General features: G+C 71.8%; 89 protein-coding genes, 3 tRNA genes and 2 pseudogenes (1 of these 94 only partly in view). 42 read left to right on the plus strand and 52 right to left on the minus strand.

The features are described from left to right. From ACZ3IJ_RS28735 to ACZ3IJ_RS28795, 13 genes and pseudogenes are all read right to left on the minus strand, one after another. A pseudogene (locus ACZ3IJ_RS28735) lies at window positions 1-736 on the minus strand (hypothetical protein); the annotation flags it as partial. A 70-nt stretch (window positions 737-806) separates the two neighbouring features. Beyond that, window positions 807-2,735, minus strand: coding sequence for a TIGR03960 family B12-binding radical SAM protein (locus ACZ3IJ_RS28740; RefSeq protein ID WP_391797343.1), 1,929 nt, complete (start codon window positions 2,733-2,735; stop codon window positions 807-809). 50 nt (window positions 2,736-2,785) lie between these two features. Continuing rightward, window positions 2,786-4,336 carry a CYTH and CHAD domain-containing protein gene (locus ACZ3IJ_RS28745; protein WP_467472787.1) on the minus strand — a complete coding sequence of 517 codons (1,551 nt, stop codon included), beginning with the start codon at window positions 4,334-4,336 and terminating at the stop codon, window positions 2,786-2,788. Window positions 4,337-4,397: 61 nt separating this feature from the next. Further along, a complete protein-coding gene (rodA, locus tag ACZ3IJ_RS28750) occupies window positions 4,398-5,597 on the minus strand; it encodes a rod shape-determining protein RodA (RefSeq protein ID WP_467472789.1) in 1,200 nt (399 codons plus the stop codon). A 3-nt stretch (window positions 5,598-5,600) separates the two neighbouring features. Further along, window positions 5,601-7,805, minus strand: a complete 2,205-nt coding sequence (mrdA, locus tag ACZ3IJ_RS28755; protein ID WP_467472791.1) for a penicillin-binding protein 2 — start codon at window positions 7,803-7,805, stop codon at window positions 5,601-5,603. Between the two features lie 19 nt (window positions 7,806-7,824). Further along, window positions 7,825-8,490 carry a rod shape-determining protein MreD gene (gene mreD, locus ACZ3IJ_RS28760; protein WP_467472793.1) on the minus strand — a complete coding sequence of 222 codons (666 nt, stop codon included), beginning with the start codon at window positions 8,488-8,490 and terminating at the stop codon, window positions 7,825-7,827. After that, the gene (gene mreC / locus ACZ3IJ_RS28765; RefSeq protein ID WP_467472795.1) at window positions 8,487-9,509 is read right to left on the minus strand and encodes a rod shape-determining protein MreC; all 1,023 of its coding nucleotides are present in this window, start codon (window positions 9,507-9,509) and stop codon (window positions 8,487-8,489) included. The genes mreD and mreC overlap by 4 nt, the downstream gene beginning before the upstream one ends. 128 nt (window positions 9,510-9,637) lie before the next feature. Next, window positions 9,638-10,657, minus strand: coding sequence for a rod shape-determining protein (locus ACZ3IJ_RS28770; protein ID WP_030317599.1), 1,020 nt, complete (start codon window positions 10,655-10,657; stop codon window positions 9,638-9,640). A 303-nt stretch (window positions 10,658-10,960) separates the two neighbouring features. Then, on the minus strand, window positions 10,961-11,374 hold the full coding sequence (ndk, locus tag ACZ3IJ_RS28775; protein ID WP_467472796.1) for a nucleoside-diphosphate kinase: 414 nt from the start codon (window positions 11,372-11,374) through the stop codon (window positions 10,961-10,963). 167 nt (window positions 11,375-11,541) lie between these two features. Next, a complete protein-coding gene (locus tag ACZ3IJ_RS28780) occupies window positions 11,542-11,901 on the minus strand; it encodes a DUF4233 domain-containing protein (protein ID WP_391797336.1) in 360 nt (119 codons plus the stop codon). 5 nt (window positions 11,902-11,906) lie between these two features. Next, window positions 11,907-13,424, minus strand: coding sequence for a bifunctional tetrahydrofolate synthase/dihydrofolate synthase (folC, locus tag ACZ3IJ_RS28785; protein ID WP_391797335.1), 1,518 nt, complete (start codon window positions 13,422-13,424; stop codon window positions 11,907-11,909). 77 nt (window positions 13,425-13,501) lie between these two features. Beyond that, a complete protein-coding gene (locus ACZ3IJ_RS28790) occupies window positions 13,502-14,644 on the minus strand; it encodes a sensor histidine kinase (protein WP_467472799.1) in 1,143 nt (380 codons plus the stop codon). A 155-nt stretch (window positions 14,645-14,799) separates the two neighbouring features. Next, window positions 14,800-17,421: a valine--tRNA ligase gene (locus tag ACZ3IJ_RS28795; RefSeq protein ID WP_467472801.1), complete on the minus strand. Its 2,622-nt coding sequence runs from the start codon at window positions 17,419-17,421 to the stop codon at window positions 14,800-14,802. 138 nt (window positions 17,422-17,559) lie between these two features. Here ACZ3IJ_RS28795 and ACZ3IJ_RS28800 point away from each other — a divergent pair, with 138 nt between their 5' ends. Next, on the plus strand, window positions 17,560-18,507 hold the full coding sequence (locus ACZ3IJ_RS28800) for a hypothetical protein (protein ID WP_391797332.1): 948 nt from the start codon (window positions 17,560-17,562) through the stop codon (window positions 18,505-18,507). A 71-nt stretch (window positions 18,508-18,578) separates the two neighbouring features. Here the strand turns inward: ACZ3IJ_RS28800 and clpX are convergent, their stop codons facing one another. The 5 genes from clpX to ACZ3IJ_RS28825 form a co-directional block, all read right to left on the minus strand. Further along, complete coding sequence (gene clpX, locus ACZ3IJ_RS28805) at window positions 18,579-19,862, minus strand: ATP-dependent Clp protease ATP-binding subunit ClpX (RefSeq protein ID WP_137989313.1); 1,284 nt, start codon at window positions 19,860-19,862, stop codon at window positions 18,579-18,581. A gap of 157 nt (window positions 19,863-20,019) precedes the next feature. Continuing rightward, window positions 20,020-20,682 carry an ATP-dependent Clp protease proteolytic subunit gene (locus ACZ3IJ_RS28810; RefSeq protein WP_352187947.1) on the minus strand — a complete coding sequence of 221 codons (663 nt, stop codon included), beginning with the start codon at window positions 20,680-20,682 and terminating at the stop codon, window positions 20,020-20,022. A gap of 62 nt (window positions 20,683-20,744) precedes the next feature. Then, window positions 20,745-21,362 carry an ATP-dependent Clp protease proteolytic subunit gene (locus tag ACZ3IJ_RS28815; protein ID WP_318106825.1) on the minus strand — a complete coding sequence of 206 codons (618 nt, stop codon included), beginning with the start codon at window positions 21,360-21,362 and terminating at the stop codon, window positions 20,745-20,747. A gap of 281 nt (window positions 21,363-21,643) precedes the next feature. Further along, complete coding sequence (tig, locus tag ACZ3IJ_RS28820; protein ID WP_467472804.1) at window positions 21,644-23,038, minus strand: trigger factor; 1,395 nt, start codon at window positions 23,036-23,038, stop codon at window positions 21,644-21,646. A 161-nt stretch (window positions 23,039-23,199) separates the two neighbouring features. Further along, window positions 23,200-23,276, minus strand: a tRNA-Pro gene (locus tag ACZ3IJ_RS28825). Window positions 23,277-23,408: 132 nt separating this feature from the next. Between ACZ3IJ_RS28825 and ACZ3IJ_RS28830 the strand changes: the two genes are divergently transcribed. Together ACZ3IJ_RS28830 and ACZ3IJ_RS28835 are read left to right on the plus strand one after the other, a co-directional pair. Further along, window positions 23,409-23,482 (plus strand) — tRNA-Gly (locus tag ACZ3IJ_RS28830). A gap of 98 nt (window positions 23,483-23,580) precedes the next feature. Further along, window positions 23,581-23,961 (plus strand): amphi-Trp domain-containing protein, encoded by a 381-nt coding sequence (locus ACZ3IJ_RS28835; RefSeq protein ID WP_467472806.1) that lies wholly within the window; start codon window positions 23,581-23,583, stop codon window positions 23,959-23,961. Between the two features lie 105 nt (window positions 23,962-24,066). Here ACZ3IJ_RS28835 and ACZ3IJ_RS28840 read toward each other — a convergent pair whose 3' ends face one another. From ACZ3IJ_RS28840 to ACZ3IJ_RS28860, 5 genes are all read right to left on the minus strand, one after another. Beyond that, complete coding sequence (locus ACZ3IJ_RS28840; protein WP_030684996.1) at window positions 24,067-24,261, minus strand: hypothetical protein; 195 nt, start codon at window positions 24,259-24,261, stop codon at window positions 24,067-24,069. A 174-nt stretch (window positions 24,262-24,435) separates the two neighbouring features. Beyond that, on the minus strand, window positions 24,436-24,885 hold the full coding sequence (locus tag ACZ3IJ_RS28845) for an HD domain-containing protein (RefSeq protein ID WP_391797329.1): 450 nt from the start codon (window positions 24,883-24,885) through the stop codon (window positions 24,436-24,438). A gap of 10 nt (window positions 24,886-24,895) precedes the next feature. Continuing rightward, window positions 24,896-27,334, minus strand: coding sequence for an FtsX-like permease family protein (locus ACZ3IJ_RS28850; protein WP_467472809.1), 2,439 nt, complete (start codon window positions 27,332-27,334; stop codon window positions 24,896-24,898). Beyond that, window positions 27,334-28,173, minus strand: coding sequence for an ABC transporter ATP-binding protein (locus tag ACZ3IJ_RS28855; RefSeq protein ID WP_467472811.1), 840 nt, complete (start codon window positions 28,171-28,173; stop codon window positions 27,334-27,336). The genes ACZ3IJ_RS28850 and ACZ3IJ_RS28855 overlap by 1 nt, the downstream gene beginning before the upstream one ends. Before the next feature lie 119 nt (window positions 28,174-28,292). Further along, window positions 28,293-29,438 (minus strand): PP2C family protein-serine/threonine phosphatase, encoded by a 1,146-nt coding sequence (locus ACZ3IJ_RS28860; protein WP_467472813.1) that lies wholly within the window; start codon window positions 29,436-29,438, stop codon window positions 28,293-28,295. A gap of 107 nt (window positions 29,439-29,545) precedes the next feature. On the opposite strand from ACZ3IJ_RS28860, the gene ACZ3IJ_RS28865 reads away from it, so the two are divergent. Continuing rightward, window positions 29,546-30,775, plus strand: coding sequence for a GNAT family N-acetyltransferase (locus tag ACZ3IJ_RS28865; protein ID WP_467472816.1), 1,230 nt, complete (start codon window positions 29,546-29,548; stop codon window positions 30,773-30,775). A gap of 46 nt (window positions 30,776-30,821) precedes the next feature. On the opposite strand, the gene ACZ3IJ_RS28870 is transcribed toward ACZ3IJ_RS28865, so the two are convergent. Together ACZ3IJ_RS28870 and ACZ3IJ_RS28875 are read right to left on the minus strand one after the other, a co-directional pair. Beyond that, a complete protein-coding gene (locus tag ACZ3IJ_RS28870) occupies window positions 30,822-31,631 on the minus strand; it encodes an Fpg/Nei family DNA glycosylase (protein WP_467472818.1) in 810 nt (269 codons plus the stop codon). Window positions 31,632-31,741: 110 nt separating this feature from the next. Next, the gene (locus tag ACZ3IJ_RS28875; protein WP_391797325.1) at window positions 31,742-32,230 is read right to left on the minus strand and encodes a ribose-5-phosphate isomerase; all 489 of its coding nucleotides are present in this window, start codon (window positions 32,228-32,230) and stop codon (window positions 31,742-31,744) included. A gap of 183 nt (window positions 32,231-32,413) precedes the next feature. Here ACZ3IJ_RS28875 and ACZ3IJ_RS28880 point away from each other — a divergent pair, with 183 nt between their 5' ends. Next, window positions 32,414-33,859 carry an amino acid permease gene (locus ACZ3IJ_RS28880; protein ID WP_391797324.1) on the plus strand — a complete coding sequence of 482 codons (1,446 nt, stop codon included), beginning with the start codon at window positions 32,414-32,416 and terminating at the stop codon, window positions 33,857-33,859. Window positions 33,860-34,008: 149 nt separating this feature from the next. On the opposite strand, the gene ACZ3IJ_RS28885 is transcribed toward ACZ3IJ_RS28880, so the two are convergent. After that, window positions 34,009-34,602, minus strand: coding sequence for a biotin transporter BioY (locus ACZ3IJ_RS28885; RefSeq protein ID WP_467472823.1), 594 nt, complete (start codon window positions 34,600-34,602; stop codon window positions 34,009-34,011). Between the two features lie 257 nt (window positions 34,603-34,859). Between ACZ3IJ_RS28885 and ACZ3IJ_RS28890 the strand changes: the two genes are divergently transcribed. From ACZ3IJ_RS28890 to ACZ3IJ_RS28900, 3 genes are all read left to right on the plus strand, one after another. Then, on the plus strand, window positions 34,860-36,254 hold the full coding sequence (locus ACZ3IJ_RS28890; protein WP_467472825.1) for an amino acid permease: 1,395 nt from the start codon (window positions 34,860-34,862) through the stop codon (window positions 36,252-36,254). Window positions 36,255-36,498: 244 nt separating this feature from the next. Continuing rightward, the gene (locus ACZ3IJ_RS28895; RefSeq protein ID WP_467472945.1) at window positions 36,499-37,902 is read left to right on the plus strand and encodes an amino acid permease; all 1,404 of its coding nucleotides are present in this window, start codon (window positions 36,499-36,501) and stop codon (window positions 37,900-37,902) included. 190 nt (window positions 37,903-38,092) lie between these two features. Further along, entirely contained in the window at window positions 38,093-38,737 is a 645-nt protein-coding gene (locus ACZ3IJ_RS28900; protein WP_391797320.1) for a superoxide dismutase, read from the plus strand. Between the two features lie 109 nt (window positions 38,738-38,846). Here the strand turns inward: ACZ3IJ_RS28900 and ACZ3IJ_RS28905 are convergent, their stop codons facing one another. Then, window positions 38,847-39,482, minus strand: a complete 636-nt coding sequence (locus tag ACZ3IJ_RS28905; protein WP_467472828.1) for a mycothiol-dependent nitroreductase Rv2466c family protein — start codon at window positions 39,480-39,482, stop codon at window positions 38,847-38,849. A gap of 166 nt (window positions 39,483-39,648) precedes the next feature. Between ACZ3IJ_RS28905 and pepN (ACZ3IJ_RS28910) the strand changes: the two genes are divergently transcribed. Both pepN (ACZ3IJ_RS28910) and ACZ3IJ_RS28915 read left to right on the plus strand, forming a co-directional pair. Next, a complete protein-coding gene (pepN, locus tag ACZ3IJ_RS28910; RefSeq protein WP_467472831.1) occupies window positions 39,649-42,207 on the plus strand; it encodes an aminopeptidase N in 2,559 nt (852 codons plus the stop codon). A gap of 180 nt (window positions 42,208-42,387) precedes the next feature. Further along, window positions 42,388-43,398, plus strand: a complete 1,011-nt coding sequence (locus tag ACZ3IJ_RS28915; protein WP_467472833.1) for a hypothetical protein — start codon at window positions 42,388-42,390, stop codon at window positions 43,396-43,398. A 3-nt stretch (window positions 43,399-43,401) separates the two neighbouring features. Here ACZ3IJ_RS28915 and ACZ3IJ_RS28920 read toward each other — a convergent pair whose 3' ends face one another. The 4 genes from ACZ3IJ_RS28920 to ACZ3IJ_RS28935 form a co-directional block, all read right to left on the minus strand. Beyond that, the gene (locus ACZ3IJ_RS28920) at window positions 43,402-44,541 is read right to left on the minus strand and encodes a serine hydrolase domain-containing protein (RefSeq protein WP_467472835.1); all 1,140 of its coding nucleotides are present in this window, start codon (window positions 44,539-44,541) and stop codon (window positions 43,402-43,404) included. Window positions 44,542-44,638: 97 nt separating this feature from the next. Further along, window positions 44,639-45,106, minus strand: coding sequence for an NUDIX hydrolase (locus ACZ3IJ_RS28925; RefSeq protein ID WP_467472837.1), 468 nt, complete (start codon window positions 45,104-45,106; stop codon window positions 44,639-44,641). Between the two features lie 93 nt (window positions 45,107-45,199). Beyond that, on the minus strand, window positions 45,200-46,066 hold the full coding sequence (locus ACZ3IJ_RS28930; RefSeq protein ID WP_467472838.1) for a pyridoxamine 5'-phosphate oxidase family protein: 867 nt from the start codon (window positions 46,064-46,066) through the stop codon (window positions 45,200-45,202). Window positions 46,067-46,149: 83 nt separating this feature from the next. After that, window positions 46,150-46,605, minus strand: a complete 456-nt coding sequence (locus tag ACZ3IJ_RS28935) for a VOC family protein (RefSeq protein ID WP_467472840.1) — start codon at window positions 46,603-46,605, stop codon at window positions 46,150-46,152. A 121-nt stretch (window positions 46,606-46,726) separates the two neighbouring features. Here ACZ3IJ_RS28935 and ACZ3IJ_RS28940 point away from each other — a divergent pair, with 121 nt between their 5' ends. From ACZ3IJ_RS28940 to pepN (ACZ3IJ_RS28960), 5 genes are all read left to right on the plus strand, one after another. Then, on the plus strand, window positions 46,727-47,269 hold the full coding sequence (locus tag ACZ3IJ_RS28940; RefSeq protein WP_467472842.1) for a CGNR zinc finger domain-containing protein: 543 nt from the start codon (window positions 46,727-46,729) through the stop codon (window positions 47,267-47,269). A 189-nt stretch (window positions 47,270-47,458) separates the two neighbouring features. Continuing rightward, complete coding sequence (locus ACZ3IJ_RS28945; protein WP_467472843.1) at window positions 47,459-50,776, plus strand: S8 family serine peptidase; 3,318 nt, start codon at window positions 47,459-47,461, stop codon at window positions 50,774-50,776. 181 nt (window positions 50,777-50,957) lie between these two features. Beyond that, entirely contained in the window at window positions 50,958-51,974 is a 1,017-nt protein-coding gene (locus ACZ3IJ_RS28950) for an aspartate-semialdehyde dehydrogenase (protein WP_391797309.1), read from the plus strand. 211 nt (window positions 51,975-52,185) lie between these two features. Next, the gene (locus ACZ3IJ_RS28955) at window positions 52,186-53,388 is read left to right on the plus strand and encodes a TerD family protein (protein ID WP_467472844.1); all 1,203 of its coding nucleotides are present in this window, start codon (window positions 52,186-52,188) and stop codon (window positions 53,386-53,388) included. Between the two features lie 52 nt (window positions 53,389-53,440). After that, the gene (gene pepN, locus ACZ3IJ_RS28960; RefSeq protein ID WP_467472846.1) at window positions 53,441-56,014 is read left to right on the plus strand and encodes an aminopeptidase N; all 2,574 of its coding nucleotides are present in this window, start codon (window positions 53,441-53,443) and stop codon (window positions 56,012-56,014) included. Between the two features lie 187 nt (window positions 56,015-56,201). Here pepN (ACZ3IJ_RS28960) and alc read toward each other — a convergent pair whose 3' ends face one another. The 4 genes from alc to ACZ3IJ_RS28980 all read right to left on the minus strand — a co-directional run bounded on the left by alc (window position 56,202) and on the right by ACZ3IJ_RS28980 (window position 60,275). Beyond that, window positions 56,202-57,338: an allantoicase gene (gene alc, locus ACZ3IJ_RS28965; protein WP_467472849.1), complete on the minus strand. Its 1,137-nt coding sequence runs from the start codon at window positions 57,336-57,338 to the stop codon at window positions 56,202-56,204. Window positions 57,339-57,428: 90 nt separating this feature from the next. Then, on the minus strand, window positions 57,429-58,349 hold the full coding sequence (locus tag ACZ3IJ_RS28970) for a LysR family transcriptional regulator (RefSeq protein ID WP_467472851.1): 921 nt from the start codon (window positions 58,347-58,349) through the stop codon (window positions 57,429-57,431). 35 nt (window positions 58,350-58,384) lie between these two features. Next, on the minus strand, window positions 58,385-59,317 hold the full coding sequence (locus ACZ3IJ_RS28975; RefSeq protein WP_467472853.1) for a DMT family transporter: 933 nt from the start codon (window positions 59,315-59,317) through the stop codon (window positions 58,385-58,387). A gap of 25 nt (window positions 59,318-59,342) precedes the next feature. After that, window positions 59,343-60,275 (minus strand): EamA family transporter, encoded by a 933-nt coding sequence (locus ACZ3IJ_RS28980; RefSeq protein ID WP_467472855.1) that lies wholly within the window; start codon window positions 60,273-60,275, stop codon window positions 59,343-59,345. A 153-nt stretch (window positions 60,276-60,428) separates the two neighbouring features. Between ACZ3IJ_RS28980 and ACZ3IJ_RS28985 the strand changes: the two genes are divergently transcribed. Further along, window positions 60,429-60,947, plus strand: a complete 519-nt coding sequence (locus tag ACZ3IJ_RS28985) for a MarR family winged helix-turn-helix transcriptional regulator (protein ID WP_467472857.1) — start codon at window positions 60,429-60,431, stop codon at window positions 60,945-60,947. Window positions 60,948-61,067: 120 nt separating this feature from the next. Here the strand turns inward: ACZ3IJ_RS28985 and ACZ3IJ_RS28990 are convergent, their stop codons facing one another. The 3 genes from ACZ3IJ_RS28990 to ACZ3IJ_RS29000 are packed head-to-tail and all read right to left on the minus strand — an operon-like array spanning window position 61,068 to window position 63,716. Beyond that, window positions 61,068-61,304 carry a hypothetical protein gene (locus ACZ3IJ_RS28990; protein WP_260226244.1) on the minus strand — a complete coding sequence of 79 codons (237 nt, stop codon included), beginning with the start codon at window positions 61,302-61,304 and terminating at the stop codon, window positions 61,068-61,070. 20 nt (window positions 61,305-61,324) lie between these two features. Beyond that, entirely contained in the window at window positions 61,325-63,409 is a 2,085-nt protein-coding gene (gene malQ, locus ACZ3IJ_RS28995; protein ID WP_467472858.1) for a 4-alpha-glucanotransferase, read from the minus strand. A gap of 46 nt (window positions 63,410-63,455) precedes the next feature. Beyond that, on the minus strand, window positions 63,456-63,716 hold the full coding sequence (locus ACZ3IJ_RS29000; RefSeq protein ID WP_467472860.1) for a hypothetical protein: 261 nt from the start codon (window positions 63,714-63,716) through the stop codon (window positions 63,456-63,458). Window positions 63,717-63,939: 223 nt separating this feature from the next. On the opposite strand from ACZ3IJ_RS29000, the gene ACZ3IJ_RS29005 reads away from it, so the two are divergent. Beyond that, entirely contained in the window at window positions 63,940-66,996 is a 3,057-nt protein-coding gene (locus tag ACZ3IJ_RS29005) for a beta-N-acetylglucosaminidase domain-containing protein (protein WP_467472862.1), read from the plus strand. A 244-nt stretch (window positions 66,997-67,240) separates the two neighbouring features. Here ACZ3IJ_RS29005 and ACZ3IJ_RS29010 read toward each other — a convergent pair whose 3' ends face one another. Continuing rightward, on the minus strand, window positions 67,241-67,804 hold the full coding sequence (locus tag ACZ3IJ_RS29010; RefSeq protein ID WP_391797300.1) for an HNH endonuclease: 564 nt from the start codon (window positions 67,802-67,804) through the stop codon (window positions 67,241-67,243). A 247-nt stretch (window positions 67,805-68,051) separates the two neighbouring features. Between ACZ3IJ_RS29010 and ACZ3IJ_RS29015 the strand changes: the two genes are divergently transcribed. From ACZ3IJ_RS29015 to ACZ3IJ_RS29080, 14 genes are all read left to right on the plus strand, one after another. Then, the gene (locus ACZ3IJ_RS29015; RefSeq protein WP_467472864.1) at window positions 68,052-69,122 is read left to right on the plus strand and encodes a mechanosensitive ion channel family protein; all 1,071 of its coding nucleotides are present in this window, start codon (window positions 68,052-68,054) and stop codon (window positions 69,120-69,122) included. 192 nt (window positions 69,123-69,314) lie between these two features. Continuing rightward, complete coding sequence (locus tag ACZ3IJ_RS29020; RefSeq protein WP_467472865.1) at window positions 69,315-70,529, plus strand: ROK family transcriptional regulator; 1,215 nt, start codon at window positions 69,315-69,317, stop codon at window positions 70,527-70,529. A gap of 97 nt (window positions 70,530-70,626) precedes the next feature. Then, window positions 70,627-71,964: an ABC transporter substrate-binding protein gene (locus tag ACZ3IJ_RS29025; protein WP_467472867.1), complete on the plus strand. Its 1,338-nt coding sequence runs from the start codon at window positions 70,627-70,629 to the stop codon at window positions 71,962-71,964. A 19-nt stretch (window positions 71,965-71,983) separates the two neighbouring features. Beyond that, a complete protein-coding gene (locus tag ACZ3IJ_RS29030; protein ID WP_467472868.1) occupies window positions 71,984-72,946 on the plus strand; it encodes a carbohydrate ABC transporter permease in 963 nt (320 codons plus the stop codon). 2 nt (window positions 72,947-72,948) lie between these two features. Then, window positions 72,949-73,851 (plus strand): carbohydrate ABC transporter permease, encoded by a 903-nt coding sequence (locus tag ACZ3IJ_RS29035; RefSeq protein ID WP_467472871.1) that lies wholly within the window; start codon window positions 72,949-72,951, stop codon window positions 73,849-73,851. A 7-nt stretch (window positions 73,852-73,858) separates the two neighbouring features. Then, window positions 73,859-75,124, plus strand: coding sequence for a 6-phospho-beta-glucosidase (locus ACZ3IJ_RS29040; protein ID WP_467472872.1), 1,266 nt, complete (start codon window positions 73,859-73,861; stop codon window positions 75,122-75,124). After that, window positions 75,115-76,092 (plus strand): N-acetylglucosamine kinase, encoded by a 978-nt coding sequence (locus ACZ3IJ_RS29045; protein ID WP_467472875.1) that lies wholly within the window; start codon window positions 75,115-75,117, stop codon window positions 76,090-76,092. The genes ACZ3IJ_RS29040 and ACZ3IJ_RS29045 overlap by 10 nt, the downstream gene beginning before the upstream one ends. Before the next feature lie 288 nt (window positions 76,093-76,380). Further along, complete coding sequence (locus ACZ3IJ_RS29050; RefSeq protein WP_467472877.1) at window positions 76,381-77,838, plus strand: hypothetical protein; 1,458 nt, start codon at window positions 76,381-76,383, stop codon at window positions 77,836-77,838. A gap of 11 nt (window positions 77,839-77,849) precedes the next feature. Beyond that, window positions 77,850-78,908, plus strand: coding sequence for a glutamate ABC transporter substrate-binding protein (locus tag ACZ3IJ_RS29055; protein WP_467472879.1), 1,059 nt, complete (start codon window positions 77,850-77,852; stop codon window positions 78,906-78,908). A 15-nt stretch (window positions 78,909-78,923) separates the two neighbouring features. Further along, window positions 78,924-80,225 (plus strand): coiled-coil domain-containing protein, encoded by a 1,302-nt coding sequence (locus ACZ3IJ_RS29060; protein WP_467472880.1) that lies wholly within the window; start codon window positions 78,924-78,926, stop codon window positions 80,223-80,225. A gap of 41 nt (window positions 80,226-80,266) precedes the next feature. After that, on the plus strand, window positions 80,267-82,819 hold the full coding sequence (locus tag ACZ3IJ_RS29065) for a serine/threonine-protein kinase (protein WP_467472947.1): 2,553 nt from the start codon (window positions 80,267-80,269) through the stop codon (window positions 82,817-82,819). Between the two features lie 2 nt (window positions 82,820-82,821). Continuing rightward, entirely contained in the window at window positions 82,822-84,138 is a 1,317-nt protein-coding gene (locus ACZ3IJ_RS29070) for a PP2C family serine/threonine-protein phosphatase (RefSeq protein WP_467472882.1), read from the plus strand. A 61-nt stretch (window positions 84,139-84,199) separates the two neighbouring features. After that, window positions 84,200-85,531 (plus strand): vWA domain-containing protein, encoded by a 1,332-nt coding sequence (locus ACZ3IJ_RS29075; protein WP_467472884.1) that lies wholly within the window; start codon window positions 84,200-84,202, stop codon window positions 85,529-85,531. Between the two features lie 40 nt (window positions 85,532-85,571). Beyond that, the gene (locus ACZ3IJ_RS29080; protein ID WP_467472886.1) at window positions 85,572-86,762 is read left to right on the plus strand and encodes an FHA domain-containing protein; all 1,191 of its coding nucleotides are present in this window, start codon (window positions 85,572-85,574) and stop codon (window positions 86,760-86,762) included. A gap of 7 nt (window positions 86,763-86,769) precedes the next feature. On the opposite strand, the gene ACZ3IJ_RS29085 is transcribed toward ACZ3IJ_RS29080, so the two are convergent. Beyond that, complete coding sequence (locus tag ACZ3IJ_RS29085) at window positions 86,770-87,744, minus strand: methyltransferase domain-containing protein (RefSeq protein ID WP_467472888.1); 975 nt, start codon at window positions 87,742-87,744, stop codon at window positions 86,770-86,772. Between the two features lie 109 nt (window positions 87,745-87,853). Here ACZ3IJ_RS29085 and ACZ3IJ_RS29090 point away from each other — a divergent pair, with 109 nt between their 5' ends. The 4 genes from ACZ3IJ_RS29090 to ACZ3IJ_RS29105 all read left to right on the plus strand — a co-directional run bounded on the left by ACZ3IJ_RS29090 (window position 87,854) and on the right by ACZ3IJ_RS29105 (window position 95,564). After that, window positions 87,854-88,258, plus strand: a complete 405-nt coding sequence (locus ACZ3IJ_RS29090) for a globin (RefSeq protein WP_391797285.1) — start codon at window positions 87,854-87,856, stop codon at window positions 88,256-88,258. A gap of 150 nt (window positions 88,259-88,408) precedes the next feature. Next, on the plus strand, window positions 88,409-91,750 hold the full coding sequence (locus ACZ3IJ_RS29095; protein WP_467472889.1) for an FtsX-like permease family protein: 3,342 nt from the start codon (window positions 88,409-88,411) through the stop codon (window positions 91,748-91,750). An 89-nt stretch (window positions 91,751-91,839) separates the two neighbouring features. Next, window positions 91,840-94,617, plus strand: coding sequence for an FtsX-like permease family protein (locus tag ACZ3IJ_RS29100; RefSeq protein WP_467472891.1), 2,778 nt, complete (start codon window positions 91,840-91,842; stop codon window positions 94,615-94,617). Next, window positions 94,614-95,564 carry an ABC transporter ATP-binding protein gene (locus ACZ3IJ_RS29105; RefSeq protein ID WP_467472892.1) on the plus strand — a complete coding sequence of 317 codons (951 nt, stop codon included), beginning with the start codon at window positions 94,614-94,616 and terminating at the stop codon, window positions 95,562-95,564. The genes ACZ3IJ_RS29100 and ACZ3IJ_RS29105 overlap by 4 nt, the downstream gene beginning before the upstream one ends. A gap of 59 nt (window positions 95,565-95,623) precedes the next feature. Here ACZ3IJ_RS29105 and ACZ3IJ_RS29110 read toward each other — a convergent pair whose 3' ends face one another. The 3 genes from ACZ3IJ_RS29110 to ettA are packed head-to-tail and all read right to left on the minus strand — an operon-like array spanning window position 95,624 to window position 98,363. Next, window positions 95,624-96,277 (minus strand): DUF8010 domain-containing protein, encoded by a 654-nt coding sequence (locus ACZ3IJ_RS29110; RefSeq protein WP_391797280.1) that lies wholly within the window; start codon window positions 96,275-96,277, stop codon window positions 95,624-95,626. After that, window positions 96,274-96,696 (minus strand): acyl-CoA thioesterase, encoded by a 423-nt coding sequence (locus ACZ3IJ_RS29115; RefSeq protein WP_391797279.1) that lies wholly within the window; start codon window positions 96,694-96,696, stop codon window positions 96,274-96,276. The genes ACZ3IJ_RS29110 and ACZ3IJ_RS29115 overlap by 4 nt, the downstream gene beginning before the upstream one ends. 2 nt (window positions 96,697-96,698) lie before the next feature. Next, window positions 96,699-98,363 carry an energy-dependent translational throttle protein EttA gene (gene ettA / locus ACZ3IJ_RS29120; RefSeq protein ID WP_467472897.1) on the minus strand — a complete coding sequence of 555 codons (1,665 nt, stop codon included), beginning with the start codon at window positions 98,361-98,363 and terminating at the stop codon, window positions 96,699-96,701. A 267-nt stretch (window positions 98,364-98,630) separates the two neighbouring features. Between ettA and ACZ3IJ_RS29125 the strand changes: the two genes are divergently transcribed. Then, window positions 98,631-99,164 (plus strand): allene oxide cyclase barrel-like domain-containing protein, encoded by a 534-nt coding sequence (locus ACZ3IJ_RS29125; protein WP_467472898.1) that lies wholly within the window; start codon window positions 98,631-98,633, stop codon window positions 99,162-99,164. A gap of 101 nt (window positions 99,165-99,265) precedes the next feature. Here ACZ3IJ_RS29125 and ACZ3IJ_RS29130 read toward each other — a convergent pair whose 3' ends face one another. From ACZ3IJ_RS29130 to ACZ3IJ_RS29145, 4 genes are all read right to left on the minus strand, one after another. Continuing rightward, the gene (locus ACZ3IJ_RS29130; RefSeq protein ID WP_467472900.1) at window positions 99,266-100,672 is read right to left on the minus strand and encodes a Cys-Gln thioester bond-forming surface protein; all 1,407 of its coding nucleotides are present in this window, start codon (window positions 100,670-100,672) and stop codon (window positions 99,266-99,268) included. A 276-nt stretch (window positions 100,673-100,948) separates the two neighbouring features. Beyond that, window positions 100,949-101,425, minus strand: a complete 477-nt coding sequence (locus tag ACZ3IJ_RS29135; protein WP_467472903.1) for a single-stranded DNA-binding protein — start codon at window positions 101,423-101,425, stop codon at window positions 100,949-100,951. Window positions 101,426-101,591: 166 nt separating this feature from the next. Then, window positions 101,592-103,427 carry a GTPase gene (locus ACZ3IJ_RS29140; protein ID WP_467472906.1) on the minus strand — a complete coding sequence of 612 codons (1,836 nt, stop codon included), beginning with the start codon at window positions 103,425-103,427 and terminating at the stop codon, window positions 101,592-101,594. A gap of 6 nt (window positions 103,428-103,433) precedes the next feature. Further along, complete coding sequence (locus tag ACZ3IJ_RS29145; protein WP_467472949.1) at window positions 103,434-105,041, minus strand: dynamin family protein; 1,608 nt, start codon at window positions 105,039-105,041, stop codon at window positions 103,434-103,436. A gap of 302 nt (window positions 105,042-105,343) precedes the next feature. On the opposite strand from ACZ3IJ_RS29145, the gene ACZ3IJ_RS29150 reads away from it, so the two are divergent. Beyond that, window positions 105,344-105,416: transfer RNA gene (locus ACZ3IJ_RS29150), tRNA-Arg, on the plus strand. 244 nt (window positions 105,417-105,660) lie between these two features. Here the strand turns inward: ACZ3IJ_RS29150 and ACZ3IJ_RS29155 are convergent. Genes ACZ3IJ_RS29155 through ACZ3IJ_RS29165 form a run of 3 tightly spaced genes read right to left on the minus strand, consistent with a single transcriptional unit; the run spans window position 105,661 to window position 107,994 of the window. After that, the gene (locus ACZ3IJ_RS29155) at window positions 105,661-106,335 is read right to left on the minus strand and encodes a 2-phosphosulfolactate phosphatase (protein ID WP_467472909.1); all 675 of its coding nucleotides are present in this window, start codon (window positions 106,333-106,335) and stop codon (window positions 105,661-105,663) included. 52 nt (window positions 106,336-106,387) lie between these two features. After that, window positions 106,388-107,371, minus strand: a complete 984-nt coding sequence (locus tag ACZ3IJ_RS29160) for an NAD-dependent epimerase/dehydratase family protein (RefSeq protein WP_467472911.1) — start codon at window positions 107,369-107,371, stop codon at window positions 106,388-106,390. Beyond that, window positions 107,368-107,994 carry a ScbR family autoregulator-binding transcription factor gene (locus ACZ3IJ_RS29165; RefSeq protein ID WP_467472913.1) on the minus strand — a complete coding sequence of 209 codons (627 nt, stop codon included), beginning with the start codon at window positions 107,992-107,994 and terminating at the stop codon, window positions 107,368-107,370. The genes ACZ3IJ_RS29160 and ACZ3IJ_RS29165 overlap by 4 nt, the downstream gene beginning before the upstream one ends. Window positions 107,995-108,175: 181 nt before the next feature. On the opposite strand from ACZ3IJ_RS29165, the gene ACZ3IJ_RS29170 reads away from it, so the two are divergent. Then, the gene (locus ACZ3IJ_RS29170) at window positions 108,176-109,063 is read left to right on the plus strand and encodes a ScbA/BarX family gamma-butyrolactone biosynthesis protein (RefSeq protein ID WP_467472915.1); all 888 of its coding nucleotides are present in this window, start codon (window positions 108,176-108,178) and stop codon (window positions 109,061-109,063) included. Window positions 109,064-109,216: 153 nt separating this feature from the next. On the opposite strand, the gene ACZ3IJ_RS29175 is transcribed toward ACZ3IJ_RS29170, so the two are convergent. Next, on the minus strand, window positions 109,217-109,657 hold the full coding sequence (locus tag ACZ3IJ_RS29175) for a MarR family winged helix-turn-helix transcriptional regulator (protein WP_467472916.1): 441 nt from the start codon (window positions 109,655-109,657) through the stop codon (window positions 109,217-109,219). A gap of 144 nt (window positions 109,658-109,801) precedes the next feature. On the opposite strand from ACZ3IJ_RS29175, the gene ACZ3IJ_RS29180 reads away from it, so the two are divergent. Beyond that, window positions 109,802-110,227 carry a DMT family transporter gene (locus ACZ3IJ_RS29180; protein ID WP_467472919.1) on the plus strand — a complete coding sequence of 142 codons (426 nt, stop codon included), beginning with the start codon at window positions 109,802-109,804 and terminating at the stop codon, window positions 110,225-110,227. Between the two features lie 121 nt (window positions 110,228-110,348). After that, on the plus strand, window positions 110,349-110,666 hold the full coding sequence (locus ACZ3IJ_RS29185) for a DMT family transporter (protein WP_467472921.1): 318 nt from the start codon (window positions 110,349-110,351) through the stop codon (window positions 110,664-110,666). A gap of 208 nt (window positions 110,667-110,874) precedes the next feature. Here the strand turns inward: ACZ3IJ_RS29185 and ACZ3IJ_RS29190 are convergent, their stop codons facing one another. Beyond that, window positions 110,875-112,425, minus strand: coding sequence for an MFS transporter (locus ACZ3IJ_RS29190; protein ID WP_467472923.1), 1,551 nt, complete (start codon window positions 112,423-112,425; stop codon window positions 110,875-110,877). A 103-nt stretch (window positions 112,426-112,528) separates the two neighbouring features. On the opposite strand from ACZ3IJ_RS29190, the gene ACZ3IJ_RS29195 reads away from it, so the two are divergent. After that, the gene (locus ACZ3IJ_RS29195) at window positions 112,529-113,389 is read left to right on the plus strand and encodes a helix-turn-helix transcriptional regulator (RefSeq protein WP_467472925.1); all 861 of its coding nucleotides are present in this window, start codon (window positions 112,529-112,531) and stop codon (window positions 113,387-113,389) included. Between the two features lie 227 nt (window positions 113,390-113,616). Further along, window positions 113,617-115,343 (plus strand): annotated as a pseudogene (gene car / locus ACZ3IJ_RS29200) (carboxylic acid reductase); its annotated part runs 1,681 nt beyond the window's last position; the annotation flags it as partial.

Consider the following 115,343-nt stretch of genomic DNA (forward strand, 5'->3'; position numbering starts at 1 on the left):
CACCACCGCCCAACGGCGCGAGGACCCACCGGTACACCCAGACGGCAGGCACCCCGACCCCGTACCGCGCCACCGGCACCACCACGTACCGCCACAGCGCGACCCACGGCCACACGAACAACGCATTCCCGAGCACGCCGAGCCCCCGCACCAGCCCGCGCCCGACCGGGGTCAGGACGTGGCGGTACAGCCAGACGGCCGGCAGCGCGACCCCGTACCGCCACAGACGGTCGAGCAGGAAGGAGACACCACCGCCCAACGGCGCGAGGACCCACCGGTACACCCAGACGGCAGGCACCCCGACCCCGTACCGCGCCACCGGCACCACCACGTACCGCCACAACGCCACCCACGGCCACACGAACAACGCCTTCCCCAGCGAGACGAGGCCCCAGGCCAGCCCGTGCCCGACCGGGGTGAGGACGTGGCGGTACAGCCAGACGGCCGGGACCGCCAGCGCGTAGTGGAACGCCGGCCGCACGGCCTGGCGCCACAGCCAGACCCAGGGCCGCACGAAGAGCGCCGGGCCCAGCCAGGCCAGGGCGCGGCCCGTCGGGCGGAGCACGGTGCGGTCGAGGGCGCGGGCGCCGACGACGAGGACGTCCCAGACCATGCGTACCGGAACGACGATCACCAGCACCACGATCCGCACCGGGATCCTGATGGCCGCCGTCAGACAACCCTCCGGCTCGTCCGGCCGGCGCTGGGGCTGACGCTGGTGCTTCTCCATGCTCATGCCGAACATGACGCGACGGCCCGGCGGAGGGTTTCCCCTCCCGCCGGGCCGTCGCCGGAGTGTTACGCGACTACTTGACGACCGTCAGCGGCAGCAGCTTCTTGCCGGTCGGGCCGACCTGGATCTCGGTCTGCATCGCCGGGCACACGCCGCAGTCGAAGCACGGCGTCCAGCGGCAGTCCTCGACCTCGGTCTCGTCCAGGGCGTCCTGCCAGTCCTCCCAGAGCCAGTCCTTGTCGAGACCGGAGTCCAGGTGGTCCCAGGGCAGGACCTCCTCGTACGTGCGCTCGCGCGTCGTGTACCAGGCGACGTCGACACCCATGTCGGGCAGCGTCTTGTCCGCGCACGCCATCCAGCGGTCGTACGAGAAGTGCTCGCGCCAGCCGTCGAAGCGGCCGCCGTCCTCGTACACCGCGCGGATGACGGCGCCGATCCGCCGGTCGCCGCGCGAGAGCAGGCCCTCGACGATGCCGGGCTTGCCGTCGTGGTAGCGGAAGCCGATCGAGCGGCCGTACTTCTTGTCGCCGCGGATCTTGTCCCGGAGCTTCTCGAGACGGGCGTCCGTCTCCTCCGCCGACAGCTGCGGCGCCCACTGGAACGGGGTGTGCGGCTTCGGGACGAAGCCGCCGATGGAGACCGTGCAGCGGATGTCGTTCTGGCCGGAGACCTTGCGGCCCTCGGCGATGACCTTGACCGCCATGTCGCCGATCTGGAGGACGTCCTCGTCCGTCTCGGTCGGCAGGCCGCACATGAAGTACAGCTTCACCTGGCGCCAGCCGTTGCCGTACGCCGTCGAGACGGTCCGGATCAGGTCCTCCTCCGAGACCATCTTGTTGATGACCTTGCGCATGCGCTCGGAGCCGCCCTCGGGGGCGAAGGTGAGCCCCGAACGGCGGCCGTTACGCGTCAGCTCGTTCGCGAGGTCCACGTTGAAGGCGTCGACACGGGTGGACGGCAGGGAGAGGCCGATCTTGTCCTCCTCGTACCGGTCCGCCAGGCCCTTCGCGATGTCACCGATCTCGGTGTGGTCCGCGGAGGAGAGGGAGAGGAGACCGACCTCCTCGAAGCCCGTCGCCTTGAGGCCCTTCTCGACCATCTCGCCGATGCCGGTGATGCTTCGCTCCCGCACGGGGCGCGTGATCATGCCGGCCTGGCAGAAACGGCAGCCGCGGGTGCAGCCGCGGAAGATCTCGACGGACATCCGCTCGTGGACCGTCTCGGCGAGCGGGACCAGCGGCTGCTTCGGGTAGGGCCACTCGTCGAGGTCCATGACGGTGTGCTTGGACACACGCCACGGGACGCCGGAGCGGTTCGGGACGACGCGGGCGATCCGGCCGTCGGCCAGGTACTCGACGTCGTAGAAGCCCGGGATGTAGACCGAGCCGGTCTTGGCGAGCCGGAGGAGGACCTCCTCGCGGCCGCCGGGGCGGCCCTCCGCCTTCCACGCGCGGATGATCTCGGTCATGTCGAGGACGGCCTGCTCGCCGTCGCCGATGATCGCCGCGTCGATGAAGTCCGCGATCGGCTCGGGGTTGAAGGCGGCGTGGCCGCCGGCGAGCACGATCGGGTGGTCGACGGTGCGGTCCTTCGACTCCAGCGGGATGCCCGCCAGGTCGAGGGCCGTGAGCATGTTGGTGTAGCCGAGCTCGGTGGAGAAGCTCAGGCCGAAGACGTCGAACGCGCCGACGGGTCGGTGGCTATCGACCGTGAACTGCGGCACGCCGTGCTCGCGCATCAGCTCTTCGAGGTCCGGCCAGACACTGTACGTGCGCTCGGCCAGGACGCCCTCGCGCTCGTTCAGTACCTCGTAGAGGATCATGACGCCCTGGTTGGGCAGGCCGACCTCGTACGCGTCCGGGTACATGAGCGCCCAGCGGACGTCGGCGGACTCCCACGGCTTGACCGTGGAGTTCAGCTCTCCACCGACGTACTGAATCGGCTTCTGCACGTGCGGGAGCAGAGCTTCGAGCTGCGGGAAGACAGACTCGGCAGCAGACATCTCGAACCTTCGTGAGCTGGCAGGGGGCGACTCTCAAGCGTACCCGGTGCTCAGTGGGTCAGTGCCGCCCTCAGTTCCGGGGCCGCCGCCCTGGCCCAGGCCTGGGGAAACTCGCGTTCGCGGACCGCTCCGGCCGACTCCTCCTGGCCGTGGAGGAGTCCCCAGGTGAAGGCGGACTCGCCGGCCGCGTGCGCCTGGATCGCGAGGTCGCGCAGGGTCTCGCGGGCGACGACGCTGTCCTGGTGGTCGCCGAGGACGCTCTGGACGGCCTTGATCCGCTTGGCGAAGCGCTTGGCCGGCTTGCCGAGTGTGGGGCGGGCGGCGTCGGCGGCGTAGCGGGTGCGCTTGGCGGCCTTGCGGGCCTCGTGCATCGCGAGGTCGCGGTCGTGGCCGGGCGCGCGGGCGAGGGCGTGGTCGACGCGGCGGGCGAGGCGGTCGTAGTCCTTGAGTACCGCCCGGGAGAGGACGGGCACCGGGTCCTCGGCGGCGCCCTTGAGGAGGGGCGGGTCCGCCAGGAGCGCGTCGAGGGTGGCGAGGAGCGCGAGGTGGCGGTCGGAGTCGAGGGCGGCGAGGGCCCTGCGGTGGGCGTCGGCACCCGTGGCCGTGGACCAGACCTGCAGGCGGGCGTGGACGGGGCCGAGGACGAGGGTGTCGGGGATCGCGTCGACGCGGGTACGGAGGCGTTCGGCGAGGACCTCCTGGTCGCGTGCGTGGCCGAGCTCGCCGGCGAGCCACTTGAGCTCGTCGCCGACGGGGTCGGTGACGGTGCGGTCGAGGACCTTGCGGTACGTCTTGAAGGCGCTGCGCAGGCGGCGGCAGGCGACGCGCATCTGGTGGACGGCGTCGGGGAGGTCGCGGCGGACGGCGGGGTCGAGGGCGATGATCGCCTCGATCTGCTCCCTCGCGTAGGCGAGGACGCGGCCGCCCGCGGTGTCCTCGTCCGGGAGGCCTGCATCGGCGGCAGGGGCGGCGGGTCCGGCGTCGGCGTCGGTCCCGTCCTGATCCGAGGTCTCCTCCAGCGCCCTCGCCAGCTTCGAAGGGGCCGACGAGGGGCGGATGCCCGCCTTCTTCAGACGCTTCTCGACCGCGTCGAGGACGGACGGGTCCACGTCGTCGGCGAGTTCGACCTCGATCTCCGTCCAGGAGGCGCCGGGGCCCTTCGGGAGGCGCTTCGCGCGGACCGTGTCCACCGACACCTCGGCGAGCAGGGTGCCCGCGTCGTCGAGCAGGTGCTGGACCTTGCGGGCGGAGCGGAGGCGGACGACGGGGACGACGTCCCCGTCACGGACGCGGGAGCGCAGGAGCGCCGCAAGGGACTCCGGGAGGGTGTCGGCGAGCGGGGCCCTGATCTCGTCGCGGATCCCGGACGAGACCGGGAACTTGAGGTGCCAGCCCTCGTCGGCGCCGCCCGTGCGGCGACGCAGGGTGAGGGAGTCGGCGGCGAGGCGCAGGTCGGCCGTGTCGTAGTAGACGGCGTCGAGTTCGGCGACGCCCTGGTCGAGGACGGACGAGACTCCCCGGGCTCTGGTGAGGTCCGGGAGTCCCGTCCGCTCGGTGGCTTCGTACTTCCGCTCGATCTCGCGCTTCGTCTCCGCCGTCATACAAGGCTCCTAACCCTTCCGACGTCGGTCCATGCCCCCGCGGCGCCCCCGCTGGGCCCCGCTATGCCGTTATCGGCCGCTGGACCCTGATCGACTGGAGCAGTCCGATCGCCACCCACACGGCGAACATCGACGAGCCTCCGTAGGACACGAACGGCAGTGGCAGGCCCGCCACCGGCATGATGCCGAGCGCCATGCCGATGTTCTCGAAGGACTGGAAGGCGAACCAGGCGATGATTCCGGCCGCGACGACGGTTCCGTACAGCTCGGTGGTCTCGCGGGCGATCCGGCAGGCACGCCAGAGGATGACGCCGATCAGCAGGATGATCAGTCCGCCGCCGAGGAAGCCGAGCTCCTCGCCCGCGACGCTGAAGATGAAGTCGGTCTGCTGCTCGGGCACGAACTGGCCGCTGGTCTGGTGGCCGTTGAAGAGTCCCGCGCCGTACAGGCCGCCGGAGCCGATCGCGATGCGCGCCTGGTTGGTGTTGTAGCCGACGCCCGCCGGGTCGAGCTCGGGGTTGGCGAAGGCGGCGAAGCGGTTGATCTGGTACTCGTCGAGGAGGCCGAGGGCCGTGACCGCGACCGCGCCCGCGACGCCGGTGCCGATGAGGCCGAGGACCCAGCGGTTGGACGCGCCGGAGGCCAGGAGCACCCCGAGCACGATGACGGCCATGACCATCACCGACCCGAGGTCGGGCATCAGCATGACGATCCCCATGGGCAGCGCGGCGAGGGCCAGGGCCTTGGCGACGGTCAGGTGGTCGGGGTACGCCTGGTCGCCGGCGTCGACCTTGGCGGCCAGCAGCATCGCCATGATCAGGATGATCGTGATCTTCACGAACTCGCTGGGCTGGAGCGAGAAGCCGCCGCCGATCACGATCCACGCGTGGGCGCCGTTGATGGTCGCGCCGAGCGGGGTGAGGACGGCGAGGATCAGCAGGATCGAGATGCCGTAGAGGACGGGCACCGCGCCGCGCAGGGTGCGGTGGCCGAGCCACACGGTGCCGATCATCAGGGCGAGCCCGATGCCGGTGTTCAGGGCGTGGCGGAACAGGAAGTAGTACGGGTCGCCCTGGTTCAGCTCGGTCCGGCCGCGGGTGGCGGACCAGACGAGCAGGGAGCCGAGGAACGACAGGGCGAGGCTGGAGAGGAGGATCGGCCAGTCGAGTCGCCGGACCACCGAGTCGCGTGCGGTGAGCTTGGCGATCGGGCCGCGTTCGGGGGCGTAGCGGGAGACGGAGAAGCCGTGGGGTGCGGTCATCGGTCAGTCTCCCGTCCTGCCGGGCAGCGGCCCGTGGAGTGGCTCTTGTCCGCCGCCGGCATCGCCCGTCCCGGCTGCGTCGACCACCAGCTGTGACTTGGGGTCGTACGGCTTGACCTGCGGCGCGTCGATGGAGCCGTCGGGCTGGACCTTCGGCAGCGACTTCTGCGGCTGGGGCAGGAGGGCGCGCTTGAGGTCCTGGTTGCCCGCGTCGTCGAGGCCGTAGAGGGCGTCGTAGATGTTGCGGACGGCGGGGCCGGAGGCCCCGGAGCCCGTACCGCCCTGGGAGATCGTCATGACGATGGTGAAGTCGTCGGTGTAGGTGGCGAACCAGGAGGTGGTCTGCTTGCCGTACACCTGGGCGGTACCGGTCTTGGCGCGCATCGGGATCTTGTCCTGCGGCCAGCCGCCGAACCGCCAGGCAGCGGTGCCGCCGGGCTCGACGACGGAGCGCAGCCCCTTGTCGAGGTCGCTGATCGTCTTCGCGTCGACGGGCAGCCTGCCGTGCGACGTGGGCTTGATCTCCTTGACCGACTTGCCGTCGGGGCTGATCACGGCCTTGCCGATGGTCGGGTTGTAGAGGGTGCCGCCGTTGCTGATCGCCGCGTAGGCGGTGGCCAGCTGGACGGGCGTGATGAGGACGTCGCCCTGTCCGATGGAGAAGTTGATGCTGTCGTAGGCCTTCAGCTGGTTGCCTTCGAGGCAGCTCTCGTAGGCGATCTGCTCGACGTACGTGCCGCCCTTCTTGCCCTGCTTGCACCAGGCGTCCTTGTTGGCCTCCCAGAACCGCTGCTTCCACTGACGGTCCGGGATACGGCCCTTGACCTCGTTGGGCACGTCGATGCCGGTCTCGGAGCCGAAGCCGAAGTCGTGGGCGGTCCGGTAGAACCAGTCGTGGGCGTCCTTCTTGGGCTTGAGGCCGCCGTCGCGGCTCCACTCCTGGTGGCCCAGGCGGTAGAAGACCGTGTTGCAGGAGTACTTGAGGGCGTCTCCGAGGGTGATGGGGCCGTGCCCCTGGGACTCGAAGTTCGCGAAGCTCCGGTTGCCCATGCTGTAGGAGCTGCTGCAGAGGTACTTGTCGTCGAAGTCGTAGCCGGCCCGTACGGCGGCGCTCGCCGACACCACCTTGAAGACGGAGCCGGCGGGCGCCTGGCCCTGGATGGCCCGGTTGAGCAGCGGGTAGTTGGAGTCCTTGCTGGTGAGCCGGCTGTAGTCCTTGCCGGAGATGCCGCCCACCCAGGCGTTGGGGTCGTAGTCGGGCTGGGAGGCCATCGCGACGACGCGGCCGGTCCTCGACTCCATGACCACGACGGCGCCCGAGTCGGCCTCGTACTTACGGCCGGTGATCTTGTCGGTCTCGCCCCGGACCAGCTTCATCGCCTGCGCGAGTTCGTATTCGGCGACCGACTGGACCCGGGCGTCGATGCTGGTGACGAGGGTGGCGCCGGGCACGCCCGCCTCGGACTCGGTCTGGCCCATGACGCGGCCGACCTTGTCGACCTCGTAGGACGTGACGCCGGCCTTGCCGCGCAGCTCCTTGTCGTAGGTGCGCTCGATGCCGGAGCGGCCGACCTGGTCGGAGCGCAGGTGCGGCGAGTCGGTGTCCTTGGCCTTCTGGATCTCCTCGTCGGTGACCGGCGAGAGGTAGCCGAGGACCTGCGCGGTGCGGGCGTTGCCGGGGGCTGCGTAGCGGCGTACGGCGGTGAGTTCGGCGGTGATGCCGGGGAAGTCCTCGGTGCTCTCCCGGATCCGGAGCGCCTGCTGCGTGGTGGCCTCGTCGGTGATGGGGATCGGCTGGTAGGGGGAGCCGTTCCAGCAGGGCTGCGGGGTCTGGGAGTCGCAGAGCCTGACCTTGTCCATGACCTCCTTGGGCTCCATGCCCAGGACGCCCGCGAGCCGGGTGAGGACCGCCTTGCCGTCGTCCTTCATCTTCATGAGGTCGGTGCGGGACGCGGAGACCACGAGCCGGGTCTCGTTGTCGGCGAGCGGGACCCCGCGGGCGTCGAGGATCGCGCCGCGGACGGCGGGCTGGACGACCCGCTGGACGTGGTTGCTCTTCGCCTCCTCGGTGTACTCCTTGCCGTTGCGGATCTGGAGGTACCAGAGGCGCCCGCCGAGGGTGAGGAGCAGGGAGAAGACCAGGATCTGGATGATGACGAGCCGGATCTGGACCCTGGGGGTCCGTCCGGTCTCCGGGATGTTGCTCATGCTGCCGTTGCCCCCTCGGTCACAGTCGCTTGACTCCCTTGATGCGTCCGGCGCGTGCCGCTCTCGTACGGGCGGCCTTGACGCGCAGGCCACCGCGCTGGGACCCGATCTGGAGGCCCGTGCCCGAGCTCAGCCAGCCGGAGGCGACGTCGGTCGCGCCCCCGGAGGCGTCGGCGAGCGGGTCGTTCTCGGCGCGCCGGGCCAGCGCCATGATCAGCGGCACGGTGAAGGGCGCGAGGAGAAGGTCGTAGATCGCCGCGGTGAGCAGCAGGAAGCCGAGGCCGACATGGCGGGCGGCGGTGTCGCCGACGAGGGCGCCGACCCCCGCGTACAGCAGGGTGGAGCCGAGCGCCGCGGCGACGACGACGGCCATCGGGCCGCTGGCGGACTTCAGCTTGCCGTTGTCGGGGCGGGCGAGTCCGGCGAGGTAGCCGATGACGCAGAGGACCAGGGCGTAGCGGCCGGCGGCGTGATCGGCGGGCGGGGCGAGGTCGGAGAGGAGTCCGGCCCCGAAGCCGATGAGGGAACCGCTGACCGGCCCGTACACGAGTGCGAGGCCGAGGACGGTCAGCAGCACGAGGTCGGGCACCGCGCCGGGGAGCTGGAGGCGCGCGAGGACGGAGACCTGGATGACCAGGGCGACGACGACGAGGGTGCTGGAGAGCAGGATCCGGTTGAACTTCACGTCTGGTCCCCCTGCTGCTCGCTCTCGGGCCTCTGGCCCGGCTGCTGTTCCCGTCCCGGCTGCTGCTGTCCCGGCTGCTGGTTCCCCGTCTCGCCCTGCGGCTGCTGCCCCTCCGGCGGCGGCGGGGTCACCGTGACGGTGACGGTCGGGGCCGGCTTGGGCCTGGGCGGCAGGACCGTGTCGCGGGGGTTGGTCCGCGGGGCCTGGACGACGACGCCGACGATGTCGAGCTTGGAGAAGCCGACGTACGGACGGACGTAGACGTTGCGGGTGAGGCCGCCGCCCAGCGGGTCGACGCGGACGACCTCGCCGACCGGGACACCGGCCACGAAGGGCTTGTTCGCCTGCGAGCCGAAGGTGACGAGCCGGTCGCCGGTCTTCACCTTCGCCTTGCCGTTGAGGAGCTGGACGAGGAGCGGGCCGTTGCCCTGCCCGGTGGCGAAGCCGAGCTCGTCCGAGTTCTCCATGCGGGTGCCGACGGTGAAGTCGGGGTCGTTGGCGAGGAGCACGGTCGCGGTGGAGGGCCCGACGGTGGTCACGCGGCCGACGAGACCGGAGCCGTTCAGCACGGTCATGTCCCGCTCGATGCCGTCGTCGGCTCCGGCGTCGATGGTGACGGTCCAGGAGAAGCCCTGGGCGGCTCCTATGGCGATGACCTCGGCGCCCTTGATTCCGTACTGGCCCGCGCCGGCCGTCTTGAGCAGGGAGTCCAGCTCACGGACGCGGCTGCGGTTGCGGTCGTCGCTGCCCAGCTTGGCCTTGAGGGCGGCGTTCTCGCGTTCGAGCGTCGCGATCCGGTCGTGCCGCTCGCCGGAGTCGCGCACCGCCCCTATGGCGTTCCCGATGGGGTCGACGGCTGCCGCGACCCCGTTCTCGACCGGTCCGAAGACCGCTGCGGCCGCCTGACGGGCGCCGTCGACCGGTGACTCCTCGCCGCCGCGGATGTCCACCGTGATCAGTGCGAACGCGATGGCGATCAGCAGCACCAGGAGCAGCCGGCTCTCTCGTGTGTCCCTCACGTGCGGCGGCCGTGCCTTTCCTCTTGGTTCGGTTGTTCCGTGCGGAATGTGGCGTTATATCAACGATCCTCTGTACGGGGGCTCTTGCCACCCGTACAGAGGAATCGGCGCGAATGGGTGCGCACTTGTTACCGGCGCGGCTGGGCGTCCAGGACCTGCTGGAGGGCCTCGAACTCCTCGACGCACTTGCCCGACCCCAGAGCCACGGAGTCCAGCGGATCCTCGGCGATGTGGATCGGCATCCCGGTCTCGCGGCGCAGCCGCTCGTCCAGGCCGCGCAGCAGCGCGCCGCCACCCGTGAGAACGATGCCGCGGTCCATCACGTCACCGGACAGCTCGGGCGGGCACTTGTCGAGCGTCGTCTTCACGGCGTCGACGATGGCGTTGACCGGCTCCTCGATGGCCTTGCGGACCTCGGCGGCCGAGATGACCACGGTCTTGGGCAGACCGGAGACGAGGTCACGGCCGCGGATCTCGGTGTGTTCGTCCTTGTCGAGGTCGTAGGCCGAGCCGATGGTGATCTTGATCTGTTCGGCGGTGCGCTCACCGAGGAGGAGCGAGTACTCCTTCTTGATGTGCTGGATGATCGCGTTGTCGAGCTCGTCGCCGGCCACCCGGATCGACTGTGCCGTGACGATTCCGCCGAGGGAGATCACGGCGACCTCGGTGGTGCCGCCGCCGATGTCGACGACCATGTTGCCCGTGGCCTCGTGGACCGGCAGGCCCGAGCCGATGGCCGCGGCCATGGGCTCCTCGATGATGTGCACCTGGCGGGCGCCGGCCTGCGTCGAAGCCTCGATGACGGCGCGGCGCTCCACTCCCGTGATGCCGGAGGGCACGCAGACGACGACCCGGGGGCGGGCCAGGTAGCGGCGCTTGTGGATCTTGAGGATGAAGTAGCGGAGCATGCGCTCGGTGATCTCGAAGTCGGCGATCACACCGTCCTTCAGGGGGCGCACGGCCACGATGTTGCCGGGCGTGCGCCCGATCATCTTCTTGGCCTCGGCGCCGACTGCCAGGATGCCGCCGGTGTTGGTGTTGATAGCGACGACGGACGGCTCGTTGAGGACGATGCCGCGCCCCCTGACGTACACCAGCGTGTTGGCAGTCCCGAGGTCGATAGCCATGTCACGGCCGATGAACGACATTGAGTTCCCCTTGTTTCCCATGAGGATGCGTCGAGCCTTCCCAATCGGAGCGTTGACGGCTTCTCAGGTAGGCGAGGTGGTGGGTGTTCGAGTGCTGCGGCGTGGAGTTTTCCATCGTAGTGCCGCCCACTCGGATACCGCGCGGTGGATCCACCTCTGTACAGGTGACGACAGGACGCAGCGATGCGTTCCCGATCGCTCCGTTCATATGCCCGGGGGCGACCGAAATTCCTTCGGTCGCCCCAGGTCGTTGCGGAAGATGGCTGACACCGGGTCAGAACGGACGGACCGGTCAGCCCCTGATCACGCCAGGCCGGGGAAGAAAATCTTCATTTCCCGAATGGCGGACTCCTCGGAGTCCGAGGCGTGGATCAGGTTCTCCCGGACGATGGTGCCGAAGTCGCCACGGATGGATCCGGGGGCGGCGGCGATCGGGTCGGTCGGGCCCGCGAGGGTGCGCAGACCCTCGACGACGCGCTCGCCCTCGACGACCAGGGCGACGACGGGGCCGGACTGCATGAAACCCATCAGAGGCTCGTAGAAGGGCTTGCCCTTGTGCTCGGCGTAGTGCTGCTCCAGCGTGTCCTGGCTCAGCTCGCGCAGTTCGAGCGCGGGGATGGTCCAGCCCGCCTTGCGCTCGATGCGGCCGATGATCTCGCCGATCAGGCCACGGCGGACGGCGTCGGGCTTGAGCAGGACGAGCGTGCGCTGGCTCACGGTGGAGCTCCTTCAAATCCGGTGTGCGGGATTCAGAGGCTACAGGGCCCGGACCGCCGCCGATTACGCAGCGTCAAGCCCTCCCGAAGCGTGCCGCCCGGGGCGGACCGCGGCGCGGGCCGTGGCGTGGACCCCCACGCCACGGCCCGCAACCTCAGGGGCCGGGGTCAGGTCGTCTCCGGCTCCGGGTGGGCCTCCGCCTGGGCGGCCCAGCGGGCCTTCGCCTCGTCGATCTTGGCACCGTAGTGGCACGAGGCCCACCAGAGCCCGGCGAACGTCGCGCCGAGGAAGAACATCACCGGCAGGACGAAGCCGCTCGCGATCAGGGCGACCTGCAGCGCCCAGCCGAGCTGGACACCGCCCGGGCGCGTGAGCATCCCGCACAGCAGGACCGACAGCAGCATCCCGGCGCCGCAGACCCACCAGACCGTGGACGTCGACAGGCTGTCGTCCTTCATGGCGACGAGCCCGGCGAAACCGATCACGAAGAACTCGCCGATCAGCGTCGAGGCACAGAGCGTACGCATTCGATTCAGCGCCTTCCGAGCAGCAGCCGGGCGTCCCCGACCGTGAAGATCGAACCGGTCACGAGCACACCCGCGCCGGCGTACTCGCCCTCTTCCTCCGCGAGCGTGATGGCGGCCTCGATCGCGTCGTCCAGACGCGGCTCGACGACCACCCGGTCCTCGCCGAACACCTCCACGGCGATCGCCGCGAGGGCGTCCACGTCCGTGGCGCGGGGGCTGGAGTTCGCCGTGATCACGACCTCGGCGAAGATCGGCTCGAACGCTTCGAGCAGCCCCCTCGCGTCCTTGTCGGAGCTGGTGGAGACCACGCCGATGAGCCGGGAGAAGCCGAACGACTCGCTGACACCGTCCGCCGTGGCCCGCGCGCCGTGCGGGTTGTGCGCCGCGTCCAGGACGACCGTCGGGGACTTGCGGACGACCTCCAGACGGCCCGGGGAGGAGACCGAGGCGAAGGCACGCCGTACGGTCTCGACGTCCAGGGTGCGGGCGTGCTCCGCGCCGATCCCGAAGAACGCCTCGACCGCCGCCAGGGCGACCGCCGCGTTGTGCGCCTGGTGCGCGCCGTACAGCGGCAGGAAGAGCTCCTCGTACTCGCCGCCGAGCCCGCGCAGGGTCAGCAGCTGACCGCCGACCGCGACCTCCCGGGAGGTGACGCCGAACTCCATGCCCTCGCGGGCCACGGTCGCGTCGACCCCGACGGCCTTCTTCAGCATCACCTGGGCCGCGTCCACCGGCTGCTGGGCCAGGATGACCGTCGCGCCCTGCTTGATGATCCCGGACTTCTCGCCCGCGATCTCACCGGGCGTGCCGCCGAGGCGGTCGGTGTGGTCCAGGTCGATCGGGGTGACGACGGCGACCTGGGCGTCGATCACGTTCGTGGCGTCCCAGGTGCCTCCCATGCCGACCTCGACGACCGCCACGTCCACCGGGGCGTCGGCGAAGGCCGCGTACGCCATTCCGGTGAGGACCTCGAAGAAGGAGAGCCGGTACTCCTCGCGGGAGTCGACCAGCTCGACGTACGGCTTCACGTCCTGGTACGTCTCGATGAACCGCTCGGCGGAGATCGGCGCGCCGTCCAGGCTGATGCGCTCGGTGATCGTCTGCACGTGCGGCGAGGTGTACCGGCCGGTGCGGAGGTCGAAGGCGGCGAGGAGCGCCTCGATCAGCCGGGCCGTGGACGTCTTGCCGTTCGTGCCGGTGATGTGGATCGAGGGGTACGCGCGCTGCGGCTCGCCGAGGACGTCCATCAGCGCCGCGATACGCGTCACCGAGGGCTCCAGCTTGGTCTCGCCCCAGCGGGACGACAGCTCGGTCTCGACCTCGCGCAGCGCCCTGTCCACCTCCGGGTCGGCGGGCCGGGCGGGCACGGGGTCGCCCTGGGGCGGACCGGCCTGGGCGCGCAGCGTGCGGCTGCCCGCCTCGATCACCGCCAGGTCGGGGTCTCGGTCGGTCTCGGCGGCGACGATGTCGTCGAACTGGTCGGACTGCTCGGACTCGTCGAACTGGTCGCGGGGCTCACTCACGAGCCCAGTCTACGGAGGGGCACCGACAGGAATACGGACCCACCCCTTTCGGGACTTTCGCCCCACCGTCGGCGGGGCTACGCCGGGGCGAAACCCGTCGGGAGCAGGGCCGTCACGGCGTACGTGGTGCCGTGGACGCCCGCGGTGAGCGTGCCGCCCATGCTCGTGACGCGCTCCCCCATGGAGAACAGGCCCGTGCCGGTCGAGACGGGGGCGCGGTCCGGCGGGGACGCGGGGAGCGGGTTGCTGACGTCGATCCGCAGGTCACGGCCCGTCACCGCGATGGCCACCGTCACCGGCCGGCCCGGCGCGTGCTTGGCCGCGTTGGTCAGGCACTCCTGGACCACCCGGTGGACGGCCGCCTGCCGCAGCGGCGAGAGGGCCTTGGCCTCCTCGTCGACCGTGAGCTCGACCGGGCTGCCCATCCGCTCGCTCTCGTCCGCGAGCGCCGCGAGCCCTTCGAGGCCCGGAGTCGCCGCGTCGTGGTCCGCGCGGCGCACGATCGTCTCGTTCAGCATGTGGTGGGCCCGCCGGGCGGTGTCCGCGAGCTCCTCGAAGTCCTTCACGTGCTCCTCGCCCCGGGCCCGTACGGCGAGCACCTCGGCACGCACCGCCAGCACGGTCAGCTCGCGCCCCACCAGGTCGTGGACGTCCCGGCCGACCGAGATCCGCTCCTCCTGCACCGCCTGTCGCGCCGCCGACTCGGCCCGCTGGGACTCCAGGGCGCGCACCAGGTCCTGCCGGTACGCGGCGATGCCGACGCCGGCCGCGAGCACGCCGATGGGGACGACGAGGCTGAGGAAGTCGCTGAGCGTGTCGCCGTGGCGGGCGGGCCACCCGGGCGTGTGGAAGAGCGCGTACGCCACGGCGACGTAGAGCAGCGTGGCGACGACGGCGGCCCTACGGCCCCGGAACCGGCCGAGCGAGTACAGGGCGAACTGGATCATCGTCAGCTCGTGCAGCCAGCCCATCAGCGCGAGCGCCACCAGATACGGGATCCAGGGCAGCCGGCGCCGCAGCACCAGCGTGGCCGCGCCGGCGGCCAGTACGAGGGTCGCGGTGACCCCGGTCAGCGAGTTGTCGGCCCGCGCGAGCCCGGGCACGTCCAGGACCATCAGGGCGAAGGCGGCGACCGCGGCGATGACGTCGAGAGCGGTCGGCGAGACGGCCCACCGGTCCACGCGGCGGCGCAGCGCGGGGAAGGCGGGACGTCGGGACATGCCCTCCATCATCCAGGGTCCTTGGACCCGGAGCGGATGACTTAGGTCATAAGTCGTGTGATACCGCGTACTCCGGACAAAGAGAAGGCCCGGAACCGAACCGGTCCCGGGCCCTTCCCCATATGCCTTACGCGTCACGCCTCACGCGTTACGCCTTACGCCTGCGGCAGCCGGTCCAGCTGCGCCTGGATACGGGCGATGTCCTCGTCCGCCTTGGCGAGCCGCGTCCGGATCTTCTCGACCACGTTGTCCGGCGCCTTCGCCAGGAACGCCTCGTTGCCGAGCTTCCCGTTCGCCTGCGCCTTCTCCTTCTCCGCGGCCGCGAGGTCCTTGGCGAGGCGCTTGCGCTCCGCCGCGACGTCGATCGTGCCGGACAGGTCGAGCGCGACCGTGGCACCGGCGACGGGCAGGGAGGCGGTGGCGGAGAAGCCCTCGCCCTCCGGCTGGAGCCGCAGCAGCTGGCGGATGGCCGGCTCGTGCGGGGCGAGCGCGGTGCCGGCCAGCTCCAGACGGGCCGGGACCTTCTGGCCCGGCTGCAGGCCCTGGTCCGAACGGAACCGGCGGACCTCGGTGACGACCTGCTGGACCAGCTCGATCTCCTTCTCCGCGGCGTCGTCGCGGAAGCCGGAGTCCTTCGGCCAGTCGGCGATGACGACGGACTCCTTGCCGGTCAGCGTGGTCCAGAGCGTCTCCGTGACGAACGGGACGACCGGGTGAAGCAGCCGCAGCATCACGTCCAGGACCTCACCGAGGACCCGGCCGGAGACCTTGGCGCCCTCGCCGCCCGCGAAGAACGTCGTCTTCGACAGCTCGACGTACCAGTCGAAGACCTCGTCCCACGCGAAGTGGTAGAGCGCGTCGGCGAGCTTCGCGAACTGGTAGTCGTCGTAGAACGCGTCGACCTCGGCGACCGTCTTGTTGAGCCGCGAGAGGATCCAGCGGTCGGTCGCCGACATCTCCGACGGGTCCGGCAACGGACCCTCGACCGTCGCGCCGTTCATCAGCGCGAAGCGGGTGGCGTTCCAGATCTTGTTGGCGAAGTTCCGGGAGGCCTTGACCCAGTCCTCGCCGATCGGGACGTCGACGCCCGGGTTGGCGCCGTTGGCCAGGGTGAAGCGGACGGCGTCGGAGCCGTACTCGTCCATCCAGTCCAGCGGGTTGACCGCGTTGCCGAAGGACTTCGACATCTTCTTGCCGAACTGGTCGCGGACCATGCCGTGCAGGGCGATGGTGTGGAACGGCGGGGTGCCGTCCATCGCGTACAGGCCGAACATCATCATCCGGGCGACCCAGAAGAAGAGGATGTCGTAGCCGGTGACCAGGACGGAGTTCGGATAGAACTTCGCGAGGCTGTCGGTCCGCTCCGGCCAACCGAGCGTGGAGAACGGCCAAAGGCCTGAGGAGAACCAGGTGTCCAGGACGTCCGTGTCCTGGCGCCAGCCCTCGCCGGACGGCGGCTGCTCGTCCGGTCCGACGCAGACGATCTCGCCGTTCGGGCCGTACCAGACCGGGATGCGGTGGCCCCACCACAGCTGGCGCGAGATGCACCAGTCGTGCAGGTTGTCGACCCAGTCGAAGTACCGCTTCTCCATCTCCTGCGGGTGGATCCTGACCTTGCCGTCGCGGACCGCGTCACCGGCGGCCTTGGCGAGCGGGCCGACCTTGACCCACCACTGCATCGACAGGCGCGGCTCGATGGTGGTCTTGCAGCGCGAGCAGTGGCCGACGGAGTGGACGTACGGACGCTTCTCGGCGACGATCCGGCCCTCGGCGCGCAGCGCGGCGACGATGGCGGAGCGGGCCTCGAGCCGGTCCAGGCCCTGGAAGGGGCCGTGGGCGGTGATGACGGCGCGCTCGTCCATGACGGCGAGGTTCGGCAGGCCGTGGCGCTGACCGATCTCGAAGTCGTTCGGGTCGTGCGCCGGCGTCACCTTGACGGCGCCGGTACCGAACTCGGGGTCGACGTGCTCGTCGGCGACGACCGGGATGCGCCGACCGGTCAGCGGCAGCTCGATCTCGGTGCCGACCAGGTGCTTGTACCGCTCGTCGTCCGGGTGGACGGCGACGGCGGTGTCACCGAGCATCGTCTCGGCGCGGGTGGTGGCGACGACGATGGACGCGTCACCCTCGCCGTAGCGGATGGAGACGAGCTCGCCGTCGTCGTCCTGGTACTCGACCTCGATGTCCGAGATGGCGGTCAGACACCGCGGGCACCAGTTGATGATGCGCTCGGCGCGGTAGATCAGCTCGTCGTCGTAGAGCTTCTTGAAGATGGTCTGGACGGACTGCGAGAGCCCCTCGTCCATGGTGAACCGCTCGCGGGACCAGTCGACGCCGTCACCGAGGCGCCTCATCTGGCCGGAGATCTGACCGCCGGACTCGGCCTTCCACTGCCAGACGCGCTCGACGAACGCCTCACGGCCGAGGTCGTGGCGGGACTTGCCCTCCTTGGCGAGCTCGCGCTCGACGACGTTCTGGGTCGCGATGCCGGCGTGGTCCATGCCCGGCTGCCACAGCACCTCGTACCCCTGCATCCGCTTGCGGCGGGTGAGGGCGTCGATCAGCGTGTGCTCGAAGGCGTGGCCCAGGTGGAGCGAGCCGGTGACGTTCGGCGGCGGGATGACGATGGTGTACGGCGGCTTGTCGCTGTTCTCGTCGGCCTCGAAGTAACCACGCTCTACCCAGCGCTCGTACAGCTTCCCCTCTACTTCGGCCGGCGCGTACTGGGTCGGCAGTTCGGGGTTGGGGCTGCTGGGTGTCTGCGTGTTCTCGGTCACGGGGTCAGTTTAGGGGTGTCGCGACGCTGTACCGAAACGCGTTTGTTCCGTAACGGTGTGGGCCCCGCTGCCCCTGCGGGACATGGCTTCCGACAGGATGTTCGTTACGCATAAACATCCTGTGAGGGGAACCTGTCCATGAGCTACAACCAGCCGGGCCCGTACGGCGGTCAGCCTCAGCAGCCCGGACCGTACGGTCAGCCGGGCCAGCCCGGCCCGTACGGCCAGCCGCCGCAAGCGCCGCAGCCCGGCTACGGCTACCCGCAGCAGGCGCCCCAGGGCGTGCCGCCTCAGCAGCCGTACGGTTACCCGCAGCAGCAGGGCTACGGCCAGCAGCCCCCGTACGGCCAGCAGCCGCAGTACGGCGGCCCGCAGGGCCCCGGCGGCTACATGCCGCCCCCGCCGCCGGCCCCGAAGAAGAAGACGGGCCTGATCATCGGCGCATCGGTCGTGGCCCTGGCCCTGGTCGCGGGAGGCGCCTGGTACTTCACCGCGGGCGGCGGCGGCTCGTCCGTCGCGGACGACGGCCCGCACAAGCTGATCACGCCGGAGACGGTCCTCACGGAGTACAAGAAGGCGCCGGACAGCAGCAGCGGGGGCGACAAGGACTCGCTCAAGGAGGCCCAGCAGAACGGCGTGAAGAACGCCAAGGACGTCCGCGCCGCCTACCAGGTGAAGGACCCCAACAACCCGCTCGGCACGAAGATGATCTCGTTCAGCGGTCTCTACGGCGAGATCGACGACCCCGAGCAGGTGGTCGACACCGTCTTCGCCAGCATCAAGAAGGAGGCCGAGAAGGACAAGGGCAAGCCGGACGAGCCGCAGCTGGTCGGCAGCCCCGAGAGCTACGAACCCGCTGAACTCGACGGAGCCGTCCTCAAGTGCCAGCAGGCCAAGAGCGAGGCCAACGCGGCCGAGTCCACGCCGGCGTTCACCATGTCGATCTGTGTGTGGGCCGACCACAGCACGGTGGGCTTCGTGGTTCCGATGGACATGGGCTCGATGATGACCGGCAAGGCGGGCTCCGCTGCTGACGCCGCGAGCCTCACGGCCAAGCTCCGCAAGGAGGTCCGCGTCAAGGCGTGATGCCTGAGGCGGAACGCGAAGGGGCGCCTCCCGGCCGGGAGGCGCCCCTTCCTGATTCAACTACGCGGCGCCTACGCGCTCTTCTCGTGGCGGCCGTCGTTCTTCACGATCCGCGGCACCAGCGTCGGGTTCACGTTGTTGTGGACGACGTCCGCCGTGATGACCACGCGGGCCACGTCCTTGCGGGACGGGACCTCGTACATCACCGACATCAGGACCTCTTCCATGATCGCGCGCAGGCCGCGCGCTCCCGTGCCGCGGAGGATCGCCTGGTCGGCGATGGCCTCCAGGGCCGGGCGGTCGAAGTCCAGCTCCACGCCGTCGAGTTCGAAGAGGCGCTGATACTGCTTCACCAGCGCGTTCCGCGGCTCGACCAGGATCTTGAGCAGGGCCTCGCGGTCGAGGTTGTGGACCGAGGTGATCACGGGGAGGCGGCCGATGAACTCCGGGATCATCCCGAACTTCACCAGGTCCTCCGGCATGACCTCCTGGAACTGGTCGCTCGCCTCGATCTCGCGCTTCGAGCGGATCGTCGCCCCGAAGCCGATGCCCTTGGCGCCCGCGCGCGACTCGATGATCTTCTCCAGGCCGGCGAAGGCGCCGCCCACGATGAAGAGCACGTTCGTCGTGTCGATCTGGATGAACTCCTGGTGCGGGTGCTTCCGGCCGCCCTGCGGCGGGACGGAGGCCGTCGTGCCTTCCAGGATCTTCAGGAGGGCCTGCTGCACACCCTCGCCGGAGACGTCACGCGTGATCGACGGGTTTTCGCTCTTGCGGGCGACCTTGTCGATCTCGTCGATGTAGATGATTCCGGTCTCGGCCTTCTTGACGTCGTAGTCGGCCGCCTGGATCAGCTTGAGCAGGATGTTCTCGACGTCCTCGCCGACATAGCCGGCCTCCGTCAGCGCCGTCGCGTCGGCGATGGCGAACGGGACGTTGAGCATGCGCGCCAGCGTCTGGGCCAGCAGCGTCTTGCCGGAGCCCGTGGGGCCCAGCAGCAGGATGTTGGACTTCGCCAGTTCGATGGCGTCGTCACGGCCCGCGCCGCCGCCGTTCTCGCCGGCCTGGACGCGCTTGTAGTGGTTGTACACCGCGACCGAGAGGGCCTTCTTGGCCGGCTCCTGGCCGACCACATAGCCCTCGAGGAACTCGTAGATCTCGCGGGGCTTGGGAAGTTCTTCCCAGCGCACCTCGCTCGTCTCGGCGAGTTCCTCCTCGATGATCTCGTTGCAGAGGTCGATGCACTCATCGCAGATGTACACACCGGGTCCCGCGATGAGCTTCTTCACCTGCTTCTGGCTCTTTCCGCAGAACGAGCACTTGAGCAGATCGCCGCCATCACCGATGCGTGCCACGAGGTGCTTCCCCTTCGCCTGGGAGTCGCTTGGTTCAGCGACTCCTGGTGCCTCATATTCGACGGTACCTTGCCGGGCCCCCCGTTCGGGCCCCCCTTGGCACGGTTCACATGGTCGTGATTCGGCCACGTGGACCGTGCCAGGGGAAGGTCGAGCGTCAGGCTGCCGCGGCGGCCGTGCTCTTGCGGGTCGAGACGATCTGGTCGACCAGGCCGTACGCCAGGGCGTCCTCGGCCGTGAGGATCTTGTCGCGCTCGATGTCGTCGCGGATCTTCTCGATCGGCGTGGAGGAGTGCTTGGCCAGCATGTCCTCCAGCTGCGTGCGCATGCGCAGGATCTCGTTGGCCGCGATCTCCAGGTCGGACAGCTGCTCACGGCCGGTGCCGCCCGAGGGCTGGTGGATCAGCACGCGGGCGTTCGGCAGGGCCATCCGCTTGCCGGGCGTACCGGCGGCGAGCAGCACGGCCGCGGCGGAGGCCGCCTGGCCCATGCAGACCGTCTGGATGTCCGGCTTCACGAACTGCATCGTGTCGTAGATGGCCGTGAGGGCGGTGAAGGAGCCGCCCGGGCTGTTGATGTAGATGGAGATGTCGCGGTCCGGGTCCATCGACTCCAGGCACAGCAGCTGCGCCATGACGTCGTTGGCGGAGGCGTCGTCGATCTGCACGCCGAGGAAGATCACGCGCTCCTCGAAGAGCTTCGCGTACGGGTCGTACTCGCGGATCCCCTGCGAGGTGCGCTCGACGAAGCGCGGGACCACGTACCGGTTGTCCATCGGCGCGCCGGTGTAGAGGCCGCTCGGGGAGAGGTTGTTCTGCATCTGGATGTTCACCGTCCTGGTGGCGTTCGGCGGGGGCTGGGGCTCTTCAGCGGCTGCCGGGCTCAGGCGCCCGTGCCGCCGCCGCCGGGAACGCCCGCGGCGTGGGTGATGATGTCGTCGATGAGGCCGTAGTTCTTGGCCTCCTCCGCCGTGAACCAGCGGTCGCGGTCACCGTCGCGGATGATCGTCTCGACGGTCTGACCGGAGTGGAGCGCGGTGATCTCGGCCATGCGCTTCTTCGTGCGGAGAAGGTACTCGGCCTGGATCTTGATGTCCGAGGCGGTGCCGCCGATGCCGGCGGAGCCCTGGTGCATCAGGACGTCGGTGTTCGGCAGCGCGAAGCGCTTGCCGGCGGTGCCGCCGGTGAGCAGGAACTGGCCCATGGAGGCCGCCATGCCCATACCGATGGTGACGACGTCGTTCGGGATGTACTGCATGGTGTCGTAGATGGCCATGCCGGCCGTCACCGAGCCACCGGGGCTGTTGATGTAGAGGTAGATGTCCTTCTCCGGGTCGGCGGCCAGGAGGAGCATCTGCGCGGTGATCTTGTTGGCGATCTCGTCGTCGACCTGCTGGCCGAGGAAGATGATGCGCTCGCCGAGCAGCCGGTTGTAGACATGGTCGCCGAGGCCACCACCGATGGACGGCTCACCCGCGGCGTAAGGCTTCAGATTCGTCACGTATCCACCTGCTCGTCTCCGACGGCCCCCAGGCCGTCTCAGCGTCTCGTTCTGAGGGCAGTGCCCTCGTATTCATGGACCCTAACGCGCAGGTAGGACAACGCCATCCCGGTTCCCGAACTGTTCGCTGGGAGCGCAAGGTTGTCAGGGGCGCGCGGGGGCCCTTACGGGGCGCGCGTACCGGGCCTGAATCCGGGCTTCGGCGCAGGTCCCGCGTACGGGCACGGGCCCGGCGCACAGCAGTGCGTCCGGGCCCGTGGACCTGCGGTTCAGCGCGAGGCTCAGGCCTCGTTCTTCTCCTCGGCGACCTCGGCCTCGCCGGTGACGGCCTCGACCGCCTCCGTGGCGGCCTCGGTCTCGTCCTCGTCGTCCTCGAGGTCGACGACCTCACCGTTGGTGTCGACGACCTTGGCGGACTCGACGACGACCGCGAGGGCCTTGCCGCGGGCGACCTCGCCGACGAGCATCGGCACCTGGCCACCCTCGACGACGGCCTGGGCGAACTGGTCGGGGGACATGCCGGAGGAGGCGGCGCGGCGCATGAGGTGCTCGGTGAGCTCCTCCTGGCTGACGTTCAGCTTCTCCTTGTTGACGAGCTCATCGAGGATGAACTGCGTCTTGATGCCCTTCTCGGCCTGCTCCTTGGTCTCCGCCAGGAACTCCTCCTCGGTCTTGCCCTGGATCTCCAGGTACTTCTCGAGGGTCAGGCCCATCTGGCCGAGCTGGTGGTGCTCCAGGTTGTGCTTGCGGGTGTTGATCTCGTCCTCGAGCAGCTTCTCGGGCATCGGGACGTCCGCCAGCTTCAGCAGCTCGTCGAGGACGCGCTCCTGGGCCTGGGTGGCCTGGTCGAACTGCTTCATGTTCTCGAGGCGCTTGCGGCTGTCGGCCTTGAGCTCGTCGAGGGTGTCGAACTCCGACGCGAGCTGCGCGAAGTCGTCGTCCAGCTCGGGGAGCTCACGGGCGGCGACGGCGGTGACCTTGACGGACACCTCGGCGTCCTTGCCCTCGGCGGAGCCGCCCTTCAGCTGCGAGGTGAAGGTGGCCTCGCCGCCGGCCTCCAGGCCGGTGACGGCCTCGTCGATGCCGTCGAGGAGCTCGCCGGAACCGATGGTGTACGAGACGCCCTGGGCGACACCGTCGGGCAGGACCTCGCCGTCGACCTTGGCCTCGAGGTCGATGGTGACGACGTCGCCGTCGGCGGCGGCGCGCTCGACCGGGTTGGTGGAGGCGAAGCGCTCGCGCAGCTGCTCCACGGACTTCTCGACGTCCTCGTCGGTGACCTCGACCGCGTCGACGGTGACCTCGATGCCGGAGTAGTCCGGGATCTCGATCGTCGGGCGGATGTCGACCTCGGCGGTGAAGGCCAGCAGCTCGCCGTCCTTCAGCTCCGTGATGTCGACCTCGGGCTGACCCAGCGGGTTGACCTCGGCCTCGTTGACGGCCTCGGTGTAGAACTTCGGGAGCGCGTCGTTGACGGCCTCTTCCAGCACCGCACCGCGACCGAACCGCTGGTCGATCACACGAGCCGGGATCTTGCCCTTGCGGAAGCCCTTGACCGTGACCTGCTGGTTGATCTTCTTGTACGCCGCGTCGAGGCTGTCCTTGAGCTCCTCGAAGGGCACCTCGACAGTGAGCCGAACCCGGGTCGGGTTCAGGGTCTCCACGGCGCTCTTCACGGTTCGGTCTCCTTGGTGGCTGATTCTTGGATTCTGCCGGGGCCGCTTGGTGGCGGTTCCGGCCGATCGGCCCGGTCAGAGAGACACACGGGCACGCAGCTTGCATAGTAACCGCAAGCGGGATGAGGCCCACAACGCGATCATGCGATCCATGATCTTGGTGGTCGGGGTGGCGGGATTTGAACCCACGGCCTTCCGCTCCCAAAGCGGACGCGCTACCAAGCTGCGCCACACCCCGTCGGTGCGACACGTAGGGTACATGCACGGAGACAGTGCGACGCCCCCTCTGTGAAGGGGTGTGCGGGGACCGCCCGGGACCCGCTACGATGCTGTCCGTGCCGCGGCCCTCGTGACCTGCGGCGCGATGTTTGCGGGCGTAGCTCAATGGTAGAGCCCTAGTCTTCCAAACTAGCTACGCGGGTTCGATTCCCGTCGCCCGCTCCATGGCTCAGGGCCAGGTCAGAGGTTCGTCCTCTCACCTGGCCCTGATGCGTTCCCGATGCCGGAGCCGCCGTACGGCCGCAGAATGGCAATGTCCCTGTGTGTCCTCTGTTTCCGTCGTACCGGAGGCGGCCGTGAAGGATCTGAAGTTCGAGCAGAAGCGCTCGCTGTCCCGGATCGAGGCGGCGGACCAGCTGACCGCACTGGCGGAAGCGCTGCGGAAGGGCGGCGAGGCGGAGCTGCAGTTCGGCTCCGGCACGCTGAGTCTGCGGATCCCCGACGACGTCCGCAGCGAGGTGGAGTTCGAGGTGAGCGACGGGGAGATCGAGCTGGAGATCGAGTTCACCTGGCCGACGGGGCGGCACCGGAGGGCCTCGGCGCCCGCGGCGGCGACCGAGGAGACGGAGAAGCCCACGCGGAGCCGTAAGGCCGCGCCGGCCAAGCGCACACGGACGAAGCGGACCGCCGCGAAGGCGGCGTGAGCCGCGCGGGGTCCGCTGTGCGGCCCGGACGTGCGCCGGGCGCCCTGCGCCGTACGTCGTGGGCGTGCGCCGTACGTCGTGGGCGTGCGCCGTACGTCGTGGGCGTCAGAACTTGATCGAGCCCACGGTCTGCGTTATCGAGTCGAGGAAGCGCTGGATGTCGTCGGCCATGCCCGTGGAGGCGAGGAAGAAGCCGAAGAGCACCGCGACGACGGCCGGGCCGCCCTTCAGGTTTCCGCCGCGGATCAGCACCACCAGGATGATCGCCAACAGCAGCACCACAGATAGAGAAATGGCCACAACTGATCACACCCTCGGTCGGTCCCACCTTGCCGCCCGGGAGCGCACGTCACAGAGCACCCCCGCTGCATCCATCGTGCCACCAACTTCTTGCCCAGCGGCGCCGGGTGACGAATCGTCGGCGTAGGAATCGAGCCAACCCGAGTCGATTCGTCCTGATCGTCGTGGGTGGTGTCAGCCGCCGGAGAGGCCGAGCAGCCCGCGCACGGTGGCGTACTTCGCGGTCAGCCTGGTCCGGGTCGGCTCGTCGAGAACGGCGAGGCGGGCCGGGTCGGCGTTGTGCGCGAGGTCGGCCTCCTTGACGAGCAGGGCGCCGGGGACCGCGAGGATCCGTCCGGTGTACGACTCCAGGTCCTCGCCCGGACGCTTGGTGAGGGCGAGGACCATGTCCTTGACCGCGCGCGGGAGTTCGGCCGATTCCAGCCACTCCGGGGAGAGCGCGTCGTCCTCGACGGAGTCGTGCAGCCAGGCCGCCGCGATCTGCTCCTCGCTGCCGCCCCTGGCCCGTACCCCCTCGGCCACCGCTCGCAGATGCTCGGCGTACGGGCGGCCCGCCTTGTCGGTCTGGCCCTCGTGGGCCGCGACGGCGAGGGACTCGACCTGGGCGAGGGTGAGGTGAGGCATGGCGCCGACTCTACGGTGCGGGGCGGCGCAGTGCGGCGCGTGCGGGCAGACCGGTGGAGATCAGGCCGAGGACCACGACGGCGCCCGCGAAGGTGCCGTAGAGGAGCGGCGGGATGTACGGGCCTTCGCCGGTGAGGCCGTTCGTCATCGGGACGAGGGTGGCCAGGGCGATGCCGGTACCGAGGGCGAGGCCGGCCAGGGTGACCAGGAGCGCCTCCCAGCGGATCATGCGCAGGACCTGGCGGCGGGTCGTACCGATCAGGCGGAGCGTGCCCAGCTCCCGGCGGCGGTCGAGGACGGTCATGACCAGGGTGTTGGCGGCGGCGATCGCGGCGAAACCGCCGAGGACGGCGGCCATCGTGGTGTTGGCCCAGGCGTTCAGCGCGCGCTCCGTGCTCTGCGCGGTGGTCCATCCGCCGGCGTCGGTGACGGTGCCGAGGCCGGTCAGTCCGGCCGCCGTGCCGCCGCGGACGAAGAGTTCGGTGGCGTACGGGGAGGTGACGTGGCCGGTGAGGGCGGAGGCGGGCAGGGTGATCTCGGCCAGGCCCAGGCCTCGGGTGTAGGTGGCGACGACGCGCGGGGTGGAGGTGGAGCCGTCGGGCAGCAGGAGTGCGAGCCGCTCGCCCGTCGTGACGCCCGCCGCGTCGGCGAGCAGACGGTCCACGGCGACCGTGCCGGGGGCGAGCGCGGCCAGTGAACCCGTACGGACTCCGAGGTCGAGGACGGGGGTCGGGTCGGCGGAGACAGCCTGGGCCGAGGCGGTACGGAAGCCCTGGGAGTCGTCCGGCAGCAGCACCGCGGTCCGCTGGACCGTGACGGCCGCCGTGACACCGGGGGCGCGCCCGGCGCGCTCGGCCGCGTCGGCGGGGAGCCCGGCGGGTGCGGTGACGACGTGGTCGGCGGTGACGGCGGCGCGCTGCTGCTCGGTGGTGGCCCGGTCGGTGCTGGTGTGCAGGAAGACCAGGGTGGAGGAGAAGGCCATGGCGAGGACGATCGGGGTGAGGGCGGAGGCGAGCCGGCGCGCGTTGCTCCGGGAGTTCGCCGCGGCGAGGTAGCCGGGGGCGCCCGAGCCGCGGAGCGGCAGTCCGACGAGGCTCGCGCAGAGCCGGGCGAGCAGCGGGCCGAGCAGGGCCACCCCCAGCATGAAGAGCATGACGACGCCGAGGGCCGTGTTGGCGGCGTCCTCGCCGTTCAGGGAGGCGGCGACGCCCGCGAGCACGGCTCCACCGGCGACGGCGACGAGCCCCAGCGGGGTACGGATCCGGCCGAAGGCGCGGCGTTCGACGGCAGCCTCGGCGAGCGCCTGGCCGGGCTTGGTCCGGGAGGGGCGGCGGGCGGCCGCGAGGCCGGCGAGGAGGGCGGTGGCGACGACGGCGAGGAGCGCGACGGCGAACGGGAGGGGGCCGCGGTCGAGGGTGAGCCCCTCGGGGACGGCGCCCTTCTCCCTCAGCTGTCCGAACCACCAGTCGGCGAGTGCCATGCCGGGCAGGCAGCCGAGGGCGCCTGCGACGGGGGCGACGAGGAGGGCCTCGGTGGCGATGGAGCGGCGGATCTGACGCGGGGTCGCGCCGATGGCCCGGAGCAGGGCGAACTCGCGGGCGCGCTGCCCGACGGAGAGTGCGACGGTACCGGCGGCGGTGAAGATCGCGACGAGGGTGGCGGTGCCGCCGAACGAGCCGCCGAGTGCGGTCAGGAGCTCCTTGGCGGCGGGGAGCGCGGCTCCTTCGGCGAGTGCCCTGTCGTCGCCGGTGTGGACCTGGGCTCGGTCGCCGAGGGCCTGGCCGACCTGCGCGGCCAGGGTGTCGGGGGTGGTGCCGGGGGTGGGCAGCACGGCGATGGCGTCGACGGTGCGGGGGTGTCCGGAGAAGGCGAGGGCCTGTGCGTCGGAGAGCCAGACGCCGGGGGCGGCGGTGACGCCGGAGACGGTGAGCCGGCGCTCCCCCGCCGGGGTCCCGAGGGTGACCCGGTCGCCGACGCGGCCGGTACCGGCGGTGACGACGGCCTCGTCGGGGCCGGGGGCGGTGCCGGAGGAGAGGGTGACGCCCGTGAAGGCGGTGGAGGACCAGCCGTGGGCGGGGAGCGTCCCCTTCTCCGTGTGGACGGGGAAGGTGACGTCGCCGATGGCGCGGGCGGCGCCGGGGGCCTTGGCGGCCTCACCGACGAGGGAGGCGTCGAGCCGGGCGCGGTCGGGGACGGCGGCCGACTCCATCTCCTTCTCGCCGCCCACGCTCACCGTCCGGTGGACCTCCTGGTCGGCGGCGGCGACGACCGGTGCGCCGGCGTAGCGGTCGGTCGGGAGGGTGGCGGTCAGGCCGGTCTGGAGGAGGAGGCCGCAGCCGGACACGACGGCGGCGGCGAGGAGCAGGGCGACGAAGGTGCCGACGAAGGAGGACGGCTTGAAACGGACGGCGGCGCGGGCGAGGCCGTTGGGCCGGAACAGGCTGGACATCAGGCGGCCGCTCCGGCATAGGCGGTGACGGAGGTGGTGGAGGTGGGTGTGGTGGAGGTGGTGGAGGTGGGTGCGGTGAGGGCGCGCATGCGGTCGGCGATCCGGGCCGGGCTCGACCGGGGCAGGGTGTCGGCGATGGCCCCGTCGGCGAGGAAGAGGACGCGGTCGGCGTATCCGGCGGCGACCGGGTCGTGGGTGACCATGACGACGGTCGCGTTCAGCGAGTCGACGGCGCCTCGGAGCAGAGTGAGGACCTCGGCCGCGGTCGTGGTGTCGAGGGCGCCGGTCGGCTCGTCGGCGAAGACGACGTCGGGCCGGGTGACCAGGGCCCGGGCGAGGGCGACCCGCTGCTGCTGGCCGCCGGAGAGTTCGGAGGGACGGCGGGCGCCCTTGTCGCCGAGGCCGACCTGGGTGAGGACCTCGGCCGCCCGGCGCCGGTCGGGGCGCTGTCCGGCGAGCCGCATCGGCAGCAGGACGTTCTGCTCGACGGTGAGCGAGGGCAGCAGGTTGAAGGCCTGGAAGACGAAACCGAGGCGGCTGCGGCGCAGTTCGGTGAGCCGGTTCTCGCTCATCCCGCCGATCTCGGTGCCGCCCAGACGTACCGAGCCCGCGGTGGGGCGGTCGAGGCCGGCCGCGCACTGCAGGAAGGTGGACTTGCCGGATCCCGAGGGGCCCATGACGGCGGTGAAACTGCCGCGCGGCAGGGCGAGGTCGATGCCGCGCAGCGCGTGGACGGCGCCCGCGCCGCGGCCGTACTGGCGCCGCACTCCGGTGAGCTCGACGGCGGCGCCGTCCGGCGGGGTGGGGTGCTGGGGGCGCTTGGCGCGGCGCAGGGCCATGGTCGTTCCTCCGTGGGTTCGTGACGATGTCTCGAACGTACGGATCCGGGCAGGTCAGGGACCATGGCGGCTGCTGGCCGATCAACGGTGGGGAAAGCCCCACCCCGTTCGGGGGGATCTCAGGTCTGGCGGCTGATGAGGAGCAGCGCGCGGTCGTCGTTGACGTCCTTGGCGCAGGCCTCGATGAGGTGCCAGGCCGCGCCCTCGAAGCCCGAGGCGACGTAGCGGTCCGCCTCGCCCGTGAGGCGGTCGATGCCCTCGGCGATGTCCCGGTCGGCGGCCTCGACGAGTCCGTCGGTGAAGAGCATCAGGACGTCGCCGGGCTGGAGCGAGCCCTTGACGGGGTGGAACTCGGCGCCGTCGTAGACGCCGAGCAGCGGGCCCTCGCCGGACTTCTCCTCCCAGCGGCCGGTGCCCGCGTGGAGCTGGAGCGCGGGCAGGTGGCCGGCGGAGAGGAGTTCGTAGTCGCCCGACTCCAGGTCGAGCACGAGGTGGATGGAGGTGGCGAAGCCCTCGTCCCAGTCCTGGCGCAGCAGATAGCCGTTGGCGGCCGGCAGGAAGCCGTGCGGCGGCAGCGAGCCCAGCAGTCCGCCGAAGGCCCCGGAGAGCAGCAGGGCGCGCGAGCCGGCGTCCATGCCCTTGCCGGAGACGTCCGTCAGGAGGACTTCCAGGGTCCGGCCGCCGTGGGTGCGGGCGGCGACGACGAAGTCGCCCGAGAAGGACTGTCCGCCGGCCGGGCGGAGTGCCATCTCGCGGTGCCAGCCCTTGGGGAGCCGGGGCAGGGCGCTCTGCGCCCGGATCCGTTCCCGCAGGTCGAAGAGCATGGTGCCGCCGCGCCGCCAGGGCACGCCGACGCGGGCCCTGAACTGGGCGATGAGCAGCCCGAAGAGTCCGCACGCGGCGACGGTCAGGACCGTTCCCGGGGTGACCCGGGCGGGGCCCTGGGTGTACGGGCCGAGGACGACGGACTCGACGATCAGGGCGCCCGCGGCGGCCGCGTACAGCCCGAGCAGGCTCGCGGGACGCAGCAGGAGTCCGCCGGCGACGATCGGCAGGACGAGCGCGGCGGGCGCGCACCACACCGGATTGGCGAGGGTGCCGACGGTGATGGCCGGGATCGTCAGCAGCAGTCCGGCGAAGGCGACCCAGTCGGAGCCCTCGCCCCGGAAGTAGTCGACACCGGATTTACGCAGGGAGATGCGGACCCGGTGTGCGCTCCTGCGCAACCGGGCCGAGTACGAGGCGACACCCACGCGACTTCCCATTGGCCTGGACCCTATCCACCCGGTCGGATCTCGTGCAGGGGGACCCCTGAGACATTGCGCGTGAAATCGGGTCGCCCCGGGCCTGCGTGCGCTGGTATCGATGGCATATGACGACTGAGATGCGCGTACTGGACCCGGCCGAGTGGGACGAGTGGTACGGGATGCTGGAGCTCGCGTTCGGGGGTGTGGCGGAGGCTCCGGAGGAGCGCCGGCTCTGGCAGGAGCTGACCGAGTACGACCGCTCGCTCGGTGTCTGGGACGGCGAGCGCTGTGTCGGTACGGCGGGCGCGTTCTCGTTCCGGCTCTCGGTCCCGGGCGGGGCGCTCGTGCCGGCGGCGGGCGTCACGATGGTGGGTGTGGCGGCGACGCACCGGCGGCGCGGGATCCTCACCTCGATGATGCGCCGCCAGCTCGACGACGTACGGGCGTGGGGTGAGCCGCTGGCGGTGCTGACGGCCTCGGAGCCGGCGATCTACGGCCGGTTCGGCTACGCCATCGCCGCGTACTCGACGCGGGCGACGATCGACACGAACCGGGTGTCGCTGGCGGTGCCCGAGGGCACGGACGGCGTGGTGCTGCGCCAGGCCGACCCCTCGAAGGCGTCGGGGGCGTGCGAGGCGGTGTACGCGCGCAAGGTCGCGGCGCGGCCCGGGATGACGGCCCGGCAGCCGGGGTGGGAGCAGCTGCCGTTGCTCGACCCGGAGGGCGAGCGGGACGGTGCCTCGCCGCGCCAGTGTGTGCTCGCGGAGCGCGACGGAGAGGTCGTCGGGTACGCGCTGTACGCGATCAAGCCGGAGTGGTCGTACGCCGGGGCGGAGGGCAGCGTGCAGGTGAAGGACCTGGAGGCGCTGGATCCGGCGGCGGAGGCGGCGCTGTGGCGCTTCCTCTGGTCGATCGATCTGACGTCGTCGGTACGGCTCCACAGCCGGCCGGTGGACGACGGCTGGCAGCACCTGGTGTCGGACCTGAGGCGGTGCTCGCCGACGCAGCGGGACGCGCTGCATCTGCGTCTGGTGGACGTGGGGGCGGCGCTGGAGGCGCGGACGTACCAGGCGCCGGTGGACGTGGTGTTCGAGGTCGCGGACGCGTTCTGTCCGTGGAACGAGGGGCGGTGGCGGCTCACGGGGGACGCCACGGGTGCGGTGTGCGTGCGTACGGACGACGACGCGGACCTCGCCCTGTCCGTACGGGAGTTGGGCGCGGCGTACCTCGGGGGCAACTCGCTCGTGTCGCTGGCCTCGGCGGGGCGCGTGCGGGAGCTTCGTGGGGGCGCGTTGGTGCAGGCGTCCGTGGCGTTCGGGTCGCCCGTCGCGCCGTGGCTGCCGCACGGGTTCTAGGCGGAGGCCCTTCGGCGTGCCGGCCCCCCTCGGGCGGGCCGGCGCGTCAGCGCTGCTGGCAGCCCGGGCACCAGAAGAGGTTGCGGGCCGCGAGGTCTGCCGTGCGGATGCCGGTGGCGCAGATGTGGCAGGGCTGGAGGGCCCGGCGGTAGACGTAGACCTCGCCGCCGTGGTCGTCCACGCGCGGCGGGCGGCCCATCGCCTCCGGAGTGTGCTCGGGGCGGACGGTGTCGATGCGGTTCAGGCGGACGCCCTCGCGCATCAGGGCGACGAGGTCCGTCCAGATCGCGTCCCACTCGCGGCGGGTGACGTCCCTGCCCGCGCGGTACGGGTCGATGCCGTGCCGGAAGAGCACCTCGGCGCGGTACACGTTGCCGACGCCCGCGATGACCTTCTGGTCCATCAGGAGGGCGGCGATCGTGGTGCGGGACCTGGAGATCCTGTTCCAGGCCTTGGCCGGGTCGTCGCCGTTCCGGAGCGGGTCGGGGCCGAGGCGGTCGTGTATCGCCCGCTTCTCGGGTTCGGTGATCAGGGCGCAGGTGGTCGGCCCGCGCAGGTCGGCGTAGTGCTCGTCGTCGACGAGGCGCAGCCGGACCGTGTCGGTGGGCGGCGGTGCGGGGGTCGTACCGAAGCCGAGCTTGCCGAAGAGGCCGAGGTGCACGTGGACCCAGCCGGCGTCCGCGAAGCCGAGGAAGAGGTGCTTGCCGTGGGCGTCGACGCCGTCGAGGACCCGTCCGTCGAGGAGTGCCGCGCTGTCGGAGAACTTGCCCTGTGGGCTGCTCGCACGCACGGACCGTCCGCCGAAGCGCTCCAGGTGATCCTGGGCGAGGCGGTGGATCGTATGCCCCTCGGGCACTGCTGGTCTCCTGGCTGAACGGGGCGGGCACGGCCGTGCCGCCGGGGCACGGCCCGGCGGCACGGGTGAAGGCGTCGGCCTCTGGGGGCGGTCGGCCCTCCTCGGGGCGGTCAGCCCTCCTGCGGGTGGTGGGCCGGGATCGGGGGGAGCTCGCCGGTGGCCTCGTAGGCGGAGAGCATGTCGATCCGGCGGGTGTGACGCTCGTCACCGGAGTACGGGGTGGAGAGGAAGATCTCGACGAACTTCGTCGCCTCTTCCCGGGTGTGCATCCGGCCGCCGATGGAGACGACGTTGGCGTTGTTGTGCTCGCGGCCGAGGGCGGCGGTCTGCTCGCTCCAGGCGAGGGCGGCGCGCACCCCCTTCACCTTGTTCGCGGCGATCTGCTCGCCGTTGCCGGAACCGCCGATGACGATGCCCAGGCTGTCCGGGTCCGCGGCCGTCTTCTCGGCGGCACGCAGGCAGAACGGCGGGTAGTCGTCCAGGGCGTCGTAGATGTGGGGACCACAGTCGACGGGCTCGTGGCCATGGGCCTTCAGCCACTCGACGAGGTGGTTCTTGAGTTCGAAGCCGGCATGGTCGGAGCCGAGGTACACGCGCATGATCCGAGTGTGGCACGGCGGGCTCCGGGTAGCGGTCAGCGGGGTCGGGGCCCACGTCCGTGCCGCAAGGGACCTTCGCCCCTTACGCAACGAATCGGAATCAGCCCTTCCGATCACCCCGTCCCCCGGTGTTGAATGCTCGGGCTCGTGACCCGAGCGCCCCACACACGTAAGGAAGCGTTCATGAACACGCAGCCGACCCTTGCGAAGGAAGGCGAGACCACCGGAAACCCCGGTGATTCGCAGTCTTCCGACGGACTCAAGGCCGGTCTCAAGAACCGACACCTGTCGATGATCGCCATCGGTGGCGTCATCGGCGCCGGACTCTTCGGAGGTTCCGCGGCAGGCATCAAGGCTGCCGGCCCCGGCATCCTGCTGTCGTACGCGCTCGTGGGCGCGATGGTCGTCTTCGTCATGCGGATGCTCGGCGAGATGTCCGTGGCCAACCCCACCTCCGGCTCCTTCTCGGCCCACGCCGACCGGGCGCTCGGACGCTGGGCCGGCTTCTCGATCGGCTGGCTCTACTGGTTCTTCTGGGTCGTCGTCCTCGCCGTCGAGGCGACCATGGGCGCGGACATCCTGAACGGCTGGATCCCGTCCGTCCCGCAGTGGGCCTGGGCGCTGATCGTGATGGTCGTCCTGACCGCCACCAACCTCGGTTCGGTCGCCTCCTACGGCGAGTTCGAGTTCTGGTTCGCGGGCATCAAGGTCGTCGCCATCGCCGCGTTCATCGTGGTCGGCGGCCTCGCCATCTTCGGCGTGCTGCCCGGCGCGGACACCTCGTCCGCCGGACTGAGCAACCTCACCGAGCACGGCGGCTTCCTGCCCAACGGCTACGGCGCGATCCTCACGGGCATCCTGATGGTCGTCTTCTCCTTCATGGGCAGCGAGATCGTCACCCTCGCCGCCGGCGAGTCGTCGGACCCGCGCCGCGCGGTCGCCAAGGCGACCAACAGCGTCATCTGGCGTGTCGGCATCTTCTACCTCGGCTCGATCCTGGTGGTCGTCTCGCTGCTGCCGTGGAACGACCCGGCGCTGGAGAAGGACGGCTCGTACGTCGCGGCGCTCGACTCGATCGGCATCCCGCACGCCGGCCAGATCATGAACGTGATCATCCTGACCGCGGTGCTCTCCTGCCTGAACTCGGGCCTGTACACCGCGTCCCGCATGGCGCACTCCCTCGGCCGGCGCGGTGACGCCCCGAAGGCCTTCGCCAAGACGAACGCCAAGGGCGTGCCGCAGACCGCGATCATCGGATCGGTCGTCTTCGGCTTCGTCGCGGTCTTCTTCAACTACAAGTGGCCCGACACGGTCTTCGCCTTCCTGCTGAACGCGTCCGGCGCCATCGCGCTCTTCGTCTGGCTGGTCATCTGCTTCTCGCAGCTGCGGATGCGGAAGATCATCCTGCGGGAGTCCCCGGAGAAGCTGCTCGTCAGGATGTGGCTGTTCCCGTACCTGACCTGGGCGACGATCGCGATGATCGTCTTCGTCCTCGGCTACATGCTCTACAACGGCGGCTCCGCCCGTGAGCAGGTCCTGCTGTCCCTGCTGGTGGCCGGCCTCGTGGTCGCCGTCTCGGTGGTCCGCGACCGCTTCGGCAAGACCCCCGAGCCCGTCACCAAGGACTGAATCCCCGCCTGACGCTTCTGTCAGGCAGGGACGGAAAAAGCTCTCCGTGTTCCAGGCAACCCCTGGAACACGGAGAGCTTTTCCATGTCCGGACCGGCGTCGCCCCTCTCCCCGAACCGGTCGGCGGCGCGGGGCGGTGCCGAACCGCGTCAGCCCTTGCGGCCGACGGCCTTCCACGCGGTCGGCAGCAGACCCATCGCGAGGGCGGCCTTGAGAGCGTCGCCGATCAGGAACGGGGTCAGGCCGGCGGCGACCGCCTGCGAGAGCGTCATGCCGGTGGCGAGGGCCAGGTACGGCACGCCGACCGCGTAGATGACGGCGGAGCCGAGCACCATCGCGCCGGCGGTGCGGAGCACCGAGCGGTCGGCTCCGCGGCGGGCGAGGGCGCCGACGACGGTCGCGGCGAGCAGCATGCCGAGGATGTAGCCGAAGGAGGGCATCGCGTAGCCGGAGGTGGCCTGCGCGAACCACGGCACGCCCGCCATGCCGGCGACCGCGTAGAGGGCCAGGGAGAGGACGCCGCGGCGGGCGCCGAGCGCCGTGCCGACGAGAAGGGCCGCGAAGGTCTGACCGGAGACCGGGACGGGCGAGCCGGGGACCGGGACGGCGATCTGCGCGGCGATGCCGGTGAGGGCCGCGCCGCCGACGACGAGCGCGATGTCACGGGCACGGCTGGACGGCAGCAGGTCGGCGAGAACCGTCCCGGAGCGGAGGGAACGGACAGGGGCGACGGCGGTGCTCATCGGTACTCCGCGAGGGGTGAGGGGGTACGGGGACGGATCGACGGTAGTCCAGGAGTGAACGCTCGATCACCATCAGCCACCCACAAAGCGGAGGTTGAGCGCTTCGTGGAGATCGAACAAAGATCGGCGCTCATGCGTCGCGCCACGTGACGCTTGTCACGGCGCGGAGCTGGAAAGAGGGCCATTTTGCGCCAAGAGGCGGTCAGCAGACAGACTGTGAGTTCTCCATAAACACCTCCGAAGGCACGAGCCCCCTCATGCACGACGCACCGACTGCCGTCCCGGCTCCCCCGGCCACCGAACCGGAGCCGCTCTCCCACGGACTGAAGCAGCGTCATCTGACGATGCTGGGGCTCGGCGGGGTGATCGGTGCCGGACTCTTCGTCGGCTCGGGCGCCGGCATCGCGGTCGCGGGGCCCGGCATCGTCCTCTCGTATCTGATCGCGGGCACGCTCGCGATGCTCGTCATGCGGATGCTCGGCGAGATGTCGGCGGCGATGCCGGCCTCGGGCGCCTTCTCGGTCCACGCGGAGCGGGCGCTGGGCCGCTGGGCGGGCTTCTCGGTGGGCTGGCTGTACTGGTTCCTGCTGGTCGTCGTCCTCGCCGTGGAGGCGACGGGCGCGGCGCAGATCGCCCACGGCTGGGTGCCGGGCGTCCCGCAGTGGGGCTGGGTACTGATCTTCATGATCGTCTTCACCGTCGCCAACCTGGCGGCGGTGAAGAACTTCGGCGAGTTCGAGTTCTGGTTCGCCGCGCTCAAGGTCGGCGCGATCGTCCTCTTCCTGGCCCTCGGGACGCTGGCGATCGTCGGGTGGCTGCCCGACACGGACCCGGTCGGCGCGGCCCATCTGACCGGCGACGGCGGCTTCCTGCCGAACGGCTGGGGTGGCGTGATCTCCGGTGTCCTCGCCGTGGTCTTCGCCTTCGGCGGCCTGGAGGTCGTCACGATCGCGGCCGCCGAGTCGGACGATCCGGCGCGCAACGTGGCGCGGGCGGTGCGCAGCGCCGTGTGGCGGATCCTCTTCTTCTACGTCGGCTCGATGCTGGTCATCGTGACCCTGCTGCCCTGGACCTCGATGCGGCCGGGCCGGTCGCCGTACGTCGCGGTGCTGGACGCGATCGGGGTGCCCTCGGCCGGCCAGATCATGAACATCGTGGTCTTCGTGGCGCTGCTCTCGGCGCTCAACGCGAACCTGTACGGCTCCTCACGGATGGTCTTCTCGCTCGCCGAGCGCGGCGAGGCGCCCAGGGGGCTGCTCAGGGTCTCGGGCGGAGGGGTGCCGCGCCGGGCGGTGCTCGCCTCGGTGGCCTTCGGCTTCGTCTCGGTCCTGCTCAATCTGAAGTGGCCGGATTCCGTCTTCCTCTACATGCTCAACGCGGTCGGTGCGGTACTCCTCTTCGTCTGGGGGCTGATCGCGGTCTCGCAGCTGCGGCTGCGCCGCCGGATCGAGCGCGAGGCGCCCGAGCTGCTGACGCTGAGGATGTGGGGCTTCCCCTGGCTCACCTGGACCGTGCTGGCCGCGATGGCGGCGGTCCTGGGGCTGATGCTGACCGACGAGGGGGCGCGGCCGCAGGTGCTGTGGTCGGGCGCGGCCACCGGGGCCGTACTGCTGGTGGCCGGTCTGCGGGAGCTGCGGGACCGGCGGCGCTGACGCGCGCGGGGCCGGGCGCGCGCCCAGGCGTCCTAGGCGCGCGGGAACGAGCGGCGGCGGGCGGCGCCCCGGCGCCCGAGGTCACGGCAACGCGCGGCGGGCCCTACCGGCGCGTACGAGAAGACACGAGATCTTCACGTTGCGTGAAGCTCGTGACCGTATAGCGGACATGCGTTCCCTGTCAGCGGTACGCACCCACAGACTGTGGCGCGTCCCCCGCCTCCTCCCCGAACAGGGCTGGTTCATGTCCCGGACCACCGCGCCCGCGCCCGTCGACCGCAAGGACGACTCGGCGACGCTCTCGCACGGGCTCAAGCAGCGTCACCTCTCGATGATCGCCCTCGGCGGCGTCATCGGCGCCGGCCTCTTCGTCGGCTCCGGCGCCGGCATCGCCGCCGCCGGCCCGTCCATCGTCCTCGCCTACACGCTGTCCGGCCTGCTCGTCATGCTGGTGATGCGCATGCTGGGCGAGATGTCGGCCGCGTACCCGTCCTCCGGATCGTTCTCCTCCCACGCGGAGCGGGCCTTCGGCTCCTGGGCCGGGTTCACCGCCGGCTGGTCGTTCTGGGTGCTGCTCAGCGTCGCCGTCGGTCTGGAGGGCATCGGCGCGGCGAAGATCGTCACCGGCTGGCTGCCCGGCACGCCCGAGTGGGCCTGGGTCGCGCTCTTCATGCTGCTCTTCTGCGGCGCCAACCTGGCGGCCGTGAAGAACTTCGGCGAGTTCGAGTTCTGGTTCGCCGCCCTCAAGGTCGGTGCGATCACGCTCTTCCTCGGCCTCGGTGTGCTCGCGATCCTGGGCGTGCTGCCGGGCACGGACTCCCCCGGCACGGCCAACCTCTTCGGCGAGGGCGGACTCCTGCCGAACGGCAGCGAGGGCCTGGTCATCGGCCTGCTCGCCTCGGTGTTCTCGTACGGAGGCATGGAGACGGTCACCATCGCCGCCGCCGAGTCCGAGGACCCCGTCAAGGGCGTCGCCAAGGCCGTGCGCACCGCGATGTGGCGCATCTCGCTCTTCTACATCGGCTCGATGGCGGTCATCGTCACGCTGGTCCCGTGGAACGACAAGGCGGTCGCCGAGAAGGGCCCGTACGTCGCCGCGCTCGACCAGCTGGGCATCCCGGGCGCCGGCCAGATCATGAACGTCGTGGTGCTCATCGCCCTGCTGTCCGCGATGAACGCGAACATCTACGGGTCCTCCCGCATCGCCTTCTCCCTGGTCAAGCGGGGCCTCGGCCCGAAGGTCCTCGGCGCGGTCTCCAGCGGTGTGCCGCGCTTCGCCGTCCTCGCGTCCTGCTTCTTCGGCTTCGTCTGCGTGGGCCTCAACTACTGGTCCCCCGAGACGATCTTCCCGTGGCTGCTGAACATGATCGGCGGCGTGATCCTGGTCGTCTGGATCTTCATCGCGGCCTCGCAGCTGGTGCTGCGCCGCCGCATGGAGCGGGAGGAGCCCGAGAAGCTGGTCGTCCGGATGTGGGCCTTCCCCTACCTCACGTGGGTGGCGCTGGCCGGCATGGCGGTGATCTTCTTCCTGATGGCCCGCGAGGAGGGCACCCGCGTGCAGCTGTACGCGACGGGCGCCATGACCGTGCTGCTGGCCGTCATCGGACTCGTCCGCCAGAAGACGGGCGCGGCGCGCCAGGACGCCTGACACCGCCTCCCGTCTCCCCTTTCTCCGGAACGCCCGGACCGCTCCCCCGCGGTCCGGGCGTTCCGCGTTCCCCGGGCCCGCAGCGCCACGGGTCCTAGGACCGAGGACTGATCAACTTCGGACACACCTGCTGCTAGCCTGCACTTGCATAGAGGTTGCAATAACTCAGAAGCAGCGAGAGGCTCGGCACATGGCGATCTACACCCTTCCGGAACTGCCGTACGACTACGCGGCTCTGGAGCCGGTGATCAACCCCCAGATCATCGAGCTGCACCACGACAAGCACCACGCCGCGTACGTCAAGGGCGCCAACGACACCCTTGAGCAGCTGGAAGAGGCGCGCGACAAGGACCAGTGGGGCTCGATCAACGGCCTGGAGAAGAACCTCGCGTTCCACCTCTCCGGCCACATCCTGCATTCGATCTACTGGAACAACATGAACAGCCCGAAGGACGGCGGCGGCGGCGAGCCGCTCGCGGCCGACGGCGTGGGCGACCTCGCCGACGCGATCACCGAGTCCTTCGGCTCCTTCGCCAAGTTCAAGGCCCAGCTGACCAAGGCCTCCGCGACCACCCAGGGCTCCGGCTGGGGTGTCCTCGCGTACGAGCCGATCAGCGGCAGGCTGATCGTCGAGCAGGTCTACGACCACCAGGGCAACGTCGGCCAGGGCTCGGTCCCGGTCCTCGTCTTCGACGCCTGGGAGCACGCCTTCTACCTGCAGTACAAGAACCAGAAGGTGGACTTCATCGAGGCCATGTGGCAGGTCGTCAACTGGCAGGACGTGCAGAAGCGCTACACGGACGCCAAGGGACGCACCCCGCTCATCGGCATCTGAGGAACGTCCTGCTCGTGATCGTCTTCTCAACCTTCACCGGGCAGGCGGAAGAAGGGCGGGCCCCCGCGGTGACGTGAACCGCGGGGGCCCGCCCGTACGGACGGCCGTCCTACTCGAAGCTCGGCGCCGCCGTCCGCGTGCGCTTGATCTCGTAGAAGCCGGGCGTCGCCGCCACGAGCAGCGTGCCGTCCCAGAGCCGGGCCGCCGCCTCGCCGCGCGGGGTCGGGGTGACGACCGGGCCGAAGAAGGCGACCTCGTCGCCGTCGGCGCCCGGGACGGAGATGACCGGCGTGCCGACGTCCTGGCCGACCTTCTCGATGCCCTCCTTGTGGGAGGCGCGCAGCTCGGTGTCGTACGTGTCCTTGTCGGCGTAGTCCGCGAGGTCGGCCGGCAGGCCGACGTCCGCGAGGGCCGCCGCGATCGCCTCGCGCGTCGGGCCCTCGCCGTTGTTGTGGAAGCGGGTGCCGAGCGCGGTGTAGAGCTTGCCGACGACCTCGTCGCCGTGCTGCTGCTGGGCGGCTATGACCACGCGGACCGGGCCCCATGCCTTGGTCTCCAGCATGTCGCGGTACTCGGCCGGAAGCTCGTCCAGCTTGTCCTCGTTGAGGACGGCCAGGCTCATCACCTTCCACCGGACGTCGACCGGACGGACCTTCTCCACCTCCAGCATCCAGCGGGAGGTCATCCAGGCCCAGGGGCACAGCGGGTCGAACCAGAAGTCGGCGGTGGTCCTGCTCTCGGACATGTCACTCCTCAGGAACGGACGTCTATGCGGACGGATGTCTATGCGGACGGATGTCCATGCGCCGGAGGAGGAACACCCCCGGCCGGTGAAGGCATTCCCGCGTGTCGGGTGTCAGCTCCACATGGGAGGATCGGTGCTGTTTCGAACGAGCCACGAAGGAGTGACCGTGCCCGGAGAGAATCTGTCCCGCGACGAGGCCCGCGAGCGGGCCGCGCTGTTGTCCGTCGACGGGTACGAGGTCGCCCTGGACCTGCGCTCGGCGGTCGGGGAGTCCGGCGAGGAGGTCCGCACCTTCCGCTCGGTGACGACCATCCGGTTCCGTCGTACGGGTACGGGCACATCCACCTTCGTCGACCTGATCGCGCCTGCCGTCACCTCGGTCGAGCTGAACGGCCGCCCGCTCGACCCGGCCGCCGTCTTCGACGGCGCGCGGATCGCCCTGGACGGCCTGGCCGACGAGAACGTGCTCGTGGTCGACGCCCAGTGCGCCTACAGCCGGACGGGCGAGGGCATGCACCGCTTCGTCGACCCGGAGGACGGCGAGGTCTACCTCTACACGCAGTACGAGCCGGCCGACGCCCGCCGGGTGTACGCCACCTTCGAGCAGCCCGACCTGAAGGCCCCCCACCTGTTCTCCGTGACGGCGCCCGAGGGCTGGACGGTGTGGAGCAACGGCGCCGGGGAGCGGGACGCGCAGGGCGTGTGGCGCTTCGCGGAGACGGCTCCGATCTCGACGTACATCACCTGCGTCGTCGCGGGGCCGTACCACTACGTGACGGACACCTACCGGCGCACGCTGGCCGACGGGTCCGAGCTGGAGATCCCGCTCGGCGCGATGTGCCGCAAGGGGCTCGCCAGGCACTTCGACGCGGACGACGTCTTCCTGATCACCAAGCAGGGGTTCGACTTCTTCCACGACAACTTCGACTACCCGTACCCCTTCGGGAAGTACGACCAGGCCTTCGTCCCCGAGTACAACCTCGGCGCGATGGAGAACCCGGGCATGGTGACCTTCCGCGAGGAGTACATCTACCGGGGCAAGGTCACCCAGGCCGCCTACGAGCGCCGGGCGAACGTGATCCTGCACGAGATGGCGCACATGTGGTTCGGCGACCTCGTCACCATGGTGTGGTGGGACGACCTCTGGCTGAAGGAGTCCTTCGCCGACTTCATGGGCTCCTTCTCGCTGGCCGAGGCGACCCGCTTCACCAACAGCTGGGTGACCTTCGCCAACAACCGCAAGTCCTGGGCGTACCGCGCCGACCAGCTGCCGTCCACCCACCCGATCACGGCCGACATCCGTGACCTGGAGGACGCCAAGCTGAACTTCGACGGCATCACGTACGCCAAGGGCGCCTCCGTCCTGAAGCAGCTCGTGGCGTACGCGGGCCGGGACGCGTTCCTCGAGGGCGCGCGGCGCTACTTCAAGCGCCACGCGTACGGGAACACGCGCCTGACCGACCTGCTGTCCGTGCTGGAGGAGACCTCCGGGCGCGACATGAAGGGCTGGTCGCGCTCCTGGCTCCAGACCTCGGGCGTCAACACACTGGCGCCGGAGGTGACGTACGACGCGGAGGGCCGGATCACCGAGCTGGCCGTCGTCCAGGCCGGCGACGAGCTGCGCCCGCACCGGGCGGCCGTGGGGCTCTACCGGCTCTCGGCGGAGGGCGAGCTCGTGCGGTACGCGCGGGCCGAGGCCGACGTCGTCGGCGCGCGGACGGTCGTGGCCGAGCTCGCGGGGACGGAGCGGCCGGACCTGGTCCTCGTCAACGACGACGACCTCACCTACTGCAAGGTCCGGTTCGACGAGGGCTCGCTCGCGACCCTGCGGGCGCACCTGGGCGACATCACGGATCCGCTGGCGCGGGCGCTGTGCTGGTCGGCGCTGTGGAACCTGACGCGCGACGGCCTGATGCCGGCCCGGGACTTCGTGGCGGTGGCCCTCGGCTTCGCGGGCCGGGAGACGGACATCGGCGTCCTCCAGATGGTCCACGCCTGGGCGCGCTCGGCGGTCACGAACTTCGCGGCGCCCGAGTGGCGCGCGGAGGGCGGCCGGCTGCTCGCCGAGGGCGGGCTGCGGGAGCTGCGGCTCGCCGCTCCGGGCAGTGAGCACCAGCTGACCTGGGCGCGGTTCTTCGCCGCGTCCGCCGCCTCGGAGGCGGACTTCCAGCTCCTGGAGGGTCTCCTCGACGGCACGGCGAAGATCGACGGTCTGGACGTCGAGCAGGAGCTGCGCTGGGCGTTCCTGGAGCCGCTCGCCGCGCACGGCCGGGCGGACGAGGCCCGGATCGCCGAGGAGCTGGCCCTCGACGACACGGCGACCGGCAAGCGCCACCAGGTTCGCTGTCTGGCCGCCAGGCCGTCGGCGGCGGTCAAGGCCCAGGCCTGGGCGCAGGTCGTCGAGTCGGACGCGCTGTCGAACGCGCTGGTGGAGGCGACCATCGCGGGCTTCGTCCAGCCGTCGCAGCGGGAGCTGATCGCGCCGTACGCGGAGAAGTACTTCGCCGCCGTGGAGCGGGTGTGGGCGGACCGTTCGATCCAGATCGGTATGGACGTGGTGCGGGGGCTGTTCCCGGCGCTCCACGGCGAGGGGGCCCTGGCCGCGACGGACGCGTGGCTCGCCGCCCATGAGTCGGCCGCGCCGGCACTGCGCCGCCTGGTCCTGGAGGGCCGCGACGACCTGGCGCGCGCACTGCGCGCGCAGGCCTGCGACGGCGGCCTGTAACCCGCACGGCCCCCGGAGCGCGGCGCCCTCGTGGGGGCGCCGCGCTCCGGCATGTGCGGGAGGTGGTGGTCGTGCATTGTCGGCAGTCGAACGTGCGTACTTTAGGACGAGGATGTCCCGGTTTGGCGACGCGCGTGTAACAGCGGTTAGCGGGGGCCCGGGGAGCGGAAGACCCCCGGCATGAACCACAACACCCCCATCACCCCCCGGCCCCTCCCCCTCCCCTCCCTGACCGACGAGCGCCAACGCGTCGCGTCCACCTCCCAGTTGCGCGACCAGGGGCTCTCCGGCGCCGACATCGCCGCGCACTGCCGGCCGGGCGGCGAGTGGCAGCAGATCCTGCCCGGCGTCTTCCTGCTCGGCCCCGGGCAGCCCACCAGCGAGGACCGGCTGAGGGCCGCGCTGCTCCACGCCGCGCGCCCCGGCGCCGGGGCGGCCGGCCAGGGCCCGGAGGCGATGATCACCGGTCTGGCCGCGCTCGCCCTGCACCGCTTCTCCTCCGCTCCCCCGCTGACCGCGGTGGACCGTATCGACGTGCTCGTCCCGCGCACCCGCAGGCTGCGCTCCACCGGCTGGGTGCGGGTGGTGCGCGCCCCGGAGTCGCCCGAGCCGCTGGACATCGCCGGTGTGCCCGTCGCGCCGGTCGCCCGCGCGCTCGCCGACGCGGTGTCCGCTCTGACCGACGCGGGGGTGGTGCGCCGGCTGCTCACCGAGGCCGTGCGCGGCGGTCACTGCGAACCCGGTGCTGTGGTACGGGAGTTGAACCGGGCGCGGCTGCTCAACCGGCCGCACGTGGTGGACGCCGTCGACTCGCTGCTCGCGGAGGGCCGGAGCTTCGCGGAGGAGCGGCTCTACGAGATGGTGCGGGAGTTCGGCCTGCCCGACCCGCTGTGGAACGTGGATCTGCGGCTGCCCGGCGGTCCGCACCTCGGCGGTCTGGACGCCTACTGGCCGGACCAGGCGGTGGCGGTGGAGCTGGACACCCGGGCGCCCCGGCAGGACGACGACGCGCTCTGGTCGGAGTACACCCGTAAGCGCGAGCACCTGGAGCGGCTCGGCATCACGGTCGTCCACATCACCCCGCGCAAGCTGCGCGAGGCGATGGACCAGCAGGCCACCGTGGTCCGTACGGCCCTGATGGCCGCGACGGACCGGCAGCCCGCGGCTTACGTCGTCGTCCTGCCCCGCTGAGTGTCAGTCCCGGCCGCAGAACTCGGCCTCGACGACGGTCTGGCTGTCCCCCGCCCAGTCGGCGTTGAAGTTCATGGCGAGCGAGTGGCGGCCGTCGCGGGTGGCGACGGCCTGCGAGGACGAGCCGTGGATGCCTCCGCCGTGACCCCATACCTCCTTGCCGCAGCTGAGCTTGGCCCGCATCAGCCCGAGGCCGTAGGAGAGCTCCGGCGCCTCGGCGCCGACCGGAACGGCGCGCGTCATCTCGCGCATCTCGGCCCTCGGCAGCAACTTCCCCTTGAGCAGGGCCCGGTAGAAGGTCTGCAGATCGTTGGAGTCGGAGATCATCTCGCCCGCCGCGTGGGCGAGGGACGGGTTCAGCTCGGTGACGTCGTACACCGTCGTCGAGTCCGGGTCCTGGGACAGCTTCGAGTACGCCCGTGAACTCGGCTCCGGCATCGTCGCGGTGGTGCCGGGCACGCTGGTGGCGCGCAGCTTCAGGGGCTTGACGATCCGCCGCTCGACCTCCTTGCCGTACGGGCGGCCGGTCGCCTTCTCGATCACCATGCCCGCGAGGACGTAGTTGGTGTTGGAGTAGCTCCAGTCGGTACCGGGGGCGAAGTCCGGCGCGTGGGTCATGGCGACCGCGACGAGCTGCTCGGGGGTCCAGGTGTCGTAGCGGTTGTTCAGGAAGTCCGGGCCGAAGACCTTCTGCTGGAAACCGGGGTCGGAGGTGACGTCGTAGATGCCGCTGGTGTGGTTGAGGAGCTGGCGGACGGTGACCGTGCGGCCGTCGTGGCCGTTGCCACGGACCACGCCCGGCAGCCACTTCTCGACGGGGTCGTCGAGGTCGAGCCGTCCCTCGGCCTGGAGCTGGAGCAGGACGGTCGCCACGAAGGTCTTGGTGATGGAGCCGACCCGGTAGCGGTCCTCGCCCCCGCGCTCGCCGGCGGTTCCGGTCCAGGAGCCGCGACCGGTCCGGGCCTGGGCCACGGCGCCCGGCACGCCCTCCTCGACGGCCGCGTCGAGGGCCCGCTGGGTCGCGGTGTGGTCGGGCTTCTTCGGCGCGGTGGCCGCGACGGCGGGCGCGGCGAGCGCTCCGGCGGTGAGGGCGGCCACGGCGGTGGCGGCGAGGACGGTGCGGGCGGCGCGTACGGATGTCATGCGGGTTCCCCCTGGTGTCGTGTGGCGTCCTGCGGTCACGGGAGGGGACCCGGCGGGGGGCGGGGCGGTTGAGCGGGCCGCGGTGGTTGAGCGGAATTCAGCCGTTTCCGGGATCGGCGAGGCTGGACCGGCCGACGGGCGGTCGATCGCGCCACAACTGCACCCCGATGTCGACCAGCTCGACACGGGTGAGGTCCTGGACGGAAGCGAGCGGATGCCAGGCGGCGAGGTCGGTGGAGCCGCCGGTCTCGTTGCGCAGGGAGCCTCCGGTGATCCGGCTCTCGTAGATGATCCGCAGGCCGTGGAAGTCGCCGGGCCCTGCGAACCGGCGGATCCAGCCTCGCCGGATGGAGTCGATGCCGAGGAGGGCGACCGGCTCGGTGAGGTATCCCGTCTCCTCCTCGACCTCGCGGACGACGGTGTCGACCGGCTCCTCGCCGTGGTCCATCCCGCCGCCCGGCAGGGTCCACCGCCGCTCCCCGACGCTGTTCACCCAGCGGGCGAGGAGTATCTCGTCGTCACGGACACACACGGCGTAGGCCGCCACCCTCAACTCCTGTTTCATGAGCCGAGGTTAGAACCAGTGCACGGGGTATGTCCGCCCGGTCGCCCGGGCGCCCGCGAGCTCAGGGGCGGGGCCGGGCGGGGGTGGCTGTGGTCATGCGGGGTCCTGGGGAAGGGGCGGGTTGGCGGGCGAGTACTCCGGCTCCGACCAGCGCAGCGGGCTCGCGGACGGGATCTCGACGGTCCGCCGGACGTGGAACCGGTTGACGCGGACGTCGTCGGGGCCGTAGTCGGTGTGGGCCGTGCCGGAGAGCTGGAGCGTGGTGCCGGTCCGCCAGTCGACGAAGAGGAGCCCGGCTCGGTCGTCGGACTCGAGGTTGCCGAGCGTCAGGAACATGGCGTTGCCGGGATAGTCCCGCCAGCTCAGCTCGGTGGGCGCGTCGACCCGGACGAAGCCGGGGTTGCCGCCGCGATGGCTCGCGTCCACGCCGTCGGGGGCGGTGGTCGCGATGAAGAAGGTGTCGGCGGCCCGTACGAACCGCTCCTGGGCGGGGGTGAGTGCGGTGCCGTGGAGCGGGTCTCCGGGCGGGTTGGCGGGATCCGGCGCGTACAGCTCGCGCTTCTGGAGGTACTTCGGGCAGTTGGAGAAGACCTGCTCCGCCTCGACGGTGAAGCCGCGCGGGCTGGGGCGGGCGACGCCGTTGAGGCGCATACGGCGGCGGGTACGGGGGTCCAGGGCGATCGTCCCGACGGGGGTGGGGCCGGGGGCGGGGGGCGGGGCGGCCACGGAGATCGTGTGCGGGCCGGTCGCCCTGGCGAAGCCCGGGGTGCCGGTGAGCAGGGTGCTCCAGAGCTGCCCGTCGGCATCCGCCGCGGCGAGCACGAGCATGGGCTGGAGTTCGAGGAAGGCCGCGGCGACGGGGCGGATGCCGTCGCTGATGGAGCGGCCGATGTGGTCGGCGATGCCGGTGACCCCGACGCGTTCCTGGATGGCGCGGGAGCCCGGGTTGTACGGATCCATGATCGGGGCCTTTCGTGTGGCGCCCGCGCCGGGGCCCGGGGTGCGGGCCCCGGCGCGGGCAGCGCGTTCACAACGGGGGCCTGCTAGAAGAAGCCGCAGGTCGGGGCACCCTCGGTGGGGGCTTCCGTGCCTTCCGCTCCCGTGGGGGCGAAGATCTCCAGGCGGGTGCCGTCCGGGTCGTGGAAGAAGATGCCGCCCGAGGAGCCGCCCTCGGAGTGGGGGACGACGCCCTCGTAGGCGAACTCGGTGCCCCGCTCCTTCAGGGCCGCCTCGGCCGCCTTGACCCGCTCGATCGACTCGGCCTCGAAGGCGAGGTGGTGCAGACCCGCGCGCCCGGAGTCGTATCCGCCCTCCGCCTGCTGCCAGAGCGTGACGACGAGCTTGCCCCCCTGGCCGAGGAAGGCGTACCGCCGCCCGTCCTCCTTGCCCTCGCCGAGCACCTCGAAGCCCAGCACGTTCCCGTAGAAGTCGAGCGAGCGCTCCAGGTCCGTGACGTTGAGCCCGATGTGGTTGGTGACCAGCGTTCCGATCGCCGACATGGCGGTTCCCCTCTCGACATGGCGAGTACTAACCTCTGAGATAGACATTAGAGGTTAGAAAGCGACTGTGCAACCAGTCACGTAACCTTGAGGGGTTAGTTCTACGAGGAGGATGTCCGCCATGACCGTTTCCGACCCTCGCCCCCTGGTCGGTGAACCCGTCTCCCTCGACCTGCTCAACACCCGCTGGATGCTGGACGGCGCGCGCCAGGATCTGCTCACGGACACCGGGGGACTTGCCGTCTGGCTCCGGGCCAACGCACTCGACGGACGCTTCGCCGCCGACGCGGCGACGCTCCGCCACACGCTCGCCGCCCGCGACGCCCTCGCGGGCCTCGTCGACCGGCCCGGCGACCCCGCCGCGACCGCCCGCGTCGACGCCGTGCTGGGCCACGGCCGCATCCGCGCCACCCTCACCGCCGAGGGCCCGGGCGAGCTGCCCGAGTTCGCGGACGCCGCCTGGGGCCCGGGCTGGACGGCGGCCCGCGACTATCTCGACCTGCTGCGGACCGCACCGGACCGGATCCGGTCCTGCGCCCACGAGGCGTGCATCCTGCACTTCTTCGACACCTCACGGAACGGCACCCGCCGCTGGTGCTCGATGGCGGTCTGCGGCAACCGGGCCAAGGCCTCGCGTCACTACGCTCGTACAAAGGAAAACTAACCGACCGGCCAACTCGCCCCGCTTGAGGGCGATTCATTCCCGATGGCGTACGCCGCGCGGTGGCGGATGTGCGCCATCAGCACATCCCGCCACCTGACAACTCTCCACAAACCCCTGTCACTTGCGAAAGGCTGAGCGGTCATCCGGTACCGAAATCCGGACCCTCTTCTTTCACAAACAGGGATGTAAATGACCACCCCCGAATCTCAGAGCTCCATACCCGGGCGCTCGACCCCCGGACACAGACGGGCCGCCCGCATCGCGGCGGCCGCCGGACTCGTGACCGCGCTCGTCGCGGCCGGTGCCGCTCCGGTCCTGGCCGCCGAAGACCCGGCGACCATCCCTCCGGTCAAGTCCTCCGACTCCGCCGACAAGCTCGGCCCGACGGACGCCCAGCGCCTCACCGAGGCCGAGGCCGCCGGCGAGAAGAACGTCACGATCCTCGTCGCCACCGCCCCCGGCTCCACCGAGCAGGTCGCCGGCCAGCTCGACGCCGTCCAGGGCGCCTCGGTGGGCAAGCAGAACGACAAGCTCGGCTACGTCCGCGCGACCCTGCCGACCGCCAAGGCGGAGGCCGCCATCGCGGCGGCCACCAAGCTCTCCTCCGTCCAGTCGATCGACCTCCAGGCCGAGATCAAGCTGGACGACCCGACCCCGGACTCGGGCACCACCGGTGCCGTCGAGGGCACGACCGTCACGCAGACGTACCCGGCCCCGGGCAGGAACACCCCGGCGAAGAACCCGTACAACCCGTCCCACGAGACGGGCGCCGTCGAGTTCGTCGAGGACAACCCCCGGGCCGACGGCCGCGGTGTGACCATCGGCATCCTCGACTCCGGTGTCGACCTCGGTCACCCGGCGCTGCAGAAGACCACCACCGGCGAGCGCAAGATCGTCGACTGGGTCACCGCCACCGACCCGCTGACCGAGGGCGACGCCACCTGGCGCGCCCAGATCACCCCGGTCGCGGGCCCGGTCTTCTCCGCCTCCTCGCAGTCCTGGAAGGCGCCCGAGGGCTCCTACCAGTTCAGCCGCTTCAACGAGGCGATCACCGCGGGCGGCGACCCGGCCGGTGACATCAACCGCGACGGCGACACGGCCGACCTCTTCGGCATGCTGTACGACCCGGCCGCCGGCACCGTCCGCGTCGACACCGACCAGAACAACGACTTCACGGACAACGCGCCGATGAAGCCGTACAAGGACGGGCACCAGGTCGGCTACTTCGGTACCGACAACCCGGCCACCGAGGTCGTCGAGAAGACGCCGTTCGTCGTCGAGATCCGCAAGGACGTGGCGATGGACCCGCTCGGCGGGACCTGGGTCGGCAAGAAGGCCGACTTCGTCAACATCGGCGTCGTCGAGTCCTCGCACGGCACGCACGTCGCCGGCATCACCGCGGCCAAGGGCCTCTTCGGCGGCCGTATGAACGGCGCGGCGCCCGGCGCGAAGATCGTCTCCTCGCGCGCCTGCACCTGGACCGGCGGCTGCACCAACACCGCTCTCACCGAGGGCATGACGGACCTCGTCGTCAACCGCGGCGTCGACATCGTCAACATGTCGATCGGCGGTCTGCCCGCGCAGAACGACGGCGACAACGTCCGCGCCCGCCTCTACACCCGTCTGATCGACCAGTACGGCGTGCAGCTGGTGATCTCGGCCGGCAACTCCGGTCCGGGCATCAACACGATCGGCGACCCCGGCCTGGCCGACAAGGTCATCTCGGTCGGCGCGGCGATCTCCAAGTCGACCTGGGCCGCCAACTACGGCTCGGCCGTCACCAAGTCGTACGCGATGTTCCCCTTCTCCTCGCGCGGTCCGCGTGAGGACGGCGGCTTCACCCCGACCATCACCGGTCCGGGCTCGGCCGTGAACACCATCCCGACCTGGCAGGCCGGCGCCGGCGTGCCCGAGTCCGGCTACGCGCTGCCCGCCGGCTACGGGATGCTCAACGGCACCTCGATGTCCTCCCCGCAGGTCGCGGGCGCGAGCGCGCTGCTGCTCTCCGCCGCGAAGCAGAAGCGCATCGAGCTCTCGCCGCTCACCCTGCGCACCGCGCTCACCTCGACCGCCGACCGGATCTCCGGTGTCGCGGCCCACGAGCAGGGCTCGGGTCTGATCGACATCAACGACGCCTGGGAGTCGATCAAGGACGGCGCCACGGCGCACGAGTACAAGGTCGAGGCTCCGGTCGACACCGCGATCTTCCCGGCCCCGCACACCGGCACCGGTGTGTACGACCGTGAGGGCGGCCTCAAGGTCGGCCAGAAGAAGGTCTACGACGTCACCATCACGCGCACGACCGGCCCGAACCGGGCCATCGAGCACGAGCTGGAGCTGAAGAACAACGACGGCACCTTCCGGATCCTCGGCGACGACGAGGTCGACCTGCCGCTGAACCAGCCGGTCACCGTCAAGATCCAGGCCCGGCCGGCCTCGGCCGGCGTGCACAGCGTGATCCTGGAGGCGGACGACGACCGCACCGAGGGCGTGGACAAGCAGATCCTCGCCACCTCGGTCGTCGCGAGCGACCTGACCGCGCCCGGCTACGGCTTCTCCGCGTCCGGCTCGGTCCAGCGCAACAGCCACAAGTCGTACTTCGTCACCGTGCCGGAGGGCGCCAAGACCCTCGAGGTCGCCCTCGGCGGTCTGAAGGAGAAGAGCCAGACCCGGTTCATCTCGATCCACCCGTACGGCGTGGCCTTCGAGTCCACCGCGTCCAACGTGTGCTACCCGCACTACAACCCGGGCAACGGCTGCCGTGCGGACCTGCGTTCGTACGCCAACCCGACGCCGGGCGTCTGGGAGATCGAGGTCGAGGCGCGCCGCACCTCGCCCGACCTGGACAACCCGTTCAAGCTGGACGTCTCGGTGCTGGGCGCCGACTTCGACCCGGCCGTCCAGACCGTTCCCGAGGCGAAGGTCGGCACGCCGGCCGCCGTCGAGTGGACCGTCACCAACACCTTCGCCGGCATCGACGGCAAGCTGAAGGGCGGCTCGCTGGGCTCGGCCAAGGTCGAGACGCCGACGATCAAGCACCACGAGCAGCAGATCAAGACCGTCACCATCGGTGAGGGCGTCGAGCGGCTGGACGTGGCGATCGGCAACACCTCGGACAAGGCCGCCGACCTGGACCTCACGGTCCTGCGCGACGGCGTCCAGGTGGGTCAGGCCGCCGACGGCGACTCGGAGGAGGCCGTCTCGCTGGTCAAGCCGGCCGCCGGTACCTACACCATCGTGATCGACGGTTACTCGGTGCAGGCCGAGGGCGGTACGACCTTCGACTACAAGGACGTGTACTACTCGGCCGCGCTCGGCAGCGTCCAGGTCGACGCGTCCAAGAGCTACCCGCTGGCCAGCGGCGCGACCGCCAAGGTCGCCGCCGAGGTGCTGGTCGCCGGTGCCGCGCCCGAGGGCCGGCAGTTCTTCGGCGAGGTCCAGCTGCTGAACGCGCGCGGCACCGCCGCGGGCGCCGGCAGCGTCGTGATCGGCAAGGTCACCCCGTAACACCGCTGTACGAGTGAGGGGCGGGCACCGGAACCGGTGCCCGCCCCTTCCCCGTCTCCGTCCGCGTGTCGTGTCGGTCACCTCACCCGTCCCGGTCCTCGGACAATGGATTGGACAAGGCGGGCAGGGACATACGCATCATGGACGGCAGCAGCCTGCACAAACGTACGGAGGAGTCCCCGTGAAGGTCGGAATCGTCGGAGCCACCGGTCAGGTCGGCACAGTCATGCGCGCCATCCTGGCCGAGCGGAAGTTCCCTGTCGACGAGCTGCGGCTCTTCGCCTCCGCCCGCTCCGCCGGCACCGTAGTCGACGGGGTCACGGTCGAGGACGCCTCCACCGCCGACTACACGGGCCTGGACATCGTCCTGTTCTCCGCAGGCGGCGCGACCTCCAAGGCGCTCGCCGAGAAGGTCGCCTCGCAGGGCGCCGTCGTGATCGACAACTCCTCCGCCTGGCGCCGCGACCCCGAGGTCCCCCTGGTGGTCTCCGAGGTCAACCCGCACGCGATCAAGGACCGCCCCAAGGGCATCATCGCCAACCCGAACTGCACCACGATGGCCGCGATGCCGGTCCTCAAGCCGCTCCACCAGGAGGCCGGCCTGACCGCGCTCGTCGCCACGACCTACCAGGCCGTCTCCGGCTCGGGCGTCGCGGGCGTCGCCGAGCTGCGCACCCAGGCGTGCGCGGTCGCGGAGACCGCCGACCAGCTGGCGTTCGACGGTGAGGCCGTGGAGTTCCCCGAGCCCGCCGTCTACAAGCGTCCGATCGCCTTCAACGTGGTGCCGCTGGCCGGCTCGATCGTCGACGACGGCACGTTCGAGACCGACGAGGAGCAGAAGCTCCGCAACGAGTCCCGCAAGATCCTGGAGATCCCCGGGTTGAAGGTCTCCGGCACCTGTGTGCGCGTCCCGGTCTTCTCCGGCCACTCGCTGCAGGTCAACGTCCGCTTCGAGCGTCCGATCAGCGTCGAGCGCGCCTACGAGCTGCTCAAGGACGCGGAGGGCGTCGAGCTCTCCGAGATCCCGACCCCGCTCCAGGCGGCCGGCAAGGACGCCTCGTACGTGGGACGCATCCGGGTGGACGAGACGGTCGACAACGGGCTCGCGCTCTTCCTCTCCAACGACAACCTGCGCAAGGGCGCCGCGCTCAACGCGGTGCAGATCGCGGAGCTGGTCGCGGCGGAGCTGAAGGGCTGACGCCGTTCCGTACGGGAAGGGGGCGGCCGTCCGGGAGGGCGGCCGCCCCCTTCGGCGTCCGGGAGGGCGGCCGCCCCCTTCTCCGTCCCCTCGCGGCCCGGCCCGACGGGGCAGCCCCTCCGGCGGTCCGGCCCCGTCGTCCCGCGGTCACGGTCCGGCGGAATTCGGACAACGCGTTCGAAGCCGGGCCTCCGGGTGACAGGATCCGACCATGACCCAGCTGCCCATGGGTGCCGACCTCCCGGTGCCCACCCAGGCCCTCCAGGTCGCGGTCACCTGGCAGACCGTGCCCGGCGCGCCCGAGGTGGACGTCTCCGCGCTGCTGCTCGACGGCGGCGGACGGGTACGGGGAGACGCGGACCTCGTCTTCTACAACCACACCACGCACCCCTCCGGCGCGGTACGGCATCTGGGCAAGTCGGCTCCGGGCGTGCCGGGCAGCGCGGCCGCGGACTGGCTGTGGCTGAACCTCGCGCGGCTGGAGCCGGGCGTGGACCGCGTGGTGGTCGCCGCCTCGGTGGACGGCGGCTCCTTCGGACAGGTGCGGGGCCTGGACATGCGGGTCACCGACCTCTCGTGCGCGCCCGTCGCGTACGTCGTCGCCGGGGACGCCACGACCGAGACGGCGTTCGTCCTCGGTGTCTTCCACCGGCGGGAGGGCGGGTGGAGGTTCCGCGCGGTGGGGCAGGGGTACGCCTCCGGTCTCGCTGGCCTCGCGACGGACTTCGGCATCGTGGTCGAGGCCCCGCCGGCCCCGATCCCGGGCCCCGGCTACATCCCGCCGCCCTCGCCCGTCCGCGACCAGGGGTACGGCGTGCCCGCGACCCCCGTACGCGCGGTGGCCGATCCGTTCTCGGTGACCTTCCGGCCCTCCGTCCACCAGGGGCGCGGCAAGGAGACCGTGCGCTGCGACCCCGCCCTTCCGCCCGGCTGCTGGGCGCTCCTGGAGATCGAGTCGTACCACTCGATCTCCACCACCATCGAGTCCTGCGACGCCCACGGCCGCGTCGAGGACTTCCTGCTCATGGCCTACGAGGACGACGTCCGCGCCCGGACCGTCGCCGTCGTCCCACCCGACCGGCCGCTGACGCTGCGGGTCGACGCGGACACCCCCTGGACCCTGCGCGTCCTCCCGCTCGACCACGCCCGCCGCTTCGACAGCCACATCGAGGGCCACGCCCACGACCTCGTCGTCTACGACGGGCCGCCCGGGGTCCTCGACTTCTCCCACCACGGCGCGTCGAACGTCACCGTCCACCGGCACACCCCCGCGCGCGAGCCCGAGTACGACGCGGAGGACCAGGAACTCCTCGTCGACGCGATCGGCGAGGTCCGTGTCAGCGCGCCCCTGACCGGTCCGGGACTGCTCCGGATCAGCGGCGACGGACCATGGAAATGTGCGATGCGGCGCTGAGGCACGGCGTGGAAGGATGAGCCAAACATCACGAAACCGAGGAGTTGACCGGGTGCCTGGCACAAACCTGACCCGTGAAGAGGCGCAGCAGCGGGCGAAGCTGCTGACCGTGGACGCGTACGAGGTCGACCTCGACCTCTCCGGTGCGCAGGAGGGCGGCACCTACCGGTCCGTCACCACCGTCCGCTTCGATTCCGCCGAGGCCGGCGCGGAGACCTTCATCGACCTCGTCGCCCCCGCCGTGCACGAGGTCGTCCTCAACGGCCACGCGCTGGACGTCGCCGCCGTCTTCCGGGACTCGCGGATCGCCCTGGCCCATCTGCTCCAGGGCCGCAACGAACTCAAGGTCGTCGCGGACTGCGCGTACACCAACACGGGCGAGGGTCTGCACCGGTTCGTCGACCCGGTCGACGAGCAGGCCTACCTGTACACCCAGTTCGAGGTGCCGGACGCCCGGCGCGTCTTCGCCTCCTTCGAGCAGCCGGACCTGAAGGCGACCTTCCAGTTCACCGTGAAGGCGCCGGCCGGCTGGTCGGTGATCTCCAACTCGCCGACGCCGGAGCCGAAGGACGACGTGTGGGTCTTCGAGCCCACCCCGCGGATCTCGACGTACATCACCGCGCTGATCGTCGGCCCGTACCACTCGGTGCACTCCTCGTACGAGAAGGACGGCCAGACCGTTCCGCTCGGCATCTACTGCCGTCCCTCGCTGGCCGAGTTCCTCGACGCGGACCACATCTTCGACGTCACGCGCCAGGGCTTCGACTGGTTCCAGGAGAAGTTCGCGTACGACTACCCCTTCGCCAAGTACGACCAGCTCTTCGTGCCGGAGTTCAACGCCGGCGCGATGGAGAACGCGGGCGCGGTGACCATCCGCGACCAGTACGTCTTCCGCTCGAAGGTGACGGACGCGGCGTACGAGCGCCGGGCCGAGACGATCCTGCACGAGCTGGCGCACATGTGGTTCGGCGACCTGGTCACCATGGAGTGGTGGAACGACCTGTGGCTGAACGAGTCGTTCGCGACCTTCACCTCGGTGGCCTGCCAGGCGTCCGTGGAGGGCACCCGCTGGCCGAACGCCTGGACGACGTTCGCGAACGCGGAGAAGACCTGGGCGTACCGCCAGGACCAGCTGCCGTCCACGCACCCGATCATGGCCGAGATCAATGATCTCGAGGACGTGCTGGTCAACTTCGACGGCATCACCTACGCCAAGGGCGCCTCGGTCCTCAAGCAGCTGGTGGCGTACGTCGGCCAGGACGAGTTCTTCAAGGGCGTGCAGGCGTACTTCAAGGCACACGCCTTCGGCAACACGCGTCTGACCGACCTGCTGGGCGCGCTGGAGGAGACCTCAGGGCGTGACCTGAAGGTCTGGTCGAAGCTGTGGCTGGAGACGGCCGGCATCAACATCCTCCGCCCGGAGATCGAGACCGACGAGAGCGGCGTCATCACCTCGTTCGCCGTCCGGCAGGAGGCTCCGGCCCTGCCCGCGGGCGCCAAGGGCGAGTCGACGCTGCGTCCGCACCGGATCGCGATCGGCTTCTACGACCTGGACGCGGCGGGCAAGCTGGTCCGCTCCGAGCGCCTGGAGCTGGACATCGAGGCGGCGGAGCTGACCTCCGTACCGCAGCTCGCGGGCAAGCCGCGTCCGGCGGTCGTCCTGCTCAACGACGACGACCTGTCGTACGCCAAGGTGCGCCTGGACGAGGTGTCGCTGCAGAACGTGACCGCGCACCTCGGCGACTTCGCCGAGTCGCTGCCGCGGGCGCTGTGCTGGGCGTCGGCCTGGGACATGACGCGCGACGGCGAGCTGCCGGCACGCGCCTATCTGGACCTGGTCCTCTCCGGCATCGCCAAGGAGAGCGACATCGGTGTGGTGCAGTCCCTCCAGGGCCAGGTGAAGGCGGCCCTGGAGCTGTACGCGGCACCGGAGTGGCGCGACGCGGGGCTGGCCCGGTGGACGGACGCGACGCTGGCGCACCTGCGCGCGGCGGACCCGGCGAGCGACCACCAGCTGGCGTGGGCGCGCGCCTTCGCCGCGACGGCCCGCACGCCGCAGCAGCTGGACCTCCTCGCGGCGCTTCTGGAGGGCGGCGAGACGATCGAGGGCCTCGCGGTCGACACCGAGCTGCGCTGGGCGTTCGTGCAGCGGCTCGCGGCGACCGGCGTCTTCGACGAGCCGGAGATCGCGGCCGAGCTGGAGCGGGACCGCACGGCGGCGGGCGAGCGGCACGCGGCGACCGCGCGGGCGGCCCGCCCGACCGAGGCGGCGAAGGCGGAGGCCTGGGCGTCGGTCGTCGAGTCCGACAAGCTGGCGAACGCCGTGCAGGAGGCGGTGATCGGCGGCTTCGTGCAGACCGACCAGCGTGAGCTGCTCGCCCCGTACACGGAGAAGTACTTCGCCTCGATCAAGGGCGTCTCGGAGACCCGCAGCCACGAGATGATCCAGCAGATCGTGGTCGGTCTCTACCCGGCGGTCCAGGTCTCGCAGGAGACGCTGGACGCGACGGACGCCTGGATCGAGGCCAACGACCCGGCGCCGGCGCTGCGTCGTCTGGTGACGGAGTGCCGCGCGGGCGTGGAGCGCGCGCTGAAGGCGCAGGCGGCCGACGCGGCCGCCGCGTAGGCGGCGCACGCACGGCGGTGCCGGCTGACGGCTGACGGCTGACGGCTGGCGGCTGGCGGCTGGCGGCTGGCGGCTGGCGGCTGAGAAGACGAAGGGGCACCCTCCCCCACGGAGGTGCCCCTTCGTCCGTTTGGGTCCGCTCGGCGGGCGGGCGGCGGCGCGCGGCCGCCCGCCGGGCGGAGGCTCGTCAGCCGCCGAGCGCGGCGTAGCGGGCACGCAGATCGGCCGCGCCCTGCTCCGTGAGCGCGCCGTGCAGGCGCATCCGGGCGACGCCCCCGTCGGGGAAGGCGTCGAGGCGGACGTGGGTGACCACGGCCTGGGCGGGGAGCTTGAAGCGGTGCAGGGTGTCGGGCTGCAGACGGGTCCGCGGGATGATCTCGAACCACTCGCCGTTCTCGCCGTTGCGGCCCTGGAGCGCGATCCAGCCGGCCGAGTTGCCCTTGAGGTACGCGGTGTCGATCTCGACGGCGCGTACCGCTCCCTGCGCGGCGAGCCGGAAGCGCACCCAGTCGTTGGTGCCGCGGACCCGGCGGCGGCGGTTCTCCCAGCCGTCGTCCATCTTGCGGGAGGTGCCCGGCAGGATGATCTGCGTCGGCGAGGAGTAGAACTTGTCCGACGCGTCCTCGTACACCCCGCCGTTGAGCACGGCGATCAGGTCGAGGGTGCCGAGCAGCTCCAGCCACTCGGGGTCCGGCACGACCTCGCCGTGGACGCGCAGGCGCGCGATGCCGCCGTCGGGGTGCTGGCAGACCCGTACGTGGGTGAAGCGGCGCTCGACGTCGATCTCGAAGCCGTTGGCGGCGTGGCCGCGGACGGGGGTGGGCGGGACGAGCTCCTCCCACTTCACGTCGTCGGCGAGCAGCTGCTCGGGGCTGGGAGAGCCTTCGACGGCGGTGGCCTGGATCGAGACGCGCTGCGGGTAGTTGCCCCGGAAGTGCGCGGTGTCGACGACGATGCCGCGGATCACGCCGGGAGCGCCGAGGCGGACGATCGCCCAGTCGTGGTCCTCGGGGGCGGGGAAGACGTTCTCGGCGTCGGCGCCGCGGCGGCGGCGGGTCTCCCAGCCGTCCATGATCTTGCCCTTGTGGCCGAAGTGCTCCGGGTCGAACACGGCCCGCTCGCGGACGAGGAGGTTCTCGCGCTCGGCGAAGAACTCGTCGTTGGCGGCGACGACACCGGCGCCGAGGCGACGGTCGGCCAGGTCGACCAGCTCGGTGAAGGAGAAGTCACCGGTGCGGTAGTCGGCGTACGGGTCGCCGCCGGAGTACGGGGCGGCGTCGTTGGCGTGCGGATCGGCGGTCACGGCGTTCTCGTCGAGGCTCATGGAACGACTGTGCGGCCTGGGCTGCGGCCCGGTCCATCGAATGTTTTCGACAGGTACGTTCAGCTGTACTGAACAATCGACGCGGTGGCGCTACTGGACGGTCTCGCGCTGGACGGCCGCCTGCCGGAGCGCGGTGAGCACCCGGGCCACGGCGGCCCCCTCCTCGGCCCCGCGCCGTACCGCGGCGACGACATGGCGGCGCGGCTGGTCGGCGGAGAGGACCCGCATGACGATCCCCCGCTCGCCGCGGCGCTCGGCGGAGGCCATCCGCGGCACCAGCGCGACACCCATCCCGGCCTCGACCATGGCGAGGATGGCGGTCCACCCGGCGGCGCTGTGGGCCTGCTCGGGCACGAACCCGGCGGCTTCGCAGGCGGCGGTGGTGATCTCGGACCAGGGGCCGGAGCCGCCGAAGATCCAGGGCTCGGCGGAGAGGTCGGCGAGCCGCAGCCCGGGCGCGTCGGCGAGCGGATGCCCGGCGGGCAGGGCGACGTCGAGCGGGTCGGCGAGGAGCGGGACGCGGCTGTACTTGGGGTCGCGCGCGGAGGGGGCGTGGGCGGCGAGGGAGAGCGCCAGGTCGACGTCGCCGGCGGTGAGCAGTTCGTACGCCTCCGCCGCCTCGGCCTCGCGGACGCGGACGTCGAGGCCGGGGTGGGCGGTCCTGAGGTGCTGCACGGCGGGGACGACGAGCGCGGGGACGGCCGTGGAGAAAGCGGCCACCCGCACCTGCCCCGCCTCGCCGCGCAGATAGCCGTCGAGTTCGGCGTCGGCGCGCTCCAGCTGGGCGAAGACGGCCTCGGCGTGGCGGAGCACGAGATGCGCGGCGTCGGTGAGCCGTACCCGGCGCCCGTGCGCCTCCAGGAGCGGGACGCCGAGCTGCTTGGCGAGGTTGGTGAGCTGCTGGGAGACGGCCGAGGGAGTCATGAGCAGCGCCTCCGCCGTGGCGGTGACGGTGCCGCGGTCGCGGAGGGTGCGGAGGATCTGGAGCTTCTTGATGTCCCACTCGGTCATGGGGCGCAACCTACCGGGGGTCATGGCCGGACCGCTCACCCGCGGGGGCGCGCACCGGCCAGGGCCACCCCGCCCAGGATCAGGGCCATGCAGGCCGCTCCCAGGAGGCCGAGATCCTCGCCGAGCAGGGCGTACGAGAGCAGGGCCACGCAGACCGGCTGGAGGTAGTAGACGACTCCGGCGCGGGCCGCGCCGATCAGGGTGATCGCCTTGTTCCAGGCGAAGAAGGCGACGGCGGAGGAGAACACGCCGACGTAGAGCAGTGGGCCGAGCGTGCCGGGCCCGGGCTCGAAGCCGCCCTGGACGACGAGGCTGACGCCGTACGCCGGGAGCAGCATCAGGGCGCCGAGCACGAAGGTCGTGAAGAGGAAGGCCAGGGCGCCGATCTCGGCGGGCTTGCGCCTGAGCAGGGCGCTGTAGGAGGCGAAGGACAGGGCGGCGCCGAACATCCACAGGTCGCCCGTGGTGAGGTCGGCGGCGAGGGAGCCCTTGCCGACGAGGAGCAGGACACCGAGCGCCGCGACGAGCATCCCGGCGGTGCGGCGGGCGCCGAGGCGTTCGCCTCCGAGCCGGGAGAGGAGCGCCATGATCACCGGGGACGCGGCCATGATCATGCCCATGTTGGAGGCGGAGGTGGTGAGTCCGGCCTGGTGCACGAGGGTGTTGTAGAGGGCGACGCCGAAGAGCGAGGCGAGCGCGACGTAGCCGAAGTGCCGGCGGATCAGGTGCCGTTGACGCCATGCCTGGCGGGCCGCGAGCGGGGCGACGGCGAGGAGGGCGATGACCCAGCGCCAGAAGACCGCCTGCACGGGCGGGACGGAGTCGGCCATGTCCCGGGTCGCCACGAAGCTGCCGGACCAGACGACCGTGGCGAGGAGCGCGAGGAGCAGCCCCACGCCCGCGCCCCGCGCGAGGACGCGCGGGGCGGCGGTGGGCTGGGCGGGGCGGACGCGGGCCAGGAGTGCCACGGTGATCCTCTCGGTCGGTGAGGCTCTACCGTCGCACCGCAGAAATATCCAGGTCCATCGAAAGTTCCTGACCATTCCGTTCAGCCGAACTGAACGATTTGGGGGCACGGGGGTTGAGCTGGCCGACCAGGGTGGCGCCGAAGGCGATCGCCATGCCGACGAGCTGGACGGGGCCGAGCGCCTGCCCGAGCGCCGCCCAGCCGACGACGGCCGCGGTGATCGGCGACAGCGGACCGAGCAGGGTGACCGAGGAGGCGCTCAGCCGCTCGATCCCGCGGAACCAGAGGAAGTAGGAGATCGCGGTGTTCCCGAAGGCGAGGTAGGCGTAACCGAGGAGGCCGGCGGAGTCCAGGGCGGGCGGGGCGCCTTCCACCAGGGCGGCGATCGGAAGGATGATCAGGCCGCCGGCGGTGAGCTGCCAGCCCGTGAGCGCCAGCGCCCCCACCCCTTCCGGCCTCCCCCAGCGCTTGGTGAGCACGACACCGGCCGACATGGACAGCGCCGACAGCAGCCCGGCGACCACCCCGACCGGATCGAGCGCCGCGCCCGCCTTCAGAACGACGAGGCTGACCCCGAAGGCGGCTGCGACGGCGGTGAGCAGAGAGCGCGCGGTGGGCCGGTCACCGAGGAGCAGCGCGGCCAGGCCGACCACGAAGAGCGGACCGACCGAGCCGACGACGGCCGCGACGCCGCCGGGGAGCCGGTACGCGGCAAGGAAGAGCAGCGGGAAGAAGGCGCCGATGTTGAGGCCTCCCAGGACCGCGGCCTTCCACCACCAGGCACCCTGCGGCAGCTTGCGGGTGACGGCCAGCAGCAGCAGTCCGGCGGGCAGCGCGCGCATCAGACCGGTGAAGAGCGGCCGGTCGGGCGGCAGGAACTCGGTGGTGACGAAGTAGGTGGAGCCCCAGGAGATCGGGGCGAGCGCGGTCAGGGCGACGACGGCGGCCTTGCGGGACATGACAGGTCCCCCCTTGGTTTCGGAGTGGGTCCGAGCGGCTTGCTAATAAGTAGCTTAGTCATAAGCTACTTATTAGCAAGAGGCTTTCTGGTGAGCATCTTGCTTCGCAGTCACTTACTTGCCGTCGAGTCGATCGATGAGGAGACTGCCGCCATGGACAGCAGCACCGAACCCTCCGCGCACGACGCCGTCGACGCGATCGCCGACCAGTGGGCGGCGGTCCGCCCCGACCTGGACACGCTCCCCATGGCCGTCTTCGGGCGGATCTACCGGCTGGCCGCCGGTATGCGCGGCCGGGTCGACAAGGCGTACTCCCCCTACGGCGGCATGTCGCTCGGCGAGTTCGACGTCCTGGCGACACTGCGCCGCTCGGGTGAGCCCTACACCCTGTCGCCGCGCGAGCTCACCGCCACGCTGATGATCACCACAGGCGGGATGACGGGCCGTCTGGACAAGCTGGAGAAGGCCGGACTGCTCAGCCGCAGCCCCGACCCGAACGACCGGCGCGGGCTGCGGGTGACGCTCAGCGAGCACGGGCGCGAGTTGGTGGACCAGGCCGTGGGCGCCGGGCTCGCACAGCAGCGGGAGGCCCTGGAGGCAGCACTCACGCCCGAGGAGGCGGAACAGCTGGCGGGCCTGCTGCGCAAGCTCCTCGCGACCACGGTCGCCTGAAGGCCGGCCGAGCGCGCGAGGGCGGGCGCCCGGCGGCGCCCGTGTGTACGCACACGAGGGCGCCGCGCCGGTACACGTGTACCGGCGGGGCGCCCTCGGAAGCTACGGAGCCCTGGGCCCCTAGGCCTTCTTGGGCCGGTCGGACTTGTCGAGCACCATCACCAGACCGGCGATCACGAGGAACAGCACGATCGGCGCGGCCACGAACAGACCGAGGGTCTCGACGACACTCAGCTTGGGGGCCGGGTCGTCACCGTCGTCGCGGGTGAGCGCGAGCGCGGGGGACGACATGAGCAGCATCATCAGCGTCGTACCGGCCGCGACAGCACCGGCGCGCAGGGCGTTCTTCTTGTCCACGGTGCAAACGTAGCGAACACCTAAACCGGCCGCGCGCCCGGGGGTGCCGTACGGACGTCCCCCGCCGGTCCGAAGACCGCGAGCAGCCGGTGCAGCCGGGGCGAGGCGGCCAGCTCCTCCAGGGTGAGCGGCTGACCCTCGGGGCCCGCCACGGGCAGCCGCCAGTTCGGGTACTGGTCCCAGGTCCCGGGCAGGTTCTGGGGCCGCCGGTCCCCGACCGTGTCCGGCAGCCACACCCCGACCATCGTGGCCGGCGTGCGCAGCAGGAACCGGTGGACGGCCCGCACCTCGGCCTCCTCGTCGCCCGGGCCCTCCGGAAGCAGCCCGAGCCGCTCCAGGTACGTCAGCCACTCGCCGACCTCGGCCGTGTCCCGGGCGCGCTCGCGCCCCAGGTCGCCGGTGAGCAGCCCGAGCCGGTGGCGCAGGGCGACGTGGTCGCCGGAGAGCCGCGCGGCCGTGGAGGGGAGGTCGTGCGTGGTGGCGGTGGCCACGCAGTCGGCGCGCCACTCCTCCGGGGCCAGCGGCCGGCCCGTGCCCGACCAGTCCCGTTCGAACCAGAGCACGGACGTGCCGAGCACCCCGCGCCGCGCGAGCTGTTCGCGCACTCCCGGCTCGACCGTGCCGAGGTCCTCGCCGATGACGACCGCACCGGCCCGGTGCGCCTCCAGGGCGAGGACCGCGAGCATCGCCTCGGAGTCGTGACGGACGTACGTACCCTCGGTGGGCTCGCGGCCCTCGGGGACCCACCAGAGCCGGAACAGGCCCATCACATGGTCGATGCGCAGCGCGCCCGCGTGCCGCAGCAGCTCCCTCAGCAGACCCCGGTACGGGGCGTAGCCGGAGGCGGCGAGGGCGTCGGGGCGCCAGGGCGGCAGACCCCAGTCCTGGCCGCGGGAGTTGAAGGCGTCGGGCGGGGCGCCGACCGACATCCCGGCGGCGAAGGCGTCCTGGGCCGCCCAGGCGTCGGAGCCGTCGGGATGGACGCCGACCGCGAGGTCGTGGACGATCCCGACCGGCATTCCCGCGTCCCGTGCGGCCTCGCTCGCGGCGGCCAGCTGGCGGTCCGTCAGCCAGGCCAGCCGGCAGTGGAAGTCGACCCGGTCGGTCAGCTCGTCGTCGGCGCGGACGGCCGCGGCGGCCGAGCGCGGGTCGCGCAGCTCGGCGGGCCAGGACCGCCAGTGGTGTCCGTGCCGTTCGGCGAGCGCGCAGTAGGTGGCGTGGTCCTCCAGGGCACGGCCCCGTTCGGCGAGGAAGTCGTGGTACTCGGCGCGTCTGCCCGGGCCGAGTTCCACGGTCCGTACGAGTTCCAGGGCGCGCCGCTTGACCTCCCACACCGCGTCCCGGTCGATCAACGCGCCCTTGCGCAGAACGCGTTCGCGCAGCTCGGCGGCGTCCCCGAGGACCGCGTCGAGCGCGTCGCGGTGGCGCGGGTCCACGAGGCCGTACTCGGGGATGTCCTCGATCCGCAGATGGACGGGGTCGGGGAAGCGGCGGGAGGAGGGGCGGTACGGGGAGGGGTCGGTGGGCGCGCCCGGCACGGCCGCGTGCAGCGGGTTGACCTGCACGAAGCCGGCGCCGTGCGACCGGCCCGCCCAGGTGGCCAGTTCGCGCAGGTCGCCGAGGTCGCCCATGCCCCAGGAGTGGGCGGAGAGCACCGAGTACAGCTGGGCCAGCAGCCCGTAGACGCGCCCTTCGTGCCGGGGCACGCGCGCCGGGGCGACGATCAGCGTGCTGGCGCCGCCGCGCCCCCCGGGGTCCCGGGCCTCGACCCGGTGGACGCCGAGCGGCAGGTCCTCCCAGCGCTCGCCTTCGACGACCTCGCCCGACTCGGTCGTGACGCGCAGTCGGGTGCCGGGCGGAAGGTCCTCGGGCGGCCGGACAGGGGCGTCCCGCCAGAGCACCAGCGTGGCCGGGAGCAGCCGTTCCCGCTCGGCCCGCAGCGCCGCTTCGAGGGCGGCGGCGACCGCCTCCGGGGTGCCGGCGTCCACGTCGAGGGCGGCGAGCACGGTCACGACGGTGGTGTCGGGCACCTGCACGGTGACGCCCGCGGAGGGCTCGTACGAGGTGGCGACGCCGTGGAGGGCGGCGAGGCGGGCCAGGGTCACTTCACACTCCAGAGGTCTGGGACGGCGGTGGCGGCCGGCCCCGCGGTCACACTCCGGGGGACTCCGTGCCGCCCGCGAGGCCGGGGGCGGTGGGTTCGCTGGTGAGCGGCGCCGCCACGGTCAGCGGCGGCTCGCTGGTGAGGGGGGCCACCGAGGTGAGCGGCGGCTCGCTGGTCAGAGGGGCCGCGGAGGTGAGCGGCGGCTCGCTGGTGAGGGGGGCGGCGTGGGCGAGGGGCGGCTCGCTGGTGAGCGGGCCCTGTTTCAGCAGCTCGGATATCTCGGGGGCGTGGGGGGCGGTCGTGGTCACGGGGGGTCTCCCGGTTTCTTCTCGACAGGTGGAACGACGTAGCCCTACCCACCGCACCCCGTTTTACCGGCGCGACATGGCGATCCGCCGCCACCTCGCCGGACGGCCCCCGGGCAAACGCGACACTTCGGCCACGCGCATTGACACCCCCGGCGGACGGGTGGTGGGCTCGTGACCCACTCGTGACCCAGAGGCGGCGTCACCGACAGGAGAGAGGGGCCCCGTGCACCTCCGACGCAGGAAGCGGACCGCGACGGCCGTGGCCGCCGCGGTGATCGGCGGGCTCCTCGGCAGCGGACTCACCGGCTCCGCCCAGGCCGCCCCGGTCTCCCCCGTCACCACCCCCGACGTCCCGCAGAGCCCGGCCGGGCCCGAGGTGTGGCCCCGCCCGCAGTCGCTGCGGGCCGCCGGGCCCGCCGTGCCGCTGGGCGGCGAGGTGACGCTGCTCGCGGACGCCGACGCCGACCCGTACGCCGTCGCCGCGCTCCACGAGGTGCTGCGGGCGGCGGGGGTACGGACCGTCCACACGTCCCTGCCGGGCGGCGGGACCGTGATCCGGGTGGGCTCCGCCGTCTCCCAGGAGGCTCTGCGGGCGCTGCGCGTCGCCGAACGGGCCGATCTGCCGCGCGGCGGCTACCGGCTCGCGACGGGCCGGTTCCAGGGCCGGGACACCGTCGCCCTGGACGGGGTCGGCGAGGACGGCCTGTTCCACGCCGTCCAGACTCTGCGTCAGCTGGTCGACGGCGCGGCGGAGGGCGAGCGGCAGATCCCCGGCGTCGTCGTCCGCGACTGGCCCGGAACCGCCGTGCGCGGCCTGACGGAGGGCTTCTACGGCCGCCCCTGGAGCGGTGAACAGCGCCTCGCCCAGATCGACTTCCTGGGCCGCACCAAGCAGAACCGGTACCTCTACGCGCCCGGTGACGACCCGTACCGCCAGACCCAGTGGCGCGACCCCTACCCCGCCGGGCAGCGCGCCCAGTTCCGCGCGCTCGCCGAGCGGGCCCGCGCCAATCATGTGACGCTCGCCTGGGCCGTGGCGCCCGCCCAGTCCATGTGCCTCGCCTCGGACGACGACGTGAAGGCGCTCACCCGCAAGATCGACGCGATGTGGGCGCTGGGAGTGCGCTCCTTCCAGCTCCAGTTCCAGGACGTCAGCTACAGCGAGTGGCACTGCTCGAAGGACGCGGACACCTTCGGGCGCGGGCCCGAGGCGGCGGCGACCGCCCAGGCGCGCGTGGCGAGCGAGGTGGCCCGTCATCTGGCCGCCCGCCACCCGGGCTCGGAGCCGCTCACGCTGATGCCGACGGAGTACTACCAGGACGGCGCGACCACCTACCGCACCGCGCTCGCCGCGGCGCTGGACGACCGGGTGCAGGTCGCCTGGACCGGCGTCGGCGCCGTCCCGCGCCGCATCACCGGTGGCGACCTGGCGGGCGCCCGGGACGCGCTGCGCCACCCGCTGGTCACGATGGACAACTACCCGGTCAACGACTACGCGCAGGACCGGCTCTTCCTCGGGCCCGCGATGGGCCGCGAGCCGGCCGTGGCGGCCGGCTCCGCCGCGTTCCTCGCCAACGCCATGGAGCAGGCCGCCGTCTCCCGGATCCCGCTCTTCACGGCCGCGGACTACGCCTGGAACCCGCGCGGTTACCGGCCGCAGGAGTCGTGGCGGGCCGCCGTCGACGAACTGGCGGGCCCGAACCCGGCCGCCCGCGAGGCGCTGCGGGCGCTGGCCGGCAACGGCGCCTCGTCGATCCTCGACCCGGCGGGCGAGTCGGCGTACCTCAAGCCGCTGATGACGGCGTTCTGGAACAGCCGTACGGCCCAGGACGGGGCGGTACGGGAGAAGGCCGGTCGCGAACTGCGCGCGGCGTTCACCGTGATGCGGGAGGCGCCCCGGCGGCTCGTCGGCACGGCCGACGGCACCCTGGACGACGAGGTCGGCCCCTGGCTGGAGCAGCTGTCCCGCTACGGCCTCGCGGGCGAGACGGCGGTCGACATGGTCCTCGCCCAGGCCCGCGGCGACGGCGCCGCGGCCTGGCAGTCACAGCTGCAGCTGGAGTCGCTGCGCGAGGCGCTCAAGGGGAGCGAGGTCACCGTCGGCAAGGGCGTCCTCGATCCGTTCCTCACGCGGGCCGTGACGGAGTCGGCCGCCTGGACGGGCGCGGACCGCGCCCGTCACCCCGGTGGCACCGCGGAACGGGACGGCGACGCGTACACGGTGCGCCTGGACCGCTCGCGGCCCCTGGAGTCGGTGACGGTGATGACGGAGCCCGGCTCGGGCGAGTCGGCGCGCGTGGAGGCGTACGTCCCCGGCGAGGGCTGGCGTCCACTGGGCCCGGTCTCCCCGACCGGCTGGACGCAGACGGACGTGAAGGGGCTGCGCGCGGACGCGGTGCGGATCGCCTGGGACGGCGCGGACGGACGGAGCGACCCGCGGGTGCGCTCCCTGGTGCCGTGGTTCGCGGACGAGCCTCCCGCCGAGCTCGTGCTGGCCCGCGGCGAGCTGGACGCCGAGATCGGCGGCCCCGCGGGACGGGTGGACGTACGGCTGGTGGGCAGGAGCACCGACGAGGTGCGCGGGGCGCTGACGGCGCGGGCGCCGAAGGGGATCGCGGTACGGCTGCCCAAGGAGGCCCGGGTGCCGCGCGGCACGCGCGCGTCGGTCCCGCTGGAGGTGTCGGTCGCGCCGGACGTGCCCGCGGGCTCGTACCAGGTGGCGGTGTCCTTCGCCGGCGAGGAGCGGATCCTGACGGTCCGCGCCTTCCCGCGCACGGCGGGCCCGGACCTGGCGCGTACGGCGACGGCGTCGTCGTCCGGCGACGAGACCCCCGACTTCCCCGCCGCCCTCGCCCTGGACGGCGACCCGGCCACCCGCTGGTCCTCCCCTGCGGAGGACGGCGCCTGGTGGCAGCTGGAGCTCGCGAGCCCGGCCCGGATAGGCCAGGTGGTCCTCCACTGGCAGGACGCGTACGCGTCCCGGTACCGCATCCAGGTCTCGGCGGACGGCCGCAACTGGCGCACGGCGGCGACGGTCGCCGAGGGCCGGGGCGGCCGCGAGAGCGTCCGCATGGACGCCGTGGACACCCGCTTCCTGCGCGTGCAGGGCGACCGGCGGGCGACGCAGTACGGCTACTCGCTCTGGTCGGTGGAGACCTACGCGGTGGCCCCGCCGGAGGAGCCCGTCACGCCCGGGGAGCCCGAGGAGACGGGCCTGCCCGAGAATCCGCCGCAGCCGGAGCGGCCCGCGGACGGATCGCCCGCGGACGCGGACGGCTAGGGCGTGTTGCGAAAGTCCCGCCTGCCCCGCGACGCCTGGCACGCACGCTCGCTGCGTTGTCGGGATCGTCCGAGTACACCCGGTACGAGGACGACCCTCCGCCTTGCGATCGCACGCACCAGACGCCGCGGGGCCCGCCCTTCGGGCGGACGGCGCTACTTTCGCAACACGCCCTAGGCGCGCGCCCCCGGCGGACCGGTAGGGGGCGCGCCTCCCGGCGCGCCCCGTACGACGAAGGCCCGGCTCAACCCGTCTTCACGGCCCCCGTGGGGGCGGTGGAGACGGCGTCGATCCGGGCCATCACGTCGTCCGCGCCGTACGGCTGCAGGTAGGGCAGCCAGCGCGGGTCCCGGTGTCCGGTCCCGATGATCCGCCAGGCCAGACCGCTCGGCGGGGCGGGTTGATGGCGCAGCCGCCAGCCCAGCTCGCGCAGGTGCCGGTCTGCTTTGACGTGGTTGCAGCGGCGGCAGGCCGCCACGACGTTCTCCCAGGCGTGCGTACCCCCGCGGCTGCGCGGAACGACGTGGTCGACGCTGGTTGCGACGCCACCGCAGTACATGCAACGCCCGCCGTCACGGGCGAAGAGGGCTCTGCGGGTCAGAGGAACGGGCCCCCGGTAGGGGACCCGCACGAACCGCTTCAGCCGGACCACACTGGGTGCGGGGATGACGCGGGTCTCGCTGTGCAGGAAGGCGCCGGACTCCTCGAGGCAGAGTGCCTTGTTCTCGAGGACGAGGACGAGCGCGCGGCGGAGCGGTACGACGCCGAGGGGCTCGTACGACGCGTTGAGGACCAGGACATGCGGCACGGATGCCTCCTATGACGCCGGCGGCGCGTGGCTCGCGCCGGGACGAACTGCTCTCAGTCTCTCCTCATGCCTGGTCGGAGCGCCACCACGTACCGGTAACGGGCTTGAAGTGTTCTCGACCACATCGGCATCGTCTCCCGGTACATCCCCGCGTGAGGTCGGTCTCTCCCTCGAACAGGGCAACAGGAGCACACCCGATGCCCCGTTAGTGTGGATGGTCTGCGTACGCCACGCCTGGAGGTTCTACGTGTCCTGGTCCGCCCTGTCGGCCCTGTCGGCCGCCGACGATCCGCAGCAGGTCCCCGTCACTCTCGACGAGGCCGCGGAGAAGGCGACGAACGCCGCGGGCTGGGTGGAGGAGAACTGGTCCACCTGGCTGAACACCGGTCTGCGGATCCTCCTCATCCTGGTCGTCGCCCTGCTGCTGCGGATGGCGATCCGCCGCGCCCTGACGAAGCTGATAGAGCGGATGAACCGCTCCGCGCAGGCCGTGGAGGGCACCGCGCTCGGCGGACTGCTCGTCAACGCGGAGCGGCGTCGGCAGCGCTCGGAGGCGATCGGCTCGGTGCTGCGGTCCGTCGCCTCGTTCGTGATCCTGGGCACGGCGGGGCTGATGATCCTCGGCGCCTTCCAGATCGATCTGGCGCCGCTGCTCGCCTCCGCCGGTGTCGCCGGTGTCGCGATCGGCTTCGGCGCCCGGAACCTGGTCACCGACTTCCTCTCCGGCGTCTTCATGATCCTTGAGGACCAGTACGGCGTCGGTGACTCGGTCGACGCGGGCGTGGCCTCGGGCGAGGTCATAGAGGTCGGGCTGCGCGTGACGAAGCTGCGCGGTGTCGACGGTGAGATCTGGTACGTCCGCAACGGCGAGATCAAGCGGATCGGCAACCTCAGCCAGGGTTGGGCGACCTCGGCGGTCGACGTGACGGTCCGTCCGACGGAGGACCTGGACCGCGTGAAGTCGGTGATCGACGAGGCCACGGCGTCCATGGCGAAGGACGAGCCCTGGAACGAGCGGCTGTGGGGCCCAGTGGAGATCCTCGGTCTGACCGAGGTGCTCATCGACTCCATGACCGTCCGGGTCTCGGCGAAGACGATGCCGGGCAAGGCCCTGGGCGTCGAGCGCGAGATGCGGTGGCGGATCAAGCGGGCGCTGGACGCGGCCGGCATCAGGATCGTCGGCGGTGTCCCGGCCCAGGCGGAGGAGACCGCCGCGGACCCCACGGCCGGGATGGCGGCCCCCTCGGCCTTCGCCTCGTCCACGTCCCCGCAGGGCATGGCGGCGAGCCCGCTGCCCAAGCCGGACCTCGCCAAGTAGGAACTCCCGCCACGCCGTGTGACACGACGCGCACACGCACCGTGCATGAACGACGCCCCCGCAGGTAACGCTTTGGTTGCCTTCGGGGGCGTCGTGCGTGCGCGGGTATTGACGCCCCGGCGACGGCCGTCCTACGGTCCTCCCACCCAATAGGAAACTTTCCTAACAGTGAGAAGGGCGGGTGGATCCGACATGGCCGGTACGACCCCGGGTACCCCCGGCACCCCACGTGTGCTGCGGGCCATGAACGACCGTGCGGCCCTGGATCTCCTCCTGGAGCACGGAGCCCTCTCCCGCACCCGGATCGGCAAGCTCACCGGCCTGTCCAAGCCCACCGCCTCGCAGCTGCTCTCCCGCCTCGAAGCGGCCGGGCTCGTCGTCGCCACCGGGACCACCGCGGGCCGTCCGGGCCCCAGCGCGCAGCTGTACGCGGTCAACGGCCGGGCCGCCTTCGCCGCCGGACTCGACGTGACCCCGCGGCTGATCCGCGCCGCCGTCGCCGACATCAGCGGCGAGGTCGTGGGCGCGTTCGAGCTCCCCACCCAGGGCCGCGCGGCCGACGACGTCGTACGGCAGGTCACCACCGCCCTCGACGGCGCCGCCAAGGACGCCGGGATCACCCGGGCCGAGGTGCACCGGCTCGTCATCGGCACCCCCGGCGCGTTCGACCCGGCCACCGGGCGGCTGCGGTACGCCTCCCACCTGCCCGGCTGGCACTCCCCCACGCTCCTGGAGGAGTTGGCGGCCGCGCTCCCGATGCCGTTCGAGTACGAGAACGACGTCAATCTGGTGGCCGTCGCCGAGCAGCGCCTCGGCGCCGCCCGGGGCCACGAGGACTTCGTGCTGCTCTGGAACGAGGAGGGTCTCGGCGCCGCGCTCGTCCTCGGCGGCCGGCTCCACCGCGGCTTCACCGGCGGCGCGGGCGAGGTCGGCTTCCTGCCGGTGCCCGGCACCCCTCTCGTACGGCAGGTCACCAAGGCCAACTCCGGCGGCTTCCAGGAGCTGGCCGGCGCGCAGGCCGTGCCCCGGATCGCCCGGGCCGAGGGCATCGAGACCCCCGAGCACCCCCACGTACCCGCCGCGTCCCGGCTGCTCGCGCACGCCGCCGCGCACCACGGCGACGACCCGCGGTACGCGGCGCTCCTCGACCAGTACGCCGAGCGCCTCGCCACCGGTCTCGCCTCGCTCGTCGCCGTACTGGACCCCGAGGTCGTCGTCCTGTCCGGCGAGGCGATCGTCAGCGGCGGGGAACCCCTCCGCGAGCGCGTCCAGGCCGAGCTGGCCGAACTCGCCGCCTCCCGGCCGCGGCTCGTCCTCGGAGGCGTCGAGCAGCACCCCGTCCTGCGCGGAGCCCTGGAGAGCGCGCTGGCCACCACCCGCGACGAGGTCTTTGACACGTCCCGCTAGCCCACGGCGCTCCGGGCGGCCGAGCCGGGAGCGCCGACCACCGCTTCGCCCGCGTCCCCCTTCCCCCGTCGAGCCCTCCGCCACAGGGAGTTCCGTCATGCCCGTACGCGCCCGCAGAGCCGCCGTCGCGCTCGCCGCCACCGCCTCGATCGCCCTCCTCGCCTCGGCCTGCACCGGTTCCACCGAGAACAAGGCGGGTGACGACCCGAACGCCGAGACCACGATCACCTTCTGGCACGGCTGGTCGGCGCCCTCCGAGGTGAAGGCGATCCAGGACAACGTCGACCGCTTCGAGAAGGCCCACCCGAACATCAAGGTGAAGATCGTCGGCAACATCAACGACGACAAGCTGAGCCAGGCGCTGCGCGCGGGCGGTTCGAACGGTCCGGACGTGGCCGCTTCCTTCACGACGTCCAACGTCGGCAAGTTCTGTCACACGGGCGCCTTCGCGGACCTCGCGCCCTTCCTGGAGAAGGACAAGGTGGACCTGGACAGGACCTTCTCGAAGGTCCTCCAGGACTACACCCAGTTCGAGGGCAGGCGCTGTTCCCTGCCGCTCCTCTCCGACGCGTACGGGCTCTACTACAACAAGGACGCCTTCAGGGCGGCCGGCATCACCGCCCCGCCGAAGACCTGGTCGGAGTTCACCGAGGTCGCCAAGAAGCTGACCAAGGAGAAGGGCGACACCTACGAGCAGCTCGGCTTCATGCCGAACTACCTCGGCTACGAGACCGTCCCCTCCCATTACATGTCGCAGTGGGACCACACGTACTTCGACGGCGGCGGCAAGTCCAACCTCGCCAAGGACCCGGGCTTCGCCGAGATGCTGACGTACCAGAAGTCGCTGGTCGACGGCCTGGGCGGGTTCGCGAAGCTCGACAGGTACCGGACCACGTTCGGTGACGAGTGGGGCGCCAAGCACCCCTTCCACACCGGCCAGGTCGCCATGCAGCTCGACGGCGAGTGGCGGCTGAACTTCATCAAGGAGGCGAAGGTCGGCTTCGAGGTCGGCGTCGCGCCGCTGCCCGTCGCCGACGACGAGGTCGCCGAGTACGGCAAGGGCTACCTCTCCGGCACGATCATCGGCATCGCTCCGCAGAGCAGGAAGCAGAACGCCGCCTGGGAACTGATCAAGTACATGACGATGGACACCGAGGCCGTGGTGAACTTCGCCAACGGCATCGGCAACGTCCCCTCCACCCTGGACGCCCTGAAGTCGCCGAACCTGAAGGCCGACGACAACTTCAAGGTCTTCCTGCAGATCGCCCAGCACCCGGAGTCCTCGACCTCCGACGGCGCCGTGAACGGGTCCACGTACCAGGACACCTTCCAGGACTTCGCCCAGAAGTACGAGAAGGGCCAGGTCAAGGACCTGAAGAAGGGCCTTGAGGAAACGGCCGCCCAGATCGACCGCGACATCGCCCAGGCGAAGTAGGACCCGGGACCGGTACCTCATGTCCACCGACACCCTCGAAGGGCGCCGGGCGGCGCTGCGGTCGAAGCGCGTCCGGAGCGCGCTTCGCACCGCGGCGTTCATGTCGCCCTGGCTCATCGGCTTCAGCGTCTTCTTCGCGTACCCGCTCGTCTCGACCGTCTACTTCTCGCTGATGAAGTACGACGGGCTCAACCCGCCGACCTGGCGGGGCCTGGACAACTGGACGTACGTCTTCTCCGACCTGCCGAAGTTCTGGCCGGCCATGCAGAACACCCTCTGGCTCGCGGTCGTCATGGTCGCCTGCCGGGTCGTCTTCGGCCTCGGCATCGGCCTGCTCGTCACGAAGATCAGGACCGGCGCCGGGTTCTTCCGCACCCTGTTCTACCTGCCGTACCTCGCACCGCCGGTGGCCGCGACGCTGGCCTTCGTCTTCCTCCTCAACCCGGGCACGGGGCCGGTCAACTCGCTCCTGGAGGCCGTCGGCATCCCCGCGCCCTCCTGGTTCAACGACGCGGCCTGGGCCAAGCCCGCACTGACCGTCCTCGCCGTGTGGGGCGTCGGGGACCTCATGGTCATCTTCATGGCCGCCCTGCTCGACGTGCCGAAGGAGCAGTACGAGGCGGCGGAACTGGACGGTGCCTCGGCCTGGCAGCGGTTCCGCTACGTCACCCTGCCGAACATCTCGCCGATCGTCCTCTTCGCCGTCGTCACCGGGATCATCGGCGCGATGCAGTACTACACCCAGCCCATCGTGGCGGCGAAGGTCGCCTCCGGAGTGATGGGCGGCTCGGGCCAGACCTTCGAACCGGGCTATCCGGACGACTCCACGCTGACCCTGCCGCAGCTCGTCTACAACCTCGGCTTCGGCCGCTTCGACTACGGCGCGGCCTGCGTCGTGGCCCTCGTCCTGTTCGCCCTCTCCATGGCCTTCACCGCGCTGCTGATGCGGCGGCGGGGCGGCCTGATCGGCTCGGGTGACTGACCATGTCCTCCTCCGTCTCCACGCTCGACCGTCCCGTGGACACCGGGCCCCCCGCCGGGGCCGCCGCGAGGTCGGCCCGCCGCCGGGCGCTCCTGCACTGGATCGCCGTCCACTCCCTCGGCACAGCCGCCGCCCTCTTCTTCGTGCTGCCGTTCGTCTTCATCCTGCTGACGTCCCTGATGAGCGACGAGCAGGCGCTCACCCGCGACCTCACGCCGAACTCCTGGCACTGGGACAACTACGTCCGGGTCTTCGAGACCCCGGGCTTCCTGGACTGGTGGAAGAACTCCCTGCTGTACGCGGGTCTCGGCACAGCGCTCGTGGTGGTGTCCTCGATCCCGGTGGCGTACGCGCTCGCCAAGTTCCGCTTCCGGGGCCGGCATCTGTCGCTGCTGCTCGTCATCTCGATGATGATGCTGCCGCCGCAGGTGATCATCATTCCGATGTACCTGTTCTGGGCCCAGCAGATGGACCTCTCGGGGACGCTCTGGCCGCTCATCGTCCCGATGGCCTTCGGCGACGCCTTCGCGATCTTCCTGCTGCGCCAGTTCCTGCTGACGATCCCTAACGAGTACATCGAGGCCGCGAGGATCGACGGGTGCGGCGAGCTGCGCACCCTCCTCAAGGTCGTGCTCCCGATGGCGAAGCCCGGCATCGCCGCCGTGGCGCTGTTCCAGTTCTTCTACTGCTGGAACGACTACTTCGGGCCGCAGATCTACACCTCCGACAACCCGGCGGCGTACACGCTGAGCTACGGCCTGGAGTCCTTCAAGGGCGCACACCACACCGACTGGAATCTGACCATGGCCGCGACCGTCCTGGTCATGGCCCCTGTGATCCTCGTCTTCTTCTTCGCCCAGAAGGCGTTCGTCGAGGGAGTCACACTGACCGGAGTGAAGGGCTAGCCGAAGAATGAAGCTCGCTGTCGTGGGGGGCGGCTCCACCTACACCCCCGAACTGATCGACGGATTCGCGCGGTTGCGCGACACCCTGCCCGTCACCGAACTCGTCCTCGTCGACCCCGCCGCCGACCGGCTGGAGCTGGTCGGCGGACTGGCCCGGCGGATCTTCGCCAGGCAGGGCCACGCGGGGAAGATCGTCACCACCTCCGACGTCGACACCGGGGTGGCCGGCGCGGACGCCGTGCTGCTCCAGCTGAGGGTCGGCGGCCAGGCCGCCAGGAACCAGGACGAGACCTGGCCCCTGGAGTGCGGCTGCGTCGGCCAGGAGACCACCGGCGCCGGAGGTCTCGCCAAGGCGCTGCGGACGGTGCCGGTCGTCCTGGACATCGCCGAGCGGGTCCGGCGCACCAACCCGGACGCCTGGATCATCGACTTCACCAACCCCGTCGGCATCGTCACGCGCGCGCTGCTGCAGGCCGGGCACAAGGCCGTCGGGCTGTGCAACGTGGCCATCGGCTTCCAGCGGAAGTTCGCCCAGCTGCGCGACGTGACGCCGGCCGACATCCACCTCGACCACGTCGGGCTCAACCACCTGACCTGGGAGACGGCCGTACGGCTCGGCGGTCCGGAGGGCGAGAACGTGCTGCCCCGGCTGCTCGCCGAGCACGGTGACACGCTCGCCGACGATCTCCGGCTGCCGCGCCTGTTCATGGACCGTTTCGGGGTCGTCCCCTCGTACTACCTGCGCTACTTCTACGCGCACGACGAGGTCGTACGGGAGCTGGGCACCAAGCCCTCGCGGGCCGCCGAGGTCGCCGCGATGGAGAAGGAGCTCCTGGAGATGTACGGGGACCCGGCGCTCGACGAGAAGCCGGCGCTGCTCGCCAAGCGCGGCGGGGCGTTCTACTCGGAGGCCGCCGTCGATCTCGCCGCGTCCCTGCTGGGCGGCGGAGGCTCGCCCTACCAGGTGGTGAACACGTACAACAACGGAACGCTGCCGTTCCTCGCCGACGACGCCGTCATCGAAGTGCAGGCGGCGGTGGGGGCGAACGGTGCGACGCCGCTGCCGGTGGCCCCGCTCGACCCGCTGTACGCCGGGCTGATCGCCCATGTGTCCGGCTACGAGGACCTGGCGCTGGAGGCGGCGCTGCGCGGTGGCCGCGACCGGGTGTTCAAGGCACTGCTCGCGCACCCTCTCGTCGGGCAGTACGAGTACGCCGAGGGCCTCACCGACCGGCTGATCGCCCACAACCGGGAGCACCTCGCGTGGGCGTGAACCTCGACGGCGCGCTCCTGGCGATCGACGCGGGCAACAGCAAGACCGACGTGGCGATCGTGGGGCCGGACGGGACCGTGCTCGGCTCGGCGCGCGGCGGCGGGTTCCAGCCGCCCCTGGTCGGTGTCGAGGCGGCCCTGGACGTGCTGGCGGAGGCCGTGGGGCGGGCTGCCGCCACGACGGGCCGCAGCCTGGAGTTCGCGCATGTCTCCGCGTGCCTCGCCAACGCCGATCTCCCGGTGGAAGAGGCGGAGTTGAAGGCCGGTCTCGACGCGCGCGGGTGGAGCCCGTCCGTACGGGTGTACAACGACACCTTCGCCGTCCTGCGGGCCGGGCTCGACGAGCCGCGGGGTGTCGCGGTGGTGTGCGGGGCGGGGATCAACTGCGTCGGGATGCTGCCCGACGGGCGGACCGCCCGCTTCCCCGCCCTCGGGAAGATCTCCGGCGACTGGGGCGGCGGCAGCGGACTCGCCGAGGAGGCGCTGTGGTTCGCCGCCCGCGCGGAGGACGGGCGGGGCGAACCGACGGCGCTGGCACGGACGTTGCCCGCGCACTTCGGGCTGCCGACCATGTACGCGCTGATCGAGGCGCTGCACCGGGGGAGCATCGCGTACGAGCGGCGGCACGAGCTGACGCCGGTGCTGTTCCGGACGAGCGCCGAGGGTGACGCGGTCGCCCGCTCGCTGGTGCGGAGGCTGGCCGAGGAGGTCGCCACGCTGTCGACGGTCGCGCTCGGCCGGCTCGGTCTGCTCGACGAGGTGGCTCCGGTGATGCTGGGCGGCAGCGTGCTGGCCGCGCGCCATCCCGAGCTGGACGGTCTGATCGCCGAACTCCTGGCGGTGAGGGCGCCGAAGGCGGTCGTGGGCGTGGTCGTCGCGCCGCCGGTGCTGGGTGCGGCCCTCCTCGCCCTGGACGAGGCGGCGGCGCCGCCGGAGGCCGCAACGCGGCTGCGGCTCCACTACGCCTGAGGCGCGTCCCGTACGCCCCAGGCGCGTCGCGTACGACCCAGGGCTCGGCGGACCGACGACGGGGCGTCTCCCTCACGGGGAGGCGCCCCGCCCCTCGTTCACCCGTTCGTGTCGGTCCGTCCGTGGAACCGATGGGGGCGAAAAGCCGTATTCATAGCAGGGGGTTCGCCTACGGGGCCGACGCGACATGGGGCACGATAAGACAAGATCCAGTCAATCCTGGTGTGCGGGTGGGGCCCCTGAGGCCATACTGCTGGCCGGGAACGTCGGACCGAGGGGGAGGCCACGTTGACACACCCGCCGAATGCGCCCGCCGCCTCGGCGCCGGGCAGTGTGCCCGTGCACCCGGTTCCGGGTGTGCCCGCGCAGCCGTCGCTGCCGTCCGGTGCACCCGTGTCCGCGTCCTCCGCCGCGCCGTCACCGGCCGCACCGCCCGCCGGGCACGGCCCGTGGGACGAGGTCCGGGCGCGGCTGCGCCGCGCGGCCACGACCGAGCCCGGCCGCCTTCAGATCCTCGGAGCCGTACTGGCCCTGCTCGTCGTCGCGTTCGGCGCCGTGACCGCGTACGAGGTCTCCGACCGGGCCGGCTCCGCCGACGACGTGGTGAGCCGCAGCCAGCCGCTGAGCGCCGACGCCGCGGACATCTACCGCTCCCTCGCCGACGCCGACACGGCGGCCGCCAGCGCCTTCCTGTCCAAGGAGCGCGACCCCGCCGACCTCCAGAAGCGGTACGCGGACGACATCACCACGGCGTCCCGCCTCCTGGTCAAGGCGGCGGCGAGCACCGGCGGATCGTCGCAGTCCGCCCGTGAGATCACCACGCTCAACGAACAACTCCCGCGCTACACGGGCCTGATCGAGCGGGCGCGGGCCGCCAACCGGCAGGGCCTGCCGCTCGGCGGCGCCTATCTGCGGTACGCGAACCAGCTGATGACCACGCAGCTGCTGCCCGCGGCCGAGCGGCTGTACGAGGCGGAGACGCAGCGGCTCCAGCGGGACGACGAGGACGCCCGCGACTGGCCGTTCCTCTCCCTCGCTCTCGGGGCCGCCGCCCTCGCCGTCCTGGTCTGGGCGCAGCGCCGTACCTACGCGCGGACGAACCGGGTCTTCAACCAGGGCCTGCTCGCCGCGACCGCCGCATCCGTGATCGTGCTCGTCTGGCTCGCCGCCGCGCACACCGTCGCCCGCGCCGGGCTCGACGACGCCCGTGAGCACGGGCAGAGCTCGCTCCAGGTCCTCAACGCCGCCCGCATCAGCTCCCTCAAGGCGCGGGCCAACGAGAACCTGACGCTGGTCGCCCGGGGCGCGGTCCTCACCGAGGACGGCAAGAAGGACAAGTACGAGACGGACTACACGACCAGCATGGAGTCGCTGACCACCGCGCTCGCCGAGGCGCGCGAGCTGGCCGACGACGACGCCGGCCGCGATCCGCTGAGCACCGCCGTGGAGCGTACGGCCGACTGGCGCGAGCGCCACAAGGACGCCCGGGACAAGGACGACGCGGGCAACTACGAGGGCGCGCGGACCAGTGTCGTCGGACCGGGCGCCTCCACGGGGCAGTCCTTCGACCAGGTCGACGCGGCCCTGAAGAAGGCCCTGGACCACGAGCAGGGCGAGTTCACCCAGGCCGCCGAGAGCGGCAGGGGCGCCCTCACCGCCCTCCCGCTGGGCGCGGCCGCGCTCGGCGTCCTCGGCGCCGCGGGCGCCGTCACGGGCGTCAACCGCAGGCTTTCGGAGTACCGGTGAGAGGGGGCGGGATGCGGAACGGCGTCGACGGCGCGAGGAAGCGCGGACCGGCCCGGCTCCTCGGCGGGCGCCCCCTGGGGCGGCTGCGCGGCTGGGGCGGAGTGGGGGCGATGGCGGTGGCCTGCGGGCTGACCGCGTCGCTCACCCTGCTGCCGCTGACCCACAGCGCGAACGGCGCCCCCGTCTCCCCCGGGGTGACCGGCCCCGGGGTCGGTGTCGGCGTGCAGGTCAAGGCGGACACCTGCCGGAACCCCGAGGCCTCGCTCACCCCGTCCACCGCCGACGGCCCGGCCGTGGAGGCGATCAAGGCGCGCGGCAAGCTCGTCGTCGGAGTCGACCAGAACAGCTTCAACTGGGGGTACTTCAACCCCGAGACCAGGGAGCTGGAAGGGTTCGACATCGCGCTGGCAAGGGCGATCGCCAAGGACCTGCTGGGCAGCGAGGACGCGATCATCTTCCGCACCATCCCCACCAACCAGCGGATCGCGGCCCTGGACAGCGGGAAGGTCGACCTCGTCGTCCGCACGATGACGATCAACTGCAGGCGGATCGAGCAGGTCGCGTTCTCCACCGCCTACTTCCAGGCCGGTCAGCAGGTGCTCGCGCCCAAGGACTCGACCGACATCACGGGGTACGACTCCTCGCTCGACGGCAAGCGGGTCTGCACGGCGGAGGGTTCCACGGCCTACGAGGCGCTGGTGGACAACTCCTTCGGCGCCACGTTCAAGGACGAGGGGGACGGCACCGGGAGCGACCGGGACCGGTTCACCGTCCCCAACCAGCTGGACTGTCTGGCCCGGCTCCAGATGGGCGAGGTCGACGCCGTCGTCACCGACAACGCGCTGGCGGCGGGGCAGGCCGCGCAGGACCCGGCCGTCGAGCTCAAGGGCAGACCGTTCACCACCGAGTACTACGGAGTCGCCGCCAAGCTCGGCAACGACGACCTGGTCCGCCGGGTCAACCACGTCCTCGTGCAGTACCGCCAGGGCGCCTGGACGGCGGCGTACGACAAGTGGCTGAAGGCGGACCTGCCCGGCATATCCGGGCCGCCCGCACCCATGTACAAGTAGAGCGAGAGGTGATCGATGGGCGTCGCGGGCACCCCCGGGCCGGTGATGGACCGGGACGAGGTGGACCGTGCGCTGGCGCGGCTCGGCGCGGAGCACAAGGCGATCGAGGACTCGCTGCTGGCGCTCCAGGACCACGCGGGCCGCAGGCTGCTCGAAGGGGCCGAGCTGACCGGGACCACCCGGGACCGCTGGCACTCCACCGAGCGGACGATCACCCTGCTCTGGACGTACTTCGACGCGTACACGGACGCGCTGCACGACGCCCGTGAGCTGCGGGCACGCCGGCGCTGGGCCAGCCGCGAAGACCTGGTGGAGCTGACCGAGCGGCTGCGCGGCGAGAGCGTGCTCGTCGCGGGCGGCGCGCAGCAGCCCGCCGCCGCGTCGCTCACCGGCCCCGCCCGGCTCTCCGAGCGGTTCACGCTGGAGCGGCTGGTCGCCCGGATGAACGAGCTCTACGCCTCCTCGCTCGACATGGTCGTGACCGCCGACGCCGTCTGGTCCGCGCTCCCCGCGCGGATAGACCTCCTCGCCGCCGAGCTGGGGCGGACCCGCTCGCTCGCGCACTCCGTAGGGGTGCGGCCCGGGGAGCACCCGGCCGGTGACGAGCTGGAGGAGATCACGGCCGAGCTGACCGCGCTGCGCTCCCAGGTCGTCACCGACCCGCTGGCCTTCTGGCGTCCCGCCGCGGGAAGTTCGGCACCGGGCGGCGGACGGCCCGACACCGAGCGGTACGACCGGGCGGCTCGCGCCCTGGAGGACATCCGGCGGGAGATCGAGGCGGTCCTCGCGGTCCGGCAGGACTCCGAGGACCGGCTGCTGCGGCTGCGGGACGTCCTCTCGCGCGCCGACCGGACGCTCGCCGAGGCACGGGTGGCGCGCGGCGAGGTCCTCGCCAAGATCGCCGCCTCCGAGGTGCCGGCGGTCAGCGGCCCGCCGACGGTCCTCCAGGAACGGCTCTCGACGGCCGCCGAGTACCGCCGGCACGCCCAGTGGCACCGGCTCTCGCCGCTCCTGGAGTCGCTGGAGCAGGAGGCCGAGGACGAACTGCAGCGCGCCCGGGCGTCCCTGACCGCCGTCACCGCGCCGCTCGCGGTCCGCGCCGAGCTGCGCGGCAGGCTCGACGCGTACAAGGCGAAGGTGGCCCGGCTCGGCGCCGCGGAGGATCCGCTGCTGATCGAGCGGTACGACGCGGCGCGCCGGATGCTGTGGAGCGCGCCCTGCGACCTGCGCGTCGCGGAGCAGGCGGTCCTGCGCTACCAGCAGGCCGCGGCCGAGGTCCTGTCCGGACCCAGAGATGCCCAGGGGAGTCAGTGGTGAGCACCTGTCAGCGTCCCTCGTGCGAGGGATCGTACGAGGACATGGGCGGCGGTGAGCTGTACTGCGACACCTGCGGGCTCGCTCCGGTCGTCGCCGCGGGCGGCGTGCTCCAGGCCAACCCGACCGGGATGGCGGTGCCCGGCAAGGGGTCGGCCTCGTCCCGGTCCAGCTCGCGCTCCTCCTCCCGCGGTTCCACGCGCTCCTCCCGTTCGTCCACGTCCCGGCGTTCGGTCTCGGGGCGCCTGTCCCGTTCCCTGTCGGGCGGCAGCAGCGGCCGTTCGGTGTCGGTGCGCAGCTCCGGCTCGTCGACCGCGCAGTCGGGGCGGAACCGGCTGGGCGCCGGGTTGGTGGCGATCCCCGAGGTGCCGCGCCCCGACCCGCGCGCCGCGGTGATGGAGAACCCCGAGGTTCCCGAGCGGAAGCGATTCTGCTCGCGCTCGGACTGCGGCGCACCGGTGGGCCGTTCGCGCGGCGACCGGCCGGGACGTACGGAGGGCTTCTGCACCAAGTGCGGGCATCCGTACTCCTTCGTGCCGAAGCTGCGCGGCGGGGACGTCGTGCACGGGCAGTACGAGGTCGCGGGCTGTCTCGCGCACGGCGGCCTCGGCTGGATCTACCTCGCCGTCGACCGGGCGGTCTCCGACCGCTGGGTGGTCCTCAAGGGCCTGCTCGATACCGGCGACCAGGACGCGATGGCGGCGGCGATCTCGGAGCGCCGCTTCCTCGCCGAGATCGAGCACTCCAACATCGTCCGGATCTACAACTTCGTCGAGCACCTCGACGCCCGCACGGGCTCCCTGGACGGCTACATCGTCATGGAGTACGTCGGCGGCAAGGCGCTCAAGGAGATCGCCAACGACCGCCGCACGCCGGACGGCCGGCGCGATCCGCTGCCGGTCGAGCAGGCCTGCGCGTACGGGATCGAGGCCCTGGAGGCGCTCGGCCACCTGCACAGCCGGAACCTGCTGTACTGCGACTTCAAGGTCGACAACGCGATCCAGAGCGAGGACCAGCTCAAGCTGATCGACATGGGCGCGGTCCGGCGGATGGACGACGACGAGTCCGCGATCTACGGCACGGTGGGCTACCAGGCGCCGGAGGTGGCCGAGGTCGGCCCGTCGGTGGCGAGCGACCTCTACACCGTGGCGCGCACGCTCGCCGTGCTGACCTTCGACTTCCAGGGGTACACGAACGTCTTCGTCGACTCCCTGCCCGACCCGGAGCACATCGAGGTCTTCCGGACGTACGAGTCGTTCTACCGACTCCTGGTCCGCGCGACGGACCCGGACCCCGCCCGCCGGTTCGCCTCCGCCCAGGAGATGGCGGAGCAGCTGACGGGTGTCCTGCGCGAGGTCGTCGCCCTCCAGTCGGGCCGTCCGCGCCCCGCACTCTCCACCCTGTTCGGCACGGAACTGCGGGTCACGGACACCGAGCTGTTCGCGGAGCTGACGGAGGACGTCTCCCTCCTGGGCGCCCGGGAGCGGGGGCGGGGCCGCGGCCGGACGGCGGCGCGGCCCGTCCGACCGGCGCCGCTTCCGGCACAGGGCGCGTCGCTTCCCGTCCAGGGCGCCCCGCTCCCGCCCCCGGGCGCCCCGCTCCCCGTCCAGGGCGCCCCGCTTCCCGCGCCGGCCGGCGGCCCGGTGCCCGCGCAGACGCCGGGCGTGGCGTTCCTCGCTCCGCTCGACGGAGGGACCGCCTCGCTCGCGCTGCCCGTGCCACGGGTGGACCCCGCGGACCCCAACGCCGGTTTCCTCGCGGGTCTGATGGCCTCCGCCCCGGCCGAGCTGATCAGCGCCCTCGGCACCGCGCCCGCGCCCTCCCTGGAGCTACGGCTGCGCGAGCTGCGGGCCCTCCTGGAGATGGCCGACCTCGGCTCCGCCGGGCGCGCGCTCGCCACGCTGGAGGAGGAGCACCCGGACGACTGGCGGGTCGTCTGGTACCGCGGTGTGACCTCCCTGGTGACCGGCGACCACGAGCACGCGGCGCTCTCCTTCGACGCGGTCTATGACGCGTTCCCCGGTGAGCCCGCGCCGAAGCTGGCCCTGGGCATCTGCGCCGAGGTGCTCGGCCAGCTGGACAACGCCGCCGAGTACTACCGCCTGGTGTGGGCGACCGACCCCGGCTTCGTGAGCGCAGCGTTCGGGCTCGCCCGGGTGCGCCTCGCGGCCGGCGACCGTGCCGGAGCCGTACGGACCCTGGAGTCCGTACCGGAGGCGTCCATCCACTACACGGCGGCCCGCGTCGCGGCCGTCCGGGCGCGGCTGCGGCGGCGGGCGGCGCACGAACCGCTCGGCGCGGACCTCACGGCGGCCGCCGCGCAGGTCTCCGCGCTCCAGGACTTCGGTCTGGACGCGGTACGCCGGGAGACGCTGTCGACGGAGGTCCTCGGCTCGGCGCTCGACTGGGTACTCTCCGGGAGTCCCGGAACGACACCGGGCGGGGCGCGGCTGCTCGGCAGCGAACTGGACGAACGCGGACTGCGCTTCGGCCTCGAACGCTCGTACCGGGTGCTCGCCCGGCTCGCTCAGCGGGGCGAGGAGAGGATCGAACTGGTGGAGCGGGCCAACCGTTTCCGCCCCCGGACGTGGGTGTGAGTATGTCCCAGAAGCCCCAGCACGAAATCTCCGCCTGCCCCGGCTGCGCGGAGCCGCTGGAGTCGGGTGACCGGTTCTGCGGGGCGTGCGGTCACGACCTCGCGGCCGTCCCGGCCGCGGCCCCGGAGCCGGACCGTCCCACGGTCGCGATCGGTACGCCGGTGAACTGGCCCGAGCCCCCGCCCCGCGAGCCGGGCTCCCTCTCGACGGCCACGCAGCATCCGGGCGACCTCCCGGGCACGGACTCGGGCGGGCGCGACCTGCCGACGGCGGCGGTCCGCACCGACGGTCCGCCCCGGGCCGAAGCGCCCGAGCCGGGCACCCCGGAAGGGGACTTCACCCTCGCCGCGCCCGACCCGCGCGCCGCCGCGCAGCTCGCCGCCCCGGCCGCCGGGACCAAGCTGTGCGTCGCCTGCCGTGCCGGAGCCGTGGACCCGGACGGGTACTGCGAGAACTGCGGGCACGCCCAGCCGCGCGAACGCGACCACATGGAGCAGGAGCTGTCCACCGTCGCCGCCGTCAGCGACCGCGGGCTGCGCCACCACCGCAACGAGGACGCGTTCGCGGTCTCGGCCACCGCACTCCCCGACGGTTCGCTCGCCTCCCTGGCGATCGTCTGCGACGGCGTGTCCTCCGCGACCCGCCCCGACGAGGCCTCCGCGGCGGCCGCCAGGGCGGCCGGGCAGTCGCTGCTCATCGCGCTGCCGCGCGGCACCCATCCGCAGCAGGCCATGCACGAGGCGATCGTCGCCGCGTCGGAGGCGGTCAACTCCCTCGCCGAGGAGCCCGGCCCGGACGGCATGGAGCACGATCAGCACCGCCACCAGAACGCCCCGGCCTGCACCATCGTCGGCGCGGTCGTCGTCGACGGACTGCTGATCGTCGGCTGGGTCGGCGACAGCCGTGCCTACTGGGTGCCGGACGACCGCACCTCCCCGCCGGCCCGGCTCACCCAGGACGACTCCTGGGCCGCCCAGATGGTCGCCACGGGCCTGATGAACGAGGCGGAGGCGTACGCCGACGCGCGCGCCCACGCCATCACGGGCTGGCTCGGCGCCGACGCGTACGAACTGGAGCCGCACACCGCCGCGTTCAAGCCCGACCGCCCCGGGGTGGTCGTCGTCTGCACCGACGGGCTCTGGAACTACGCGGAGGCCGCCGACGAGATGGCCCGGGTCGTCCCCGCGGACGCCGCGGGGCGCCCCCTGCACGGCGCCCAGGTGCTGGTCGGCCACGCCCTGGACGGCGGGGGCCACGACAACGTAACAGTGGCGCTCCTGCCGTTCGCCCTCTCCCCGCAAGGGGCAGGATCGGCCTGAACGGTCGCCGGTCCCCTGTCCCTCCCACCCTTCACGCCTGTCCGTCGAGGAGCCTCAACCCATGGCGAACTTCTCCAAGTCGAACGTGCCGCAGTTCTCGGTGGACGTGTACCAGAACGAGTTCCTGCCGGAGGGCGGCCGCGAGGTCAACGCCATCGTCACGGTCACCTCGACCGGCGGCGGCACGAGCGGCCATGCGGCTCCGGGCCCCGGCTCCGGCGCGGACGCCGGCGTCGTGATCATGCTCGACTGTTCCGGTTCGATGGACTACCCGCCGACCAAGATGCGCGGCGCCCGGGATGCCACGGCCGCGGCCATCGACGCCCTGCGCGACGGCACCTCCTTCGCCGTCGTCGCCGGCACGCACGTGGCGAAGGAGGTGTTCCCGGGGGACGGCCGGCTCGCCGTCGCCGGTCCCGCGACCCGCGGCCAGGCGAAGGACGCCCTGCGCCGGCTGAGCGCGGGCGGCGGTACGGCCATCGGCACCTGGCTGCGGCTCGCGGACCGGCTGCTCGGCTCCGCCGAGGTGTCGATCCGGCACGGCATCCTGCTCACCGACGGGCGCAACGAGCACGAGTCGCCCGAGGACCTGCGGGCCGCGCTCGACGCCTGCGCGGGCCGCTTCACCTGCGACGCCCGCGGTGTCGGTACGGACTGGGAGGTCAAGGAGGTCACCGGCATCGCCTCCGCGCTGCTCGGCACGGCCGACATCGTGGCCGATCCGCAGGGCCTCACGGCGGACTTCACGACCATGATGGAGAACGCCATGGGCAAGGAGGTCGCGGACGTCGCGCTCCGCCTGTGGACCCCGGTCGGGGTGGAGATCGGATTCGTGAAGCAGGTCGCGCCCACCGTCGAGGAACTGACCGCGCGCCGTACGGAGGCGACCGCACGGGCCGGCGACTACCCGACCGGATCATGGGGCGACGAGTCCCGCGACTACCACGTGTGCGTACGGGTTCCCCAGGCCGGAATCGGCCAGGAGATGCTCGCCGCCCGCGTCTCCCTGATCGCCCCCGACCCGCTGGGCGACGCCCCGAAGACGCTCGGCCAGGGTCTGGTACGGGCCGTGTGGACGGACGACATGGCGATGTCCACGTCGATCAACCCCCAGGTCGCGCACTACACCGGCCAGGCCGAGTTGGCGCAGGTCATCCAGCAGGGGCTGGACGCCCGCAAGTCCGGCGACCACGACGGGGCCACGGCGAAACTGGGGCGCGCGGTGCAGTTGGCGGCCGCCTCCGGCAACGAGGACACTGCGAAACTCCTTTCGAAGGTGGTGGACGTCGTCGACGCGGCGACGGGTACTGTGCGTTTGAAGGCGAAGGTCGCGGATGCGGACGAGATGACTCTCGAGACCCGCTCCACCAAGACCGTTCGCGTCAAGAAGTAGCCCGGCCACGGGCCGGACGACGAGAGGGGGAAGCACCGACATGCCGACCTGCCCGAACGGACACCAGTCGGTCTCCGACGACTGGTGCGAGGTCTGCGGCCACCGCATGGCCCCGGCGGGTGCGCCGGCGGGTGCCGTTCCGCCGCCTCCCCCGCCGCCGCCCGCGTACGGCTACCCCGGCCCCGGCGGCCCGGGTGGTCCCGGCGGTCCTCCCGGCCCCCCGCCCGGGGGCTACGACCCGAACGCGACCGCCCAGGCCGAGCTCTGCCCGCAGTGCCGCACCCCGCGCGAGGCCATGGCCCCGTTCTGCGAGGAGTGCCGCTGGAACTTCCTGACCAACACCGCGACCTCGTACACCCCGGTCGCGCCGCCCTCTCCGCAGCAGAGCCCGCCGCCGGGCCTCAACCTGCCGCCGGGCTTCCAGTCGCCGCCGCGGCCGCCGCAGCCCCAGCAGCCGGATCCGTACGAGTACCAGGGCTCGCGGCCCTCGCAGATGAACCGGCCGGCCGAGCCGCTCGCCGCCGACCCCACGCACCACCAGGCGCCGCCGCAGCGCCCGCAGGCCCCGCAGCCGCCGCAGCAGCATCAGCCGCCGCAGGGGTACCAGCAGGGTCCGCCGGCTCCGCCTGCCTTCTTCCAGGCACCGCCGCCGGGCACACCGCCCGTGCAGCAGGCCCCTCCGGCCGCGCCGCAGCGGCAGGCGCCGCCCGGCGGGGGCGGTGACGACTGGCTGCTGCCGCCGCCGTCGCAGCCGCAGGGTCCCCCGCAGCACCAGCAGCACCAGCAGCAGGCGCCCCAGCAGCACTTCCCGCCGCCTCGGCCGGCCGCGGGCTGGTCGGCGTACATCGGGCCGGACCGCGAGTACTTCCTGGCGATGATGCAGCGCAGCGGACCGGAGGCCACGGGTCTGAACCTGCCCGCGTACTCCCCCGAGAAGCACCTGCCGCTCCAGGGCAACCAGGTCAGCATCGGCCGCCGCCGGCACTCCACCGGCGAATCCCCGGACATCGACCTGTCGGTGCCGCCCGAGGACCCGGGCGTCTCGCACCAGCACGCCGTGCTGGTGCAGCAGCCGGACGGTTCGTGGGCGGTGGTGGACCAGAACTCCACCAACGGCACCACGGTCAACGGGGCGGAGGAACCGATTCAGCCCTACGTCCCGGTTCAGCTCCAGGACGGCGACCGGGTGCACGTCGGCGCCTGGACGACGATCACGATCAGACGCGGCTAGGGCGGACTCAGCCGCTCGGCAGTGGCCAGGCGTAGGGCCCCTCGGGGGTGTCCAGCCAGGCCCACTGCCGGCCCCCGCTCACCGTCACCCCGAAGCGCTCCCGCTCCGGCTGCCTCTCACGCTGCCAGAGCGCGAGCGCTTCGCGCGCGTCGAGGGTCGCCTCCACCAGCGTGCGCAGGAACTGGAAGCGGTCGTCGTCGAACACGTGCCGGGGCAGCCCCATCGGCCGCCCGCGCGGGAAGCGGGCGTTGCCGCCGCGCAGGGCGACGAAGTACGCGGACGTGGCCAGGAATCGCCCCTCGGCGTGCGCCGCGTCGTGGACCCGGAGCCGGAGCAGGCCCGTGGAGAGGGGTGCGACGACGACGGCGTCGGGGCGGCACTGCGCGAGCCAGGTGTACGGGATCGACGGCAGCGTGCAGGTCGCGATGATCCGGTCGAAAGGAGCGCGCCCGCCGCAGCCGCGGGCGCCGTCGCCGGTGATCACGGCCGGCCGGTGCCCGGCGGCCGCGAGATGGGCCCGGGCGGACTCGGTGATCTCCTCGTCGATGTCGACGGTGGTGACGTGTTCCGCGCCGAGGCGGTGGCTGAGCAGGGCGGCGTTGTACCCGGTGCCGGCGCCGATCTCCAGGACGTCGTGACCGTCCCTTACGTCCAGCGCCTCCAGCATCTCGGCCATCAGGGAGGGCTGGCTGGAGGACGTGACCAGTTCCCCGTCCCGTACCCGGGTGGCCAGCGGTGCGTCCCGGTAGGCCCCGCGCAGCCAGCGGGCCCGCCGCGCCGGGTCGGGGTCGCCGGACCAGAGCCGCTCGTAGCCGCCGAGCCCCGAGACGTAGTAGTAGGGGACGAACAGATGCCGCGGCACGTCCGAGAACGCCGCACGCCAGGCGGGATCGCCCAGCGCGCCGTACGCCTCGATCTCCCGCACCAGCGCCCGGCGCGCCCGCGCGCCCTCCTCGGCGAACCCGTCCCGCTGAGCGCCCATGCCTCCACTGTCCTGCGCGGGCGGTGGGGAGGCGAGCGGTCCCGGGAGCGGTCCTGGGAGAGGTCCTAGACCTCCGGTCCTCGGTCGGGGCATCTGAGACGATGGAACCGTGATGGAGATTCCGCGCGGCACACTTCAGGAGCAGACCTTCTACGAGCAGGTGGGTGGCGAGGAGACCTTCCGGCGTCTCGTCCGCCGCTTCTACCAGGGAGTCGCGGAGGACCCGCTGCTGCGGCCCATGTACCCGGAGGAGGACCTCGGCCCGGCCGAGGAGCGCCTCGTGCTCTTCCTGATCCAGTACTGGGGCGGCCCCCGCACGTACAGCGACAACCGCGGGCACCCGCGGCTGCGGATGCGGCACGCCCCGTTCACGGTCGACCAGGCGGCGCACGACGCCTGGCTCAGGCACATGCGCGAGGCCGTGGACGAACTCGGCCTGGCGCCGGAGCACGAGAGCCAGCTGTGGAAGTACCTGACGTACGCGGCGGCCTCGATGGTGAACACCGCGGAGTGACGCCTTCCGGAGCGCATTCCGGAGCGCATTCCGGAACATGACCCCCGGATAACGGTCACAATCCAGTCAAGGTCCTCGCGCAAGCGGTTTCCACCGGCACGTGCCCTCTGAAAGCATCGGACGAACGTTCGGCGGGGTTCGGGGGGATGCGTGACCGGGTTCGTACTGCTGCGTGTGCGGGCGCACCGGTTGCTGCTCGCCGCGGCACTCCTCGCCGTGCTGCTGACCACGTCCGTGCTCGCGACCCTCGCCGCGTTCTCCGGCTCCGTCGGCGACGCCGCCCTCCAGGGCACGCTGCGGGGCCGGGCCGCGCCGGCCGCCGCGCTGGTGGTGACCGCGCAGGTCCCGCCGGCCAAGCGGGACAGCGCCGACACCGCGACGCACGAGGCGGCGGCCCGGACCTTCGACGGTCTGCCGGTGACCGTACGGAAGCTGGAACGCTCCGGTCCGTACGCGCTGCCCCGCACCCTGCAGAGCGCCGCCGCGCGCCTGGGCCAGCCCGACCTCACCCACTTCGCGGTCCTCGACCGTTCACGGCTCGCGCTCGTCGGCGGCGGGTGGCCGGGCGACACCCGGGGCGCCGCGGTCGACGTGGCGGTGCCCGAGGAGGCCGCCAGGCGGCTGCGGATCGGACCGGGAACCGTGCTCGACCTCGCCGACCGGTTCGGCGGGAAGCCGTTGCGGGCCCGGGTCACCGGGTTGTACCGGCCCGCCGACGCCACCGACCTGTACTGGCAGCTGGACCCGGCGGGCGGGCGCGGTGTGAAGACCGTCGACTTCACGACGTACGGTCCCCTGCTCGTCGACCCCGCCGTGCTCCGTGCCGGGCGGGTCACCTCCGGTGAGACGGCCTGGCTGGCCGCCGCCGACTTCACCGGTGTCACCACCGCCCGCATGGACGCGCTGCGCACCTCCGCGACGGCCGGGCCGCAGGCCCTGATCGGCGACACGGCCCCCTTCGGCGGCGCCGTCAGCGCGCACACCGCACTGCCGACCGTCCTGGAGCAGACCGAGCGGTCCCTGCTGGTCTCCCGGTCCACGCTCATGATCGTCGCCGTACAGCTGGTGCTGCTCGCCGCGTACGCCCTTCTGCTCGTCGCCCGGCTGCTCAGCTCCGAGCGGTCCGTCGAGACCGCGGTGCTGCGGGCCCGCGGTGGTTCACGTCGCCGGATCGCGGCGCTCGCCGCCGCCGAGGCCCTGCTGCTCGCCCTGCCGGCGGCCGTGATCGCCCCGCTGCTCGCCGGTCCGCTGACCCGGCTGCTCGCGGGGCGGGCCTCGCTCGACGCGCGAGGCGTGCGGCTCGACGACGTCCCGCTCGGCCAGGTCTGGCTGGTCGCGGCGCTCGTCGCCGTGTGCTGCGCCGCCGCCGTCGTGGCCCCCGCGCTGGGAGCCGGGGACGACGGGACCGTCACCCTGCGCAAGGGGCGTGCGGCGGCGCTGCCCGCGCCCGTACGGGCCGGGGCGGACATCGGCCTGCTCGCGGTCGCCGCCGTGGCCTACTGGCAGCTCGACCGGCAGACCGGCGGCTCAGGCGGTGGCACGGGCAGCGGTGCGCTCAGCGGCGACCGCGGGGGCTCCCTCGGCGTCGATCCGCTGCTGGTCGCCGCGCCCGCGCTCGCGCTGCTCGCCGGCACGGTCCTGACCCTGCGGCTTCTGCCGCCCGCCGCGCGGCTCGCCGAGCGGTGGGCCGCGAGCGGGCGCGGGCTCCCGGTCGCGCTCGCGGGCTGGCAGTTCAGCCGCCGCCCGCTGCGCGGCGCGGGTCCTGTGCTGCTGCTCGTCCTCGCCGTCGCGATGGGCATGCTCGCCGTCGGACAGAGCGCCTCCTGGGACCGCTCGCAGGAGGACCGCGCCGACTTCCGTACCGGAACGGAGCTGCGGGTTCTGAGCGCCGGCGGCGCCGAACCGTCCCTGGCCGGGCAGTTCGCGGCCCTGCCCGGGGTCCGCTCGGTCGCCCCCGCCCACCGGGCCACGACGAGCTTCGCGGGCAACCGCACCGCGACCGTCCTCGCCCTGGACACCCGGCACGCGGCCGACGGCTTCCTGCTCCGCGAGGACCTCGCGGACTCCCCTGCCCGGGAGCTGCTCGCCTCCCTCACCCCGGAGGCGGGTCCGCGCCCGGGGATCGTGCTCCCGGCCGACAGCCGGGGCCTGGCGTTCGACCTGCGGCGCACGGCGCCGCGCGGCGCCGCCCCGGCGCAGGTGACGGTGGTCGTGGAGGACCCGTACGGCGTTCCGTACCGGCGCGTCCTCGGGCCGCTGCCCGCCGACGGCCGTCCGCACCGGCTCACCCTCGAGCTGGGCGCACCGGGCGAGGCCCGGAGCACGCCCGTCGGCCCGTTGACGCTGACGGGCGTGGAGCTGGACGGGACGGTCGCGGACGGGCGGGACGGGAAGCAGACCTTCGCCGTCGAGCGGCTCCTCTCCCGGCACGAGGACGGCGCGGAGCGTCCGGTCGACGCCGTCCGTTCCCTCGCCTCCTGGCGCGCCGGCTACCAGGAGAGCGGCGGCGGCGAGACCCGCGGCCCGGTCGCGGCGGCCGGACGGTCCGCCGGTACGAGGCCGTACGAGGTCGGCTTCACGACCGGAGTGACGGAGCCGCGGCTTCCGTCCGCACAGAAGGACTTCGGGCTGCGGATCGGCGCGCCCCGCACGGCCCCGCCCGCCACGCTGAGCGGTGTGGCGACGGACGCGTTCCTCGCGGCCTCCGGGGCGAAGCGGGGCGATCGGGTCGACGTGGCCCTCGGCAGCGTGCACCTGAGCGTGACGATCGTCGAGACCGTACGGGAGCTGCCGACCACCGGCACCGGGGCCGGGGCCGTGTCCGTGTCCGCCCCGGCCGCCACGCCCGACGACGGGGGCGCGCTCCTGGTCGACCTGCAGGCGGCGAACCGTTTCCTCACCGCCGACCCCACCGCCGCCCTCCAGCCCACCGAGTGGTGGCTGGCGACCGCGCCCGGCCGCGCCGACGACGTGGCGCGGGCCGTGCGCGCCCGGCCCGACACCGACCCGGCGCAGGTGCTCGTCCGGGACGAGGCGGCGGCCGAGCTGCTCGGCGATCCGCTCGGCGCGGGCCCGAACGCGGCGCTGATGGCGGTCGCGGTGGCCGCGGCGGCGCTCGCGGCGGTCGGCTTCGCGGTGAGCGCCGCCGGCTCGACGCGTGAACGGTCCGCGGAGTTCGCCGTGCTGCGGGCGCTGGGCGCCCCGCGCCGCCGGCTGGCCCGGCTGATCGCCGCCGAGCAGGGCCTGCTGGTCGGGATCGGCCTGCTGGCGGGAGCGGCGCTCGGCACCGTGCTGACCCGGGCCGTCGTCCCCCTGATCGTACTGACCGGCCAGGCGTCGCAGCCCGTCCCACGCGTCCTCGTGCAACTGCCTCCCGGGCACGTGGCCCTGCTGCTCGCCGGGGTCGCCGCGCTGCCGCTGGTGATCGTCGCCGCCATCGCGCTGCGCCGTACCGACCCGGCCGTGACCCTGCGGCACCAGGGGGAGCGGTGACGCGCGGCGCGGGCGGCCCGCCCCCCGCCGACGGCGCGGCGCCGACCCCGCCGGTCTCCTCTCCCCCACCCGCCAGAAAGGCAGCCGTCATGCCCCGCACGCCCGCCCGCGCCGTGGCGCCCTGGGTGCGGACCCGGCTGCGGGTCGCTCCGGGAACGGCATGGGCCTTCGCGCTCCTCGTCCTGGTCACCGCGTTCCTCGCCGCCGCGCTCCCCCGGTCCGTCGACACGTACGAGTCCGAGGGCCTGCGGCACGACCTCGCCGGGGCGGCGCCGCGCAACACCGTGCTGGAGTTCACGGCCCCGATGCTCCGGCCCGACGACCCGTCGGGCGGACAGGCGGCAGGCCCGCTCCCTGACGACCAGGCACGGCAACGGGCCCGGCTGGAGCGGCTGCTCCCCGACCCGCTGCGCGTCGACCCGGCGGAGTCGGTGCACGGCGTGCGCACCACCAAGTGGGTCGCCGGCATCGACCGGTGGCTTCCGCAGCCGTACGGGGTGCCCCCGGAGTTCATCCTCGCCGCCCCCTCGGCGCTGGCCGAGCACACGAAGGTACGCGAGGGCCGGCTGCCGGCGAAGGCGGATACGGCCGCGTCGACCAGCGAGGCGGCCGTCACCGCCGAGACGGCGAAGTCCCTCCGTCTGAAGGTCGGTTCGGTGATCCATGTGCCGAACCGGTACGGCTCGGTCCCCCTGGCCGTGACCGTCACGGGCATCGTGGAGCCGGTGCGCCCGCAGGGCGCCTACTGGTCGGTCGAGTCCCTCCTGCGGACCCCCGCGTACGCGATGAAGCTCGGCGGCATCGAGACGAAGTACTTCTGGCAGGCCGCGCTGCTGCTGCCCCCGGAGGGCGGCCCCCTGCTCCTGGAGAGCCTGGGCGAGCCCGAACTGTACTGGCGGCTCGCGCCCGTGGGCGGCCATCTCACCGCGCAGGACGAGCCGCGTCTGAGCCGCGCGGTGGCCTCGCTCACGGGCGGCCCCGATCTGACGGAGGCCCGGGAGGTGATCGGCCCGTTCGGCACGGTCACCACCGGTCTCGACGGGGTCGTCGCGTCGTACGGCGGTATGCGGTCGGCGATCGCGCCGGTCGTCGCCGTCGCCGCCTTCGGTATCGGCGCGGTCGCGGCGGTCGTGCTCGCCATGACGGGCGGGCTGTTCGCCGCCCGGCGCACCGCCGAGCTGGCGCTGCTGCGCTCACGCGGCGGCTCGCTCGCCGGGATCGGCGCCCGGCTGCTCGGCGAGACGGCGGTCCTGGCCCTGCCGGCCGCCGGTCTCGGTCTGCTGCTCGCGAGCCTCGCCCTCCCCGAGGGCCGCTGGGGCCCCGCGCTGGCCGCGGCCGGCGCGGTCGCGCTGCTCGCCACCGTGACACTGCCGCTGCGCGCGCTGGTCCTGCACCGCAGGCCGCTCGCCCACGGCGGGCGCGAGGATCTGATCGCCACCCGCCCCTCCCGGGGCCGTACGGTCGCCGAACTCACCCTTCTCGCGCTGGCCGTCGGTGCGGTGGTGGCGCTGCGCCGACGCGGTACGGAGGATTCCGGCGACCATCTGGTCAGTTCGGCGCCGGTACTCGTCGCGCTGATCGCCGCCCTCGTCCTCGTACGGCTGTATCCGGTGCCGCTGCGGTGGGCGGCGCGGCCGGCGCGCAGGCTGCGCGGGGTGGTCGGCCCTCTCTCGCTCGCCCGCGCCGGGCGTTCCTCGGCGACGGGCGCGCTGCCGCTGCTCGCGCTCCTGGTGGCGCTGACGACGGCCGCGTTCGGCGGCTCTGTGCTCGCCGGGGTGGCCGACGCGCGGGACCGGGCAGCGCTCCTGGAGACGGGCGCGGACGCCCGGGTGGCGGGGGACGCCGACGCGGTGCCGCTGCCGGACGGGCTCGCGCGGGCGGTGCGCGGGACGGCGGGGGTGAAGGACGTGGCCACGGTGCAGGTCGAGTACGGCGTGGCCCTGCCGACCACCGGGACGGGCCCGGCGACCGAGCTGCGGTCCGCTCCGCTGGTGGGGGTGGAGCCGGAGTCGTACACCCGGCTCGCCGCCCGCACGGGCTTCGGACCGTTCCCCGCCGAGCTGCTGAAGTCCACCGGAACCGGCGGGGAGGACGACCCGGAGCGAGTGCTTCCGGCGATCGCCTCGCCCGCGGTCGCCGAGCGGCTGGGCCCGGAACCGCAGAGCGTCACAGCGGCGGCCGGTTCGTTCAAGGTACGGATCGTGGGCGTACGGACCGCCACGCCGGCCCTGCCCGAGCAGGACTTCCTGCTGGTCAACGCGGCCGACCTGACCAACCGGGCCGACACCGTGCTGCTGGCCTCCGGGCCGTCGGCGTCGGGGGACGCGCTGCGGGACGCGGTCAGGGCGGCGTCCCGTGACTTCTCCGTGGTGCTGCGGACCGAGCAGCGGGCCGCGTACGTGGACTCGCCGATGCAGGCGGGCGCGGAACGGATCTATCTGGCGGCGATCGGAGCGGGCGCGGGCTACGCCGTTCTCGCCGTCCTGCTGTCGCTGCTGCAGGCGGCCCCGGAACGGGCCGTGCTCCTCGCCCGGTTGCGGACGATGGGCCTGACCCGGCGGCAGGGCCGTCGGCTCCTCGGTCTCGAGGTGCTGCCGCAGGCGCTGCTCGCATCGGTCGGCGGCGTGCTCGTGGGCTGGGCGACGATCCTGCTGCTCGCCCCGGGGGTGGACCTCGTCCGGCTCTCGCTCGCTGCGGCGCCCGGGCTCGCATCGCTCGACAGCGCCCCGCTGCGGGTGGACGGCTGGTCGCTGACGCTCCCGGCGGTGGGCGTGGTGGTGCTCGCGGGCCTGGCGGCGGCCCTTCAGGCGTGGTGGTCGGCGCGCGGCGAACCGATCAGGGAACTCAGGGCAGGAGACGCACGATGACGACGACCGACACCACTCTGGCGGAGCTGGAGCAGCGGGCGACGGCGCACCGCCACCGGCCCTCGTTCGGGCACGACGCCCTCATCGCCTGCGACCGGCTCGTCCGGATCTTCACGGCGGACGGGGTGGAGGTGCAGGCCCTCCAGGGCCTCGATCTCCTGGTGCGGGAGGGCGAGCTGATGGCCCTGGTGGGGGCCTCGGGCAGCGGCAAGTCGACGCTCATGAACATCCTGGCGGGCCTGGACGTGCCGACGGCGGGAGCGGCCAAGGTCGCGGGGCGCGACCTGCTCGCCATGGACGCGAAGGCGCGGCTCGGGTACCGGCGGGAGGTGGTGGGGTTCGTCTGGCAGCAGACCTCCCGCAACCTGCTGTCGTATCTGACGGCAGCTCAGAACGTGGCGCTGCCGATGCAGTTGCGGGGGCGGTCCAGCCGGGCGAGAAAGGCGGAGCGGGCGGAGGAGCTGCTCGCGATGCTGGAGGTCGCGGACTGCCGGGACCGGCGCCCGCACCAGATGTCCGGCGGTCAGCAGCAGCGGGTCGCCATCGCGGTCGCGCTGGCGAACAACCCCTCGGTGCTGCTCGCCGACGAGCCGACCGGCGAGCTGGACTCCGCGACGGGCGAGCAGGTCTTCGCGGCCTTCCGCCGCGCCAACGAGGAACTGGGCACGACGATCGTGATCGTCACCCATGACCAGGCCGTCGCCTCCGAGGTCCGCCGCACGGTCGCCATCCGCGACGGCCGCACCTCCTCGGAGGTGCTGCGCCGCACGGAGGTGGACGCGGAGGGCCAGGAGTCCCTGGTCTCCCGTGAGTACGCGATGCTCGACCGCGCGGGCCGGCTGCAACTCCCGGCGGAGTACACGGCGTCCCTGGGCATGGAGCACCGCGTGGTGCTGGAGCTTGAGCAGGACCACATCGGGGTGTGGCCGGACGACGCGAACGGGTGAACGCGAGGGGCGGGGGGTGGCTCGCTGATCACGCTCGCGAGGAGGCCGGGTCGCGCGCTCTAGGCGGGGGCGAGGAGGAGGGACGAGGGGGCCGTCCGTACCGCTATCGAGCCGTAGGGCGTACGGAGCCGGAGCCAGGGGCCCGAGGCGAGCAGCGCCACCGGCACCCCCTCGCCCGGCAGGAAGCCCAGCGACTGCGCCGCGTGCACCGCGCGCAGCGGAAGCCCGGTCTCCGCGACGGTCCGCGACCAGATCTCGCGACCGATCCGGTCCCGCTCCGCCCGCGTCCGCCGCTCCTGCGGCAACTCCTCGTCCCGCGACCGGAACTCGGCGACCGCCGCCGCGACCGCGCCGCGCAGCCGCTCCGCGACCGGCAGTCCCTCGACCGGCTCCCAGCCGCCGCGCGGCGGCAGGACACCGGCCCACGGTGGGCCGGTGACGGCGTCGGGGACGACGGCCTTGCCGGCCGACTCCTCGACACCCTCCAGGAGTTCGCCGGCGGAGACGGTGACGTCCAGATCCACGTCGTCGACGAGGCGTGCCGTACGGATTGCCAGCACCTCGAACGACGGCGGCCGTCCGAACACCGCGAGCGCGCCGCCCCCGGCCTGGAGGCGGACGGCGGCGGCGCGGTCGTAGTGGATCAGCCGGGCCAGGAAGGCGGCGAGGTCCGCCGCCTCCCGGGCGTCGGCGAAGTGCAGCGGCGCGATCATGCGGCGGCAGTCATCCCGTCGTCCATGTACTCCTCGAGGAACGACCGCTCCTCGGCGGAGATGCGACGCGGCCGCTGGGCCTCCAGGTCGAAGGGGACGACGATCGTCGAGGCCCGGACGTACGTCACTTCCGGGTCCTTGATCTCGTACGCGATCGTCAGCGACGCCGCGCCTATCTTCGTGACCCACGACTCGATGGTGACCGGCTGGTGCCGGTGCACCAGCGGCCGTACGTAGTCGATCTCGTGCCGGGCCACGACGGACCCGCCGGAGAACGACGGCGAACCGTCGCCCGGCGCGAGCCGGAACATGAAGTCGATCCGCGCCTCTTCCAGGTACCGCAGGAAGACGACGTTGTTGACGTGCCCGAAGGCGTCCATGTCCGACCAGCGCAGGGGACAGCTGTAGATGTGACGCACGCTCAGCCTCGCGTCAGCTTCTTGTACGTGGCGCGGTGCGGACGGGCCGCGTCCGCGCCGAGGCGCTCGATCTTGTTCTTCTCGTAGGACTCGAAGTTGCCCTCGAACCAGAACCACTTCGACTCGCCCTCGTACGCGAGGATGTGCGTCGCGACCCGGTCGAGGAACCAGCGGTCGTGGGAGATGACCACGGCCGCACCCGGGAACTCGAGCAGGGCGTTCTCCAGGGAGGAGAGCGTCTCGACGTCGAGGTCGTTGGTCGGCTCGTCGAGGAGCAGCAGGTTGCCGCCCTGCTTGAGGGTGAGCGCGAGGTTCAGGCGGTTGCGCTCACCACCGGAGAGGACACCGGCGGGCTTCTGCTGGTCCGGGCCCTTGAAGCCGAAGGCCGACACGTAGGCGCGGGACGGCATCTCGACCTGGCCGACGTTGATGTAGTCCAGCTCGTCGGAGACGACGGCCCACAGCGTCTTCTTGGGGTCGATGTTGGCGCGGCTCTGGTCGACGTAGCTGATCTTGACGGTCTCGCCGACCTTGACGGAGCCCGAGTCCGGGGTCTCCAGACCCTGGAGCATCTTGAAGAGCGTGGTCTTGCCGGCGCCGTTCGGGCCGATCACGCCGACGATGCCGTTACGGGGCAGGGTGAAGGACAGGTCGTCGATGAGGACCTTGTCGCCGAAGGCCTTCGAGAGGTTCTCGACCTCGACGACGATGGAGCCCAGGCGCGGGCCCGGCGGGATCTGGATCTCCTCGAAGTCCAGCTTCCGCATCTTGTCGGCCTCGGCGGCCATCTCCTCGTAGCGAGCGAGACGGGCCTTGGACTTGGCCTGACGCCCCTTGGCGTTGGACCGCACCCACTCGAGCTCTTCCTTCAGACGCTTCGCGCGCTTGGCGTCCTTCTGGCCCTCGACCTTGAGGCGGGTGGCCTTGGTGTCGAGGTACGTGGAGTAGTTGCCCTCGTAGGGGTGGGCGCGACCGCGGTCGAGCTCGAGGATCCACTCGGCGACGTTGTCGAGGAAGTACCGGTCGTGGGTGACGGCGACGACGGTGCCGGGGTACTTGGCGAGGTGCTGCTCGAGCCACAGCACGGACTCGGCGTCCAGGTGGTTGGTGGGCTCGTCGAGGAGCAGCAGGTCGGGGGCCTCGAGGAGAAGCTTGCAGAGCGCCACACGGCGCTTCTCGCCACCGGAGAGGTTGGTCACGGGCCAGTCACCGGGCGGGCAGCCCAGCGCGTCCATGGCCTGCTCCAGCTGCGCGTCCAGGTCCCAGGCGTTGGCGTGGTCCAGGTCCTCCTGGAGCTTGCCCATCTCCTCCATGAGCGCGTCCGAGTAGTCGGTCGCCATGAGCTCGGCGACCTCGTTGAAGCGGTGAAGCTTCCCCATGATCTCGGCGGCGCCGTCCTGGACGTTCTGCAGGACGGTCTTGCTCTCGTCGAGCGGAGGCTCCTGGAGGAGCATGCCGACGGTGTAGCCGGGCGACAGGAAGGCGTCACCGTTGGACGGCTGCTCAAGACCGGCCATGATCTTGAGGACGGTGGACTTACCGGCACCGTTCGGGCCGACCACACCGATCTTCGCACCGGGCAGGAAGCTCAGCGTCACGTCATCGAGGATGACCTTGTCGCCGTGCGCCTTGCGCGTCTTGCGCATCGTGTAGATGTACTCAGCCAAGAGAAACCGTCCGGCAAAGAGTGAGTGGGCAGATACACCCCATCTTGCCTGACCGCCACCCCTCGATGGAAACCAGTACCACGCGGAACCCGTGACCTGCGGCTTCACGGAGGAACCGCGTAGCGATCCGGTCACGGCAAGTGGCCGCGGTCCGTCCCGAGCCCGGGCGACCCGGTTGGTCCGACCGGTCGGATCTGCCGGTGGGTCGCGACGGGGCGCTCCGGGCGGTGGCGGAGCCGAGGTTATGAATATGCCAACGGAGCATTCATGAGCAGCAACCTCGGGAGTCACACGATGCGTCCCCACGGAGCAGCCCGTTTCGGCCTGGCCACCGCGCTGGTCACCCTTCTCGCCGCCACCCCTGTCGCGGCCGCCACGACAGACACCGGATCCGCCCAGGCCAAGGGCAAGGACCGGGTCATCACACTCACCGGCAGGCTGGCGCAGCAGACGCGCTTCCCCGTCAACCCCGGCGGCAGCCCCGCCCAGGGCGACCGGACCGTCTTCCGCTCGGTCCTCTTCGACGCGGACGGCAAGGAGGTCGGCGAGACCGGCGGCACCTGCGACACCACCCGGGTCGAGAACGGCGGAGCGGAGGTGTGCGTCGTGACCTACACCCTTCCGGGCGGCCAGCTCTCCGTACAGGGGATGGTGTACGGCATTCTCAACCCGGGTCCGCCCCCCTCGTTCGACAACGGGATCACCGGCGGCACCGGGGTCTACGACCGCGCTCGCGGCTCGGTCCACGCCGAGACGATCGCTCCGGGCACGAGGCGCTTCACGATCACCCTCAAGCACTGACACCCCCACACCCGTGGGTGGACGCACGACGGCCCCGGTGCGCTGATCGCGCACCGGGGCCGGTGGTACTACCGGTGTACTACCTGGCTAGTACCAGGCTCTTACTGGCCGGCCGTCTTCTTCTTGCGGAGGAAGAAGACCGCGCCGCCGCCGAGCACCACGAGGAGCGCGGCGATGCCGGCGATCATCGGGGTGGCGTTGGAGCTACCGGTCTCGGCGAGGTCGCCGCCACCGGTGGTGGAGCCGGTGGTGGAGCCGCCGGCCGTGCCCTCGGTGGGCGGGGTGGTGACGGACGGCTCGGTCGACGGGGTCTCCGACGGGAGCGGGCCGGGGGTGGCCGTCTTGCAGTCGAGAACGCCCTTGAAGTTCTTCTCGAAGCCGTTCGGGCCGGTGATCGTGAAGTCGTAGGCCTCGTCCTCGGCGAGCGGGACCAGGACCGTCTTGGACTGGCCGCCGGCGATGGTGACCTTCTGGCCCTTCACCTCGAAGGTGAAGTCCTCGTCACCCTCGTTGGACGCCGTGACGTCCAGGCCGCCCTTGGCGCAGTTCTTCTCGACCGTGACGGCCGGGATCGCGCCCTTCTTCGCCCAGGTGGCGGTGGCCTTCGCGGTGACGCTGGACTTGCTGGTGCCCGCGAGGATCAGGGTCTGGCTCTTGACCTTGGTGGAGACGAACGCGCGGCCGATCGGGACCGTCGTGTCGGCCTGGACCGTCAGCTCGGCAGCACCGTCGGGCGTGCCGGCCGGAATGTCGAAGAAGACCTGGCTGCCCTTGGCGACGTCGGTGACGACCTTGCCGTCCTTGTCGACCAGCTTCACGCCGGCGGGCGCACCCGGGGCGAGCGAGACGGCCGCCGTGGCGGAGTTGGTGTCGACCGTGATCGGGCCGAGGCGCTCGCCCGACTTACCGGCGACCGAGGCCGGGGAGACGCTGAGGGAGGCCTTGGGCTCCTCCAGGTTCACCGCCTCCTTCTCCAGGTACTCGGTGAGCTTCTTCGCGTCCTTGTTGACCGGCTCGGCCTCGACCTTGTCGGAGAAGTGCCAGATCGCCGCCTGGGTGGCGGCCGCGGCCGTCTCCTTGGTCAGGTTCTTGGCGCCGACCTTCTTGGCCAGCTCGTCGAGCTTGTCGACCTGCGGGTACGAGTTCTGCAGGATCCAGCGGATCTTGCCGGCGTTCTCGTTGTTGTGCAGGGAGGACTGGTCCCAGCCGACCTCCTTGTACTCCTGGCCCGTCTTGGCGCCGGTGTACAGGTCGATGCAGTACGTCTGCAGCACGCCGCCGGGCGTCACCTGCATCTCGAACAGGCCGGCAGAGACCTTGCCCTGGCCCTTGATCTTGACCGTGTCGAAGACGGTGAGCTTGCCCAGCGTGGCGGTCGCGCCACCGGTGCCGTCACCATCGTCGGCAAGCGCCGGTCCCGCTACAGCTATCGCACCCGCGGCGACGAGGCCAGAGACCACGGTCGCGGCGGCAAGGCGGGCAGCGCCACGCCTCCGAACAGAAAACATGAATTTCCCCTCCAGGCGAGCGGCTCCGTGCCGTAGGTCAGACGTGACACGTGGGGGGAGCGCATCGCCAGCAGATTCACAGACCCGGTTGACTCAACTGTCGACTCAAGTGATGACTCAAGTCCCGTATGAGTACCCGCGAATCCTATGGACGGGGAAGACCCTGATGCCCCTGCATACAGTCTGATAACCATTCCGACTCGGAATCGTTATGAGAGGTGTCCGTTAAGCGGAGGATCGATGGTCACGGAGTCGACAAATCCCCACAAGTCCAGGTCAGGCCACGGGTTCCAGGGTCTTCGGGGCGTCCGCCGCCTCCCACGGGTCCCGTTCAACACCCCCCTCTCCACCGCTCCCCTGACGTTCCGTCGGGCGTGTCTCGCCCTTCACCACCCTGCGGAAGGCCGCCGTACCGCGCGTCAGATCGTGGCCCACCGCCAGTGCGTCGATGTCCACGAACGTCCTGCGGCGGCCCTCCTGCCGGTCGTCCCCCTCCTCTTCACGCACCCGCAACCGGCCGTGCACCACCAAGGGCTCGCCCACCGAGACCGACGCGGCGAGGTTGGCTCCGAGCGCCCGCCACGCGAACACCGTGTAGAAGCTGGTGTGTCCGTCCGACCAGGCCCCCCGCTCCCGGTCCCAGCGACGCGCCGTCACCGCGAACCGGAACCGGGCCACCCCGCCCGTCGCCGTCTCCCGGTACTCCACGCTCGTCGCCACGTTCCCGACCAGCGTCACCATCGTGTCGTTCATGTCCCGCCCCTCCCCGTTCCGAAGCGCCTTCGGTGCGCGTCGGCCGGTTCCATCCTTCACCGGCCGACGGAACCCCGCTCCGGCCTGTGGACGGGCGCGGGTATGGGGAGAACTCCGCCACCCGCAGGGGTGAACCCGCCCCTGCGCCACGCGTGAACCCGCGCCCTCACCGCAGCCGGGCGCCCGCCCTCGTACCACCCCACCGCGCACTGCCGCCGACTCCGCCGACGCCACCGATCCCGCCGATGCCGCCGCCCAGCCGCGTCACCCGGGCCCCCGTACGCGTCCCCGACACCGTCACGAACTGGTCGCGCACCTCCCGGTAGCGCATCAGCTCGGCCGAGATCGGATCCAGGACCCGTGCCCGTCCGCACGCGGCCGCCGCCTCGCGCAACTTCCGTTCGGCCTCCTGCCCGTACCGCCGGGCCGGCCCCTTCACCGCCGCCGCGCAGGCCCACTCGACCAGCGGGCCGCCGACGATGCCGCCGAGCATGATGAGGACGGGCGGCAGCAGCCCCGGCTCCACGACGCCGATGATCTGGCCGACCAGCCAGAGCGCGCCGAAGACCTGCAGCAGCGTCATCAGGACCTGTGCCAGGACGGCCGCGGGCCACCAGGCGGGCCGCGGCGGCCGGGCCGCCGGATCGCCGATGGACGCGGTGAGCTCGTCGAGCGCCTCGGGCAGTCCGTCGGCTCCCCGGGCGGCCGCCTCGCGCACGGCCTGCGCCCAGGGCGCCGGGAGCCCGCGCGTGGCGTCGTCGGCCACGACCCGTACGGCCTGTTCCACCCTTTGCCGCGCGGTGAGTTCGTCCTCCAGCGGCGTCTGAAGCCGCGGGTCGGTGGAGCCGTGCGCGCGCATCCGCTCGTACCAGCGGTAGAGCCGCAGCCAGGGCGTGCCGCAGGCGCGGATCGCGCTGCGGCGCCAGACGCGTTCGGCGGCCTCGCCCGCCGCCGTGGCGCCGACGGCGACGGCGAGCCGGGCGGCGAACTCCTCCCGCGCCCGCTCCCCCAGACCGGTCTGGCCGTCGGATACGTAGGCAGGCCGGAGCCGGGAGGCGGCCGCGTCGACGTCGGCCGAGAGCCGGAGCGCGGGCGCGGTGCGCTCCGTGACGAACCGGCCCAGCAGTTCGCGCAGTTCGCCCACGCCGTCGCCGGTGAGCGCGGAGAGGGCGAGGACGGTGGCGCCGGGTTCGCCGTGCTCGCCGAGGGCCATGCCGTCCTCGTCCAGGAGGCGGCGCAGGTCGTCCAGGACGAGGTCGGCGGCCTCGCCGCCCAGCCGGTCGATCTGGTTGAGGACGACGAAGGTGACCTCGGCGTGGCCCGCGAGCGGTCGCAGATAGCGCTCGTGGAGCACCGCGTCGGCGTACTTCTCCGGATCCACGACCCAGATCACGGCGTCGACCAGACCCAGGACCCGGTCGACCTGATCGCGGTGGGTGGTGACGGCCGAGTCGTGGTCGGGCAGGTCGATCAGGACGAGGCCCTGCAGGTCCTCGTCGGCGGCCCCGCCCGCGAGAGGCCGCCGCCGGAGCCGGCCGGGGACGGCGAGCCGGTCGAGGAGTCCGGCGGAACCCTCCGACCAGCTCAGCGCGATGGGCGCCGAGGTGGTGGGGCGGCGCAGGCCGGTCTCGGAGACGGGCACGCCGGCGAGGGCGTTGAAGAGCGTCGACTTGCCGCTGCCGGTGGGCCCGGCGATCGCCACGACGGTGTGGCGCGCGGAGAGCCGCTGGCGTGCGGTGGCCTCGTCGAGCACGCGTCCGGCCTCGGCGAGCGTCTCGGCGGCCAGTCGCGTACGGGAGAGGCCGACGAGTTCGTGCAGGGCGTCGAGCCGGGTGCGCAGGGAGCCTCCGTACTGCCCGCCCAGCGGCGGAAGGCTGTCCTCCGCCTCCTCGGCGCGGGTCTCCTCGCCTTCCTGGGCCCGTTCACGCTCGGCGGCCCGCCGGGCGATCAGGCCGTCGTCCCAGCGGTCGTCCGCGCGGTCGTCCACCGTGCTGCTGCTCACCGGTCCTCACTTCTCCTTCTGCAGTACGGAGAGCGCGGCGATCAGCTCCGCCTGCGGCTCGGGGGTCACGTCGAGGGCCTCGAGGGGTGCGAGGCGCCGGTCGCGTTCGGTGTGCAGGGCGCGGTCGAGGGCCGTCCTGACCAGCGCGCCGCCCGTGTCGCGCAGGCGCAGGGCGGCCTGGGCACCGAGGAGTTCGGCCAGCCGTTCGCCGGCGCCGCGGGTGCGGCGGCCGCCAAGAAGGGCGGCGGCGAGGAGGGCGGCGACGGTGTCGGGCTCGGGCGCGGCGGTACGGGCGGTCCCGGGCCGCTCCGTGCTGCGCAGCTCCTCCTCGGCCAGCTCTTCGAGTTCGCGGCGCCAGCGCCGTACCGTCATCTCGATCCGCTCGGCCGCCTCCCGGTCGGGGGCGGCCCGCTCGGCGGTGAGGGCGGCCGCGGCGGGTTCGCGGCGCCAGGCCTCCCGTACGCGCTCGTCTGCGGCGGCGACCGCGCACTGCAGCAGGGCGGCGAGCGACTCGACGAGGGCGTCGAGGAGTTCGTCGGCGGTGCTGTCGCGGGGGTAGCCGCGCCAGCGGGTGCGGGCGTCGCCCGCCAGTACGGCGCCGCGGGCCACCTGCTGCCGGACGCGTTCGCCCTGCTCGGTGTACGCGGCCTCGACGGCGCCGCCGAGCCGGACGGCGGCGGCGTACTGGGCGGCGACCGCGGAGGCGAGTTCGGGCATGCGGCGGTCGAGGGAGGCGATGACACCGGACGCGGTACGGCCGATGACCTGCTGGCGCGCGGCGGGGTCCTGGGCGCTGTGGGCGAGCCAGGCACGCAGCGGGGCGACGGCGCTGTCGGGCAGCAGCCCGCTGCCGACGCCCGCGGACTCGGGCAGCTCGGGGATGGTGAAGCGTGGTACGTCCCTGAGCCCGGCCTTGTCGAGCAGGGCCTCGTACTGGCGTGAGACCTCGCCGAGGATCTGGTGCGGCACCCGGTCGAGGACGGTGACGAGCGTGACGTCGTACTCCTTGGCGGTACGGAGCAGATGCCAGGGGATGGCGTCGGCGTACCGCGAGGCGGTCGTGACCATGACCCAGATGTCGGCGGCGCAGATCAACTCGGAGGCGAGCAGCCGGTTCTCGACGACGAGGGAGTCGATGTCGGGGGCGTCGAGCAGGGCGAGGCCGGGGGCGAGGGCGGAGGAGGTCTCGACGCGGAGCGCGTTCTCCTCGGGGGGCTCCTCGCCCTGGCCGTCGTCGTCCTGCTGGGGCAGCCAGACGCGGGTGAGCTGGGGCAGGACCCGCATCCCGGCGAACCAGTGGTGGTCGTCGGGGTGGCAGACGAGCACGGGCGTACGGGTGGTGGGCCGGAGCACCCCGGCCTCACTGACGCGCCGCCCCACAAGGGAGTTGACGAGGGTGGACTTCCCCGCCCCGGTGGATCCGCCGACGACGGCGAGGAGGGGGGCGTCGGGGTCCTTCAGCCGGGGCACCAGATAGTCGTCGAGCTGCGCGAGCAGCTCGGCCCGGGTCTGTCGGGCGCGTGGAGCGCCGGGGAGGGGGAGTGGGAGACGCACGGCGGCGACACAGTCGCGCAGGGCGGAGAGTGCGTCGATCAGCTGAGGCCGTTCGTCCAAGGTCACCACATGCGAAGAATGCCCAATTTTGGAGCCTTTTTGAAGCGTATAAGGGCCCTGCGCGCCGACTGAACAGCTGACGACAGGCACCTCAGGCATAACGAGTGCACAACACCCGGCCCGAGTGGCGTGAAAAACACTGCGCGAATCGCACCTGCCTGCGATTATCGTTCCGCTTCACCGAACCTCCACATCGTGCCACGCAGGTGAAGCAACCGGGTCAAGGCGATCGGAGCCCTATCCTTGACCCGGCAGGCCACGCCCCACCCACCAGGGGCTCCCGGCCACCGGTCCACCACCCGGCCCCCGTAGCTCAGTGGATAGAGCAGGTGCCTTCTAAGCACTTGGCCGCAGGTTCGAGTCCTGCCGGGGGCGCTCCACCACAGACCCTCCTTCGGGAGGGTCTTTTTGCTGGTCATGGCCTGTTTTGGGTGGGTGGTGCGAGAGGGGGACGGGCGCCCTGGCGGCGTACGGCATGACCGACGGCAACTGGTGGGGGCTGAACGGCGCGTTCTGACCTGGCCAGCGTACGGAGGGCCTCCGTCCGGGAGAGGGATGGAGGCCCTGTGCGTGTCCAGTACGTGCACGCGGTACGGCGGGGGCCGCGGGCTCCCGGCGCTCAGCCGGCGTGCGGGCGCAAGGTCATGAGCGAGCCTTCCGGGGTGGCCGTCAGGGCGAAGGGGAAGCGGTCGAGCTCCAGGCAGAGTGCGACGTCGTCCGGGTGGACTCCCTGACGTATCCCCTCCGCCAGTTCGGCCGCGGCGCGGGACTCGGCGGCCCGGCGGAGGAAGGCGGCGGGATCCGTCGTCTCGGCGGAGGCGCGGCGGGCTATGTACTGGGCGCACGCCAGGTCCTCGTCCGCCCGGCCGTCCTCGCCGGTGACCACGAACGTGACGCTGTCGGAGGCGTGCGTGCGCAGGACCCGCGCCGTCGCCTCCGCCACCACGAAGCTCGCGCACAGGACCAGCGACGCGTCCTTGACCGCGAGCGCGCCGACCGTCCCCGCCGTGGTCTTCTGGACCACGGTCCGTCCGCCGAGGTCGGTAGCCCGCAGCATGCCGGGCGAGTTGACGAGGTCGAACCCGGCCGCGGGTGGGCCGTCCTTGAGGGCCGCCCAGTCCGGGTGGTCGGCCTTGAGCGCGAGGGCCTCGTCCAGCGATTCGGCGAGGACTATCCGCTCCGCGCCCCGGGCGAAGGCCCAGGCGGCCACCGTGAAGGCGCGCATGACGTCGACCACGACCGCCACGGACGGAGTGTCGGCCAGCTGCTTGATACCGAGAAAACGAGCGTCCATCCCGTCATGATCGCGTACGCCCGATGGCCATGGTCCGTGTGCTGCGCCCCCGCTACCGCGCCGCCCCCGCCACCCTCCGTTCGGCGAGGAAGGCGCGGTACCAGGGTGCCGCCGCCGCGAGGCGGGTCAGGGGGCCCGGGCCCGGAGGGCAGGGCGTCGTGAGCCAGATGTCCTCGGAGGCGTACCAGTGGTCCTGGGCGAGCAACGAGAACTGACGCTCGCTCATACGGCCTGGTGTGGAACGCAGTCGGTCGAGGCAGGCCTCCCACGGCCAGTCCTCGTCGGCCGCGGGCAGGACGTCGAGTGCCGCCAGTTCCGCCATCAGGTCGCCGTTGGCGACGGGGCGGGGGTGGCTCGCGTGGTGGATCCCGGACGCCGGAGCCTCCGGCGCCGTCGCCAGGGCGGTGATCAGGCGCGCCAGGTCGTCCACGTCCACCAGGGACAACAGCCCGCGGCCGCCGTCCCATCGGGCCGGGACGCGTTCGAGGAGCTCCGCGAGGGCGGGGACGACCCAGCGGTCGCCCGCGCCCAGGACGAGCCCGGGGCGCAGTACGGTTCCGCCGGCGGCCAGCACCGTTGCCTCGCCGGCGAGTCGGGTGCTGCTGGCGGGTGAGACCGGCGCGGGCGTGATCTCGTTCACCGCGATCCCGCGGTGCGGGCCCGGTCCGTAGACCGCGGCGGTGGACAGGTGGAGGATGCGCTCCACCCCCCAGTGGACGGCCTCGTCGACCAGGGCCGCCGTGCCTTCGACGTTGACCGCCGCGCACTGGGCCTCGTCGCCGGAGATGCGCGACGCCAGGTGGATGAGCACGTCGGCCCCGCCCGCGGCCGTGCGGAGCGACTGCCGGTCCGTCAGGTCGACCGGGGTCCAGGTCACCCCCGGCGGGGCGGAGGCGGGAGCGGGGGCCGAGCGGCCGAGGGCGCGGATCGAGAGCTCGCGACCGGTCTCGCGCGCGGACGCGGTCAGTCCGTGCAGGACCCGTGAGCCCACGAAGCCCGTCGCTCCGGTCAGTACGACCCGAAGGGGACGGCTCACGTGGCGCCCACCGTGTCGCCCTCGGGGATCCGCAGACCGGCGATGACGGAGGCCGGCGCGAGGGCCGGCAGCAGACATCGCCACATGTCGGCGATCCGGCGGGGCAGGTCCGCCCGGCCGGTGGAGAGCTGCGACATGACCTGCGTACCGGTGTACGCGGCGACGAGGAGCTGCGCGAACGCGGCCTCGTCCGCGCCGTCGAGCAGCTGGTCCTTCTGGCGGGCCACGACCAGCTCCTGGTGGAAGCGGTCGGCCCACCACTCGTAGATCGAGTACTCCTGCTTGCCCACCACCCCCTGCTCGACCGCGAGCCGGACACCGGCCCGCAGCAGGGTGTTGCGCTGCATCTCGACCGCGAGATAGCCGGTCATGTCCAGGAGTTGCTGGAGACCGCCCTCCCCTTCGGGGAACCTCAGATCCGCAGCCTGTTCGAGGATGACCGCGCGGGCCAGCCCCTCCTTCGACCGGAAGTGGAAGTACACGGCACCCGCCGTGACGCCCGCCCGCTCAAGGATCTTGGTGATGCTCGCGCCGAGGTACCCGGCTTCGTCGAACACTTCCGCTGCGGCCCGGAGCACCAGCTCCCGCGTGCGGATTGCCCGTTCCTGCCTGTGTTCCGCCACTGGCCCGTTACCTCGTATTACCTCGACAAAGAAAAAGAGTGACCACTATCTTATGTGAGCGGACAGTCGAGACACCAGTGCTCCGACCCCGCAATTGTTGTGGAACAGTCAGGGGAGAACTGTTGTGCTTCCGATAGACCTTGCGCGAGGCCGGACGACCACCGGTCCCGTGCCTGTGCCGATGTCGTACACCCATAAGACGAATCCCGCCGAGGTGCTCCTCGCGAGCTGGCACCGCACGGGGGGCGACACCTTCACCGTCACCGCCCGTTGGCCGCGTGAGCACGCGTTCTACCAGACCCGGTTCGGACGGCACGATCCCCTCTTCCTGACGGAGACGGTGCGCCAGACCCTGCCGCTACTGTCGCACGGCGCGTACGACATCCCCTTCGGGCACCAGTTGCTCTGGCGGGACTTCGGGTGGGACGTCGATCCGGAGGCGTTGCGGGTCGAGGGGGGCGCCGACGCCGAGGTGGAACTCCACATCACCGCCTCGGACGTGAAGTACCGCAGGGGACGGGCGACGGCCGTCACCCTCTCCGTCGCGGCCGAGCGCGCGGGACGCCGACTGGCCACCGCCCGCACCGGGTTCACGATCCAGGACCGTGCGGTCTACGAGCGGCTGCGCGGCCGGTACGCCGACATCGAGAGCGCCAACGCCCGGGTCCTGCCGCTGCCGCCGCCCTCCCCCACGCAGCAGGCGGGCCGCGACCGCTACCAGGACGTCGTGCTCTCGTGCACCGACGTCCCGCTCCGCTGGCAGCTGCGGACGGACACCTCGCACCCCGTCCTCTTCGACCACCCCGTCGACCATGCCCCGGGCATGCTGCTCCTGGAGGCCGCGCGCCAGGCCGCGCAGTCGGCGGCGCATCCGCGGCAGACGCTGGCCGTCGGCATGCAGTGCGACTTCAGCCGGTACGCCGAGCTCGACGCGCCGTGCTGGGTCACGGCCAAGGCCCTGCCCCGCGACCTGGACGGGCGGCCTCGCATGCTGGTCACGGCGGAGCAGAACGACGAGGAGATCTTCACGTCGGTCGTCGCGCTGTACGAGGTGCCGGCGGACCACTGACGGCAACGGCCGCTGACGGCACCGGGGCTCTCACGGCACGAGGCTCTCACGGCACCGGGGCTCTCACGGCACGAGGCTCTCACGGCACGGGACTCTCACGCTCGGTGGGCCCGGACGGCATCTGCCCGTCCGGGCCCCAGCCGTCGGACCCCGCTACGCGCCGGCCGCCCGCAGCGAGTTGACCGTGGAGGCGTACTCGGGGTCGGCCGTCAGCGCGTTGAGCGCCGAGGAGAGGACGTCCGCGTACGTCGAGCGGGCCGCCGCGTACCGTTCCCGGCCCTCGTCCGTGATCACCGCGTACACCCCCCGCTTGTCCGAAGGACAGAGGTCCTTGAAGGCGAATCCGGCACCTTCGAGCCGGGCGACCAGGCGCGTCACCGACGACTGTCCCAGGCCGATCCGCTCGGCCAGGTCCTGCATGCGCAGCTCGCCGCCCTCGGCCGGGGAGAGCGACTCCAGCGCCCGGTACTCCGACAGTCCGATCCCGTGACGCCGCTGGAGGGCGTGCGCCAACTCCCGCTCCACACGGGCGTGCAGAACCAGCAGACGGCTCCACACCGCCTGGTCGGACGACGCGGCAAGGGGAGCGGCCATGAGCTGACCCTCCTTTCCTGAGGAGATTGACAACACAGTACATGTACATGCAACCTCATCTGGCCCGAGTCGCTCCGTCATCGGCCGACTACGGTTCCGAAGAATTTGCACGTACAAGCAACTTACTGGAGAGTGGGTCGTTCCGTGTCGTCTTCCCTCCCGCAGGACACATCGCCCGAGAACACCGGCACCGGCTGGGCCTGGCTGCTGTTCTCGTCGCTGTTCGAGGTCGTCTTCGCGCTCTCGACCGAGGCCACCGACGGCTTCACCCGCCTCGGCCCGTCCCTGCTCACCGTGGCCGCCGCCTCCTGCGGCATCTTCACCCTCTCGATGGCGCTGAAGACCGTGGACGTCGGCGTGGGTTACACCGTGTGGGCCGGCATCGGCGGTGTCGGGACCGTCGTCTTCGGCACGCTGATCTACGACGAGCCGATGACCGTCTGGAAGGTGATCGCCTTCGTCCTCATCATCGGCGGCGCCCTCGGGCTCCGTGTCTCCGACAGCCTCGTCGCGAAGAAGCAGGCGGCCGCCGAGGCCGCGAGCGCGCGCGACGCGCAGCCAGTCGCCTGAGCCGCCCCGCCCGACGCCCGACGCCCGACGCCTCACACCTGACGCCTGAGCCCGGCGCGACCGTCCCGTCCGCCGCCCCCGCCACCTTCGCCTTCGCCTTCACGAAACGAGTGACACCACCATGACCTGGGTCTACCTCGGCATCGCCGTCGTCTTCGAAGTCCTCTTCGCCCTCGGCACCAACGCCACCAAGGGATTCACCCGCCTCTGGCCCTCCGTGCTCACCCTGCTCGCCGCCGCCGGCGGTATCTACACCCTCTCCCTGGCCCTGCGCGAGCTCGACGTCTCCGTCGGCTACACGCTCTGGACCGGCATCGGCGGCGTCGGCACGGTCGTCTGCGGCGCGGTCATCTTCAAGGAGCGGATCACACTCGCCCGGCTGCTCTCCTTCGCCTCCATCATCGGCGGCGCCGTCCTGCTCCGCCTGACCTCCGTCTGACGGGCTCGCTCGATGGGCGCGCTCGATCGGTACGCGACCGGCACCCGCGATCAGCCTCGCGATCGGCGTCCGCGAAACGGCGCACCCCACGGACGACCGTGCCCCGGTCCGCAGGGGGGAGGCTGCGGACCGGGGCACGGCCGTTCATGGGGTGCGCCTGGTGAGCGGGGCCGGCGGGCGACGGAACCCGCACCGTCGGCCCGGTGTGTCAGCGAGGCGTGCTCTCCACACGGTCGGCCTTCTGCTCGACCGGGGCCTCCGAGGCCACCGTCGCGGTCCCGGTCCCGGCCCCGGCCTCGGCCTCGGCCTTCGGCAGCCAGCGCAGTGCCAGGACGCCCAGCGCGACATGCAGGAAGCTCGCCACCGCCACGGCGGCGTGGAGGCCGGTCACGAAGGCCGACTTCGCGTCCGTGACCACCGCGGACGCGAGCCCGGGCAGTTGAAGGGTCTCGTCGAGCGTGGGAGCGAGGTCGGGCCCCTGGAGCCGGAAGAGCAGCGCGGCGAGGGAGCCGATGAGCGCGATGCCGAGCGCGTTGCCGATCTCGTTGCTGGTCTCGGCGATCGCGCCGGCCGAACCCGCCCGCTCGGCCGGGACCGCGCCGACCGCGGTGTCGGCGACGACGCTGAAGGAGATGCCGTAACCCAGGCCGGCGATGGACGTGGACGCGATGTACCAGCCGACGCCGCCGGTGATCGTGGTGGGGAGCAGGAAGAGCAGACCGGCCGCGATGGAGAAGTGGCAGATGATCAGGATGGTCCGCTTGCCGATGCGGTCGACGAACATCGGCGTGACGACACAGGTGACGGTGAGGACCACGGCGCCGGGAAGTGCCAGGAGCGCCGCCTGCAGGACGGGAAGGTCCAGGACGGACTGGAGGTAGACGCCCGACAGGTAGGCGGCCGCCGACCAGGCCGCGAGCGGCAGCAGTCCGGTGATGATCGCGACGGTGAAGACCCGGTCGCGGAAGAGGGAGAAGTCCATCAGCGGGTGCTCGAGGTGCCGCTGCCGGCGTACGAACAGGGCCAGGAGCGCGATGCCGGCCAGTCCCACCAGGACGGAGAGCAGGGAGAACCCTTCGGCGGCCGCGTGCTTGAGGCCGTACACGAGGCCGAGGAGGCCGGCCGCGGAGGCCGCGACGCTGAAGGCGTCGATACGGCCGGGACGGGTGGTGCTGACTTCACGCAGCAGGATGGGGGCGAAGATCAGGAAGAGGGCGATGACGGGCAGGTTGATGAGGAAGACCGAGCCCCACCAGAAGCGTTCCAGCAGGATGCCGCCCGCGACCGGGCCGATGGCGAAGCCCGCCGCGAAGGCGGCGGCGAAGATGCCGATGGCCTGGGCCCGCCGGCGCGGGTCGGTGAACAGCTCGCTCAGTACGGCCAGTGCCGACGGCAGCAGGGTCGCGCCGGCGACACCCATCAGCGCGCGGGACGCGATGAGGAGCTCCGGGCTGGGCGCGAAGGCGGAGGCCGCGGACGCGAGCCCGAAGACGGTCGCTCCGATCATCAGCAGCTTCAGCCGGCCGTACCGGTCCCCGATGTTGCCGAACGCGATCAGCAGCGAGCCGACCGCGAAGCCGTAGATGTCCAGGGTCCACAGGGCCTGGTCGGCCGTGGGTGTGAGGTCCTGGCTGACCCGGGGCATCGCCAGGTACAGGATCGACCCGTCCATGGAGACCAGCAGGACGGGACCGAGGACGACCAGCAGTCCCAGCCACGCACGCAGGCCGGGTGAGTTGTGTGAGTGCTGTTCCGACATGACTCGACCGTCGGCCATGGCCATGACCACAGCCACCCCCCTGCTGGGGGTACACCTGACAGGTATACCCAGCCGTGCACGCGTTCGGCTTAGGCTGGCGGACGTGGAGAGCCTCGGAACCTTCCTGAAGAGCCGCCGTGACCGGGTCACCCCGGACGAGATCGGACTGCGCACCCATGGCAACGGGCGCCGGGTTCCCGGGCTGCGCCGGGAGGAGCTCGCCCAGCTCGCCGGAGTGAGCGCCGGCTACTACACGCGGCTGGAGCAGGGGCAGGCCGAGACGGCGTCGGAGCAGGTGCTCGACGCGCTCGCCCGGGCGCTGCAGCTCGACGCGACCGAGACGGTGCACCTGCACAACCTCGCGCGGCACTCGGCGACGCCCCGGCTCGCCGAGCCCCCGGCGGAGGAACCCCACAAGCGCGTCCTGGCGCTCCTGGAGTCCCTGGGCGAGGCCACGCCGGCGATCGTCCTGGGCCGGCGTGGAGACGTGCTCGCGTGGAACCGCAGCGGACACGCGCTGCTCGCCGAGCACATCGCGTTCGAGACGCCGGACGATCCGGAGCGCCGGCCGTCGATCCCGCGGATGTTCTTCCTCGATCCGGTCACGCGTGACCTGTACAGCAACTGGCACACGCTCGCCCGCGCCCATGTGGCGTACCTCCGGCTGACGGCCGGCCGCTATCCCACCGATGCGCGCCTCGCGGGGCTGATCGGCGAACTGACCATGCGTAGCGACGACTTCTCCGCCCTGTGGGCGAACCGGGACGTCGCGGACTGCACCACGGGCACCATGCACATACAGCACACGACCGTGGGCGCCGTGAGCGTGGACTACCAGGTCTGGTTGCAGCCCGACAGCCCCGACCACCGTCTTGAGGTCTACACGCCGAACGACGCGAGTTCGGCGGACGCCTTGCAGGTCCTGACGCACCAGAGCCAGAGCCAGAGCCGCGTGCGCGACTGAATTCGGCCGAAAGCGCCCGAGCGCCGATTCCGTACGCCGGCCGTACGAGCTCGGCGCTTTTCGCCTGCCCGCAATTCCCTTTCGGGTAAGCGGCGGACATGACATAGAAGTTCCTCGGCCCGGCCCTCCGAGTGCCCGAGTCGGTAGCGTCGTGACGCGAGCAGGGGTGGTGGTGAATTCGATGATCCCTTTCCTCGCGATCAGGCCCGTACACGACGCGGAGACCAAAAATGCGACTTGCGCAAGTGATGGAAAACGTAATGGTCCGCTATGCCGATCGGCCTGCGATCGGTGAACGGGCCAGGGAATTCGTGCGGGACCCGGGGAGCGGCCGTGTGTCGTACCGTCTGCTCCCCCGCTACGAGGAGACCAGTTTCGGCGAACTGTGGGCGCGGGTACGCGCGGTGGCGAACGCATGGCACGGTGACACGCACCATCCGCTGAGGGCGGGCGATCGCGTCGCCGTACTCGGCTTCTCCAGCGGCGACTACACCGTCGTGGACCTGGCGTGCACGTATCTGGGGTTCGCCAACGTGCCGCTCCAGACCAGCTCGCCGGCGTCGCAGCAGGGAGCGATCGTCGACGAGACGGAGTCCCGCCTCGTCGCCGCGAGCGTGGAGCGCCTGGACCGGGCGGTCGAGCTCGCTCTGGGAAGCCCGTCGGTCGAGCGGATCCTGGTCTTCGACTTCCACGAGGAGGTCAGCGACCACGCCGACTCGCTGGACGAGGCGCGCGCACGACTGGAGAGCGCCGGCCGTTCCGTGCGGGTCGAGTCCCTTCCCGAGGTGCTCCGCCGGGGCGCCGCTCTTCCCGACGCGCCGCTCTTCGTCCCGGCCGACGGCGACGACCCGCTGGCGATGCTCATCTACACCTCGGGCAGCACGGGCACGCCCAAGGGCGCCATGTACACCGACCGGCTGACCAGCGCGATGTGGGGCGGTGCCTGGTCGAAGCTCTTCTCCGAGGGCCAGACGGTCACCTTCAGCTACATGCCGATGAGCCATGTCGCCGGCCACTCCTCGCTGAAGAACACCCTGGCCCGGGGCGGCATCACGTACTTCACGGCCAGGAGCGACCTGTCGACCTTCTTCGAGGACATCGCGCTGGCGCGGCCGACGGAGCTGTCGCTGATACCGCGCATCTGCGAGCTGATCTTCCAGAAGTACCAGAGCGAGCTCGACCGCAGGAGCACGGCCGGTGTCACCGACCGTGCCGCGCTCGAGGCCCAGGTGAAGTCGGACATGCGGGTGGAGCTGCTCGGCGGCCAGGTCGCCTGGGCCGGCTGTGCGTCAGCTCCCCTGTCCGCGGAGCTGACGACGTTCATGGAGTCGCTCCTCGGCATCGAGCTGCACAACATCTACGGCTCGACCGAGGCCGCCGCCGTCTCCGTCGACGGAGAGATGCTGAGCCCGCCGGTCATCGACTACAAACTGGTCGACGTTCCCGAACTCGGTTACTACCTCACGGATTCGCCGTATCCGCGCGGGGAGCTTCTGCTCAAGACCGACGCGTTGATTCCCGGCTATTACAACCATCCGGAGCTGACGGCCGAACTCCTCGACGAGGAGGGCTTCTACAAGACGGGCGACATCGTCGCCGAGACCGCCCCCGGGCGCCATTCCGTCATCGACCGCCGGAAGAGCGTGCTGAAGCTCTCCCAGGGCGAGTTCGTGGCGACCGCGCGCCTTGAGGCGATTTTCGCCTACAGCCCTCTGGTACGGCAGATATTCGTGTACGGGAACAGTGAGCGGTCGTACCTGCTGGCGGTCGTCGTTCCCTCCGCGGACGCCCTGGCCCGTTTCGGCGACCGCCCGGAGGAACTGCAGCAGCAGCTCGGCGATTCCTTCGTCCAGGTCGCGAAGGAGGAGGGGCTGAACTCCTACGAGATCCCGCGCGAATTCCTGGTCGAGACCGAGCCGTTCAGTCAGGACAACGGTCTGCTGTCGGATCACCG

Source organism: Streptomyces sp. NPDC013317 (assembly GCF_055563155.1).

What these genes read in the sequence shown, in the direction of transcription:
- ACZ3IJ_RS28740 (WP_391797343.1), bottom strand. Translation starts at nt 2,735, where the DNA reads ATGTCTGCTGCCGAGTCTGTCTTCCCGCAGCTCGAAGCTCTGCTCCCG.
- ACZ3IJ_RS28745 (WP_467472787.1), bottom strand. Translation starts at nt 4,336, where the DNA reads ATGACGGCGGAGACGAAGCGCGAGATCGAGCGGAAGTACGAAGCCACC.
- rodA (WP_467472789.1), bottom strand. Translation starts at nt 5,597, where the DNA reads ATGACCGCACCCCACGGCTTCTCCGTCTCCCGCTACGCCCCCGAACGC.
- mrdA (WP_467472791.1), bottom strand. Translation starts at nt 7,805, where the DNA reads ATGAGCAACATCCCGGAGACCGGACGGACCCCCAGGGTCCAGATCCGG.
- ACZ3IJ_RS28770 (WP_030317599.1), bottom strand. Translation starts at nt 10,657, where the DNA reads ATGTCGTTCATCGGCCGTGACATGGCTATCGACCTCGGGACTGCCAAC.
- ACZ3IJ_RS28780 (WP_391797336.1), bottom strand. Translation starts at nt 11,901, where the DNA reads ATGCGTACGCTCTGTGCCTCGACGCTGATCGGCGAGTTCTTCGTGATC.
- ACZ3IJ_RS28790 (WP_467472799.1), bottom strand. Translation starts at nt 14,644, where the DNA reads ATGTCCCGACGTCCCGCCTTCCCCGCGCTGCGCCGCCGCGTGGACCGG.
- ACZ3IJ_RS28800 (WP_391797332.1), top strand. Translation starts at nt 17,560, where the DNA reads ATGAGCTACAACCAGCCGGGCCCGTACGGCGGTCAGCCTCAGCAGCCC.
- ACZ3IJ_RS28810 (WP_352187947.1), bottom strand. Translation starts at nt 20,682, where the DNA reads ATGCAGAACAACCTCTCCCCGAGCGGCCTCTACACCGGCGCGCCGATG.
- ACZ3IJ_RS28845 (WP_391797329.1), bottom strand. Translation starts at nt 24,885, where the DNA reads ATGCCTCACCTCACCCTCGCCCAGGTCGAGTCCCTCGCCGTCGCGGCC.
- ACZ3IJ_RS28850 (WP_467472809.1), bottom strand. Translation starts at nt 27,334, where the DNA reads ATGTCCAGCCTGTTCCGGCCCAACGGCCTCGCCCGCGCCGCCGTCCGT.
- ACZ3IJ_RS28855 (WP_467472811.1), bottom strand. Translation starts at nt 28,173, where the DNA reads ATGGCCCTGCGCCGCGCCAAGCGCCCCCAGCACCCCACCCCGCCGGAC.
- ACZ3IJ_RS28860 (WP_467472813.1), bottom strand. Translation starts at nt 29,438, where the DNA reads ATGGGAAGTCGCGTGGGTGTCGCCTCGTACTCGGCCCGGTTGCGCAGG.
- ACZ3IJ_RS28865 (WP_467472816.1), top strand. Translation starts at nt 29,546, where the DNA reads ATGACGACTGAGATGCGCGTACTGGACCCGGCCGAGTGGGACGAGTGG.
- ACZ3IJ_RS28875 (WP_391797325.1), bottom strand. Translation starts at nt 32,230, where the DNA reads ATGCGCGTGTACCTCGGCTCCGACCATGCCGGCTTCGAACTCAAGAAC.
- ACZ3IJ_RS28880 (WP_391797324.1), top strand. Translation starts at nt 32,414, where the DNA reads ATGAACACGCAGCCGACCCTTGCGAAGGAAGGCGAGACCACCGGAAAC.
- ACZ3IJ_RS28885 (WP_467472823.1), bottom strand. Translation starts at nt 34,602, where the DNA reads ATGAGCACCGCCGTCGCCCCTGTCCGTTCCCTCCGCTCCGGGACGGTT.
- ACZ3IJ_RS28890 (WP_467472825.1), top strand. Translation starts at nt 34,860, where the DNA reads ATGCACGACGCACCGACTGCCGTCCCGGCTCCCCCGGCCACCGAACCG.
- ACZ3IJ_RS28895 (WP_467472945.1), top strand. Translation starts at nt 36,499, where the DNA reads ATGTCCCGGACCACCGCGCCCGCGCCCGTCGACCGCAAGGACGACTCG.
- ACZ3IJ_RS28900 (WP_391797320.1), top strand. Translation starts at nt 38,093, where the DNA reads ATGGCGATCTACACCCTTCCGGAACTGCCGTACGACTACGCGGCTCTG.
- ACZ3IJ_RS28905 (WP_467472828.1), bottom strand. Translation starts at nt 39,482, where the DNA reads ATGTCCGAGAGCAGGACCACCGCCGACTTCTGGTTCGACCCGCTGTGC.
- ACZ3IJ_RS28915 (WP_467472833.1), top strand. Translation starts at nt 42,388, where the DNA reads ATGAACCACAACACCCCCATCACCCCCCGGCCCCTCCCCCTCCCCTCC.
- ACZ3IJ_RS28920 (WP_467472835.1), bottom strand. Translation starts at nt 44,541, where the DNA reads ATGACATCCGTACGCGCCGCCCGCACCGTCCTCGCCGCCACCGCCGTG.
- ACZ3IJ_RS28925 (WP_467472837.1), bottom strand. Translation starts at nt 45,106, where the DNA reads ATGAAACAGGAGTTGAGGGTGGCGGCCTACGCCGTGTGTGTCCGTGAC.
- ACZ3IJ_RS28930 (WP_467472838.1), bottom strand. Translation starts at nt 46,066, where the DNA reads ATGGATCCGTACAACCCGGGCTCCCGCGCCATCCAGGAACGCGTCGGG.
- ACZ3IJ_RS28935 (WP_467472840.1), bottom strand. Translation starts at nt 46,605, where the DNA reads ATGTCGGCGATCGGAACGCTGGTCACCAACCACATCGGGCTCAACGTC.
- ACZ3IJ_RS28940 (WP_467472842.1), top strand. Translation starts at nt 46,727, where the DNA reads ATGACCGTTTCCGACCCTCGCCCCCTGGTCGGTGAACCCGTCTCCCTC.
- ACZ3IJ_RS28945 (WP_467472843.1), top strand. Translation starts at nt 47,459, where the DNA reads ATGACCACCCCCGAATCTCAGAGCTCCATACCCGGGCGCTCGACCCCC.
- ACZ3IJ_RS28955 (WP_467472844.1), top strand. Translation starts at nt 52,186, where the DNA reads ATGACCCAGCTGCCCATGGGTGCCGACCTCCCGGTGCCCACCCAGGCC.
- alc (WP_467472849.1), bottom strand. Translation starts at nt 57,338, where the DNA reads ATGAGCCTCGACGAGAACGCCGTGACCGCCGATCCGCACGCCAACGAC.
- ACZ3IJ_RS28970 (WP_467472851.1), bottom strand. Translation starts at nt 58,349, where the DNA reads ATGACCGAGTGGGACATCAAGAAGCTCCAGATCCTCCGCACCCTCCGC.
- ACZ3IJ_RS28980 (WP_467472855.1), bottom strand. Translation starts at nt 60,275, where the DNA reads ATGTCCCGCAAGGCCGCCGTCGTCGCCCTGACCGCGCTCGCCCCGATC.
- ACZ3IJ_RS28985 (WP_467472857.1), top strand. Translation starts at nt 60,429, where the DNA reads ATGGACAGCAGCACCGAACCCTCCGCGCACGACGCCGTCGACGCGATC.
- ACZ3IJ_RS29020 (WP_467472865.1), top strand. Translation starts at nt 69,315, where the DNA reads ATGGCCGGTACGACCCCGGGTACCCCCGGCACCCCACGTGTGCTGCGG.
- ACZ3IJ_RS29025 (WP_467472867.1), top strand. Translation starts at nt 70,627, where the DNA reads ATGCCCGTACGCGCCCGCAGAGCCGCCGTCGCGCTCGCCGCCACCGCC.
- ACZ3IJ_RS29030 (WP_467472868.1), top strand. Translation starts at nt 71,984, where the DNA reads ATGTCCACCGACACCCTCGAAGGGCGCCGGGCGGCGCTGCGGTCGAAG.
- ACZ3IJ_RS29035 (WP_467472871.1), top strand. Translation starts at nt 72,949, where the DNA reads ATGTCCTCCTCCGTCTCCACGCTCGACCGTCCCGTGGACACCGGGCCC.
- ACZ3IJ_RS29040 (WP_467472872.1), top strand. Translation starts at nt 73,859, where the DNA reads ATGAAGCTCGCTGTCGTGGGGGGCGGCTCCACCTACACCCCCGAACTG.
- ACZ3IJ_RS29055 (WP_467472879.1), top strand. Translation starts at nt 77,850, where the DNA reads ATGCGGAACGGCGTCGACGGCGCGAGGAAGCGCGGACCGGCCCGGCTC.
- ACZ3IJ_RS29060 (WP_467472880.1), top strand. Translation starts at nt 78,924, where the DNA reads ATGGGCGTCGCGGGCACCCCCGGGCCGGTGATGGACCGGGACGAGGTG.
- ACZ3IJ_RS29065 (WP_467472947.1), top strand. Translation starts at nt 80,267, where the DNA reads ATGGGCGGCGGTGAGCTGTACTGCGACACCTGCGGGCTCGCTCCGGTC.
- ACZ3IJ_RS29070 (WP_467472882.1), top strand. Translation starts at nt 82,822, where the DNA reads ATGTCCCAGAAGCCCCAGCACGAAATCTCCGCCTGCCCCGGCTGCGCG.
- ACZ3IJ_RS29075 (WP_467472884.1), top strand. Translation starts at nt 84,200, where the DNA reads ATGGCGAACTTCTCCAAGTCGAACGTGCCGCAGTTCTCGGTGGACGTG.
- ACZ3IJ_RS29080 (WP_467472886.1), top strand. Translation starts at nt 85,572, where the DNA reads ATGCCGACCTGCCCGAACGGACACCAGTCGGTCTCCGACGACTGGTGC.
- ACZ3IJ_RS29085 (WP_467472888.1), bottom strand. Translation starts at nt 87,744, where the DNA reads ATGGGCGCTCAGCGGGACGGGTTCGCCGAGGAGGGCGCGCGGGCGCGC.
- ACZ3IJ_RS29100 (WP_467472891.1), top strand. Translation starts at nt 91,840, where the DNA reads ATGCCCCGCACGCCCGCCCGCGCCGTGGCGCCCTGGGTGCGGACCCGG.
- ACZ3IJ_RS29105 (WP_467472892.1), top strand. Translation starts at nt 94,614, where the DNA reads ATGACGACGACCGACACCACTCTGGCGGAGCTGGAGCAGCGGGCGACG.
- ACZ3IJ_RS29110 (WP_391797280.1), bottom strand. Translation starts at nt 96,277, where the DNA reads ATGATCGCGCCGCTGCACTTCGCCGACGCCCGGGAGGCGGCGGACCTC.
- ACZ3IJ_RS29125 (WP_467472898.1), top strand. Translation starts at nt 98,631, where the DNA reads ATGAGCAGCAACCTCGGGAGTCACACGATGCGTCCCCACGGAGCAGCC.
- ACZ3IJ_RS29130 (WP_467472900.1), bottom strand. Translation starts at nt 100,672, where the DNA reads ATGTTTTCTGTTCGGAGGCGTGGCGCTGCCCGCCTTGCCGCCGCGACC.
- ACZ3IJ_RS29135 (WP_467472903.1), bottom strand. Translation starts at nt 101,425, where the DNA reads ATGAACGACACGATGGTGACGCTGGTCGGGAACGTGGCGACGAGCGTG.
- ACZ3IJ_RS29155 (WP_467472909.1), bottom strand. Translation starts at nt 106,335, where the DNA reads ATGGACGCTCGTTTTCTCGGTATCAAGCAGCTGGCCGACACTCCGTCC.
- ACZ3IJ_RS29170 (WP_467472915.1), top strand. Translation starts at nt 108,176, where the DNA reads ATGTCGTACACCCATAAGACGAATCCCGCCGAGGTGCTCCTCGCGAGC.
- ACZ3IJ_RS29175 (WP_467472916.1), bottom strand. Translation starts at nt 109,657, where the DNA reads ATGGCCGCTCCCCTTGCCGCGTCGTCCGACCAGGCGGTGTGGAGCCGT.
- ACZ3IJ_RS29185 (WP_467472921.1), top strand. Translation starts at nt 110,349, where the DNA reads ATGACCTGGGTCTACCTCGGCATCGCCGTCGTCTTCGAAGTCCTCTTC.
- ACZ3IJ_RS29190 (WP_467472923.1), bottom strand. Translation starts at nt 112,425, where the DNA reads ATGTCGGAACAGCACTCACACAACTCACCCGGCCTGCGTGCGTGGCTG.